This is a genomic window from Sorangium sp. So ce327 (assembly GCF_051530205.1).
Lineage (GTDB): Bacteria > Myxococcota_A > Polyangia > Polyangiales > Polyangiaceae > Sorangium > Sorangium cellulosum_B.
This window is the reverse complement of record NZ_CP150330.1, coordinates 2,478,189-2,593,531: the sequence shown is the minus strand read 5'-3', so window position 1 is coordinate 2,593,531 and position 115,343 is coordinate 2,478,189. Positions and strand designations below refer to the sequence as shown.

Genomic DNA, 115,343 nt, shown 5'->3' with positions numbered 1-115,343 from the left:
GAGAACGCCGACGTCCTTTCGCTGCTCACGGAGACCAAGGACGACCGGCCCGTCGTGTTTCCGACGGCGGAGTGGATCAAGGGGCCCAACACGAGGTTGCCTCCTCACGGCTCCGAGGCGCGGCGGCATGAGGACTTCGAGAACGACATGACCACGTGGAAGTCCGTCATCGCCCGCATCCTCAACCAGCCGTTCGCCGATCACCTGCCGCCCATGTCGGCGCGGGATCCGTGGTGAACGCGCGCCCCTCACCCCTCCGGGCGGCGCCGCTCCGCTGAGCTCAGCCCGCGGAGGGCCGGGGCGCCGAGCCGCCCGGACGCGAGCGGCGGCGCGCTCGCGCCGCTCAGGAGGAGCGCGAACGATGCGCGGATCTCCTCGCCGAAGTTGATCCGGAAGAGGCCCATATCGGGGCGGCTGCGGATATCGCGGATCACGTCGCTGGGATCGCAGACCTGGCGCATCCCGATGAGCAGGGCGTACATCCGGATGAGGGTCGGGCCGCCGTGGCCGGGAGCGAGCGACGGCAGGCACCGCTCGAGCAGCACCCCGGTGCGCTCGACGTGACCCAGGAGAGAGAGCTTGAAGCGGAGCGCGGCCTCGTAGCTGACGTTCTGCTCGAGCACGCTGTGGAGGATGCCGAGCAAGCGTGTCATCGCGTCGCGCGCGGCGAGGGTCGTCGACAGGATCGAGGCGACGCTCGCCGAGGCGTCCTCGGCAGACGCGCCAGACGCGCCGCGGCGGGCCCGTGAGGGCCGGGGGCGCGCCGCGCTCGCGTCGCCGCGGGAGGCGCAGAAATGCGTCAGATGGATATCCACATCGTGGAACCACTTCGCGAGCTCTTGATCGACGACCGCGAGAAAGAGCTCCTCTTTCGTGGTGAAGTAGAGGTAGAGCGTGCCCTTGGCGAGCCTGGTGCGCTCGGCGACCTGAGCCATGGTGACCTCGGAATAGGGGGTCTCCTGGAACAGCTGCCAGGCTGCGTCGATGATGAACCGCCGCCGCTCCTCCTTCTGCTCCTCCTTCCTCGCTCTCCGCGTCGAGCTCATAGACTCCCCGGTCTACGATGTCTCCAGAAGCGCCGCAATCCAGACTCAGCGGTCACCACACAGCGCGAATTCGAGCCGACGGGCGCGACCAGCGCTCGCCGCGATCGCTCAGCAGAGCAGCGAAACGCATGTTGCAGCCGCGGTAACCGCGTTCATCACATTTCGCCGGACACGGTCACACCGAACCCGTGCAGACCAAGGAACATCGGGGCAACGCCCGAACGCGCCACCCGTTCGACGGTCCTTGAGAGGGCGCGCGCGACCCGCGCCGGGAGCCAGCCCGACCCCTCGGGTACACCGAGAGGCGCGGCGGCGCGCGAGACGCGCGCGACGCGCGGCGCGGGCAGCGCGAACAGGCCAGCGCCGTCGTTGCAGGGTAGCGCAAAGCAGAGAGGAGAAGAGACCACGGTCGCCACCACGACGACCGCCAATCCCCTCATGATCGTCGAACCAGCGCTCACCCCTGCACCCACATCAAACCTAGCGCTGCCACAGGCGATTGTCGTGAGCGGCAGGGCAGCAAAATAACGCTATCGCTGTCCAACAATGGAAGTTCGACATGGAGAGTCGCCCTTTCTGCGACATCCCACCTAGGCCCCGGCCGCGCCAAGTCGGGCGCTCCCCGGATCGCGCTCTTTCAGCCGGCGGCCGCCATCGCCAGGGCTTTATGGATCACGCGGAGCGCGACGTCGGTGAGGCCATAGGCCGGCAGCTCGGGGACGGGCACGAGGGCCACCTCGGAGGCGTCGTCTCCTGGAGAGAGGGCGCCTCCGATCGACTCGCACAGATAATCGAGGATCACATAGTGATAGGGAGTCGCCACGATCTCCACGACCTCCACGAGGGGGCCGACGCGGACGTCGAGGCCCGTCTCTTCGCGGATCTCGCGGGCAACGGCGTCCGCGAGCCGCTCTCCGGGCTCCACGCGCCCACCCGGAAGCGACCAGGAGCCCTCGAGGGGAGGACGAGCGCGCTTGACGACGAGCACGCGCGGCGCGTCAGGCGCATCCGGCCGGCGATCGATGACGACGGCGCCCACCGCGACGCGCGGGGGCGAGAGGGCGCATGCCGGCGCGTCGCTCACGGGGCGGCAGCTTCCGTGCGGCCGGCCTTGCAGCGGACGTCGCCCGGCGTCGCGACCGCGAGATCGTACTCGCCCAGCGCGAAATCGCCGGGGATCACGACGGCCCCGTCGTACCGGCCGCGGTCGTCGGTCGACAGCGAGCCGACCGTCACGCCCTGCGGCGCCGCGGTCCCCGTCAGGATCACGTCGACGCGGACGTGCCCGCACGGCGCCCCGGCGCTGCTGACCTGTCCCTGGAGGTGGAGGGGAAAGCCGCGGCGGATGTCCTTGTCCAGCGCGGTCACGACGACGTCGGTGCTCTCCGCCGCGCGCCCGGCCGCATCGCTCGTGGGCGTGGGCGCAGGGGGCGGCGGCACGGCGGCGCCGCTGCTCCCGGCCCCTGGGCCAGCAGGCCCCGGCTGCGCCTGCTCGGCGCGCGTGCGGTCGGCGAGATCCTGGCCCGAGTCGCGCTGCTCCGGCCAGCTGTAGGGATCCGGCGGCGGCACATGCGGCGGGCGGCTCGGATCGACCTCCTGGTCCATGTTGAGGGCGGCCCCCCCGAGGTCGATGCGGTGCCAGAGCGAGCCATCGAAGACCTCCACCCAGGCGTGCGCCTCGTTGACGACCATCCGCGCGGGGATCCCGATGTGCAAGGCCGTGACGAGGAACGCGAAGGCGCGGTGGCGGCAGACGCCTTTCCGCGAGAGCGCGAGATCCAGGTAGATGTCGCCGTTCCCCTTGGGCGGGTCGTCCGACGGGGCGAACGACCGGAAGTACTCGACCATCTTCTGAACGACGTCGCGCGGCCGCATCGCGGACGAGATGCCGATCGCCTGGGCGACCTGCTTGAACGCCGCCTCGTGGGAGGCCTCCTGCGGCCCGCGGAAGGGCTCGAGCTTGCTCCAGCCGACGTCGGCGAAGTCGCTGCCGAAGGTCGCGCGGGGGATGGCGAGCTGCACGATGAGCCGGACGCGCGCGCTCTTCGTGCCGCGCACGAACCAGTTGTCGGCGCCGTCACGCAGGACGACGACCGGGGTATCGGGGTTCACGTGCATCCGCACGAGCCGCGTGTCCGGCCCGACCGTCGGGATCCGGACCGGCTCGTTGGGCACGAGATCGACCGCGATGTCCCCGTAGAACGCCTCGTCGCCCGCCGAGACGGCGCTGTCCGCCTTGACGGTCTTCAAGATCCGATCTCGGACGACGAGCGAGTAGTCCGCCCTCACGGCGTCGTACGCTTGCAGCCGCTTGAACGGCGCGGTCGCGGGGGAGAACGGATCGTCGTAGCGCTCGACGTTCGGCCGGCGGGTGTCGCGATCCGGCTCGTAGGACGCGTCGGGGCCGGCGTCGGATCCGACGTTGCTGTAGACCTGCTGCTGGTTCGACGGCGGGCGCTGCGGGTCGGGCGCCGTGGCCAGGCCGCTAGGCGTCTGGATCGCCGCGGGGAGCCCGCCGTCGAGCGTCGTCGTGGCGAGCGACACGTCCTCCGCGGGATCCGGCGCGATGAACTCGTGCAGGAGCGACGCCTGCGCATCGGCGAGCCGCGACACGGCGCAGGCGAGCGCGAACACGAGCAGGCTGCGCGCCGAGCCGCCGAACCGGCGCCTGGACACGGGGACAGCCGGCGAAGCAGCAGGGCGCAGGCGCGCGACCGGAGAGGACATCAGGGGTCTCTTATGAAACCAGAAACCCCGGTGATGTTCCACGGCGGCTGGTCGGTTGCAGTCAGCGACCTGCCCGGCGGCCATCTTCGATCGCGCCGGCGGCGCCCAGGTCGCCCACGTCGCCCACGTCGCCCACGTCGATCACCGGTCAGCGCCGGAACTGCGCGGCGTCGGCGTGCTGGCGCCGCGGGTGCGGGGCGGAGCGCAGCCGGTCGATCGCTTCGGTCGACTCTCCGCGCGCGGTGAGCTCGGCGGCGAGCACGTCGAGGGCGGGCTGGAAGATGTCCGTCCGCGCGAAGCGGCCAGCGCGACCCCCCGCGAGCCTCGGCAGGACGGCGACGATGCGCCGCATGCCGTCGGCGTAGCGGCGGGAGATGGCCAGCCGGTCGATGAGAGGCTCGAGGAAATCGGCGACCGCCGCCGCGCGGTCGCGGACGCCGTCGCAGGCCTCCTTCATCGGCTCGAGGAGCAAGAGCGTCCAGAGGACCGTGTCGTCGAGCGGGCGATCCGCCGCGGTGCGCCGGTCGACGTAGTCGAGCACGCGCCAGAGGCGCTGGCCGGGGCCGTCATCGCCGCGATCGTCGTAGAGCAGCGCCGAGACCTCCGGCAGGAGGACGTCGAGCACCCCGGTCTCCCACGCGAGGTAGATGGTGCGGCGCGCCTGGCCGCCGCGCAGCAGGCGCAGGATCTCCTCCGAGAGGCGCGGGCGCGCCGCGAGCGCGAGCGCCTCCCGGCAGTAGACGACCGCATCGTAGACGTCGGGGGTGATCGCGAAGCCCAGCCGACCGGCGAACTTGAGCGCGCGCAGGATGCGGATCGGATCCTCGCGGAAGCGCGTCTCCGGATCGCCGATCGTGTGGACCACCTGGCGGCGCACGTCCTCCATGCCGCCGACCCAGTCGAGGATCTGCCGCGCCTCCACGTCGTAGAAGAGCGCGTTGATCCGGAAGTCGCGGCGGAGCGCGTCCTCGTGCGCGACGCCGAACGCGTTGTCGCTGCGGATGAGCAGCTCGCTCCCGTCGTCGGAGTCCTCCTTCGGGTTGCGGCGGAAGGTCGCCACCTCGATGACCTTGCCGCCCTGGAAGAGGACGTGCACCAGGCGAAACCGCCGGCCGATGATGCGCGAGTTGCGGAACAGCTCGCGGACCTCCTCCGGCCGCGCGCTGGTGGCGACGTCGAAATCCTTCGGGCGCCGATCCAGCAGCAGATCCCGCACACATCCGCCTACCAGGTAGGCCTGAAAGCCGTGGCGTACGAGGCGTCGCACGACTTTCTGGACGTCCGGATCGATCCGCGCCTCGTCGAAGACGACCTGGTAGCGCCGCGGGGTGGGGATGTCTTCGTCGACGAGCTCGACGCGGAACGGATCTTCGTCGAGGGCGCCTGTGTCCGTCGGCATGAGCTCGCCCTCGGGCCCAGCGCGTGGCCCGAAGGCGCTGCGGCTCTCGTACATCGGGAGTTCGGCGTCGTGAAACGCCGCTGTGCCGTTATCAGGTGATGGGGTCGCGCGACCCATAGTCAGCAACCGAAAAAGCGCCAGGCAAAGCCTGGAGGGAGTGGAGGACGACTGGCGCGCGATTCTGGGATTCCAGTACTCGCTGGAGAACCGACCCGCGCAGACGAGGCCCGCGCCCGCGGACCTCCGAACCACGCCGGCTCGCTCGCCGCGGCCAGTGTCGGCCTGACGAGCGGATCCGGCTGTCGCCCGGAACAAGAGATGGTAACGGCCGTCTAGCAGGGCTTCGCCGTGAGAGCAAAGCCGAGGCGCAGGGGGGCCGACGGAAGCCTCCGGAGCGAGCGGGCTTCACGGTTTGGTGCCCCAGTGCCCGACGCCGGGGGGCAGCGGCGCGCCGGCGTCGGGCGGAACGGCGGACGACGTCCCGGCGCGGGCCTCGGGCGTCGCGAGCAGCGCCTGCCGCAGCTCCGCCATCGAGGCGAACCGGCCGCGGGGGTCCTTCACGAGCGCCTTGCGCACGACGGCGTCGAGCTCGCGCGAGATGAGCAGCCCCGGGTGTACCCGGTGCAGCGGCGGCGGCGGCTCGCGCCCGTGCTTCTCTGCGATGGCCGGGTACGGGCCTTGAAAGGGGACACGGCCCGCGAGCATCTCGTAGAGCACGATGCCCAGGGAGTAGACGTCGGCGGCGGACGCCGCCGGCGCGCCCTGCGCCTGCTCGGGCGCCATGTACTCCGGCGTCCCCACGACCCGGGGGAGCAGCGCGCCTTCGGCGCCTTGGCCCTGGATGAACGAGAAGCCGAAGTCGAGCAGCTTGACGATCTCGCGCCCGTCGGCCGCGTGCACGAGGAACACGTTCTCCGGCTTCACGTCGCGGTGGATCACCCCGGCGCGGTGGGCGGCGTCGACGCCCGAGGCGAGGTCGGCGGCGATCCGGACCGCGCGAGACGGGACGAGCGCTCGGGTGAACGTCAGCGTGTCGGCGAGATCGAGCCCGACGAGCAGCTCCATCGCGAAGCACGGCGCGTCGCCGGCGCGCTCGAGCGCTTCGACGCAGAGGACGTTGGGATGACGAACGCGTGACGCCGCGCCGGCCTCTCGCTCGAACCGCGCGACGAGCAGCGGATCGTCGCGAAGCTCTGCCCGGAGGACCTTGACCGCGACGCGCGGCGTCGCGGCCTCACGCGGCCTGCCAACGCGATCCGCGAGGTAGACGTGCCCGACCCCGCCGCTGCCGAGCAGCTGCACGACGCGGTACTTGTCGCAGAGGAGCTTGCCCACGAGCGCTTCAGCGGCGACGCGAGCGGGAGGCATGGGATCGATCGTAGCGCAGTCGCGCCTGCCGAAGGGCACGGAGGGCACACGGACGCGACGGCGGCGCAGAAGAGCGCGCTGGCCAGCTGCGCGCAGCCAGGAGAAGTTCGCGCCCGTACCATCGGCCACATCGCGCGCCCCGCTGCAGCGCAGCGCTCCGGCCGCGACCGTTTCCACCGACCGGGCCAACGCCACAGGAGAACCGTGGCGCAGCGAGATGACGCGCAAAGTCATCGGTGTGCGCGCAGACCTTGTCGAGCCTGCAGCGGACGTGGTCGAGGGTCCCGGGGCCAGACGAGCAGCACACCGCCACCGCAGGGTCGCGCGCCGCCCAGCAGCGCGGCGTGCGCTTCCAGAGCGCGGCTCGCTGCCCGCCCTGAACGCAGGCGCGCGTGGATCGCTTGAGCCGCGACGAGGAGGCGGCCACGCTAGGCGCCGCATGACCGACGACCGTCGATCCTCCACCCCGAGCACGCTCGACCTCGACGCCGAGCTGGCGCCTGCGGCGACGAGCTCCGCAGAGCCGAGCGCAGCAGCCGCTTCGCACCCGCCCCCGCTGCGATGGCAGAAGAACCTCGCGCTCTTCTGCCTGACGGTCGTCTCGGTGTTCGTCGCCGGCACCCTCTGGACCCCGATCACGCCGGACGACGACAGCGCGCTCTCGTTCGTGAAGGCGCTGCCGCAGACGTGGCCGTTCGCAGTGCCGTTCCTGTCGATCCTGCTGGCGCACGAGTTCGGGCACTACTTCGCGGCGCGCGCGCATGGAGTGGAGGCGTCGCTCCCCTACTTCATCCCGCTCCCTGTGGTCAGCCCGCTCGGCACGATGGGCGCGGTGATCTCGATGAAGGGCAGGATCAAGTCGCGGAACGCGCTGCTCGACATCGGCGCCTCCGGCCCGCTGGCCGGCCTCGCGGTGGCGCTCCCCGTCCTCTTCGTGGGCCTCATGCACTCGGACGTGCACGCGAGCTCCGGACCTGCGCTGCAGGAGGGGCGCAGCCTCCTGTATCTCCTGCTGAGGCGGCTCGCGGTCGGCCCGATCCCCGAGACCCATGACGTCTTCCTCGGCCCCACGGCGATGGCGGGGTGGGCCGGGCTGCTCATCACGGCGTTCAACCTCTTTCCCGTCGGCCAGCTCGACGGAGGGCACGTCGCGTACGCGTTGTTCGGCAAAGATCAGGACCGCTACAGCCGCGCCGCGCACTGGCTGATGCTCGCGCTCTTCGTAGGCAACGTCGCCTATTTCACGCGGCACTTCATCGCGGAGGGGCTGTCCGACGCGCTCATCTCCGCGGTCGCGAACGGGATGCCGTGGCTCACGTGGTTCGGCCTGGTCCACCTGATGTTGCACGTGGGTGGGCGGGAGCACCCTCCCACGGAGGCCGGCGAGCTGTCGCCGGCGCGCAAGGTGATCGCGGTGGTGACGCTGCTCCTGTTCGTGCTGCTGCTAATGCCGACCCCGTTCGGCACCTACTGAGCGCGCGGGCGCTCAGGGTTTCGCGGCGCCGAACTTCGCCCGGAGCGCGTCGCAGACGGCGGCGGGCGCGTAGTGGCTGACATCGCCGCCGTGGCTCGCGATCTCGCGCACGAGCGACGCGGAGACGAAGCCGTAGTGGGTGCGCGTCGGCAAGAAGACGGTATCGACGCCGGGGAGCATGTCCGCGTTCGCGTGGGCGATCTGCAGCTCGTACTCGAAGTCGGTCGCCGCGCGCAGGCCGCGGACGATCACCCGCGCGCCGACGCGCTGGCAGTACTGGATGAGGAGCCCCTCGAACGAGTCGATCCGCGCGTTCGTCACCTCGCTCGTGGTCTGGCGCAGCAGCTCCAGCCGCTCCGAGTACGTGAACAGCGGGTGCTTCGTCGGATGCCGGCCGACGGCGATGATCACCTCACCGAACAGCTTGGACGCCCGCTGGATCAGGTCGAGATGACCGAACGTGATCGGATCGAAGCTCCCCGCGTAAACTGCCAACAGATCCTTGGACATCACGCTCACTGGTCCGGCGTCCGCTTGGGAGCGCCCGCGGGCGGCGCCGACTTCGGAGCGGCCGCGGGCGGAGCCGACTTCGGAGCGGCCGCGGGGGGGGTCAGCGGCGGCTGGAGTGCGGGCCCCTGGGGCGCAGGTGAGCCGGGCGCGCCTGCTGGACCGGCGCCCTCTGCTGGCGGCGCGGCGGGAGCCTGCCCTTCGTTGACGGGCGCCGGCGCGCTGCCCCGGAGCACCTTGTTCACCGCGGTGTCGTCCTCGATCCACATGAGCCGACCGCCGTCGCCGAAGGTGACACGGAAGTAGGCGAGCAGCCCCGCCCCGATCACGCCGTCCAGATCGAGCTGGAGCTGCTTCTCGACCGCCTGGAGCGGCGCCCCGTACACGCCCGGGACCTTGGGGATCTCCAGCGCGCCCAGCCGCAGCATCGGCACGACGCCCTGCTTCAGCTTCTGCTCTGGATCCTGCTCGACCCCCTTCAACCCATCGGCCTCGAAGCCGGCCTTCTTCCAGCCTTCCTTGTCGAGCGCGATCGGGAACGTCATCGACGTGTCGATGAGCAGCGGCCCCTGCACCGACTTGTCGGGGCCGAGGCTGCTCCGCAGCACCATGCCGCCGCCCTTGATGAAGGCGACGTCGACGCGCGTCGCGTCGGGCGGCGCCGGCGGGGAGAAGCTGCGCACGACGAACTGCCAGCCGCTGTAGTCGATGGTCGCGTTGAGGCGGCGGAGCAGGTTCACCCCGAGCAGCGCCTTGACCGGCGCGCCGATCTGCTTCGAGACGCCCGACAGGTCCTGCGTGAGCGCGGGCACGTCGTTGATCTCGAGCTTCTTGCCGAAGCGGAGGGAGACCCAGCTCGGCTCCTTGCGCGTGCTGCTGTCGAGGACCACCTCGCCCGTGCCGGTCGACACCATCGCGAGCGCCGACTCGCCGTCGATCTCGAGCGGGACGACGAAGAACGGGGCCGCGGGGCTGACGTGCTGCATCTCGATCGCCGCGAGGAGCGCGCCCGAGACCGTGAACGGCGCGCGCCCCGCGCCGCGCCTCGCCAGCTTGGCGATCGACTTCGCCCACTCGTCGACGACATCGGGATCGTCGAGCATCGCCTCGAGCTCGTCGGCGGCGGCGTCGAGATCGCCCTTGTACCAGAGCGCGCGCCCGCGGAGCCCTGCGGCCTCGGAGCCGGCGACGCCCTTGAGGAGGCGCAGCGCCTCGGCGTAATCGAGCCGGGCCAGCGCGATGCGCCCCGCGAGCAGCCGGGCCTCGGTGTCGGTCGGGACGATCGTCAGCGCCCTCGAGACCGCATCGCGCGCGTTCTCGACGTCCGCGGACTGGAACTCCTGTCGAGCGCGGGCGAGCCATTTCTCGGCCGCCGGCGGGCGGGCGGACTCCGGGCCGATCATGCTCGAGCACGAGGCGAGGAAGGTCGCGGTCAGGAGGCCGCCGAGGCGGACGGCGAGGGAGCTTCTCGTCGGCGAGGTTCGGTTCGAGTGGATTCGCACGTGGATCTCAGGCCCTTTGCGGCACACCGTCCGGCCCGAGCTCTCCCGGCGAAATCGGCTCGATCGCCAGGATGCGATCGGCCCGTAGCTCGCGACGGCTGCGCGACGGGAGCAGATAGCCGAGAACCCGGGGTGGGTCGAGGTCCGTTCGCACCCCCGTTACGCACACGACGAGCTCCTCCGGCCCCCGGCGCGCCGGACGGTACCTCACGCGCACGATGGCGGCATGCTCGGCCGCGCGCACCGCCGCTGCCACCAGCGCCGGGCGGGCGTGGCGCTCGCCGATCCGGACGTGCCACAGGTCGCGCGGCGTCCGCGGCGCGAGGACCTCCACGATCTTGCGGAACACGGCGCGCAGGGCATGGACGTCGTCTTCGGCGCGGTGAGCGCGCTCGCGGTGCACGCCGAGCTCCCTGCAGAGGGAGGCGAGGCTGTGGCTCGGCAGGGCGAAGGCCCGGCGGGAGAGGACGAGCGTGTCGAGGTAGTACGGGAGGCGCCTCGCCCTGCCCGCCCGCGCAAACTCGGCCTCGAGGAACGCCACGTCCCATGCGGCCGCGTGCGCGACGAGCACCGCGCCCGCCGTGACCTGGTCGATGCGATCGCAGAGCTCGGCGAACGTGGGCGCGCCCGCGAGCTCCCGCGGATCGATGCCGTGCACGTGCGCGTTGCCGAACACGCCCGGCTCGGGCCGCACGAGCGACGTGATCGCGTCCTCGCACGCATCCCCCCGCGTCCGCTCGGCGCAGACCTCGATCACGCGATCGCTCTCGGGGCGGAGGCCCGTCATCTCGAGATCGAGGAACACGAGCGGCGCGCTCTCGATCGGATCATCCCAGGGCGAGCCGGCAAGGGGCTCCGCGCCGGTCGCCCGCTCGGGCCCCACCCCTTCGCGCTGCTCCGTCATCCGACCTGCTTCCCCACCACGGCGGCTCGACCCAGGAGACGACCGTCCCTCGACATGGACGCGTCTTAGCGAATACGGCGCCCGATCGAAAGCGCTCCGCGCGGAGCGTCGAGCGCGGCGCGCCCGGCCCGTGACGTACGGGCTCCGGCGCGCAGCCCGAGCTTCGACAGGGCGGGCGCGGGGGGTCCGAGGCGATGCCCTGACGGCGCAGGGCGCGGCGTCGCGCCGGATCCGCCGCACGGCAATGGCAGAGATCCAGCAGAAACGCCGCCGTGCAGCGCCGGATGTTCACCGGAGCTTTCGTTGCTACACTGCCCAGCGTGCCGGACGGGGTAGCTACAGTCCCGGGGGGCTCTCCTCGCGAAGAGCTCGATCTCGGCGACGGTTTCTCGGGGTTCCGCTGCGAGCGTAGGACCGAGCCGCTCGATCTCCCGGTCCTCGTGGTGAACCGCTTCTTCCAACCTGTGCAGATCACGACCGCGCGTCGCGCTTTCCTGCTGCTCTTCGGCGGGGCCGCCCTCGCCGTCGACGAGGTCGGCGATCTCCACGATTTCTCGGCGTGGCGGAGCTTGCCGGTGCGCGAGAAGGACGACGGCCTCCCCGTGGTCGGCGGCTCGCTCCGCGTGCCGCGCGTCCTCCACCTCCGCCGGTACGACCGCATGCGGCGCCCGACGATCCGGCTGACGCGGAAGAACGTGATGCTCCGCGACACGCACCAGTGCCAATATTGTGCCCGCCGCCCGCCCGTCCGTGATCTCAACATCGACCACGTGCTCCCCCGGTCGCGCGGCGGCGAGGACACCTGGGAGAACCTCGTGACCGCGTGCCGCACGTGCAACCTCCGCAAGGGCTGGCGCACGCCGGACGAGGCCAGCATGCGGCTCATCCGCCAGCCTCTGCCGCCGCGGTGGTCCGCGACGATGCAGATCCTGATCGGCTTGCCGCATTCGTTCGACGAGTGGAGCCCCTTCCTCAGGGCCGGCTGACGGGCTCCCCGTAGGTCTCTCCTCGGCGCCGAAGGCAGGCGCCGACGAGCCGATCGTTCACGGCGCCACGGTCACTCGCCCTTGGTCGTCGCAGTAGGCGATCGCTCTCCACCCCTCCTCGGTGCAGAGGAAGAAGTCGATGCAGCCGGTCCAGCACGCGGTATCCACGCAGGTCTCCGCGGCATCCGCCGGGCAGTCCGGCTGCTGCAGGGCGGGCGAGCAGCCCGCGGCCTCGCCGCTGCGATCGAGCGTCACGACCTCGCACGCGTCGGGGCCGCCACCCGCGCCCGCATCCCTGTCCCCGGCAGGCTCACCGGCGGAATCGCAGCGCGTGGCCTCCGTCCAGGCCCCCTCGAGGCAGTCGTAGAGCGCACGACACGCGGCATCGTCGCAGGTGCCCCCCCGGCCGACCGGGCACCCTCCCTGGGGGATCTGGCCGCACAGCTGCGGCTCCGCGATGGGATCGCAGCCTGCCGGCGCGAGGGCGGCGACGGCGGCGGCCGCGATGAGGCACAGCGGGATCTTCAAGACGGCCGTCTGAGGAGAGCTCGGATTGCCGGCGCGAGGGGAGAAAAACGCAAGGCGCCTCGCCTCCGCTCAGCCGAACCGTTTAGTATGCGCGCCATGCGTCCCTGCGCCACCGCCAGCGCCGTGTTCACCGGAGTCCTCCTCGCCGCGGCCCTGTTCGCGGCCTGCTCGAGCGGCGCCGCGCCGCCGCCTTCGCCGCCTGACAGCGCGCCGCTCGGCGCTTCACCCCCTCCTGGCTCGCAGCCGACGTCCCCTGGCGTCGCGGACCCGGGCGCCACGGCCGCTGGTGCCGCGGACCCGGGCGCCGCCGCGCCCGCGCAGCCGGACCGGCCTGCGAGCCGCAAGAAGGCCCCCGAGACCGTCGAGGACTGCAAGGTCATCGCCTCCGAGATCACGAACGATCCGCCGGACGGCGGGGTCGTGATGAACAACGCGACGACCTCCGCCGACGCCGGATCGAGCGATCGCCTGCAGCCGCTCGTCGACGCGATCAAGGCGAGGCGCGACGGCTTCCGCTGCTGCTTCGATCTCTACGCCCGCAAGCACCCGGGCGCGCAGGGCAGGATCACGTGGCAGCTCAAGCTGAAGCCCGACGGGACGTTCGAGGAGGCGAGCATCGTGCGCGACAAGAGCGACGTAACGGCGCCGCAGGTCGAGTCCTGCATGGAGGAGCTCGCGAAGTCGATCACCTGGGCGCGCTCGCCGAGCGGCAAGGAGACCGTGCTGACCTACCCCTTCGACTTCAAGCGACGCAACTACTAGCAACGCGCCGCCTGCGAGGAGCACGTCAGTGTCGAGCGACGCTTCGGGGATCCTGCGCGGCTCGGGCCACCCCGGCCGCAACGCCTACGCCGAGCTGCTCCGCGACACGCGCGGCCTGAGGCGGGAGCAGCAGCAAGCGCGCGAGGCGTGGTTCGCGCGCCTCGCGGCCGACAAGAAGGACGAGACGCTCTTCGAGCTCGAGATCCTCCTGAAGGGCGTCGCCTGCTTCGCGAACCCGCGGAACCACCCGGGCGCCGGGCGGCGCCAGACCATCGTCAGCCACGATTTCCGCGAGCACCTCCAGCACGCCCGCGACGGCATGGCGCGCGTGGTCCAGCTGACGCGCACCATGCTCGGCGATCGCGATCGCGCCTTCGTCTTCCAGCGCTACCTGGAGACGGTGCTCCCGGAGGACACGGCGCGCACGCGCCTCCTCCACGCGACGATGGCGCAGGAGTCGCCGGAGTCGAGCCTCTTCGTGCTTCGGCACGGCTTCACGAACCTCATCGAGGTCGCGGGCGGGCTGCTCCGGCTGCCGAGGGTCAGCTTCAGGCTCTTCTACGCCCACCTCGCGACGGCGATGCGCGAGATCGCCCAGAGCACGTTCTTCAACCCGCTCCACGCGCTCGAGTTTCGCCCGGAGTTCGATCGCATCCCGTCGACGCAGGTGCTCGAGCTCATCCACCGCGTGCCCGGCGAGCAGGCGCACCGGCTCGTGGCGCTCACGTTCCTCGCGCTGTTCAGGATGCTCAGGTACCTCCGCCTGCTCGACGCCATCGCGCTCGATCACTCGGATCACCGCGTGGCGGGGCGCGGGTACCTCGTGCTCGCGGTCCTGCGCAGCGACGCCCGCGCGCTCTCGAACTACCTCCGGCGCCGGGCGGGCGCGCTGCTCGCGGACAGCTTCGAGCGCGATCTGCTGCGCGTGCCCGCGAGCGACATCGTCGCGCGCCACGACGAGCTCGCCGCCGAGGGGCACCGCCTCCTCTCCACGAAGGCCGCGCTGACCGGGCTCGCCGCGAACCTGCGGCTCGAGATGCGCCGCGCCTTCGAGCACGACCTCCCGCCCGCCGACGCGCTGGTGAGCGAGTCCGAGTATCGGGTCCGCCTCCGCGCCGTCTCGCACGGCCTCCGCCCCGCGCTGCAGAACGCGATCCTGTTCCTCGGCAGGTCGCTCGGCGCGAAGCTCGAGGAGGGCCGCGTCTTCGACGATCAGGCTGCGCGGCGCGCGACGAGCGATCGCCTCCGACGCGACGTGTGGATGTTCGCCCAGATCGCGCGGGCGTTCGCGAGCAAGGCGCGCCACACCGGCCCGGCGCCCGATCGATGGACCGGCATCGCGAGCTTCGCGTTCGTGCGCGAGTTTCTCTCGTATTTCCGGGCGATGGGCTACCCGCTGCTCCGGGTGGGCGACTACCCCCACGTCGACGCGTTCGTCTCCGCGATGACGGCGCTCGAGGAGAGCGACCTCCTCGATCCGCAGCGGCTCGACGCCGCCATCCGCGAGTGCGAGGCGTTCTTCGAGTTCCTGATGAAGTTGTTCGAGCAGATCTCGAAGCGCGAGGACCTCGCTGGCGTCCCGTTCGATCGCAAGGGCGCCGCGCGCGCTCTCCGGCTCTACCTCGGCGAGCGCACCTGAGCGCCCCTCGCGGGCCGCGCCGCCGCATCCTCAGAGCGCGCCGGGGGCACGAGCGCCACTCGCAGATCCTGGAAGCCCCCCTCCCAGTCCGCCGTCGCTGAGCGGGGCGCACGCGCCCCACCCGCCGCTCAGGCACCCCGGTAAACGGGCGCAGAGCGCCGCACGTCGATGCCGGCCACCTCGGCCGCAGGCGACGGCACCGCCGCGGGGACATCGTCCACCCGCGCGCGCCTCCGGCCTGGACCCACGCGTCCGGATCCGCGGCGTCCTCACCCCCCGATGGTCTTGTAAGGCGGATTATCTGGTCGCAACCGGCGGGTCGGCTCGCTGCGCCTCGTTCTGTTGGAAGAACCGAGGCGCTCCCGTGTCGCCTTATTCCGACTCGTCGGACGGGCCGGTGCTCGCAGGAGCAGGAGCCGGCGTGCTCTTGCGCGCGCCGCGGGTGCTCGCGCCCTTGGCCGGCGCGCGCTTGGCGGCGGCGCGTCCTCGAGGAGCGGCCGCCTTCTTCGGCGCAGCCGCCCGCTTGCCGGCGGCCTTCGCCTTGCGCTTCGGAGCGGCCTTCTTCGCGGCCGGCTTCTTGGCGGCGGCGCGCTTCGGGGTCTTCTTGGCGGCGGCGCGCTTCGGGGCGGCCTTCTTCGCTGCCTTCCGCGCCGGCTTCTTCGCGACCTTACCGGCCTTCGCGGCGGCCGGCTTCTTGGCCGACTTCGTCACCTTCTTCGCAGGCTTCTTCGCGGTCTTCTTAGCAGCCATTGGAAATCCTCCTGCATTCGCCCCGGCACGGCACGGCGGACATCGCAGAACGTCCTCTCCGCTACAGTTTCCTTACCGAGGCAACAGATGTTGCACGACGTATATTGCCACGCATGGTGATGGTCAAGGAAAATCTTGCGGGCCCTAAACTGATGTATCCCGTGTGTTCCAGGCAAACTGGTCCGCAAGCGTTGCGAGGGTAAACGTCGGAGCAGGCCGTGGTGAAAGCAACCAGACCGAACCGTACGACTGATTTTTGTTGACAGCTGGCAGAATGTCTGTCTTGGCCCTTTGCGCTCCTTCCTGGCGATCGCGCGCCTGCACGGCGCCGCAAACGGCGCCGGAGCGCTCATGGTCGCACGGAGCTCCAGCGTTGCGCAGGCTCTAGAGAGCCTTGTGCGGCGCCATTCGCCTCGCTACGGTCGCGCCGCCTGCGCGGCGCCCCTCATGGCCGAGCGCCGCGCTGCTCTAGGCTGCTCTAGGAGGAAAGGTATGTTGGTTCGTCGCTCGACGTCGTGGTTGTTGCTTGGCGCAACGCTCCTTGCGGGCTCGGGGGCGCTCGGGTGCGGCTACTCGGAGGAGGAGATGCAGGCGAAGATCCGCGAGATCGAGGGCCTGAAGACCCAGCTGAGCGCCGAGCAGGCGCAGAACAAGAAGGCCAAGAGCGAGCTCGACGAGGCGGCGGCCCGAATCGAGCAGCTCAAGTCCCAGCTCAAGGCAGCAGGCGTGGACATCTCCAACCTGAACGCGAACCTCGAGCAGCAGGCGCGCGCGCTCGAGGACTTCCGCCGCCGTGCCCAGCAGCTCGAGGACATCAAGAAGCGCTTCGAGGTCCTGCGGGACAAGCTCCAGGCCCTCACCAAGCTCGGGCTCAGCGTGACCGTCCGCAACAACCGGATGGTCATCCAGCTGCCCGGCGACGTCCTCTTCGACTCGGGACGGGAGACGCTCAAGAAGGAGGGTCAGGAGATCCTGCTCAAGGTGGCCGAGGTCATCCGCAACGACTCCGGCCTGTCGGCGCGCTCCTTCCAGGTCGCCGGGCATACGGACAACGCGCCGCTCGCCGGCGGCCGCTTCAAGGACAACTGGGGGCTCAGCGTGATGCGCGCCCGCGAGGTGCTGGCGTTCCTGCTCCAGCCCGAGGACAAGGCCGGCGGCGGCCTCAAGCCCGAGCGGTGGAGCGCCTCCGGCTACGGTGACACCGACCCGGTGAAGCCCAACGACACCCCGGAGAACAAGCAGGCCAACCGGCGCTGCGAGCTCGTGGTGCTGCCGAACGTCGAGGAGATGCTCGACCTGAAGACGCTCACCCAGTAAGGCTCGGGGCATGAGCGTCGCGGCCATCGACATCGGCACGAACTCGGTCCTCCTGCTCGTCGCCGAGCGCCGCGGGGGTGAGCTCGTCGCGCTCGTCGAGCGCGCGACCATCACCCGGCTCGGCCAGGGGGTCGACGCGGCGCGCGCGCTCGCGCCCGAGGCCGTGGAGCGCACGCTCGCCTGCCTCGCCAGCTACGGGGAGGAGCTCCGGTCCCGGGGGGTCGAGCGCGTGGACGCCGTCGGCACCAGCGCGATGCGCGACGCCGCCGGCGGCGAGGCGTTCATCGCCCGCGCCCGCGAGCTCATCGGCGTCGCGCCGCGCGTGATCTCCGGGCCGGAGGAGGCGGAGCTCACGTACGCCGGCGCGCTGACGGGGCTCGACCTGCCGGCCCGCGGTCCCACGATCGTGGTCGACGTGGGCGGCGGCAGCACGGAAATCATCGTCGGCAGCGCCGACGGCGCGGTGGAGCAGGCGGTGAGCCTCGACGTGGGGAGCGTCCGCCTGACCGAGCGTCACGTGCGCACGGATCCGCCGGCCGCCGCGGACCTCGAGGCTGTCCGCGCCGACGTCCGGGCGGCGCTGGCGACGCTTCCAGCCGTGCCCCAACTCGCGGCGCCCACCCTGGTCGGCGTCGCGGGCACGGTGACGACCCTCGCCGCGCTCGTGCGCGACGTGTCCCCCTACGACGGCGCCCGCGTGCATGGCGCGCGGGTATCCGGGGCAGAGATCGTGGACGTCACGTCCCGCCTCGCTTCCCTGCCGCTCGCCGCGCGCAGGCAGCTGCGCGCGCTGGATCCAGCGCGCGCGGACGTCATCGTGGCGGGCAGCGTGCTCATCGAGGAGATCCTCGCGTGGGCCTCGCGGCTCGCCGGAGCTCCTGTCGATCTCGTCGCTTCGGATCGCGGCGTCCGCTGGGGGCTCGCCGAACGCCTCAGCGCCGCCTGAGCACCCCGGCTCGTTTGAAGGCCGGACGGACGCAATGCCCGAGGTCCGTCGCGTCCGTCACATTTTCGAGTCATCTCACCCACGTCAGGTCCGCCACCTCTCCCGGAGAGGCCCGCTCTGCCCTAAACTAGGCGGGTGAGCTGGCGCGCCCCCACGCCGATGCATCCATCGGCATACACTGTCACCCCGCCCGACCCCAAGGAAAAACCAGAGTGATCACGCCACGATGGCGCACCCACGGGGATTTTCGTTGACCTATCTCGGCCGGCTCACTAGAGTGCGCGCGCCTGGCGCAAACCGGCCCTTTTTCAAGAGGGCCGTTCCCCCAACCTCAATCCCTTCCGCCCGCAACCGTCCGCTTCCACCGCCGCTTGTCAAGATTCCGCCGTGCACGCCAGAGCACCGACCTCTCGCGGGTCATGGAGGGTGCTCGCGTTCCTGCTTCTCGCACAGCGGTCTCGAGCGGCGGCTCATGGCTCTTTTCTCGGAATTTTTCTCGGAATGCGCGACGGTGTGTGTCGGTTCTGCGGGTCCAGGTTCAACCGCATGTGCAGCGTACGCCCCTCGAAGGGATTTCGGGAGGCAGACGAAAAACTAAAAGGACGGCGGGGTGGAAGGCAAAGGAGACGATATGCAGGCTCGTTCGGAGATCCAGTTCAAGGTGGGCGACAAAGCCGTCTACCCGGCCCAAGGCGTGGCCGAGGTGGTCAACATCGAGGAGAAGGACATCGCTGGCAACCGTCAGCGATTCTATGTTCTCCGCATCTTGGACACGGATCGAAAGATCATGGTTCCAGTCAGCAACGCGAGCGCGGTCGGCCTTCGCCAGGTCATCTCTGAACAGGAAATCCGGGAAATTTTCGACATCCTCCGCGAGCGTACCATCGCGTTCGACAACCAGACCTGGAACCGTCGGTACCGCGGCTTCATGGACAAGATCAAGACGGGTTCTATTTACGATGTCGCCGAGGTGCTACGCGACCTCTATCGCTTGAAGACGGACAAGCAGCTCTCGTTCGGTGAGCGCCGCATGCTCGACACCGCCCGGACGCTGATCGTGAAGGAGATCGCGATCGCCCGAGGTCAGACGGAAGAGCAGGTGAAGACCGAGATCGAGGCGATCTTTCTCGCCAACTAAGGCGTTACCTGATGGTTAGCGGCCTTGCGGCCGCTGCCGATGGAGGCCGGCACTGCCGGCCTCCGGGCTTTTGTGGGCCGGAAATTCCGTGCGCCATCGGTCCGGGCGCGTTCAGAGATCGCTGCCCGGTCGCTTCTGCACGGGCGGGAGCGGGGGCAGCGCCACATCGACGCGCCACCCCGCGTCCTCGTAGACGCAGGGCACCTGGACGCGCTCTCCCGGGAGCAGGCCGGCGATGTCCACGAGGGCGTGGGCGCCGGCGATCTGGGCGGTGTAGCGCTGCGGCTCGAAGCGCAAGAGGAAGCGGGACGGCGTGATCATCGCCTCGGGCGCGATCGCCTTGCCGGTCGCGGCGCTGTAGCGCTGCGCGCGCGACGCGAGGTTGTCTCGAGCGCGGCGCGACAGGAGCTCGAAGGCGGCCTTGGCGTCAGCCGGGTCGCCGTGCAGCTGGCGCAGGCGAGCGACCAGCTCCCGGACGGCGCCGTCGGGCGTGCCGCTCGGAGGCCGCCTGCTGCATCCGGCGGAGGCGAGCGCCACGACCGAGAGCGCGACCGCCACGCCGGCCCCGACGAGGCGCGCGGCCGGCCGTCGGGCGCCCTGTCGTGCGGGTTGCCGGTGCATGACCATGCGGCCCTCTCTTTAGAACGACGCGTCGCCGACGTCCACGGCGCGCGGCCGCCGGCCCCTGGGTGACGCCGCGGCGGAGCGCGCTCTTGCCGGAGGTTGCGCGCGCCTACGCGCACGCGCCGTCACCCCGGAGCGGCGCTGGCGAGCGCGCCCACTTGGCGGAGCGCCTCGTACAGGACGATGGAGACCGCGTTGGCGAGGTTGAGGGAGCGCACGGGACCCAGCGTGGGAATGCCGAAGACGTCGTCCGGCATCCGTGCGAGGAGCTCGGGGTCGAGGCCCACGCTCTCCTTGCCGAACACCAGCGCGTCGCCTGGCCGGAAGTCCGCGTCGAGGTAGCTCCGCGGAGCCACCGCGCTGAAGAGGCGGAGCCGAGCGTTCGGGTGATGGTGGCGAAAGTGGGCGATGTCGAGCTGCTGCTCGAGCGTGACCAGGTGCCAGTAGTCAAGCCCCGCGCGGCGGACACTCCGCTCGTCGATGCGGAACCCCAGCCTCCCGAGCAGATGCAAGGGGCTCTGCGTCGCAGCGGCGAGCCGCGCGATGTTGCCTGTGTTCTGCGGGATCTCCGGCTCCACCAGCACGATCCGGAACGGCGGATCGAGCGGCGCCGCACGGAGCCGGGGGCGACCATCGTTGAGCACGCCCTCTCTTTCCGCGACGCGACCGCGCGCCGCAACCCCCGAGCGGGGGATCGCGCGCGCGGCCTGCCTGGCTCGCCAGCGCCGCCTCGACAGATAGCCGGCCCACGCGGTCGCGCGGAAAACGCGAACCGAACGGACGGAGGCCCCTCTGTTCGCTTGACGGCTGTACGAGCGGACACGTAGCCTCCCGCCTCGGAGACACGGAATGCGCGCATCGTGCTGGATCGCTTCGGCTATTGCCCTCGCAGGAGTGGCGTCGTCCTCGCTCGCGGCCGCCGACGCCATGGATCCGGCGCTCGCGCGGCTCGTGCGCGACCCGGAGCCGAGCCTCGGCGGCGCCGCCGTGCCCTGCCGCATCACAGGGCCGGAGGGTGGCCTCTACTACAACCCCGCTTCCCGTTATCAACGCTGCCTGACCGACGACGCTGCGTTCGCCAAGCTCATCGCGCAGTACGGCTTCGCGGTGGCGCCCTCGGCGATGCACTCGGCGCGGACCACGGGCTACGGCGGGTTCGAGATCGGCCTCGAGGCCAACTACACGAAGATTGACAGCGACGCCGATTATTGGAAGCAGGGCACGCAGGGGCCGCAGGATCCGACCAGCAAGAACTTCTCCATCGAGAACCGGAGCCCGGACTCCTTCCTGCAGCACTACTCCCTCAAGGTCCGCAAGGGTTTTCCGTTCGGGTTCGAGCTCACCGGCGCCGTCGGGTTCCTCGCCAACACAAGCCTCGTCAGCGCGGGCGCCGACGTGCGCTGGTCGCTGTTCGAGGGGTTCCGCCGAGGGCTCCCCGCGATCCTCCCGGAGCTCGCCGTCGGCGGCAGCGTCCGGAGCGTCACCGGGACCGAGGAGTTCCAGCTGACCGTGGCCGGCGCCGACGCAGTGATCTCGAAGCCCCTGCCGATCGCCGGCACGGTCGTGATCACCCCCTACGCCGGCTACCAGTGGCTCCGGATCTTCGGAGACTCGGGGCTCATCGATCTCACCCCGAACACCGACGCCGTGAACTTCTGCAACTTCCGAGGAGCGAACTCGCCTGTCAACCCGGTGCAGGGTCAGGACGGCAACCCGCTCCCCCACGACGGCCAGCCGGTGTGCGAGGGCGGCTCCCAGGCCGACTTCAACAACACCGTGGTGTTCGACGCCGTGCGCATGAACCGCCACCGGCTCCATTTCGGCGCGCAGCTGCGGTTCCAGATGGTCAAGCTCGGCGCGCACTTCATCACCGACATCGTGAGCCCCGAGGACGCGAACCAGGGCGCGGCGAACGAGATCGACGGCGAGAACAAGTTCGCCGGGCTCGGGTCGCAGTGGACCCTCGGGATCGATCTCGGCGCGATGTTCTGAGACCCGCTTCGCCGGGGACGCTCGCCGCGGGCTCCCGGCGCAGACCCGCTTCGAGCGGACGCGGCTCGCTGCGCTCCTCAGCGCTTCGAGCTCAGATCGGGCAGCGCGTAGCCGAGCTCGGCGAGGAGCGCACGGAATGCGCGGTCCTCGTTCCGCGCCACGGTGAGGTGCTCCATGAACTTCTTGAAGTTGCCCTGAGCCGCCGCGTCGGCAGCGCGCTCGCTGTTCTCGAGCACGAGCAGGAGGTGCGGGTGCGCCTTGGAGACGGAGCTAGGGCACTCCATCTTGCGCGCCACCAGGGCGCGCGCTTCCGCGAGCGCATGCACCACCATGACGAGCTCCTTGTCATGGGTCCGCGGCAGGAGCATGTCGCCCTCCCTGCGCGCCTCGTCGAGCAGCAGGCTCGCCCTGTCCAGGTAGCTCCCGGCCCAGGCCGGCAGCGCGACGAAGAGCGAGCAGAGCGCGAAGGTGAAAGCAAGCATCAGGTGACGGATCATCGACTGGGTCCTCGGTCGTTCACGGTTCGCTCGGAGGACGCCTCGCCGGATGGCGGGCCCCCCCTGCCCTCGGGCGCACCTTGCAGGGCCTCGGCGGCTGCCCGTCCATCGGATGCGGCGGCCGCGGGCTCCGGCGCGGCGCAGGAGAGGAGCGCGGCGCGCGCGGCCGCCTGCTCCGCAAGCTTCTTCGACCGGCCCCGGCCGGTGCCGATGACCTGGCCGTCGACCTCGACGGCGACGAGGAACGCGCGGTCGTGGTCGGGCCCCTCCGTGCCCATCAGGCGGTAGCGCGGCGACGCAGCGCCGCGCGCCTGCACGCGCTCCTGCAGCTCGCTCTTCGCGTCACGCCCGAGCAGGCTGCCGCTCGCGAGCTGCGCGAGCGGGCTCGCGGCGATCTTCCGGCTCAGCGCCCGCGCGCTCTCGAAGCCGCGATCGAGGTACAGGGCCGCGACGAGCGCCTCGGTGGCGTCGGCGAGCACGTTCGTCTGGTCGCGCTCCCCAGCGACCTCCGCGCCGCGCCCGACCCGGAGCGCAGCGCCGAGCTCGATCCCTCGCGCCCACGCCGCCAGCGCGTCCGTGTTGACCAGGGCCGAGCGCATCATCGAGAGCTCCCCCTCCCTCGCGCCTGGAAAGCGCTCCATGAGGAGCTCCGTCACGCACAGGCCGAGCACGGCGTCCCCCAGGAACTCGAGGCGCTGGTTGTCCACGCGCCGGCCTCCTCGCTGCTCGTTCGAGAAGCTCGGATGCGTCAGCGCCTCCTCGAGGTGCGGCAGGTCCCCCTCCAGCCCCAGATCCAGACGTTGCAGCAGCTCGCTCGGGAGCATCCCCAGCACCTTGCCCACGCGCAGCGTCAGCCCGCGCTCAAGCGGTCGGTCAGCTCGGCCAGCTCCAGGTCGAGCGCGGTCAGACCGCCAGCGTCATGCGTGGACCACGCGACCCGCACCTTGCCCCACGACAGCGCGATCTCCGGGTGATGATCGCGCCGCTCGGCCAGGAGGGCGATCTGCATCACGAAGCCCACGCCGGTCCCGTAATCCGGAAACGAGTAGCTCCGCTCGATCTGCTCGCCCGCTCGCACCCAACCCGGGTGAGCAGCGACGAACCCGGCGATCTCATCGTCCGAGAGCCGATCACGCTTGCCCATGGGACGCAACTATGGGCTAAGCCCCGCCCTGGTGGAACCCCGGAATGCAGCCCCCGCCCCGCGCAGCGTCCGCCGCGCGCGCCGTTCGCCGTGCGCTATCCTCCCGCCTCGATGACCGGGCTTCACGCCTGCCCCTTCTGCCGGGAGATGTTCGAGGCGAAAGAGGCGTCCACTTGCCCCGCCTGCGGCCTCCGGCTGGAGGCGCTCGCGAAGCTTCCCCCCTCGTACGACGCGCTCCAAGAAGAGCCTGACGAGCCGCTCCCGCCGCACATGGAACCGCTCCCGTGGACCTACGCCGGGCGCGGCCGGGGCGCCCTGCTCGCGCTCGCGCTCCTCGGGCTCGCGGCGTTCTTCGCGCCGTGGATCCACGAGACGGCCCCCGAGCTCCGCGACCTCAGCGGCTTCGGGCTCGCGCGACGGCTCGGCTGGATGTGGGCCCCGGCGGTCGCGTTCTTCGTGATGATCCCGCTCGCGCTGACCCGGAGGTCGATCCACAAGATGCGCGGCGCCCGCGTGGCCGTCGCTTTCCTCGCCGCGATCGCCCTCGTCACCGTCGCGATGCGCCTGATGTTCACGCCGGGCAGCACGCTGCTCCGTCCCGTCCGCTTCACGTGGGGCTACGGGCTCTACGCGACCGGGGCGATCGCGCTGCTCGCGCTGTTCACCGCCGCGTTCTTCGGAGGAAGGATCGACGACCTCCCCACGGGGCAGCGGCGGCGGGGCAACGAGGTGCTGCACTGAGGCGCTGAGGAGCGCGTGGCCGGTGGCATCTCGGGTCGACAGGCTCGCCCGTGCGACGTAACCTTGATGGGAGTGGCCTTTGTCCGCTGCTCGAAGGTGCGCAATGGCCAAGCGATCTGCCAGCGTACGCCGTGAGCTCTCGCGGGACGACGAGACGTTCGATGTCCCCGCGGCGGTGCTCTGCGCGTGCTGCGGACAGCCCGACTGCGCCGGGTGCTCCGCGGCGAGCGACGAGGGCTCGGGGGTCGTCGCGATCGTCCCGTGGGAGCGCCCGATCGGCGGGGTCTGGTCGCGGCTCTGGGCCACCTCGAGGGCGACCACGCTGGGCGCCGAGACGTTCTTCGCGACGATCCCCGACGGCGCGCTCCCCGCGGCCATGCGCTTCGCCCTGCTGGCGGAGACGCTCGCGATCCTGTCGATGATCGCCGCGCTCCTGCCCCTCGTCGCGCTGGCGCTGCCGGGCCTTACGCTGGAGCTGGCGCGCAACCCGGCCGCACGCGCGAGCGCCCTCCAGTGGCTCGCGATCGGCGTTCCGGCGGTCACCGTGTGGATGGTGCTCGCGCACACCTTGCACGGCGCCGCGCTCGACCTCGGGGCACGGCGCCAGGGCGCGCGGCCAGAGCGCCGGCGCGCGCTCCGCTTCGGGCTCTACGCGTGCGGCTGGGATCTCATGGCCGGCCCGCTCGGCGCGCTGGCCATGCTCATCACGGGCGGCACCAAGGGAGCCGAGCAGGTCCTCTCCGCCTCGCTCCGGGTACCGGGCAAGGCGTCCATGGCGCTGCTCCTGGGCGTCTACGCGCTCCACCCCGACGCGGCGGAGCGCGCTCGACGCGCCGGGAGCATCGCCGCGCTCGCGCTCACCATCGCCTCCGGCTTCGCCGCCATCGCGCTCGCCGTCGCCTTCAGCTGACACGCCGTTCAGCGCCCTCGGGGGTGTCGCCCTCGGCGGCGCTGCCCCCGCGGCTGTCGAGCGCCCATCCGTGCGCGACAGCAGCCTCAGCGCATGTCGTGACGCGGCACGGGCGAGGGCGGAGGCGCGCCAGGACGCCGACCGCTCGCGAGGGTGCCCGGGCGCCTCTTCGGCTGCAGATCGCCCGTCGAGGTGATGTCGATGAGGTCCACGAGCTCGGGGGCGTGACCGGAGACGTCCTGCGCTCGCAGGCGCTCGAGGAGCTGCTTCACCTGCGCCTCCGCCTTGCCGTGCGCGAGGATCTGACGGATGGACGGCGCCTCCTGCTCGATCGAGCGGCTCACGGGCTTCCTGCTCTGGCGCCGCCACAGCACAGCGAAGCCATCGCCCTCGGGCACTGGCTCGGGCACGAGCTCCGCGTCTTTCACCCCGGCGGCAGCCGAGAGGAGCCCCGGGTCGACCTTCAGGCCCGGCTCGGACGTGGCGCCATCGGGCGCCACGAAGCCGAGATCGCCGCCGCGCATGCTCGTCGCCTTGTCGAGCGATTTCTCGCGCGCGATCTCCTTGAAACGCTGGGGTGACGGGTCCTTCTTCAGCTCGGCCAGGATCGCCTCGGCCTCCGCGCGCGTCGCGACGAGGATGCGCCAGAGCGCCACCATCGCCGGGGAGCTGAACCTGTCACGGTGGGCTTCGTAGTAGGCGCGGACCTCCTCGTCCGTCACCGGGGAGCTCGCCGCCGCCTCCGCCTGGATCCGCTGCAGCAGCGCGGAGCGCAGGACGCCGCGCACGCGATCCTGCACGTCGGCGCGCTCCGTGAGCTTCTGCGCGGCGGCCCCCTGGGCGAGGAGCAGCTCACGCACGAGGACCTGGTTGACGAAGTTCTTCCGGATCTCTTCCGGGGTACGCCCGAAGGTCTGGAGCTGAAACGGCGGGACCTGCGCGAGCCTGCGCTCGACCTCCGACGCCGTGATCGCCGCGTCGCCGACGCGCGCCACCGGGGCATCAGCGGCGGCCGCTGGCTGGGCTTCAGCGCGAAGCGACAGGCCGGTCGACGCAGCGCACACGACCGCCATGGCGGCCGCGCCGAGGGGGAGCTTCAGCGTTCTCGCGCGCATCGGAGCGGGTTATCCCCGCGCCGGCAGGCAAGGTCAAGCTGCCCCGCGGCGCGCTGCCTCGGTGGACACGCCGCGCTCGTCCCCGCGTTCACCTCCGCGCTCGCCGCCCCGCAGCACCCCGGCCTTCCGCAGCGCGTGCGCGTCGAGCCCGACGAACCGGTACACGTCCGCACAGAAACCGTAGGCGCGATGGAGGTGCCTCAGGCCCTCCACGAGCTCGGCGGTCACCTCGACCGGGGGCGGGGGCGGGTACGCCTTGCGGATCGAGGCGAGCGGCTCGCCCAGCTCAAGGAGCTCCTCGACGCGCGACAGCACGTCGATCGGCTTGAGCGCACGCTTGCCTCGCCGCGCGACGCCCTCGGCCAGCTCGGCGAGCAGGCGCCGGCGCCGGCGCTCTGTACGGCCGTCTCCGGCGCGGCCCCCGCCGCCCAGGAGCAGCTCGTTGAACCGGCGCGCGGCCCGGCGCTTCTCGACTGCATCCGGACTTCCCCGGCGGTTCTGCGCACCGCCACCCCGCTTGGCTGGTCGTGGCGATTTGGTGGATCCGGCCGTGCGGGCCGGCGAGCTCTTCGTCTTCACGATCCTCGGCAAGAGCACAGCGCGCTCGAGGAGCCGGTATTCCCCGGCACATCTTCTTGCTGTCCCGGCAGTATGACAGCTCATCCTCCCGCTTCGAAGAAAGCGGCGGGCGCACGGTCGTGCTCGCCCTGCGAGGCGCTGGACCTCAGCGTCCGCCCGCGCACCACGCGAGGGCCGTTCCGACGGCCGCGATCAGCCAGGCCGGCCACGTCGCGCGCACGAAGCCGGCGACGTCCGACAGGGCGCCGCGCCGGGCGCGCCGCACCGCCTCGGCGTGGCCCACCCGGCGCAGCTCCTCGCGCGCGATCTGCTCGTGCTCCTCGTCGTCGAGCGGATCGCTGCCAGCCAGGTGGTGCAGGTGATGTGTCACCTCGTGGTCGATCGTCTCCTCGATCTCCGCGTCGATGTCGAAGCCGGGATCCTCGCGGGCTTCCGACCGGAACGTCCGATAGAAGATCCGGATCTCCGGAGGATGGGCGATCCCGAGCGCATCCGCGGGTGTCCCGGGCGTGTAGCAGCCGAGCAGCGGCTCGCCTCCGTCGTCGCAGGCGGGCACGCCTGCGTCGATGAAGAGATCGATGTTCCGCACGCCGCGGGCCTCGTAGATGCGCCCGGCCGCGGCGCGGACGCGCGCCTCGAAGCCGTCGAGATCCGGAAAGGCGCTCGAGGCGCTCGCGCGAGCCCTCGTCCCTGCCCTCGTCGAGCGGGGCTCCCCGAGCTCGTCCGCGTCCGCTCCGTCCACTCCAGCAGCGCGCAGCGGGGCGCGCGCGAGCTCCCGCTCGAGCGGCACGTCGAGATCGTTGCGGGCGCCGCAGCCCTGGCAGCGGTAAACGGCGAGGAGCCGCGCGGGGTAGCGCGCCTCGTGGTAGAGGTCGACGATCGCCGCCCACGCCTCGTCGGGAGCGCTGGCGAGCGCGTCGGCGATCACCGGCGCGCGGCGCTCGCGGCCGAGCGCCGCGATCCCCATGGCCACCACCAGCGACGGCGTGACGCGCAGGACGCCGTCGTCGGGCAGGCGGAGGAGCGGCATCGCCTCCTCGACGGTGCGCTCCACGAGCCGCACGGCGCGGCAGACGGCGCGACCCACGCGCAGCGCCGGGATCGGGTGCGACACACGGAAGTCGAACGGGCGATCGAGCTCGGGATCGTGGAGCTCGCCATCGGTGAACGGCCCGATCTCCAGCAGGCCCGACGGAGCGACCTCGAACGGAGCGCTGCAGTTCTCGCAGGTGTAGGCGCCTGGGTCCTCGGGCACGATGCCGGCAGACGCGAGGAGCGCGCGCAGGACATGGGCGTCGGTGAGCGGGAGGCCGAGAGGATCCAGCGGCACGCCGCGCGCGTCGGCCAGGACCGACGGGCCCGCGAGGACCTGCACGTCGAGCGCGCACCTGCCGATGGATGCGCGCTCGCCGCCGCCGCGGCCTGCGGGAGCGCCGAAGACGGACGAAGCGCGAGCGCGCGCGGCGGCGTCCGACAGGCGCGCCACGCCGCCGGAGGGGAGGTGGACCTGAGCGGGGAGCAGGCGTCGCGCGGGCGCAGGCATCGCGGCGGCCTATATAGCGGGTCGCTCGCCTCAGGGGTCCTCGGGACGCGGCGGACCGCCGACGGTGCCCTCGTCGGTCGGAGCGAGCGATCCCCACGGTTTGCGATCCCTGTCGGTCTCGGACGGCTCGCTCGCCGCGCGGCCGATGTCGAGGCCGGCGGCGCTGGCGAGCTCGGCGGCCACCGCCGCGGAGAGCGAGCCTCCGCTGAGCGGTGACGCGCCGGCGACGGTCGAGATGGGCGACGGCTCCGAGGATGGGCGATCTCGGCGGCGACCGCGGGCGAGCACCGGCGCGCGCTCCCCGTCGCCGGCCGGATCGGGCGCGGCCGCGCCCACGCGATGGACGGTCGCGCGCAGCTGCACGCGCCCGAGCGACAGGCTCGCCGCGCTGGCGGGTGGCACGCTCGACGAGAGCTCCGCGCCCACGGGCACGCCTGTCCCGAAATCGAGGTAGCGGGTGATCGCCAGGGCGTAGATGAGCTTGCGCACGGTCGGCTCCGGCGCGACCCCGGACCGGAGGAGCGCGGCGAGCGTGGGCGTGGAGCCCTCCAGCGCCTCGATCACCGCGAGCTCGCCCTCGCGGAAGCCGAAGCGGCCGGGCTCGATGGCGGGGTGCAGGCGGAGGGGCACGGCCCCGATCCGCTCCAAGGTCCGCTGGAGGCGCGTCGAGCGCTCGCCGTGCTCGCGCAGCCCCGCCCAGAGGAGCGCGAGGGGATCGACCTTCGCGGGATCTCCCCCCCACTCGGCCAGCGCGTCGAGGCCGTCGAAGTAGCGGTACTTCGTCGCCGGAGGCAGATCGAACAGGCGCATCATCCGCCGCACGAACTGGACCTGGGCGAGCCAGTCGATGGTCGCGGCGTCGACGCACCCCGACAGCAGCAGCACGTCCCCCAGGAGGCCCCTTGTCGCGAGCGCCTCCGCCAGGATCTCGGCGGTGATCACCCCCTCCTCGAGCAGGATCTCCCCGAACCGTGCGTACCCGTCGCTCGGACGGATCTTCACGGGGTTCCCCCGGACGATCCGCAGCGTGTGCTCGGCGCCCGTGGGCTCCACCAGGATGAGCGCGCCGGTCAGCCGATGCTCGACGGCATAGACGAAAAGATGAGCGAACGGCGTCCGCTCCAGATCTCCTTCCGCCGTCGCGAGACCGTCGGGAGACATCCTGGGCCAAGCTACCATAGCGCGCGCAAGCCGGATCCCCCTTTCTCCACGCGCGGCGGCGCGGAACCTGGTCTGGTGGCGCTGGCGTCGCTGGTCCCGGAGCGCGCGGTGCACACGCCGCCTCGCGCGTCGGGTCGCGGCCATGGATTCTTGCCGCCGCCGACGCACGCTCGACGCACTCCACACCCGTTCCACGCCCGTTCCACGCACGTTCCACGCACGTTCACGCTCGTTCACGCACGGCTTCCGGCGGAGTGCGCCTGCGCTCCGGCCGGGTGCGCCGCGCTCCAGCGTCGGCGCGCAGCCGGCGGGCATCGGCCGCGCCGGTTCCGCGCTAGGGTGGCGGACATGCCGCGCGGACATGTGCTGGTGCTCGACGACGAGCGGGCGATCTTGACGACCCTCCAGAAGGCCCTGTCGCTCGAGGGCTACACGGTCGACGTCGCCGGCGGCGTCGGGGTTGCAGAGGAGAAGCTCGCGAAGCGGAGCTACGACATCGCGCTCTTCGACGTCTCGCTGCCCGACGGTGACGGCGTGGAGCTGCTCCAGCGGATACGCGTTGCCGGCTCGGAGCTGCCTGTCGTGATGATGAGCGGCCACGCGACGGTCGACGCCGCCGTCCGCGCGACGCGGCTCGGGGCGATCGACTTCCTGGAGAAGCCGCTCTCGACCGATCGGCTGCTGCTCGTGCTCGAGAACACCCTGCGCCTCGTCCGCGCCGAGGCCGAGGCGAAGGCGCTGCGGACCCAGACCGGCCAGGTCGGCGAGCTCATCGGAGAGAGCCGGGCGATGCTCGACCTGCGCGAGCAGATCGCGCGCGCGGCGAAGGCGACAGCGACGGTCTTCGTGACGGGCGAGCGCGGCACCGGCAAGGAGCTCGTCGCGCGCGCGATCCACGGCGCGTCGAAGCGGGCGCGCGGGCCGCTCGAGAAGATGAACTGCGCCGCGGTCCCGAGCGAGCTCATCGAGAGCGAGATGTTCGGGCATGAGGCCGGCGCGTTCACGGGCGCCACGAAGCAGCGGCGAGGAAAGTTCGAGCGCGCGAGCGGCGGGACGCTGTTCCTCGACGAGGTCGGGGACATGCCGCTCGCGATGCAGGCGAAGCTGCTCAGGGTGCTCCAGGAGCGGGAGATCGAGCGCGTGGGCGGGCACGAGACGATCAAGGTCGACGTGCGCGTGGTGGCGGCGACGAACCGCGACATCGAGGCGGCGTGCCGGGAGGGGCAGTTCCGGCCGGATCTCTATGATCGGCTGAACGTGCTGCCGCTGTCGCTGCCGCCGCTCCGCGCGCGGCGCGAGGACGTGCCGCTGCTCGCGCGGCATTTCCTCGCGCTCGCGACGCAGGCGAACGATCGGCCCGGGATGGCGTTCACGGACGGCGGGATGAGCATGCTGGTCGCCTACAGCTTTCCGGGAAACGTGCGGGAGCTGCGCAACATCATCGAGCGGCTGGTGATCCTGACGCCCGACGAGACGATCGACGAGGGCGACGTGAAGGTCTGCCTCGGAGGGCAGCAGGCCGCGATGAAGGGCGGGCTCTTCCGGCCGGGGGTGCCGTTCCGGGTGCTCGCGGAGGAGGCGGAGAGGGCGATCCTGGAGGAGGCGCTCGGCCATCATGGAGGGCAGATGGCCGCAACGGCTAGGGGGCTCGGGCTCGAGCGGAGCCACCTGTACAAGAAGTTCAAGGCGCTCGGGCTGCGGGGGGACAAGGGCGAGGCGGAGGACGAGTAGGCAGCGAAGGGAGGCGGCCCTCCCGGGGGGCCGCGCCGAGGGGAGGGGCTGCGCGGCGGCCGGGGGTGGGCGCTCGGCCATCCGCCGAGGCGGGAACGCGGAGCTTGCGCATCGACCACCACCCGGCATGTCTCCCTTCGGGCCTTGCCACCTGGGACGTTTCGTCGCGCGCCACACAAGGCGCGCCTGAGACGTGGAGCCCTCCGGGACCTTATGGCACCTCGGTCGGTGCTCGCCGCGCCCACCCCCGGCCGCCGCGCAGCCCCTCCCCTCGGCGCTACGGGAGTGGAGACGCGGGACGGGACGGACGACGCATGGCCTGGACCGCGACGGGTGTGGTACGCGGAACCAAGATGCTGCGATCGCTGCACTTGGAAGGCGTGGGGCCGGCCGACCAGCTCGACTTGGGGCTCGGCGAGCGGCTGAACGTGCTCACAGGAGACAACGGACTCGGCAAGAGCTTCGTGCTGGAGGTCGCCTGGTGGGCGCTCACCGGAACGTGGACGGAGCGGCCCGTGCTGCCACAGCCGGGTAAGGAGGCGAGCGCACGCATCTCCGGGGAAGCCAAGCCGGGCACCGAGTTCGAGCAGTTCGAAAGCAAGTACGATCGTGTTGCTCAGCAGTGGCGCGACAGGTTCGGTCGCGACATGGGCAGCAGCTGGACCAATACTCCTTCCGGGGTGGTCATATCTTCGTGGGTGCGCGGCCTGGTCCCGGTACTCCACGTCCGTACGAATGGCGCGTGCTCCGTCTGGGATCCCTGTCGAAATATTCCCTCGATGGGCAGCGCTCTGTACCGGCTCTCGTCGTCGCCTTCGCCCGATCCGCAGCCCTATCTCTTCGAGGAAAGACAGCTCTGGGACGGGCTCGTTCACGAGGGAAAACCCGTCTGCAACGGGCTCGTCCAGGACTGGGTGACGTGGCAGCTCGAGGCGGCGGACAACGACGAGGCTCACCCGTTCAAGCTCCTCTGCCGCGTGCTCGATCAGCTTTCTCATCCCGAGGAGACGATGAAGCCCGGCAAGCCGGTGCGGCTCTACCTTGACGACGTGCGCAAGTTCCCGACCGTCGAGCTGCCGTACAGCACGATCCCCATCATCCACGCGTCAGCCGGGATGAAGCGGATCCTCGCGCTCTCCTACCTCATCGCGTGGTCCTGGTCGGAGCACGTGCAGGCGTCACGCCTGATCGGCTGGCAGCGCTCGGAGCGCATCGTCGTGCTGATAGAGGAGCCCGAGACGCACCTGCACCCCAGGTGGCAACGCCACATCGTCCCTGCGCTCCTCGGTGCCCTGAGCGGGCTCTCCCCGTCGATGCGCCCGCAGGTGCTGCTGACGACGCACTCGCCCCTCGTGCTCGCGTCGATGGAGCCGCACTTCAAGCCGGCCAGGGACAAGCTGTTCGTGTTCGAGCTCAACGGCACTGACGTGACCGTGCGCGAGCTCCCCTGGGCGAAGCGCGGCGACGCGATCGGGTGGCTCACGTCCCCGGTGTTCGGCCTGGAGCAGGCGCGCTCGATCGAGGCGGAGCGGGCCATTGAGGCTGCAGAGGCGCTCATGCGCGGCGAGACCAGCGCTCTGCCGGACGGGCTCAGGACCGAGGAGGAGATCCATCGGGAGCTCATGCGCCTCTTGCCGGATCAGGATCGCTTCTGGCCGCGCTGGATCGTGCGCCGGGAGCGGGCGGGCGCATGATCCCGTTCGAGCGCACGCCTGAGCCCGCGGACTTCGATGTCAGAGTGCGACAGCCCGGCCAGCGGTGGCTCGCCGAGTGCGGCGCCAAGAGGATGCCGGACTACTGGCGGCGCGCTGCGCGCGACCTCCGGGCAGCTTTCAAGGGCTTGTGCGGCTACACCGCGATGTGGCTCTCGACCCCGGGGACCGTTGACCACTTCATCTCGCGCGATGAAGATCCCAGCCTCGCGTACGAATGAGCCAACTTCCGCTACGCGGCGGCGTGGATCAACAGCAGCAAGAGCGCGCTCCGCTCCGACCAGGTGCTGGATCCATTCGAGGTCGGAGACGGCTGGTTCGAGGTGATCCTCCCCTCGTGCCAGATGGTGCTGACCGATCGCTGTCCGCCCGAGCTCCGTGATCGCGCGCAGACCATGCTGAAGCGGCTCAAGCTCGGCCATGGCGAGGAGATCGTCTCCGTCCGGCAGGAGTGGTACCGGATGTACTGCGAGGGAGAGCTCAGCCTGGAGGGCCTCGCGCGCTGGGCGCCCCTCATCGCGCGCGCGGTGCGGAAGCAGCGGGAGCAAGCAACCGCCGAGCCGGCGGCAAGCGACGGTGCCCCGCGCTCCGCGCAAGAGGAAGCGTCGAGCGCATGACTGCTTGCCGCGCGGTGAGAATCGGCCGTGGAGAATTGTTCGACCAGCAGCGTCCGCCCCGGAGCGGCGGACGACACACCAGAGCCTGTCGCATAAATCGCCAGCCAGGCTTCAGAAGGCGCTGTGCCATCAAGTAAGGCGGTACTGGCGACCGTTTCCGGTTCGCGAGGGCTCCCAGCTGCCTCCCCGTAACCGTTTCCGGTCCGCCTGCGGGGCCGGACGCCGCGCATCTTCACCCAGCGCGCGGCGATCTGCTCTGGCACCACGTGAGCGCCGGAGGGGGTCTCCGCGCGGCAGGGTGCGGGTGGGCGCGGCGAGCACCGACCGAGGTGCCATAAGGTCCCAGCGGGCTCCACGTCTCAGGCGCGCCTTGTGTGGCGCGCGACGAAACGTCCCAGATGGCATGGCCCGAAGGGAGACATGCCGGGCGGTGGTGCATGCGCAAGCTCCACGCTCCCGCCTCGGCGGATGGCCGAGCGCCCACCCGCGCCCTGCCGCGCGGAGACCCCCTCCGGCGCGTGCAGCCGGGATCTCCGCCCTCCCCTCTCCCCTCGCCCGAGCCTCAGTCCGGCATCGCCCGCGGCGCAGGCGGCGACGCGCCCTTCATCGTCTTCTGGTACTCGAGCGCCTGCTTCGCGTAGTCGTCCCGCTTCATCTTCGCGTACGCCTTGGCGAGCTCCCCGTAGATCTCCGCCGCGTCCCCCGGCTTCGGCCCGGACAGGAGCGCGCTGTTCAGCTCGTAGATCGCCGACACGTGCCGCCCCGTGCGCGCCAGCGCCCGCGCATAGAGCCGGTGGATCTCCGGGTTCGCCACGTCGACGAAGATCGCTCCCTCGCCGACCCTGCGCGCCTCCTCCCACGCGCCGCGCTCCACGAGCAGCCGGAGCAGCCGACGCCAGACCCGGCGATCGTGCTGGTCGAGGAGCGCGAGCCGGCGCAGCGCCGAGAGCTCGCCCGCCGCGTCCTTCTGCCGGCGCGCGAGGTCGTAGAGCCCCTGGAGCGGCTCGGCCTGCGTGGGATCCTGGCGCGACGCCGCCTCGAGGTTCGCCTTCATCTTCGCCGCGTCCTTCTTCAGCTCGGCGAGATCGGCGAGCTTCATCCGCACGACGTAGCCGTCGTTCCCGTCGGCGATCATCTTGCTCAAGAGCCTCGCCGCCTCGTCGGGCTTCTTCTCGGCGAAGGCCGCCCGCACCTTGAGGTAGGTCGCGTCCGGCTGCTTCGGGTCGACCCGGAGCGCCTCGGCGAGCACCGCCTCGCCCTCCTGGCGCTGCCCGTCCTCGAACAGCGCGAGCGCGAGCTCGACGAGCCGCTTCGCGTCCTTCGGAGCGCGCGCCGCCGCCTTGCGCGCCTCGTCGAGCGGCGGCGCGTGCAGATCCGGGACGTACTGCTTCTCGTAGCGCTCGAGGCGGGGCTTCAGCCACGCGCGGAAGCGCCGGTCGAGCTCCTCCGCGCTGATCCCGAGCGACTCCTTCACCACCTCCTGCGTCCGCTTGCCCGCGGCCCACCGGGGCAGCATCGAGACCACCTTCGGGAAGCCGAACTCGCCCGCCATGAAGACAACGATCTGGCTCGCCGCGAAGTAAGCCATCGTCACGTCCTCGATGTCGTCGACGTGCGTGAACGCACGGTTGAACCCGTCGACCGCCGGGATCCTCCCGCCCTTCAGGGCGGCGAACAGCGCCGGATCTTCCTCGCGGTGCCACTCGGGCCGCCGCACGATCGTCTCGTACTCGCTGAGCCCCTCGGTGAACCAGCGCGGGACGTGGTTCTTCGACATCTGGATCGCGAAGACGTGCCCGAGCTCGTGCCACAGCACGTTCCCCCAGTTGAACTCCCCCGCCGCCGGGCTCAACGCCGCAAGCGTCTGGCCGAAGCAGACGCCCTGGATGCCCACGTTGGGCAGGCCGCTCGTCCTGACGCTGAAGTTCTCCGTCGACGCGTAGAGCTCGATCGAGACCGGGACCTTCGGCGTGAAGCCGTAGCGCTTCACCATCGAGCCCCAGGCCTCCTCGAGCATGCGCGGCACGTACCGCTGGAGGATCGCGCGCTCCTGCTTGTGGTAGCGGACGCGGAACGTCTGCCCCTCGACCGTCACGTACTGCGCCGCGATGTCCTTCTCGTAGAGGTTCAGCGTGTTGAAGACCCGCACGTTGAAGCGGTCCTTGTCCCACGCCTTCTGGAGCGAGAGCACGCCGCTCTTCTCGTCGCCGGCGCGGATCAGGTTCAGGCCGAGCGTGGCGTGCGCCTTCGCGTCGTTCGGATCGACCTGCGTCGCCTCCCCCATCATCTTGACGATGTCGTCGTAGCGATGCTCCCACTCCGCGAACTCGCCGACGATCTGGAAGAACCGCGAGAACTCCGGGTTCAGGCCGAGCACCTTCGCCTTGATGGCCTCGAAGCCGGCCGCGTCGTCGGCGAGGAAGCGACCCGCCGCCTTGATCGAGAGCAGCGCGAGGTCGTTCGGGTTCACCTTGAGCCCGCGGTCGGCCGCGGCGTCCGCGGCGTCGATGTCCATGTCGCGGAGCGCGAGCCCGGCGCGGACGAAATACGCCTCGGCGAGGTTCGGATTCACGGAGAGCGCCTGCGCGACCTCGCTGTCGGCGCCGCCGAAGTCCATCGCGCTCTCGAGCTTGACGCGCGCCATGGCGACGCGGCAAAGCGGATCCTTCGGGGCGAGCTTGAGCGCCTCCTTCACGACCTGACCGGCGTGGCCGGGGTCGTATTTGTCGAGGAACAGCTCGGCCCGCCAGAGCAACGTCTCGACCCGCTGCTTGCCGCCGACCTTCTCGGCCGCGTTGAACGCGTCATTCGCGTCGCGCGCGCTCCGGAGCAGGTGCGCCGCGCGCCCGACGAGCGACAGCCCCTCCGCGTCGCTCGCGGTGATCTTGTCGTCGTTGTAGTCGTCGATGATCGTCATCAGCGGCGCGCGCGCCTCGCCCCGCTTGCCCGACTCGATCAGGAGCTCGCCGAGCACGAGCCGCGCGCGGCGGGCCTCGTCCTCCCGCTCCACCTCGCGCACCGCCGCGATCGCCTCGGCCATCTTCCCGCGGCGCGCGAGCGCCTGGGCCCGGAGCGGCGCGGCGGCGATCCGCGCCTCCTTGCCGAGCGCGGCGGCGGCCTTCGCCGTCTTCGCCGCGTCGTCGTAGCGGCCCGTGAGCAGCTCGATCCGCGCCTTCGCGAGCAGCGCCGCGGCGCGCTCCTTCCCGCCCTGGAGGCCGAGGACGACCTTCTCGGCCTCGGCATAGTCGCCCTGCGCGAGGAGCGCCTCCGCGCGCGAAAGAGAGGGGGACGGCTCGCCGGAGGCGGGAGCGGGGGCCGCGCAGGCGGCGGCGACGAGGAGAGCGGCAAGAGAGCGGCGGATCGAGTGGTTTCGCATGTCACCCCGTGCGCAACCGTGCGCGACCGTTCGTCAATCGTGCACGACCGCACGCAAACGAACGCAAACGAACGCAAACCTACGCAAACTTACGCAAAACGAACGCAAACCTACGCTGAGACGCGGCGCCCGGTCGAGCCGGGTGAGGCCATCGTAACCGACGCCACCGGCGCGACCGAACGGCGAAAGGCCGAGCATGAGCGAGCGCGCGAGGGCGCGCCAGGGCGCGCGCTCCGGCGATCGTGGTATGCGGGCGTCCATGGCAAGCAAGCTCGCCGGGCGGGTCGTTCTCATCACGGGCGCGTCGTCGGGGATCGGCGAGGCCCTCGCCCGGGAGGTCGCGCGGCGCGGCGGCCGGGTCGTCCTCGCGGCGCGGCGGGCCGCGCGGATCGAGGCGCTCGCGACGGAGATCCGACGGTCCGGCGGCGAGGCGCTCGCGGCCCCGTGCGACGTCACGCGCGACGGCGACGTGGAGCGCGCCGTCGCGCAGGCGAGCGAGGCGTTCGGGCGGCTCGACATCGCCATCGCGAACGCCGGGTTCAGCGTGGCGGGGCGCGTCGAGGAGCTCGCGCTCGACGATTTCCGCCGGCAGTTCGAGACCAACCTGTTCGGCGCGCTGCGCACCGTGAAGGCCGCGCTGCCGGAGCTCAAGCGATCGCGCGGCGGCGTCGCGCTCGTCGGCAGCGTCCTCGGCTACCTCGCGGTCCCCGCGGTGGGCGCCTACACGATGAGCAAGTTCGCGGTGCGCGCCCTCGCCGAGACGCTGCGCGCGGAGCTCCACGCCGAGGGCGTCGCGGTCACGCACGTCGCGCCGGGGTACGTGGCGAGCGAGATCCGCCAGATCGACAACGCGGGCAACCTGCACGAGGGCGCCCCGGATCCCGTGCCCCGCTGGCTCGTCATGCCGGCGCAGACGGCGGCCCGACAGATCATGGACGGCATCGCCGCGCGGCGCGCCGAGGTGATCGTCACCGCCCACGGCAAGCTCGGGGTGTCGCTCTCGAGGCACGCCCCGGGGCTCCTCCGCGCGACCGTCTCGAGGCTCCCGCGCAAGCGTCGCGTCAGCAAGCGCTGAGCCGACGCGGCGCCGCCTACGGCGCGGCCTGCGCGAGCTCGCGCCGGACGAGCGCCTCCAGGGCGTCGATGAAGCGCGGCCGCGTGTTCACGGCCGGCGCCCGGGAGAGCCGCGCGAGGCCCGCCTCACGGGCGAAGACCTGCGCCTCCACGTCGAGATCGTAGAGGGTCTCGACGTGATCCGCGACGAAGCCGATCGGCGCGATCAGCGCCTCCCGCACGCCACGCGCGGCGAGGCCGTCGAACGTCGACCGCAGATCCGGACCGAGCCAGGCGTCGCCGGTCATGCCCTGGCTCTGGAAGGCGACGAGCACCGGGTTCCCGCGGGCGGCGATACGGCGCTCCACCTCGGCGGCCATCGCGCGGAACTGGCGCTCGTACGGATCTCCGGCGGCGATGATCCGCTGCGGGAGGCTGTGGGCCGAGAGGATCACCGCCGCCTTCGCCCGGCCCTCCTCGGGGATGCGCGCGAGCGCCTCGTCGATCACCTCGACGAAGGCGTCGATCAGCGCCGGCTCGAGGCCCCACGCGGGCACGCACCGGACCTCCATGCCGTCGAGCGCGGCGGCCGCGTCGCGGACGACGGCGTGGTAGACGTCGACGGACTGCGGCGCGAGCGGCAGCGAGACGACGCGCCTCACGCCGCTGCGGTGGAGCGCGCCGAGCACCTCGGCCGGATACGGGTGCCAGAGGCGCCCCGCGATGGCGACCGGGAGACCGAGCCTCGCGGCGAGCGCGTCCGCCTGGGCCTGCGTGATGCGCATGAGCGGCGAACCGCCGATCGCCTGGAAGCGGCGGCGCACCTCGTCGATCACCTCCGGCGGGGCCGGTCTGCCGCGGCGGATATTGGTGACGAATGCGGGCAGATCGTCGAGCCGCTCGACGGTACCGTGGCAGCTGAGGAGGACGGCGGTGGTCACGGCGCTACTCTACATCGGCGCCGCGCGAGCAGCGCAGCCCTCGCCGGGGCGTGAGGGCGCCGCCGCTCGCTGGCGCTGGCTCAGTCCGCGTCCCAGGCGACGACGACGCGATCATGGCCGATGAGGCCGTTCTTCTTGCGGGCCAGGTGCTGCGCGACGACCCGATCGCCGGCCGCATAGACGCGCACCTCCATGTACGCCAGCCCCTCGTCGGTCTCGATTCCGTCCAGGATCTCCGTCGAGTCGAGCTGGCGCTCCCAGCCCGAGACCGGATCGCGGAAGAGGTCGCTCTTGAGCCGCTCCAGGATCGCGTGCCTCCCGCTGGTGACGCTGGGGTGGGCCGGCGGATCGCGGCTGCTCACCTCCTCGATCACGGCGTCTTCCGCGTAAATCCGGGAGAGGGCCTCGATGTCCTTGCCCCTCAGGGCACGGGTGATCTCTGCGAGCAGCCCACCGTTCACCCGCTGGGCCGAGGGTCGCGTCCGCGCCGAGCCTTCCATGCCCGCTTGCATGGGACGCAGCGGCGCAGGCGTCGAGCCCGTGCCAGGGCCGCGCGGCAACGGTGACGGTGATGAAGCGATGAAGCGCCGCATCCCGGCAGCGACATCGGGGCCGCGACGCGACCGTCACGGATGCAACAGACGAGCGCTGAGCTCGGTGGGCAGCCCTCCTCCACATGGCCACAAGCCGAGATCGCGCGGCTGGCGGCGAGTTGCAGCGCCAGGACGGACGTGATGAATAAGGAAGGTTATGACGCAGCGCCGCACGGTCGTGCTCGCCGATCTCCATCTCGTGCGCCAGACGCCGCGCGACGTGACCGCCGATCTTGCCCGGTTCGTGGAGGCCCACCGGGGGGCACGCATCGTGGTCGCGGGCGATCTGTTCGATCTCTCCTCCGAGTCGCCCTGGATGCCCCGGCCGCGTGCGCTGCGCGAGGCGCTCCTCGCGCACCCGACCGCGCGGGCGGCGCTCGCCGAGCACCTCGACCGCGGCGGCGAGCTCTGGCTGGCGGGTGGCAACCACGACGCCGAGGTCGGGGCGCCCGACTTCCCCCTGGCGCTGGCGGAAGCGCTCGAGGTGACCGGCGAGCCCCGGTCGCGGATCCGCACCACGCCCTGGTTCTTCCGCGAGGGGGCGATCCATCTCGAGCACGGCCATCTGTACGATCCGGACAACGCCCCGGCTCACCCGCTCGTGGTCGGCCAGCGCAGCCTCGGCGTTCACTTCGTCGAGGAGTTCATCGCGCCGACCGGCGCTCACCGCTATCTGCAGGCGAACGATCAGACGCCGCTCAGCTTGTTCCTGTCGGCGTTCACCTGGTACGGGCCTCGCGCGCCCTACGTCATCTACCGCTACTTCCACGCCGCGATCGGCGCGATGTTGAAGAGCGGCCCGCTCTACCGCGCGGGAGGTGAGGCCACGGTGGGCGCCGCGGCCATGGAGCGCTTCGCGCACGAGCTCGGGGTGCCGCGCGCGATGGCGGACGCGCTCGTCGGCCTCGGGGCCACGCCGACCCTGGAGAGCGCGGCGCGCACGTTCACGCGCCTGTACTTCGATCGCGTGATCGCGACGCTGTCGATGGGCGCCGGGATCGCGGCGCTCGGGCTCGGCGCGCGGGGGACCGGCGCCGCGGCGCTCGGGCTCGGCGCGCTGCTGATGGGCGCGAGCTGGGCGAACGGGCACAACCGCTACGCCGGCACGGTCGCCGAGCGCCTGGCCGAGAGCGCCGGCCGCGTCGCGAGGACGACCGGCGCGAAGCTGGTCGTCTTCGGCCACACGCACCGCGAGGCGCTCGGCGACGGCTACGCGAACACCGGGAGCTTCTCGTTCCCTCGCGCCGCGCCCGGCCGGCCCTACGTGGAGATCGAGGGGCCGCCCGACGCACCGCGCGCGATGACCCGCTTCTGGCGAGCCGTGGCGTGACTCCGAACCGCTAGAAGCACCGCCGCTCTAGTTCCCGCTCGCGTGCGCGGTGAGCGCACCCTCGACGAGGTCGAGCGCGAGCGGGACGTCCTCTTCCGGGATCGGCGCGCCGCCGAGCATTGCCGCCAGCAGCCGCTCCCTCGGCTCCGGCCGCAGCACGACAGGTCCGCCGCCACAGGCCCGGCAGACGAGGCCGCCGCGCGCCGGGTCGGCACAGGCCGACTGCGTCGTGTCGCAGGCGCGCCCGCAACGGACGCACTGCATGAGCTCGAGGCCCCAGCCGAAGGCGACGAGCAGGCGCAGGCCGGTCTCCGCGAGCAGCGCCTGGGGAGGGGCCGTGGACACCTCGTCGAGGCGGTCGAGCAGCTGGTTCAGCTCGCTCCACGCCGCCTGCTCGGCGGTGTGCGCCGGCGCGATCTCCCGCACCCAGCGCAGCGCGCGCCCGGCTACCTCGAGGCGCCCGAGATCCCCCGCGAGGCGCAGGCGCGGGCGCTCGATCGCCGCTTCCGTGAGCTGGGCGAGCTCCGCGCCCGGGCGGATCTCCAGGGTCACGCGGAGCAGGTGCATCGGCTCGAGCGCCGGGAAGCGCTTGGCCGAGCGGCGCGCGCCGCGCGCCGTGGCAGAGATGAGCCCCCCCTGCTCGGTGAAGAGCCCGACCAGGAGGTCGGCTTCACCGAAAGGTACACGCCGGACCAGAAGTGCCCCGGTCCGGAGGCGCTCCGTCCGCAGGCGAACCGATCGAGGCATGGCAGGTACCGGCGGTTATGGCGCGAACCGCGCGCGAGCGCCCGGCGAAAATTTGGCCCTCAGGCCGAGAGGGAGGTACGAGCCCTCGCGAGCGTGCCCTCCGACAGCTCCGGCGGCATGTCGTGGCCGCGGGGCCTGAGCACGATGCTAAGCGCCAGCGTGAAGAGGATGAGCAGCAACACGAACGCGATCGCGACCCCGAAGCGCCTGCTCTGGGTGCGACGCGCGGGCGCCGCGATGGGCAGCGGCGTCACCAGCGCGATCCGGCGGCTCGCCGTGTATCGGGCCAACACCTCCTCCATCGGGAGCGAGACCGCGCGAGCGTACGCCTTCAAGAACCCCCGAACGAACACCTCGCCGGGCAGGTCGTCGAAATGATCTGCCTCGATTCGTTCGATGGAGATCACCGGGATGCGCGTGGCGCGGGCGACTTCCTCCACGCTCATGGCTCGGGCCTCACGCGTGCGTCTCAGGTAGCGTCCGATCGACTCCATCCCATTCCACCCATCGTCATTCGGTCGTCACTCTACTCACCCTGAGAACCGTTGCTCAACCCCCTAGCGCGCCCCGCGGTACTTCTCGGACAGCGGCGCGCCGAGGCCCTATTGCAACGTCTGTAACTGTGCAGCGCAGCGCTGCCCCACGGGCGTCGTCGCGTTGATCTCCCGGCACCGCTCGAGATCGGCGCGCGCGTCGTCCACGAGCCCCCTCTTCTCGGCGATGCGGGCGCGCGCGTCGAACGCGTCCTGCAGCCGCGTGCACTCCGGCTGGTCGGTCTCGACCGCCCTCGTCAGCGCCTCGCGCGCCAGATCGAGCTCGCCTCGCTTCTCGTAGGCGAGGCCGAGCCGGTACTGCCCCACGCAAAACAGCGGCTGCGCGGCAATCGCGCGCCGTAGCGCGTCGATGGCCTCGTCGTTCCTGCCCTTGAGCAGGTACGCCCAGCCCAGGTTGCCCCACGACTTCTCCGGCGAGGCGTACAGGATGTCCTCGGTCAGCGGCTTGAGCACCGCGATCGCCTCGTCGTAGCGCCGCTGATGCACGAGGATGACGCCCAGCGCGTTCTTCGCGTCCCGCATCTCCGGGTTCGCCTCGAGGGCCCGCCGCGCCATCTTCTCGGCGCTGTCGAAGCGGCAGTCGCTGGAGTGAGCATCACCCGCGCAGAAGCCGAGCAGGATCAAGGCGCCGAGATAGGACGCCTCGGCGTTGTCCTCGTCGTGCGAGAGCGCCTGCTCGACGTGCGCCAGCGCCTCGCGCAGGCGGCCGCGCTGGAACGAGTCGCGCGCGAGATCATATTCCGCGAGCGACCGCGCGTCGCTCGTCTGCGCCGAGGGCTGCGCGCCGCCGCCGCACGACACGAGCGCGAGCGGCGCAACGAACGCGAGGGACGCAAACGACAACAGCGACCCCATCGACACGACAGCAGCCGCGCCGCGGATGCACCCCGCGCGGGTCGCTGCTGTCCTGTGTCGCTGCGAGGTCATGTGCGATCTTGAATCCGCTGCCGAACGATGCCGCGGCGCGGCACATTGTCAGGACGGGACTTCGCCTGCCCTGCGGGGACCCCTGAGTAAACCAGGCCGCTTGTCACGTCAACCTGCGAATCTCCCTGGAAGACGCGGCGCGTTCTCGGGATCCCGATTCGGCTTCCAGCAGTTGTCAGGTCGGCGTAGGATGGTGGAGCAGGCGGTTCCTGCTCGTCACTGTTCGCCACGGATCTCGTCCTTGAGACCCAGCAGGCCGAACAACCTCCGCAGCGCTTCGATATCGGGGATCTCGAGGCGCTCGTCAGCGACGCGCAGGTACTGGCCCTCCCGGAGCTGCTGGACGGCACGCTTCACCGTATCGACGTCGAGGCCGACGCGGGTGGACAGCTCCATCGGCGAGATCGCGAACGAGGCGCCGTTCGAGGCGGCGCCGCCGGTGGCGCGCGACTGCTGAGCGAGCTTGAGGAGCGCGTTCACGACCTTCGATTGCGTGTCGGTGAGCATCATGATCTCGATCTGGTCCTCCGCGTCGCGGAGCCGACCGACGAGCTGCTTGATGATGCGCATCGCGACGGCCGGGTTGCGCTCGACGAGGTTCTGCAGCGTGCCCTGATCGAGCGCGAGCGCGACCCCGCGGGAGAGCGCGATCGCCGTCGACGAGCGCGCCGCGCCGCCGAGGAGCGCGGATTCGCCGAACAGATCGCCGGGCTTCAGGACCATCAGGCTGCGCTCGGCGCCGCGGACCTTCTTGATGAGCCGGACCCGGCCTTCCTCGAGAAGGTACGCCTCGGTCCCGGGCTCGCCCTCGCGGAAGATGACGTCGCCGGCCTCGAACGGGCGGCCAAACCGGGCGCGGAGCCGCTCGGGATCGGGCCCCGCCTCGGCCGACTCCAGGGGGGCGGACAGGGCGACGGGCTCGTCGCGCGACGCGGCGGGGGCGGAGGGAGAGCCAGCGGGCTCCGCAGCCTCGGCGGGCGGCGGAGCGCGCTCCGCGTCGCTGGGGCTCGAGGCCTCGCGCTCCGCGTCCGGTGCGACGCCGTCCCCTTCAGGCGAGCTGATCATCGGGGCTGAGTGTATCCCAGCTCGGCCGGCTTCGCGTCCGGCGCGCGCACATAGAGCGGCTCCAGGAGCGCCGGATCGTGCGGGGACGCCGCTGGCCCGCGCTCGCCGCTCGCGGCGGCCGCCCGGAGCCGGTCGATCGCGAGGCGTCCGATCCATGTCGCGTCGGGGAAATCCAGGGCGTCGCCCCGCGCGGCGAGCGGCCGGAGCGCCTCGATCTCCTCGGCGACGGCGCCGACGACGACGATGCGGCGCCCCGCGGCGAGCTCGGCCACGACATCGAACGCCGCGTCGCGCGGCAGGTGGCGCGGCGGGATCGAAGGCGCCGCCGCGGGCGCATCGAAGGCGGCCAGAAAGACCTCCCCCTTCTTGGCGTCGATCAGCGGGACCAGGAGATCGCCGGGGCTCGCCGCGCCAGCAGCGAAGGCAGCGGCGGCCATCGCCTCGAGCGAGGTGACGCCGGCGACCGGGACGTCCAGCGCCAGCGCGACGCCCTTGGCCGCCGCGACCGCCACCCGGACCCCGGTGAACGAGCCGGGCCCCACGTCGCAGCCGAGCGCCTGCAGCGCCGCGGCCGGTAGGCCTGCCGCGGCGAGCACCTCGTCGACGGCTCCGAAGATGCGCTCTGCGTGCCCGTGCAGGTCGGCGTAGGTCATCGCCGCGAGCAGCCGCGCGCCGGCCGCCGGCGCCGCGGCGAGGCCGGCGGTGGAAAGCGCGCCGCCCCGCGACGCCGCCGCCTCGGCGTGCAGGACCACGTCCGCTGCTTCGAAGAGGGCGGCGCTGCCGCGCGGGGTCGAGGTCGAGAGGGCGAGGAGCTTCAAGGCGCGCTCGGGAACGTTGCAGCCGCGATGCTGTCTGGCAGAACCTCGGGCCAAGGGCAACGAGCTTCGGCGAGGCGCTGGGGCCGCTGTCCGTTCGACGGGGCCAAAGAGCGGGGTGCGAGCCGATGCGCGATCAACGAGCGATGCTGCCGGCGCTCCTCGTATCGGCGCTCGTCCATCTGGGCGCGTGGAGCTCGGCGCGGCTCGGACCGGAGGTGCCCGCCAGCGATCCCGCCGAGCCAGCGGCGGAGCGCGAGCCGATCGATCTCTGGACCGGGCTCACGGCCGCGCTGCCGGGCAGCGGGGGCGCGGCGCGCCCGAGCGACGCTCGCGGCGGGCGCGACGAGACCGGCGAGCGCGGCGAGCCGACGAGCATACCAACGGCGCGCGCTCCGGCCGATGCCAGCCGGCCGACGGCGCCTGCAGAGGCCGGCGGCGAGCCGGCGCCGCCCATGGCGGCCGCGCCGCGCGGCCAGGAAGCGCCTCGGCCGAATGCGACGCCCCGGCCCAAGGCGACGCCCCGGCCCGCAGAGCGACGCCGGGAGCCCGCGGCGAACGGGGAAGCCGGCGCACCGGCGCGCTCCGCCCCCGCGCGGACGAGCGCTGGCGCTGGAGAGGACGGCGAGGGCGACTTCGGGGCGGCCGGCGTCAGCGCTGTGCGCAACCTCGGGCGCGCCTTCACGAGGGCCATTCCGCCCGCGTGCCAGGCGGATCCGATCTGGGCGACGCTCCCGCCCGGAAGCGCGGGGAAGGCGCGCTTCGTGATCGACATCGACGACGCCGGGCACATCGCGACGTGGCGTCCGGAGCCCGGCGGGGAAGAGCCCGCGCGACACCTGAGCAACCTGGCGAAGCGGACGATCGCGCTGCTCAGCGGCGGGACGTTTGCAGTGGCGCGGGGCGCCGTGACGGCAGGGAAGCAGACGCTGGAGGTGAGCGCCGTCGTCCGCGTCGGCGAAGGCGCGGGAGAGACAGGCGCTCCTGCCGATCTGGCGTGGCGCTTCGAAGGGGGGCGCGGCAAGGCGTCGTTCGTCCAGCCCGGCGGTCGCCTGGTGGAGGTCGTCGTCCAGGTGGTGCGCACGGAGGCCGCGCGAGGCGCGCCTCCTGGCTGAGCGGCCAGCGGGCCGCGCGTGCGCCGCCTCGTCCGGCCCACGGAGCAGCTCGGCCGCGGCGCGGAGCGCTTTCCAGCGGCCGGTCCTTGCGCGCTTGCGGTCGCGCCTCGAGGCTTTACGTCCGGCCCGTGGGACGGCTCCGCGCTGCCGCATGGGCGTGTGTCGGGTTCCTCGGGACCGCACCGCTCGCTGCCTGCGACGACCGGGCAGCCGCGCTCTCGCCCCCTCCATCGCTCCGCGGCGCGGCGAGCGCGCCGTGCTCGGTCCTGCGCGCGGAATCGCCGCCCGAGCCGTCAGCGGCTCGCGGCGCGATGACCCTGCCTGCGCTGATCGAGCACGTGCGGCCGGTGGTGGTGACCATCACCGCCCTGCGCGCGCCCTCGTTTCCAGACGGGCGCGCGGGCCCGGCGCTCCCGTTCGAGGGCCGTGTGCAGCGGGTGGAGCGGGCGATCGGATCCGGGTTCGTGATCGCCGAAGAGGGGCTCGTGCTGACGAGCGATCACGTGATCGGCGACGCGTTCGGCATCGAGGTGCAGCTCTCGGACGAGCGCGCCTTCGAGGCGACCGTGGTCGGGCGGGATCCGACGCTCGACGTGGCGCTGTTGAAGCTGCTCGGAGCGGGGTCGCTGCGGGTCGCCTCCCTCGGATCGAGCGCGCCGGTCCGGCCTGGCGACGGCGTCATCGTGATCGGGAGCCCGTTCGGGCTCGGACCGACCGTGACCCGGGGCATCATCAGCGCGACGTCGAGGCCCATGGGCACGGGGAGCCTCGACGGCTTCCTCCAGACCGACGCCGCCATCAACCCGGGAAACAGCGGCGGGCCGCTCTTCGACGCCACGGGGCAGGTGATCGGCATCGCGACGGCGATCCACGCCGATGGCCGCGGCATCAGCTTCGCCCTGCCGATCGACGAGGTGCTCGAGATCCTGCCCGAGCTGCGGGAGACGGGCCGCGTGGACCGAGGGCGCATCGGGATCAGCTTCCAGGAGGTGACCTCGCAGCTCGCGCGGGTGCTCCGGCTGCCAGGGCGGATGGGCGCGCTGATCACGGAGGTCGAGCCGGAGGGCCCCGGAGCGCGGCTGGGCGTCAGGCCGGGCGACGTGATCACGTCGGTCGAGGGGCGCCGCGTCGAGCACGCGCGCGAGCTCGCGCGCATGCTCCGGCGAGCCAAGCCAGGAGACGAGGTGGAGCTGATCTACAAGCGCGACGGCGCGGACCGGCGCGCGACGATGAAGCTCGATCCCTCGGCCCCCCACGAGCCGTCGTCGAGCTGGCGCGCGCTGGAGGATCGCGCGCCGAGGGGCGCCGAGCAGCCGCCGTTCGGCGTGCTGGCGAGCGACGCCCTGGGAGGAGCGCGCATCGAGTCGATCGCGCCTCGGAGCCCTGCGGCTGGCCGCCTGGAGGTGGGCGACGTGGTGCTCGACCTGAACGGCGCGCCGGTGCGGGGCGGCGCCGACCTGACCGCGCGCCTCGGCGCGGCGGCACACCAGGATCTCCTGTTGCGGGTACGGCGCCACGGGGCGCCCCGCTACCTCGCGGTCCCGGCGCGCTGAGCGGGCGTCGGTCCAGCGCGCTGAGCGCGGGCGACACACTCACCGAGCGCTGGCCACACGCCCGCCGAGCGCGGGCCACAGGCTGGAGAGCGCGGGCCACATGCCGGAGAGCGCGGGCCCACGGCTCACCGAGCGCGGGCTACATGCCCGCAATGGACGCTGCTACGTTACGCCGCATGGGAGCTTTGGCAGGCGCGAGGTGCCCGATTTGCCGCAAGTCGGCGGGGCCCAGGCCCGAGAACCCGGTCTTTCCGTTCTGCTCGCCCCAGTGCAAGCTGGTGGACCTCGGCCGTTGGCTCGACGGTGGCTACCGGGTGCCTGGCCCGCCCGTTTCATCCACAGGGGACGCCGAGACCCTGGAATCAAAGGGACGAACCGACGGGCTCGACGGGAACATCCAGGAAGAGGACGAATGATCGCTCGTCGCGCGCTTTGCCTGCTCACCGTTCTCACGTCGGCCTCCATGACGTCCGCGGCCCTGGCACAGCAGGGGCAGCCGCTCCCGGGGACCTCGCCGAGCGTCGGCGCCAGCGCCGCCTCGCCCGCCGGCGCCGCGGCCGCGCAGCCGAACCCGTACGATCCATCGATGCAGGCCGGAGGCCTGGCGCCGCCCCCGCCGATGACCACGCCCGAGCAGGAGCCCGCCGCCCCCGACGGCACAGAGCAGCGCCTCGACGAGGCCAAGGAGCGGGACTCGGGGCGCGGCCTCGAGATCGTCTGGCTGAACGTCGAGGGAGGCTACGAGAACGTCGGCCTCCAGACGTTCAACATCGACGAGGACGACTTCACGGCCGGGTTCGTTTCGAGCGCGGCCAACGGGGGCGTCATCGGCGCGGGGGCCGGCGTCCGGCTCCTGTACTTCACGCTGGGCGCCCGCGGACGGGTCGGGTTCTTCAGCGACTGGCAGCTCTTCACGCTGGGCGGCGAGGTCGGCATGCACCTGCCGCTCGGGAAGCTCGACCCGCACGTCGATCTGGGCTTCGGCTACGCCGGCCTCGGCAGCGTCAAGAGCGCGGTGAGCGGCGCGGCCGACGCCATCGCGATCCGCGGCTTCTACGGAAGGGTCTCCGGTGGGCTCGACCTCTACCTGTCGCCGGTCTTCTCGATCGGCGCGAACGCGAGCTGGGAGCTCCTGGCGCTGACCAGGCCGGGGCTCTCCGCGGCCGCGATCGAGGGGATCAAGGGCGGAGCCGCCGCGCCCCAGCAAGCCAAGGCCGATCTGCTCGCGGCCGAGGGCTCCAGCGTGGGCTCGGCGCTCGCCCTGACCGCGGTCGCCGGGCTCCACTTCTAGCCGCAGCGAAGCCAGCCCCGCCGCCCCGCCCCTCGCCCTCATGAACGCCGCCGCCGCGCTCCTCTGGCTCGCCACCGTCGCAGCGCCGCTCGGAGGGATGGCCGCGCTCCTCATCTGGTCGCAGCGCCTCTATGGCAGGCGCCGGTTCGCGGTGGCGACCGCGCTGCTCGGCGCGCTCGCGTTCGTGCCCGCGCTGCTCATCGAGACGTTCCTCCAGCGCTGGCAAGGCCTCGACAAGTCCGCCAGCGCGCTCGACGCCGTCACGCTCGTCTACATCTTCGTGGTCACGGCGCCGCTGGAGCAGGGCCTCAAGGTGGCGGCCGTCGCGCCGATCGCGCGGCTGCGCGCGGTGGAGGAGCCGTTCGATGGGCTCGTGTACGCGGCCGCCGCGGCGCTCGGGTTCGTGTCGGCCCACAACGCCGTGTACCTGTGGGGCCGGCCGCTGGAGCCGCTCGACATCGCGCGGGCCCTCCTCGCCGTGCCGGCGCACATCTTCTTCGCCTCGCTCTGGGGCTACGCGCTGGGCCGCGAGCGCACGCGGCCGCTGGGCGGCCGTCGCTTCAACGCCGCGTGGCTCGGCGCGATGGTGCTCAACGGCGCCTACGACTACATCGTCTTTGCGTGCCGCCCGGTCGCGCTCGTCATCGCGGCGCCGGTGCTCCTCGGCACCGGCCTCGTGACCTTCCTCGCCGCCCGCGACCTGCTCCGCCGAGGCGCGTCGCCGCACAGCTCGCAGCGCAGGGAGCGCCGCTTCCTTCCGCGCATCGCTCCGCCGTCGCTCGGAACGTTGCGGGAGGCGCTCAGGCGCACCGAACGACCGGTGACGCTCACGTGGATCGCCTTCGGCGCGCTCGTCACGGTCGGGGTGATGACGACCGCGCTCGCGATCGCGATCGCGCTCGGCCATCGCTTCGGCGTCGACTTCGCGGCGGTGGACCGGGGCGACGCCTCGACCGCCGCGGCGGCGCCGCTCCTCTTGCTCGTCGCAGCGGCGATCGCCGCCTTTCCGTTGGCTGGTTATCTGGTCGCCCGGGCCTCGTCGACGGGCAGCGTCCTGGAGCCGGCCGCCTCGGCGGCGCTCGCCATCCTGGGCTCTCTGGTGCTGCTCGGCCTCGCGGCCCCGGTCGCCGTCGTGTTCGCGGCCGCGCTCGCCCCCATCGCCTTCAGCCTCGCGTGCGCGGGCGCCTGGATCGGCACGACGCGCTGAGCGCGGCGCACGCTCGCGCCTGGCGCCAGAAATCCTGCCAGTTCGCCGGGCGTCGGCGCCGCGACGAGCCTGCGCGATCCCGACCTCGTCTCCGTAGCGCCGCCCCGCGCCGCCGCAGCGCTGGCCGGAGCTCGTGCGACCAGCAGACCTACGCGGTCGCCGCCTTCGCCGCCGGCGGGTGCTTGGCTACCTCGTCCTGGAACCTGCGGAGCAGCTCCTGCGCTGCGGGCGACAGGTTCCGCGGCACCTCGACCTGTATGACCACCTGGAGCGCTCCGCGGCCGCGACCGTCGATCCGGGGCGCGCCCTTGCCCTTGACCGAGATCACCTCGCCGGGCTGCACGCCCGCCGGGACCTCGACGTCGACGACCGTGTCGTCCGGCAGGTCGATCTTGACCGTGCTGCCGAGAGCCGCATCGGCGAAGGAGATGGGCGCCCGCGTGATGAGGTCGAGCCCGTCGCGCTCGAAGCGCTCGTCCGCGGCGAGATCGACGTCGACGTACAGATCGCCGGGCGGCGCGCCCTGGGCGCCCGGCATGCCCTGGCCCGGCACCCTGAGCCGCTGGCCGCCGTCGATGCCGGCCGGGAAATTGACGACGACCTTCCGCGTCTTCTCGACCGCCCCGAACCCCTTGCAGGTGGCGCACGGCGTCTTGATGACCGACCCCTCGCCCGAGCATTCAGGGCACGTCTGGGTGAACATCACGAACCCGCGCGAGGTCGAGACCTGCCCGGCGCCGCCGCACGTGCCGCACGGCTTGCGTTTCGTCCCTGGCTTCGCCCCCGAGCCGGAGCAGTCGTCGCACGCCACCGGCGTCCGCAGGACGACCTCCCGCTTGCAGCCGAGCAAGGCGTCCCGCAGCGAGAGTCGCTGCTGAACCCGGATGTCCTGGCCGCGCGCGGGCCCGCGCCGCCGGCGCTGCCCGCCGCCGAAGCCGCCGAAGAACTCCGAGAAGATGTCCTGGAAGTGGGAGAAGATGTCGCCGTCGGCTGCGCCGCCGATCCCCTCGAGGCCGGCGTGCCCGAACTGGTCGTACCGCCTGCGCTTCTCCTCATCGGAGAGGACCTGGTACGCCTCGGTGGCCTCTTTGAAGCGGGCCTCCGCCGACGCATCGCCGGGGTTCCGGTCCGGGTGGTTCTTCAACGCAGCCTGACGATAGGCCTTGCGAATGTCGTCAGGCGTCGCGTCTCGCGCGAGGCCAAGAACTTCGTAGAAGTCGCGCTTTTCACTCATGAATCGTGGACCGCCGCGTCGATCCTGCCCGACAGCGGGCACAGGCGCCGGCAGACCATAAGTCGTCGTGCGCGCCTGTCAACGCGTAATACAGCGTGAACGCCCGCAGTGGCTGAGCACCGGGACTTCTTCCGTGCGGGCTGCGGCGCTGCTACTGGCCCCGGCGCTGGAACGCGGGCGTGTCCCAGTCGGAGTCGAGCGGAGGGACGAAGCTCGCGCGGTCGCGCGGGCTGCCGCCTGCCGCCTGGACCTGCGGCGCGGGCCGGCGGGTGGTCGGATACGCGACCTCCTCGTGCCGGTGCGGCTGGCGCTGCGTCATGGGCATCGGAGGAGCGCTCGGGGCGGAGCGGCCCGACATCGGCCCGGCCGCCGCGGCCAGCGACGCTCCGATGGAGTGCGCGGTGGCGCGAGGCTGCGCGGCGCTCGCGAGCTGCTGCGGGACCTCGGCGACGAGGTGGTCGAAGCCGGTCGCGATGACCGTGACCTTGATCATCTCGCCCATGTTCTCGTCGATCGTCGCGCCGAAGATGATGTTCGCGTCCTCGTGCGCCTGCTCCTGCACGAGCGTCGCGGCCTCCTCGATCTCGCGCATCCGCATGTCGGGGCCGCCGACGATGTTGATGAGCACGCCGGTCGCGCCCTCGACCGAGATGTCGTCGAGCAGCGGCGAGCTGACGGCCATCTCGGCGGCGAGGCGAGCGCGGCCCTGCCCCTTCGCGCAGCCGGTGCCCATGAGCGCGCGGCCCATGTTCGACATCACCGTCTTCACGTCCGCGAAGTCGACGTTCACGATCCCGTTCTGCGTGATGAGATCGCTGATGCCCTTGATCGCCTGATAGAGCACCTCGTCCGCCTTGCGGAACGCCTCGACGAACGAGAGGTCCTCGTCGCCCAGCGAGAGGAGCTTCTGGTTCGGGATCGTGATGAGCGTGTCGACGTGCTCCGCGAGCATCGCGAGGCCGAGCTCGGCGCGGCGCGAGCGCTGCTTGCCCTCGAAGAAGAACGGCTTCGTCACGACGCCGACGGTGAGGCAGCCCTCCTCGCGCGCGAGCTGCGCGATGACCGGCGCGGCGCCCGTGCCCGTGCCGCCGCCCATCCCCGCAGTGACGAAGACCATGTCCGCGCCCTGGAGGCACTCCTTCACCCGCGTCACGTCCTCGAGCGCCGCCTTGCGGCCCTTCTCGGGATCGGCGCCCGCGCCCAGACCGCGCGTGACGCTCGCTCCGATGTGGAGCTTGGTCGGCGCGAGGCTCGATCCGAGCGCCTGGGCGTCCGTGTTGACGACGATGAACTCCACGCCCTCGAGGCCGAAGTTGATCATCGTGTTGACTGCATTGCCGCCAGAACCGCCACAACCGATGACCTTGATCCGGGCGTCGTACCCGGTGTGCTCGTCGGCAAACTCGATGGAGAAACTCATGAACTCCTCCCGGGGAAGTACAGCTAGCCGCTCGGCCCGGCGCCGACCCCTACGGAGGTCGAGCGGCGCGGAACCCTCAGTGCGCGAGGACGTCCTCGCTCCGGACGGCATTCGGAGGGGCGCCTCTTCCCCTTCGAACACCGCGCTTCAAACCCTCTTGACTTCAAATTCAAGAGGGATCGCCAGTGCGTTATCGGACCCTCTCAAACCCAATTCTCTAACAACTTTCTCTTGCCACGTCATGCCTAGAATGCTGCTCGAAGCCAGTTCCAGAACCTCCCGCTCGACCTCTTTTCAATCGCCATTTCTTCGACGACATCACGACGCGACTCGCGCTCGCGGAGCTTCTCGCGACGGATCTCCGCGCGCCCGGCGTGGCCCGCGTCGAGCGTCACCGGCGTGAGCGCGCGCGCCTGCGCGAGTGCGTTGGCGCCGTACTGAACGAGGCCCACGCCCGTCGCGTACTGCGGGCCGGCCACCAGCTGCGTGATGCCTCGCACGCCGACCGGCACGCCGAGGCGCACGGGCATCCCGAGGATCTCCTCGGCGAACTCTGTCATCCCTTCCATGAGGACGCCGCCGCCGGTGACCACCGCGCCGGCCGAGAGCTGCTCGAGCATCCCGGTGTCCTCGATCCGCTTGCGGATGACCGCGAAGATCTCCTCGACGCGCGGCTCGATGATGTCCGACAGGACGCGGCGCGCCGCCTTGCGCGGCAGGTGCCCGCCGACGCCGGGGACCTCGATCTCCTCCTCGTCGCCCACCATCCGGCCCAGGGCGCAGCCGGCGTTGCGCTTCAGGCGCTCGGCCTCGCCCATGGGCGTGCGCAGCCCGGCGGCGATGTCGGCCGTCACGTTGTTGCCGCCCGCCGGGATCACGCTGGCATGCGCGATTCCGCCGTCCACGTAGAGGAGCAGGTCCGTCGTACCGCCGCCGATGTCGATGATGGCGACGCCGATCTCCTTCTCGTCCTCGGAGAGCACCGCCTCGGCGCTGGCGAGCGGCTCGAGCACCACGTCGGCGACGGTGAGGCCGCAGCGCTCCGCGCAGCGGACGACGTTCTGCACGCACGAGGTCGCGGCGGTGATCAGGTTCACCTTCACGCCGAGCCGGACGCCGCTCATCCCGACCGGGTCGCGGATGCCGTCCTGGTTGTCGACCGTGAACTCGCGCGGCAGGACGTGCAGGATCTGACGATCGGCGTCGACAGGGATGGCCCGCGCGCCCTCGAGGACGCGCTCGACGTCCAGCCGCGTGACCTCGCCGCCGGAGACCGCGGCGACGCCGTCGGACTGCTGGCAGCGGATGTGGCTGCCCGCGACGCCGGCATACACGGTGCGGATCTCGACGCCCGCCATCGTCTGGGCGGCCTCGATCGCCTCGGCGATCGAGCGCACCGTCCAGTCGATGTTGCTCACCACGCCCTTCCGCAGGCCGCGGCACGGGACGTTGCCCACCCCGAGGATGGTGATCCCATCAGCGTCGATCTCGCCAACGACCGCCGAGACCTTGGTCGTCCCGATGTCGAGTCCGACGACGATCTCAGTAGTCTCCATCCGGCTCTTCATTGCGTGCACCACCTCATGCGGGGACGAGCCCCATGCGCGTGTAAGGCGGGCACGACGCTGCCATGAGCCAGCAGCACCGGCCAAGTTTTGCTCGGCGATCGCCGGCGCGGAGAGCGAGCCCGACGGCGCTCATCTCATCCTCACCACGACGCGCTCGGGGTGCGCGTCGTTGTCGAGGAAGATCACCGACGCGTTCGCCTTTCGCTGGGCGAGCTCGGTGAGCACCCGCGACGCCTGGGCGACCTTGTCCCGGTAGGGCGGCTGCCCGAGGTGGAGCGAGATCGCCTCCTTTCCGATAGTGACGACGATCGACCCGTCCCGCTCGACGTGGAGCTCCTGGGTCGGATAACGGCGCGCGACGCCGGCGCGCTCCAGGTCCTCGACCACGTCGAGCAGGCGCCGGACCGCGATGACGACGCCGGGGCGATCCCGCGCCACCTGTTCGCCGGTGATCCCCGTGACGATCGGGAGGTCGACGGGGTCGTCCCCGGCGAGCTCCTTGAAGAGCTCGCCGTCGCGCGTCGCGAGGTAGAGATCGCCGCCGATGGCGACGAGGGCCTGCGCCTCCCGCTCGACGACATCGACGTGGATCGTCGAGGGGAGCCTGCGCGTGACCGTCGCCTTCTCGATCCAGGGGTCGGTGGCGATCGAGGCGCCGGCGAGCTCGAGATCGAGCGTGAAGATGTTCTTGCCCACCTCGATGCCGCCGGAGCTGGCCACCTGCTCAGCGGTCCGGCGCTGGACACCGTCGACGAGCACCGTGCGCACGGCGAAGCGAGGGCTCGACACGATGTAGCGGCGCGCGCCCCACGCGACGGCGGTCGAGGCGACGAGCACGACGGCGGCGCCCGCGAGCAGCTGCAGGGCGCGGAGGTGGCGCGCGATCGGACGCCGAGGGCGCGCCGCCGGGGGCGCGCCGTCCTTCGCCGGCGGGCGCGGCGGGCGCACGGAGACGCTCGTCGCGGGCGGGGCCGGCGACTCGTGCGACGGCGGGGTCGACGCGCGCACGCGCTCGTTCTTCGGCGGCACCGCCGCCACGGGCTCGGGCTTCGAGCCGCGCGCGGCGGCCGCCCGGACCGACGGCGCCGCGGGCACCGACGGCAACGAGCGGCGGCGGTTTGGCGGGGGCGCGCTGGGACGCTCGGTCATGAGCTGCCCTCCTGCGGCGGCGACTTCGCCTCGAGCCGCGCCTTGAGCCCCCGCACGCACGCGTTCACGTCGCCCGCGCCGAGCGCGATGACCACGTCGCCGGGCCGGGCGATCTTCTCGAGGGCCTCCGGGAGCTCGGCCTTGTCGGCGATGAAGCGCGCGTCGTGATGGCCGTGCTCCCGGATCGACTGGACGAGGCGCTCCGCGGTGACGCCCGGGATCGGCGGCTCGCCCGCGGCGTAGATGTCCGTGACGAGCAGGACGTCGGCCTGGTTGAAGGCGCGCGTGAACTCGTCGAAGAGATCGCGCGTGCGGGTGTGCCGGTGCGGCTGGAAGGCCACGACGACGCGGTGATCCTCGCCGGGGAACGCCCGGCGTGCCGCGTCGATGGTGGCGCGGATCTCGGCCGGGTGGTGGCCGTAGTCGTCGATCATCGTGACGCCGCCGACCGACCCGACGACGGTGAAGCGGCGAGCGACGCCGCCGAACGTGGCCAGCGCCTGCTTGGTGACGTCGAGCGGCACCTCGAGCTCGTCCGCGACCGCGATCGTCGCGAGGCAATTGAGGACGTTGTGCGCGCCCGGCATCTTCACCGTGAAGCCGCCGAGCGGCTCCCCCCGGCGGTACGCGTTGAAGCTCGTCTCGAGGCCGCGGAACTGGATGCCGCGCGCCGAGTAGTCCGACTGCGGCGAGACGCCGTACGTGACGTGGCGGCGCGGGATGCGCGGGAGCAGATCCTGGACGTGCGGGTGGTCGAGGCAGAGCACGGCGAGCCCGTAGAAGGGGACGCGCGCGGCGAACTCGACGAAGGCGTCCTTGATGCGCTCGTGCGTGCCGTAGTGATCGAGGTGCTCGGGGTCGATGTTGGTGACCACCGCGATCGTCGGGGTGAGCCGCAGGAACGATCCGTCGCTCTCGTCGGCCTCGGCGACGAGCAGGTCACCGGCGCCGAGCCGCGCGTTCGTGCCGAGCGCCGCCATCTTGCCGCCGACGACGACGGTGGGATCGAGGCCGGCGGCGCGCAGGACCGTGGCGACCAGGGAGGTCGTGGTGGTCTTGCCGTGCGAGCCCGCGATCGCGACGCCGTACTTCACGCGCATCAGCTCGGCGAGCATCTCCGCGCGCCCGATCACCGGGGTGCCGAGCGCGCGCGCCTCGGTGAGCTCGGGGTTCTCGGGGCGGATGGCGCTCGAGTAGACGACGACATCGACGCCGCGGACGTTCTCGGCGCGGTGGCCGATGTCGATCCGGACGCCGAGCGACGTGAGCCGCCGCGTCGTCGAGCTCTCCTTGAGATCCGAGCCGGAGACCTCGAACTCGAGCGAGCGCAGGATCTCGGCGAGGCCGCTCATCCCGACGCCCCCGATGCCGACGAAATGGACGTGGCGAACGCGACCGCGGAACATCAGCCTGCCTCCTCCCAGCCGAGGCCAGCGCCGAGCGGCGTGGCCTGGTTCGTCACGGTGCAGCGCTGCGCCTCGCCAGCGCGCGCCGCGCGCCCTCCGAGGGTGGGGAAGCGCAGCGCGCGGTGGCGCGGAGCCCGCGCGAGCTCGAGCAGATCGGCGGCGACGCGCGCCGCGGCGTCCCGCGTGGCGAAGGCCGCCGCCGCGTCCGCCATGCGGGCGCGGAGCGCGGGCGCGGCCGCGAGCCGGGCGATCTCGTCGGCGAGGCGCAGCTCGGTGGCGTCGCCCTGGGCGATCGCGACCGCGGCGGAGGCCCGCTCGAGGGACTGCGCGTTCCTCAGCTGGTGGTTGTCGGCCGCGAACGGGTACGGAATCAGGATTGAAGGGCGCCCGACAGCGCAGAGCTCGGCGAGCGTCGACGCGCCCGCGCGGGCGATCACGACGTCGGCCGCGGCGAGCGCCTCCGCCACGTCGTCGATGAACGGGACGACGCGCGCGCGCCCTGCCAGGCCGAGCTCGGCGTAGAGCGACCGGACCGCGGCCTCGCGATCCCTGCCCGTCTGGTGCACCACCTCGAGGTCGACGCCGCGCTCGCGGCCTCGCGCGATCGCGCGGGGGACGACGTCGTTCAGCGCCAGCGCGCCCTGGCTGCCGCCGAGGACCAGCAGGCGGAGCGCGCCTTCGCGCGGCGCGTACGGGGCGCGGGCGAAGGCGCGCCGGAGGGGGACGCCGAAGAGGCGCACGGTGCTCGGGCGCAGCGCGCGCGCCGTCTCCGGGAAGGCGACGTACGCGCGATCGACGATGGGCGCGAGCAGCCGGTTCGACAGCCCGAGGACGCTGTTCGGCTCCAGGATCGCGACCGGGACGCCGAGCGAGCGGGCCGCGAGCGAGACCGGTCCGCCGGCGTACCCGCCGAGCGAGAGCGCCACGCGGGCGTCGAGCCGCTCGACGAGCCGCCTCGCCTCCGGGAGGACGCTGCCCGCGCGGGCAGCGCCGCGCACGAAGCCGGAGAGGCCGCCCCCGCGGAGCGGCAGGACGTTGAGCAGCTCGAGGTCGTCGCCGCGCTCGCCCATCACGCGCACCTCGATGCCGCGCGCGGTGCCGACGTAGACGACGCGCGCTTCTTCGTCGCGCGCCGCGGCGCGGACGGCGTCGCCCACGGCGATCATCGGGAAGACGTGGCCGCCGGTGCCGCCTCCGGCGATGAGCACGGTCACCATGCGCCGCCCTCCTCGGCCGACGCGGCGACCACGGCCGACGCGCTCGGCGCGTGCGGGACGGGCGAAGCGCCCGCCTCGCCGCGCCTCTCGGGGGCCACGACGGTCCGCGATCGGCTGATGCTGAGCAGGATGCCCGCGGCCGCGGCGTTCACGAGCAACGAGGAGCCGCCATAGCTGAGGAACGGCAGCGTGAGCCCCTTCGTGGGGAGGATCGCCATCGCGACGGCGAGGTTCGTCATCGCCTGCACCCCGAAGAGCGTCGCGATGCCGAACGCCATGAAGCTGCCGTAGTCGTCGGCCGCCTCGAGGGCGATCTTCACGCCCCGCGAGACGATGACGAGGTAGGCCGCGCACAGGCCGAGGATGCCGACGAAGCCGAGCTCTTCGCCGACGATCGCGGACACGAAATCGGTGTGCGCCTCCGGCAGGTAGAGCACCTGCAGCCCTCGCCCGAGGCCGAGGCCGAAGAGCCCGCCCGAGCCGAAGCTCATGACCGACTGGAACGGCTGGTAGGCGAGGTCCGCGCGGTTGTTGTCCATGTCGATCCACGCGAGATAGCGCGCGTAGCGGTACCCGCTGAAGCGAACGAGCGCGGCGCCGGCGAACGCCAGCAGCATGGAGAACGCGGCGATGTACGGGACGCGCGCGCCCGCCACGAACAGCAGCGTGAAGGTCAGGAAGAGCAGCACGACCGCGCTGCCGAAGTCGGGCTGCTTGAGGCAGAGGAGCATCAAGAGCCCGACGACGAGGAGGTGCGGGAGGAAGCCGACGGAGAACGACTTGATGCGCTCGGCCTTCTTTGACAGCGAATAGGCGAGCCAGAGCACGATCCCGAGCTTCGCCACCTCGGCCGGCTGCACGTGGACAGGGCCGAGCGAGATCCAGCGGTAGGCGTTGCCGGCCTTGTGGCCGAGCCCCGCCACGCAGGCGACGAGCATCCCGGTGACGGTGATGAGCACCGGGTACGTGAGGACCTTGAGCCGGCGGTGATCGATGCGGCTCGTGATCCACATCGTGGCGATCGAGAGGACCGCGTAGACCGCCTGACGCTTGAGGAAGAACTGCGCGTCCTTGTAGCGGACCGTCGCCTCCACGGCGCTCGCGCTGTAGACCATCACCACGCCGAAGCCGATGAGCGCCGTGACGACCGCCGCGAGGAGGGCGTCGACCGGCCCCGACGGGCTCGATCGCACCTTCCAGAAGGCCTCGGCGGCCGCCGCGATCCCGCCCGGCGCCGCCTTCTCCTGGTCCGGGGGACCGACGTGCCGGTTCTTGGGTGCGTCGGCGCGCGCGCCGAACGCGCTGCTCCACGACGTCACGACGCCACCTCCCCTGCGGCCCCGCCGGAAGCTCCCTGGAGCTCGCGGACCGCGCGGACGAAGGCGTCGCCGCGGTCCTTGTAGTCGCGGAACATATCGAAGCTGGAGCACGCGGGGCTGAGCAGCACCGCGTCGCCCGGCCGGGCGAGGGAGCGCGCGGCGAGGACCGCCTCCGCCATCGAGCCCGCCCGCGCGATCGGCAGGACGCCGGCGGCCGCGGCGGCGATGCGGTCCGCGGCCTCGCCGAGGACGACGAGGGCGCGCCCCCGCTCGCGCAGCGCGGACACGAGCGGGGCGTAGTCGCCGAGCTTGTCGCGCCCGCCCGCGATCAGGACGGCCTTCGCCTCGAGCAGGCCGGAGAGCGCGGCGACGGAGGCGCCGACGTTGGTCCCCTTCGAGTCGTCGTAATAGCGGACCCCGTCGACGTCAGCGACGAGCGCGGTCCGGTGCGCGAGCCCCTCGAAGCTCGAGAGCGCGTCGCCGATCGCCGCCGCGGGGGCGCCGAGCGCGGCGGCGAGCGCGACGGAGGCGCAGGCGTTCGCGAGGTTGTGCGCGCCCGCGAGCCGCACGCGATCCAGCGGGTAGCGGGCGCCGGCGACGCGATCGACGATCGCGCCCCCCGCGGCGCTCACGTCCGCGCCGGCGTCGCGCGCGCTGAACGTCACGACGCGGGCGCGCCCGCGCGCCGCCTGTTGGGCGACGAGCTCGTCGCCGAAGGGGACGACCGCGACGTCGTCGGGCGTCATGCGCTCGAACGGGTTGCCCTTCGCGTCGGCGTACGCCGCGAAGCTCGCGTAGCGATCGAGGTGATCGTCCGTGATGTTCAGCAGCGCGTGGGCGCGCGCGTGCAGCGTCGGCACGCGCTCCGCCTGGAAGCTCGAGATCTCGAGGACGAGCACGTCCCACGTCTGGTCGACGACCTCGGCGAGGGGGGTCCCGAAGTTGCCGCCGACGAACGTGCGGAGACCGGCCCGATCGAGCATCGCGCCCGTGAGCGCCGTCGTCGTGCTCTTGCCGTTGGTCCCGCCGATGAGCGCGACGGGCGCCGACACGAAGCGCGACGCGAGCTCGAGCTCGCCGATGACCTCGCGCCCGGAGCGAGCGACGGCGTCGAGCGCGGGGAACGACGGCACGCCCGGCGACACGACCACGAGGTCGGCGCCGTCGAACAGCGCCGGATCGTGCCCTCCCGGCGCGAGGACGACGCCCTCGCCCTCGAGGGCCACGGCCGCGGCGGAGAGCCGCTCGCGCGGCGCGCCGTCGTTCGCGATCACGCGCGCGCCGCGCGCGTTCAGGAGGCGCGCGGCCGCGACGCCGCTCCGGCCGAGACCCACGACGATCACTGTTCGCCCGCGGACGTCCATCATGCCCTCACCGCAGCTTCATCGACGCCAGGGACACCAGCGCCAGGAGGATGGAGATGATCCAGAAGCGGACGATGATCTTGGGCTCCGCCCACCCCTTCTTCTCGTAGTGGTGGTGGATCGGCGCCATCAAGAAGACGCGCTTGCCGGTGAGCTTGAACGAGAGGACCTGCGTGATGACGCTGACCGTCTCGATGAAGAAGATCCCCCCGAGGATGATCGACAGGAGCTCGTTCTTGGTGAAGACGGCGAGCATCCCGAGCCCGCCTCCGAGGGCGAGCGACCCGACGTCCCCCATGAAGACCTGGGCGGGGTACGTGTTGTACCAAAGGAACCCGATCCCCGCGCCGATGACCGAGCCGCAGTACACCGACAGCTCGCCGGCCGACGCGATGGCCGGGATGTCGAGGTAGGTCGCGAGCGAGAAGCTCGCGATGGAGGCGCCGACGATGTACGCGAGGATGAGGTAGGTCCCCGCGTTGATGATCACCGGGCCGATCGCGAGGCCGTCGAGGCCGTCGGTGAGGTTCACGGCGTTCGACGTGGCGACCACGACGAAGACGGCGAACGGGATGTAGACGTAGAGCGGCAGCTCGATCGGGTACTTCGAGAACGCGACGAACGGGATCGCGAGGCGCGTCCTGATATCCGCCCAGTCCGGCGGGAGCTTGGACGCGAGCAGGAACGTGTAGGCCACGGCCGCGCCGCCGATCAGCACCTGCCCGATGAGCTTGTAGCGCCCGGGCAGGCCGCCGCTGTTCCGCCGCTTGATCTTGAGGAAGTCGTCCAGGTAGCCGATGACGCCGTAGCCCGCGGTGACGGCCGTCGTCGCGAGGACGAAGGGGTTCCTGAGGTCGGCCCACAGCACGGTGGGGAGCAGCAGGGAGAGCAGGATGAGCGCGCCGCCCATCGTCGGCGTGCCCGCCTTGATCTTGTGCGTCTCCGGCCCCTCGGCGCGGACCACCTGCCCGATCTGCTTGCGCCGGAGCTCGCGGATGAACCACGGCGCGAGCACGAACGTCAGCACCATGGCGGTGATCGTCGCCATGATCGTGCGGAACGGGATGTAGCGGAGGACGTTGAGCCAGCTCAGCCAGCCGTAGTGGAACTTGAGCGGGTAGAAGAGCTCGTAAATCACCCCGCACCTCCGTGCGACGGCCGCTCGCCGAGGGCGCGCGCGCGGCGCGCGGCGAGCGCGCGTCGCGCCTCGTCGCGATCGTCGAACGGCAGCGTGACGCCGCCGATGATCTGGTACGGCTCGTGGCCCTTGCCGGCGATGAGGACCACGTCCCCCGGCTCGGCGTCGAGCACCGCGCGCTCGATCGCGCGCGCCCGATCGAGCTCGACGACGACGCGCGCGCGCCCGGCGGCGAGCCCCGGCAGGATGGCGTCGGCGATCGCGCGCGGGTCCTCGCTCCGCGGGTTGTCGTTGGTGACGATGGCGACGTCGGCGGCGCGGCCGACCGCCTCGCCCATCTGCGGCCGCTTCAGCGGATCGCGGTCGCCGCCGCACCCGAAGACGCAGAGGACGCGCCCGCCGCCGAGGGCACGCACGCTCGCGAGCACGCGGGCCAGCGCGTCCGGCGTGTGCGCGTAGTCGACGAGCACGACCACATCGTCGGCGCCGGGGGTATCACAGCGCTCCAGGCGGCCCGCGACCTGGATCGGAGACGAGAGCGCCGCGGCGGCGTCGCCGACGTCGAACCCGAGCAGGTAGGCCACGGCGAGGGCGGCGAGCAGGTTCGACGCGTTGTGCGCGCCGAGCAGGTGGGAGCGGATGGTGACCTCGCCGACGGGCGTGCGGGCGCGGATGAACGTGCCGCTCGCGCTGTGCGCGAGCTCGACGGGGGCGATCTCCGCGGCGTCCGGGCCCGCGCCCACCTCCGCCGAGTAGCGCGCGAGCGTCGCCGCGGTCGGGCGCGAGAGCCCGCCGGGGGCGAGCATCTCGACGAGCTGCCGCCCGAAGGGATCGTCGACGTTGATGACCGCGGCGCCGGGGCCGAGATCCACGAACAGGCGCGCCTTCGCCGCCGCGTACGCCTCCATCGTGCCGTGGTAGTCGAGGTGATCCTGCGTGAGGTTCGTGAAGACGGCGATCCGGAACCGGACCGCGTCGACGCGCTTCGCCGCGAGCGCGATCGACGACACCTCCATCACGAGGTGCGTCGCGCCGCGGGCGACCATCGCGGCGGCGACGCGGGCGAGCTCGTCCGCCTCGGGGCTCGTGTGCGAGGCGTAGACGTCGAGATCGCCGAAGCGGTAGCCGAGCGTCCCGACGATCCCGGCCTGGCCGCCGCACCGATCGACGCAGGCCTGGACGAGGTGGGCCGTCGTCGTCTTGCCGTTCGTACCGGTGATGCCGACGACCTCGAGCGTGAAGGTCGGGTGTCCGTAGACCACGGCGGCAGCCTGGGCGAGCGCGAGCGGCACGTCGGGGACCTCGACGCGCGCGGCGCCGAGCGTGTCGGCCGCGCTCCCGCGGGCGACGATCACCGCCCGCGCGCCGCGCGCCACGGCCTCGGGGATGAAGCGCTCGCCGTGAGCGCGCGCGCCCGCGCGCGCGACGAAGATGTCCCCCTGCCCCACCTTGCGCGAGTCGAGGTGCACGCCCGTGACGACCATCTCCTCGGCGCCCGCCGGAGAGAGCGCGGCGCCCGGGATCTCGAGCAGCACGTCGCCGAGGCGGAGCGCGAGCTCGACCTCGGCCAGGCTGGCTTCCTTGTGATCGTGCTCCGTCATGTGGGGGGCTCGAAGATGAGCTTCAGGGGCGCTCCCTTGGGCAGCACGGTCCCGGGCGGAGGCTCCTGGCGCGCGAGCCGCCCCGTGCCCTCGACGCTCGGATCGAGCCCGAGCGCGGCGGCGCTCTTCACGGCCTCGCGCTGCGGCAGCCCCGTCAGATCGGGGACGCGCAGCTCCCCCGCCTTGAGCGGCGCGGACGGCGTGACCACCCCCGTCGAGATCGGCGCGGCCGCGGCGCGCGCCTCGCTCAGCACCTGGTAGGTGCTCGCCGCGAGGTCCTCCCCGGCCTGCTCGCTGATCTCCGACAGCTTCATCGGCACGCTCCCGCGCGGGGTAACGCCCAGGTAGCGCAGCGCCATCTCCCCGATCCGACGGAAGACGGGCGCCGCGACCGAGCCGCCGGCGTACGTGCCGCCCATCGGCTCATCGAGCACCACCGCGATGGCGATCCGAGGCCGCTCGGCCGGGACGAACCCGACGAACGACGCCACGTAGTGGGTGTCGGTGTACTTGCCCGTCGCGGGATCGATCTTCTGCGCGGTGGCCGTCTTCCCCGCGACGCGGAACCCGGGGATCGCGGCCTCGACGCCGGTCCCGTCCCCCTCCGTCACCGCGACGAGCATCTCCGACATCATCCGCGCGATCGGCGCCGGCACCGCGTCGCGGCGCACGCGCGGCGACGGCTCCGACAGCGTGACGCCCGTGCCGTCGGTGACCCGCTTGATCAAGATCGGCTCGAGCAGCCGCCCGTGGTTGGCGACCGCCGCCGTGGCCATCGCCAGCTGGAGCGTGGTCACGCTGATCCCCTGCCCGAACGAGGCCGCCGCCGTCTCGACCTGGACCCACGGGCGGCCGCGCGGCCGCAGCACGCCCACGGACTCGCCCGGCAGCGGCACGCCGGTCAGGTCCCCGAAGCCGAACCGCCGGAAGCCCTCGTAGAGCCGCTGCTCGCCGAGCCCGAGCGCGATCTTCGCCGTGCCGATGTTGGACGACTGGGCGAGGATCTGCGGCACCGTCAGCCACTTGTGAATGTGCGTGTCGTGGATCACGACGTTGTCGATCGCCATGTTCCCCTCCTCGCAGTAGATGGTCGCGCTGGGGGAGACGCTCTTCGCGGCGATCGCGCTCGCGATGGCGAACACCTTCATCGTGGAGCCGGGCTCGAAGCGATCGACGACGCAGCGGTTGCGCCGCGACCCCGGATCGCTCTGCGAGTAGTCGTTCGGGTTGAAGCCCGGAGCGCTCGCCATGGCGAGGATCTCGCCGCTCTCCGGATCGACGACCACGATCGATCCGCCGAGCGCCTCGTAGGTCTTCATCGCCGCCTCGAGCTCGCGCTCGGCGGTGAACTGGATGCCCTTGTCGATCGTCAGGTGGACGTTGTGCCCGGCGAGCGCCTGCTCGTCCTCGATCCCCTCCGAGAAGATGAGCCGGCCCGAGCGATCGCGGAGCCCGCGCACCTCGGACGCGTTGCCGCGGAGCTCGTGCTCCAGGCTGAGCTCGATCCCCTCCTTGCCCTCGCCGTCGGTGGCGACGAAGCCGAGCAGCGGGCCGGCGAGCTCGCGGTTCGGGTAGAAGCGGCGCCCCTCGCCCTCGATCACGAGCCCGCGCACCGGGTAGCGCTGCGTCCTGTCCCCGAGCGCGCGGACGTTCTCGACCTCCTGCTCGGAGATGCGGCGCTTGAGCCAGGCGAAGCGGCGCCGACGGCCGAGCTTCTCCACGACCTCCTCGATCGGCAGCGAGAGCGCCTGCGCGATGCGCTCGGCGTACTGCTGGATCCGCATCGGGACGTACTTCTCCTCGATGCCGCGGAGCATCTCGACCGCGTCCACGGAGACGCTGGGCACCTCCACGCTCTCCGCGAGCGGCGCGCCGTTCCGGTCGTAGATGGTGCCGCGCTTCGGCGTGATGTGGAGCCGCCGCTGGCGCTGCCGCTCGGCGAGGTCGTACCACGCGTCCCCGTCCTCGACCTCGATGCGGTAGGCGCCGGACACGACGCCGCCCAGGCCGAGCGCCATGAGGCCGCAGAGCAGCCCCATGCGGATGCGGATCCACCGCGCGCGCCGGGGATCGAGGTTCTTCACGGCTGCCCTCCGCTCGGCGGCGCGCGGCCGGACTCCTCGCCTTCGGGCTCTCGCTCGCCGGGCGGCGCCGAGTAGCCCCGCACCGGGATCACGCGCTCGGGCGGGGGCGGCGTCATGCCGAGCAGCGAGCGGGCGACCATCTCCACGCGCTGCGGCGTCTCGTAGCTGGCCGCCTCGAGCGAGAGCACCCGCTTGACCTCACGCAGCCGCGCCTGCTCGGCGCGCGCCCGCCCGAGCTTGTAGCCCAGGTCGACCGTGCGCCCGCGCAGCGCGAGGTGCACGACGAAGGCCGCCACCGTCGCGGCCACCGCGAGCGTCCACAGCATGAGGAACGGACGCTGCTGCGTCACGCGAGCGCCTCCGCGCCGCCCACGCGCCGCGCGGCGCGGAGCTTTGCGCTGCGGGCCCTCGGGTTGCCTTCGACCTCGTCGTCGCCCGCGGTCACCGGCTTCTTCGTCAGCGGCTCCCAGACCTCCGGCTCGCGCAGCGCGCGCTTGACGATGCGGTCCTCGAGCGAGTGGAACGAGATCACGGCGAGCACGCCGCCCGGCGCGATGATCCTGGGCGCCGCCTCGAGCAGCGCCTCGAGCTGGTCGAGCTCTCCGTTCACCGCGATGCGCAGCGCCTGGAACGTGCGCGTCGCCGGATCGACGCCGCCGATGCGCGCCGGCCCGACGGCGCGCACCACGGCGCGCCGCAGGTCGAGCGTCGTGACGAGCTCGCCGCTGTCGGCCGCCTGCTTGATGCAGCGCGCGACCCTCCGGCTGCGGCGCTCCTCGCCGTAGCGGTAGATGAGATCCGCGAGCTCCTCGTCGCTGAGCCGCTCGATGAGCTCGAGCGCCGTCTCGCCGCGGCTCGGGTCCATCCGCATGTCGAGCGGCCCCTCCGCGCGGAAGCTCATGCCGCGGCCCGGGTCGTCGAGCTGCATGGAGCTCACGCCGATGTCGGCCAGGAGGCCGTCCACCTGCGGGACGCCGAGGGCCGCGAGGTGCCGCTCGATCTCGGAGAACTCACCGTGAACGTAGGTCACCCGATCCCCCGCGCGGGCGAGCCGGGCGCGCGCGATGGCGAGGGCGCGCTCATCGCGATCGATCCCGATGACCCGGGCGCCCGGCGTCTCGAGGATCGTCGCGGTGTGGCCGCCGGCGCCGAGCGTGGCGTCGACGTAGACGCCCTCGCTGACCGGCGAGAGCGCGGCGAGCACCTCGCGGCCGAGGACGGAGACGTGCTGCTCGCCGCGCGGGCGCGGCGGCGGAGGAGGCAGGTGCATGGGGACTACATTGACGACGTTCATAGGCGGAACTGCTCCGCGATTGCGTTCTTGAAGCTCTGAAGCTCGACCTCGCTCATCTGCTGAGCGGCCTTCCACCGTTCCTGCGACCAGAGCTCGATCGTCTGGCCCATGCCCGCCCACAGCACGTCCTTCGTGAGGTCCGCGTGCTCGCGGAGGGACGGCGGGATGAGGATCCGGCCCTGTTTGTCAAGGTCACACTCGACGGCCGCGGACAGATAACGGCGCCGGAATGCGACCACGTTCGAATCAAATTGCGGAAGTGCTGCAATTTTTGCCTCCAGCTCTTCCCAGGCCTTCATCGGGTACGCGTGCAGGCAGGGGTCGAAGAGGGCCGGGGTGATGACCATCCGCAGGTCGTTCGCGGCCGCGAGCACATCGCGAAAGCGCGAAGGAAGGCTCGTGCGCCCCTTCGCGTCGATCGCGTGCTCGAAGTGACCGCGAAACATCGTGCTCATCGACCCCAGCTCCGGCTGGTCCGTCCCGCCGAGGGGTTGGCGACGCGTTGCTCCAACGGGCGCACGCCGCGTCGTGACATTCTCTGCCACTTCTTCCCACGAAGCTCCGCCACGCTACGGAGTGAGGTGCCGAGTGTCAACAGTTTGGGAGATTTCTGGACCTCATCCGCCACCTATGTAGGACATAAACCTTCAAGGTCACACCCCACAAAACAGCGCGATTTATCGATAAATGGCCCTCGAGCAGGGCCGTGGGAGGAAGTGGGGAGCCGCTCGGAGGTGGGCTGGAACGCGTCGGGCGGACGCTGGCAAGACAGAAAGCAAGCAAGACGGATCGCCGCCCTGAGCACATCGATTCGCGGCCGCGCGAACGGGTGCGTAGCCGGGTTACCGGGCGGGCTCAGCGAGCCTGTGGCTGGGGTGAAACGGGGCGGGGGAGGCGCGCGGTGGAGGAGAGTGGGGAGGCGCCCCGCGGTGGGGGAGAGTGGGGAGGCGCCCCGCGGCGGCGGTCAGCTGTGGGGGGTCACGTTGGTCTGGACCCACTCCACGATGCTCTTCAGGGTGGTCCCTGGGGTGAAGACGCCCTTCACGCCGGCGTTCTGGAGCCGCGCGATGTCCTCGTCCGGGATGATGCCCCCACCGAACACCACGATGTCCTCGGCCCCGCGGCTCCGGAGCGCTTCGATAACCGCGGGGAAGAGGGTGTTGTGTGCTCCGGACATGATCGACAGCCCCACGGCGTCGACGTCCTCCTGCACAGCGGCGGAGGCGATCATGTCGGGGGTCTGGTGCAGGCCCGTGTAGACCACCTCGAAGCCCGCATCGCGGAGTGCCCTGGCGACCACCTTGGCGCCGCGGTCGTGGCCGTCCAGGCCGGGCTTCGCCACGAGGATTCGGACTTTGCGCTCTGCCATGAGCGCGTCGATTACCGCCTGCCTGGGCAGACGTAAAGCGAAGCGCCCGATCGAGCGGCCTTCGCTCCGCAGGGGTGCATCCTTGCTGAGCAGCGGGCTTACTGCGCGGCGAAGACGAACGGAATCGTCACGGGGGTGGAACCCGAGGAAGGAGGGAACCGCCAGGACTTGATCCGGGAGGCGATGCAGCTCGACAGGCCGGGGTAATCCTTCTCCGACCCGCCGGCCGAGACCGACTGGACGGCGCCCGACGCGGCGATGACCACCGAAGCGGAGACCCTGGCGGTGCTGGCCGCGTTGCTGGCGCGCGCGTCGAGGGCGGGCTGCCAGCAGTGGCGGCGGACGCTGGGGCGGTTCGACTCGACGACGCCGGAGATCTCCCCTTGGGAAAGCGGGGTCAAACCGGCGCCGCCCCCCTGGCTGCCCGGCCCTGACGAGGGGCCGGGGACCCCGGCGCCGAACCCTGACCGGTCGAGCTGAGCAGAGGCCGGTGGAGCGACCGGTTTGTCCGGCGGAGGGCGCTGGCTCGCGACGCCGCCCGCCTTGCCCGTCGAAGCGACCTCTGGCCGGGCAGAAGCCGTCTCGGCCGGCGCAGGTGCGTCCGGTTCGACGCTCGGCGGCGGCGGCGGGGCCGCCGTGGGCAAATCGACCGGCTGGCTCTGCGGCGGGGGGGCCGTCACGACCTGCACGGGCTGCTGCGGCTTCGGGGAGAGCAGGACGAACGCGGAGACGCCACCGAACGCCGCTGCCATGGCGATGAAGGCGTATGCGAGCGGGCTCATGCCCGATCGGCGCCTTGGCGCGACCGTCTCCACCAGGCTGCCTGGCGTACCCACCAGAGGTGCGGGCTCTACGGCGGAGATGGCCCCTGCCGCGGCGGGTGAGCCCCCCGCGGTCGGCCTTCCGCCTGCTGGCGCCGTCGCAGAGCGGGCTACCCCAGCGGCCAGGCCACCCGCGGGCGCCGCCGCAGAGGGCGACCCGCCCGCGGCCAGGCCGCCGGCCCCACGGGCGAGCTCGGTCGAGGCGGACGCGGCCAGCTCGGGTCCGGGCGCGAACGCGACGGGGACCGTCCGATCGGCCGCGAAGGGATCGGCGAGCATCTCCACCGGCGCAGCGCCCGCGGCGTGGGTCCGCCCGGCGCCTGCCGACGCTCCTGGCCATGCGGCCGGCGCGCTCGCTGCTGGCGCAACCGGGGTGACGCGCGCAACGGACGCAACGGACGCAACGGACGCAACGGACGTAGCCGATGCGACCGGCACGGGAAGCGGGGCCGACACAGCGGGCATCCCCGCCGCGGTGAAGGCGGCGACCGCCGGGGCCTGCTCGTTCAGGCCAGGAGGGTCCGGCTCGCGCGTCGCCGTGCGCGCAGGTACGGCCCCCGCGAGCGCAGGGCCCCTCGACGAGGAGGGCGCCTTTGCCGAGGGAGACGCGTGCGCCTGACCGACAGAGGAGCCCGTGGTGCTGATGCGGCGCGCGGGCGTGGACAGGCGGGTGGACTGAGCCTGCGTGACGATCTCGAGCAGCTCCGGGAAGTTCTTGAGGGGCAGCCACTCGTCGAAGCCCTCGCGCCAGACGAGCGACTCGCCGTCCACCGCGCCGGCAAGCGCCTTGTCGCGAATGACCGAGAGGCGCACCGGGCCGAGCGGGACGCCGCCGACCCCGACGTACCAGTCCTCGCTCGCCGTGGCGCGCACGGCCGGCGCCTTCCCGAGCGGGCGGTCATTGGACATCGCGCGCGTGAACGCGCCGGCGGCCCCCGCCGGCGGCGCGGGCTCCGCCGCCCTGGCGGCAGGCGCAGGGGAACGAGCCGGCGCCGCGGGCGCAGGCTGGACAGCCCGGGCTGCCGGGGAGGCCTGCGGCGCGGTCGCCGGGCGCGGGCTCGACGCCGGTCCAGGGACGGCGCGCGGCGCGACCGGGGGTCGAGGAGCGCCCGCCGGCCGCGGCAGGGCCTGGGACGCCGGCCGGGGCGGCGCAGGCGCGGCGCCGTGGCCCAGGGACGAAGCCAGCGGCGGCTTCAACGGGCTCGCCGCGCCGTCCGCCGCCGGCGCCTCGTCGCTCGGAGGGGCGACGTGCGCATCGTCGCCCGCCTCGCGCGGCGGCTCGACCGGGAGAGCACGCGCCACGGAGCTCTCGGTGACGCTCGCGCTGACCTGGATGAGGTGCCCGCATCGCCGGCACTGCATCCGCACCATCTTGCCGGCGACCTTCTCGTCACCGATCTGGTACTTGGCCTTGCAGTTATCGCAGATGAATTTCATCCAAGGACGCGCCTGCCGGTGGAATGGCGCAGTCTACGACAGCTTGGCCCCAGACGACATGGGGTAGGCGTCAGAGCAGCCCGAGCAAGTGCTCCTTGATCGATTGCCGCGTCGGGTCATCGGGGGCGACGCCCAGCGCGCGCTCCCAGGTCTCGATGGCTTTGTTGCGGAACCCAGCCTTCTGATAGAGCACGGCCAGGTTCTTCAGCGCGGGGAAGTGCTTGCCGTTGATGTGCAGCGCCGTCTCCAGCTCCTGGATGGCGTCGTAGAGCTGCCCCTGCTTGCCGTAGAGCAGGCCGAGGTGGAAGTGCAGCCGGTACGCGAGCGGGTCGATCGCCGTGCCCTCGCGCAGGTGCCGCACGGCCTTGTCGAAATCGCCCGCGCGGTACGCCGCGATCCCCGCGGCGAGGAGGCGCTCCGCCTCCGCCGAGATCCGGTCCTGATCGCCGCGGATCGAGCGCGCCTGGAGCGCGTTCTCCACGGCGGCGACGACGTCGGCGACGCGGAAGGGCTTCTCGATGTAGGCCTCCACGCCGTAGCTCGACTTCAGGTCCTCCGCGAACCGCCACCCGCGGTAGACGGCCGAGATCATGATGATCGGGATGTGGCCGTAGCGCTGGGTGCCCTTCATGCGGCGGGCGATGTCGAAGCCGTGCACCTCCGGCAGCATGGCGTCGAGGATCATCACGTCGGGCGGATTCTCCTTGACCATGCGCAGCGCGAGGAGCCCGCGATCGGCCTCCTCCACGCGGTACCCGCGCTCCTCGAAGATGCGACGGAGCAGCTTCCGGATCTCCGGCTCGTCGTCGACGACCAGGATCGTCGTCTGATCGCCCTGCGGCGCCTTGCCTGCGCCCGGGAGCGACTCGACGACGGAGAGATCGCGGTCTGCGGTGCCGAAATCCGTGTCCGTGAGCTCGTCGGCCGCCGCCGCCCTCCGCATGGCGTCGTCGACGACGAGCGGCGGCCCCGCCGAGGAGAGGCGGGCCGGCGACGCGGCAGCGGGCGGGCTCGGATCGTCGGTGAGATCGGCGAACGAGATCTCCGCGTCGTCGCGCGGGCGCTCCGGCGCGGGCCGCGGCGGCGGCGGGGCGGCGCTGGGAGCGGGCGCCGCAGGGGCCTGGGCCACCGGGGCCTGGGCCGCCGTCGCCGGGGGCACGGCGGACGCGGGCCGGCGCGGCGCGGGCTGCGCAGGGGCTGGCGGGGGCGCGGGCGGCGCCTCGGAGGCGGACGACGCCGTGGAGCCGAGCCCGGCCCGCTTCAGCACCTCGGGCGGGCACTTGGCGCCCACGTAGAACGGCTCGCCCTGCTCCTTCATGTCGTAGGCGGCCGCGATGGTCCGCACGAGGGGACCCGCGAGCGCGATGTACGGGAAGACGCGCTTGCCGGTCACGAACTCGAGCTCGTCGATCACCTTCTTGTCGGCGGGCGCGGCCATGGCCACGAGGATGCGATCCTCGCGCACGAGCACGGGAAGGAGCTTGTGTTTAGCGGCGATCTCGCGGGGGAGGATGGAGAGGTCGCTCAGCTTGATGCAGACCTGGTTGAGATCGATGCCAGGAACGCCGCTCTGCTCGGAGAGGGCCTTCAGCGCAGCGACCTCGGAGACGGTGCCGCTCTCGATGAGGTTCGTGGCGAGGGGCACCCCCTTCGCGCGCGCCTCGAGGAGCGCCTGTTCGAGCTGGGGCTGGGTGACCGCCCGTTGCTGCAGGAGGATGCGTCCGAGCGGCTTCTTGTTGGCGTCTTGCGTCATTCCGCGGGCCGAGTTCGAAGGCTAATGGACCAGGAATGCGCGGGCAAGCACGCGACCCGCGCGCGAAGGCCGCCATCCGACCGACACGACCGGCTCGGGCTCGTGCGCCGGCGGCTCGGGCATACGGCCGGGTCGAGCGCGGCCAGGACGCCGCCCGAGGCGCGCGGATCCGAGCGCGCGTCCCGACGCCAGAGGCGAGAGCTCACCATCCGCCCATGTTACTCCGGAACCCTCCGGGCAGCGCAGGCGATGCGCCGGCGGCGCGACGGCGCCCGCTGCACCCGCTCCGCGAACGCATCGAAGAGGCCATGGCGACGATGTAGGGTCACTCGGTCGACTCGGTCGCGCCCACCGTCTCGTTCGCGTCGTTCGCGTCGTTCGCGTCGTTCGCGTCGTTGGCATTACCGGCGCCGCTCGCGCCGAGCCACGCACGAGCGAACGCCGCGTACCTCCCCTCGGCGATCGCCGCGCGCGCTTCTCGCATCAGGCGGCCATAGAGGTGGAGGTTGTGCTCCGTCAGCAGGCGCAGCACCAGGATCTCGCCGGCCATGAAGAGGTGCCTCAGGTACGCGCGGCAGTATCCGCCGGCGCAGGTCGGGCAAGCGCAGGTCGGATCGAGCGGCGAACGATCTTCTTTGTAGCGGGCCTGCTTGATGACGATCTTGCCGTGCTGCGTGAGCGCCTGCCCGTTCCGCGCGTTCCGGGTGGGGAGCACGCAGTCGAACATGTCGACCCCGGCGCCGATGGCGTGCACGAGGTCGATCGGCGTCCCCACGCCCATGAGGTAGCGGGGGCGCGTCGGGTCGAGGTGCGGCCCGATCTGGGCGACGACCTCGTGCATCATCGCGATCGGCTCGCCCACGGAGAAGCCGCCCAGGGCGAGCCCGTCGAACGGCAAGGCGCCGAGCTCATCGGCGTGCGCCATGCGCAGCGCGACCGAGGTGCCGCCCTGCACGATGCCGAAGAGCGCCTGGCTCGGGCGCTTCGCGGCGAGGCAGCGCTTCCCCCAGCGCGTCGTCAGGCGGCACGCCTCCTCGACCTCTGGGCGCGGCGCGCCGCCTGGCGGGCACACGTCGAGCTGCATCGCGATGTCGGCCCCGAGCAGCCCCTGCACCTCCATCGCGACCTCGGGCGTGAGCGCCTTGCGGGCGCCGTCGAGGTGCGATCGGAACACGAAGCCGTCCTCGACGAGGGTGCGCCGCTCGGCGAGCGAGAAGGCCTGGAAGCCCCCGGAGTCCGTGAGCATCGCGTGCGGCCAGCGGGTGAACGCGTGCAGGCCGCCGAGCTGCGCGACGAGCTCGGGGCCAGGGCGGAGCCACAGGTGGTAGGTGTTGCCGAGGACGATCCTCGCGCCGGTCGCGGCCACCTCGGCAGGGGTCAACGTCTTCACGCTGCCCTGGGTGCCGACCGGCATGAACGTCGGGGTCAGCACGTCGCCGTGCGGCGTGGAGAGCACGCCCGTCCGGGCATGCCCGTCCCTCGCGAGCTCGGAGAAGGAGAAGCCAGGCGTCCGGCTCATGGCGCGTCCACCCCACGGATCAACATGGCGTCACCATACGAGTAGAAGCGGTAGCCGGCGTCGATCGCCGCGCGGTACGCGAGGAGCGTGCGCTCGCGGCCGGCGAAGGCGAACACCAGCGCGAGCAGCGTCGAGCGCGGCAGGTGGAAGTTGGTCAGCAGGGCGTCGACGACGCGGAACCGATAGCCCGGCTGGATGAGGAGGCGCGTCTCCCCGGACTGCGCCCGCACGAGGCCTGCGCGGGCGGGATCGGCGGCCGACTCCAGCGCGCGAACCACGGTGGTGCCGATCGCGATCACCGGCGCGCCGCGCTCGCGCGCCCCCGCGATCGCGCCCGCGGTCGCGTCCGGGATCGAGTAGACCTCCGCGTGCATCGGGTGCAGGTCGAGATCGTCGACCGTGACCGGCTGGAAGGTGCCGAGGCCGACGTGCAGCGTGACGCTCGCGATCTCGACCCCGTTCGCGCGGAGCCGCTCGACGAGGCCGGGCGAGAGGTGGAGGCCCGCCGTCGGCGCGGCGACCGCTCCTGGGACCCGGGCGAAGATGGTCTGGTACCGCTCGCGATCGGACGCGTCGTCACCGCGACCGAGGTAGGGCGGGAGCGGTACGTGCCCGTACGCGTCGATCGCAGCGGCGACGGACAGCCCCGCGGGCGAGGAGAGCTGCACCGTGAGCACGCCGTCCTCGGCGCGCTCCAGCACCTCCGCGACCAGCGCGCCATCGCGCTCGATATCGAGCACCGATCCCGGGCGTATCGGCTTGGAGGCGCGCCCCATCGCCCGCCAGCGCTCGGACCGCGGCGCGCTCTCCTGGGGCCCACCGCCGAGGTCCTCCGCGCCGGCCGGCGCCCCGTCCAGCCGCTGCAGCAGGAAGAGCTCGATCTGCCCGCCTGTGCCGCGCTTCCTCCCGAACAGACGAGCGGGGACGACCTTCGTGTCGTTGACGATGACGAGCGCGCCGCGCTCGATGTACCGATCGAGATCGCGGATCGCCGCGTGCTCCACCTCGCCCGCCCTGCGGCCGCGATCGACCAGGAGGAGCCTCGCTCCGTCGCGCTCCTCGGGGGGCCGCGAAGCGATCAGCGCTTCAGGGAGTTCGTAGTCGAGCAGCTCGCAGCGCACGCCGCGCTACTAGCACGACGCGGGCGTGAGCACGTTCGTCTTGGCGCGGAGGAAGCGACAGATCTCGCCCACCTGGTAAGGCTTGGGGACGAAGGCCACCGCGCCGCAGTCGGCGCGCTCGACCTGGCGCGCGGAGAGGTGATACGCGCTGGAGAGCACGACCCGCACCCTCGGGAACGCATGCCGGATGTGCCGCGCGAGCTCGAGGCCGTTCAGGTCCGGCATCATCAGATCGATCATCGCCACATCGACCGGGGACGAGCCGAGGGTGAGCAGCGCATCCTGGAACGAGGCGGCGAACACGACCTCGAACCCCTCGACGCTTAGCCCTGCCGAAAGAGCGCGACGCTGGGAATTCTCACCGTCCACGATCAGCATGCGGGCCATTAAGCGTCCTCCTGCGGCGATCGCCGCCATCCAATACGCCTACCTGTCTAGCAATCACCGGGCCAAGTTCCCGAATCGACGCGTTGCAGTTGCCGACGCTAAAGTGAAACAGAAGAGCACAGTCTACATCAGGCGCCTCATTGCACTAAGGCAAATCCCGACGCTGCATCATTGCAAAGATGCAATCTCGCGTAGGCTAGCTCCCTCGATTTACGGCTGAGTCAGGTGGTTTGCTCGGATCGAGCGGCCGCATCCATACGACCCGAACGGAGGAATGCAGGCTGAGCTCGATGGGCAGCAGGTCGAGGTGCAGGGGGAGCATGGCCCGTCGAGCACGGTCCGCCTGAGGTCGCTGTGTGCCGTGGGAGCGAGCTGCTGAGCCCGGCCGGTGAGCGATGGCAAGGCGCTCGATAGACCGGCGCCGTTTCAGCCGGGGGGATACGTGATCGCCAGGCGGGTCATCTTGCGCCACAGCGTGGTCGCGCTGATCCCGAGCACCTCGGCGGCGCGCTCCCGGCTGCCGTCGCACTCCCGGAGCGCGGCCTCGATCGCCTGGCGCTCGGCGCAGTCGACGACGTCGGCGAGCAGCCTGCCGCCGGCCTCGGGCGCGCGCTTCGGCTGCACCGCGGCGGGCAGCACGTCATCGACGCTGATGAGGCCGCCGCCGGAGAGGGCCACCGCTTGCTCGACCATGTTCTCGAGCTCGCGGATGTTGCCGGGGAAGTCGTACTGCGTCAGCGCCTCGACGACGCCGTCGGCGGCGCGGGCGCGGCAGCTCATCTTGCGGTTGTACTTCTCCAGGAAGAACTCCCAGAGGATCGGGATGTCCTCGCGACGCGAGCGGAGCGGCGGGAGCACGAAGCGCGCGACGTTCAGCCGGTAGTAGAGGTCCTGGCGGAACCGCTTCTCCGACACCGCGGTCAGGAGCTCCTGGTTCGTCGCGGCGATGATGCGCACGTCGACGTTGATGGGTTTGTTCTCGCCTACCCTGCGGATCTCGTTCTCCTGGATCGCGCGGAGCAGCTTCGCCTGGAAGGTGAGCGGGGTCTCGGCGATCTCGTCGAAGAAGAACGTGCCCCCGTCGGCCTCCTCGAAGAGCCCTTTCCTCGCCGAGATCGCGCCCGTGAACGAGCCTCGCGCGTGGCCGAACAGCTCGCTCTCGAGGAGCGTCTCGCTGATGGCGGCGCAGTTCACCGGCACGAACGGGCGGTCGGCGCGCTTGCTGTTGGCGTGGATGGCCTTGGCGACGAGCTCCTTGCCGGTGCCGCTCTCGCCGGTGATGAGCACCGTCGCGTCGGTCGGCGCGACCTTGACGATCCGGCCGAGCACCTCGCGGACCGCCTGCGAGCGGCCGACGATGTTCTCGAACCGGTAGCGCTCCTTGAACTCGCTGGCGAGCAGCTGCACCTCGCCGGTGAGCTTCCGGTTCTGGATCGCGCGCTCGACCTTCACGAGGAGCTCCTGCTCCGAGAACGGCTTCTGGATGTAGTCGAACGCGCCGAGCCGCATCGCCTCCACCGCGCTCTCGATGGTGCCGTACGCGGTCATCACGATGACCTCCGTGTTCGCGTTCGACTCCTTCACCGCGCGCAGGACGCCGATCCCGTCGAAGCCGCCCATCCGGAGGTCGGTGAGCACGACGTCGTACGCCCCCTTGGCGCCCAGATCGGCGCCCTGGCTGCCGTCCGCGGCTTCATCGACCTCGTACCCGGCGCCACGCAGCATCATCGCGAGCGTGGTCCGCATGTTCCGCTGGTCATCGACGACAAGAATCTTCGACATGGATTTCCCCCGCCGCGCTCATCCTCCTCCGGGAAACGAGCGCGGCGCGACGATCACGACCGACGTGCCGCGCTGGCGCGTAAGCGCGCGAGCACGGTCGTCCGCGGCGCCTTGGACATGCGTCCAGAGCATCGTACGTCAAGCACGACCTCCGCCGCCAGAAGGTGCACGGGGGACGCTCCCTGCGCGAGGGACGGCCCTCACCCTACCCTACTCGCGGATCTGCTGGGCGAGGTAGGCGGTCTCGCCGAGCTTCTCGATCAGCCCGATTTGCGTCTCGAGCCAGTCGATGTGCTCCTCCTCGGACTCGAGGATCTTGGCCAGGAGATCCTCGCTGGTGCGATCCCCCTTGTCGCGGCAGAGGGCGATCGCCGTGTTGAGCCGCTTGACCGCGTGGTACTCGAGATCGAGGTCGCTCTTGAGCTGCTCCGGCACGCTCTGCCCGATGTGCAGGGTGTCCAGGCGCTGCAGGTTGGGGAGCCCATCGAGGAAGAGGATGCGATCGATGATCGCATCGGCGTGCTTCATCTCGTCGATCGACTCGGCGCGCCCGTGCGCAGCGAGCGTGACGAAGCCCCAGTGCGAACACATCTTCGCGTGCAGAAAATACTGGTTGATCGCAACGAGCTCTCCGGCAAGCACCTCGTTCAACGCATCAACGATGTCTTTTGCACCCTTCATCGGACCCCTCTCGCGCTCATGCCTGTCGTGCGGACCCCGCCCCTGTCAGGCGGGGGACGCTGGCTAGAGCGCCAGCGCCCCGCACAAATGCGCGAGGTCCGTGGAGGTGCGCAAGAAGTTTCTAAGGAAATAGGTGCCACCGCCGTCGCTTCCGACGGAAACCAGGGCATCGAGGCTGTTGCCGGTCAATCCGGAGGATCAAGCTGCGCTGGAGACCGGCGCCATCACCAGGCGACGCGGCGTCGAGGCGCCATCGCGCTCGCCGACAAGCTCGGCGATCGTCGACCGACAGGAACCACAGCGCGTACCGGCGCCCGTGCACTCCATGACCTGCGAAACAGAGCAGGCGCCCTCGCTCATCGCTTCACGAATCTCTCGATCACAGACGCCCATGCAGAGGCAGACGTACATGCAGACCCCCCGGCTACGTAACGGGTTGGATTGATATTGAACATAGCTTTCAATATCGGAGCGTCAAGGGGAATGTCGCCTGGGCGGATCGCCGCCTTGGCTCGTGGTCCGAGATCCCCTTGGATCGAGCCAGCAGCGCTCGATCAAACAAACGCGCCGAGCAGCGCTCGATCGAACGCGCCGAGCAGCGCTCGGTCGGTCGAGCGCCACAGGAGCGTCGAAGGAAGAGGGATCGGGCAGGGATGCAGCCGGTCAGACCGGCGGAAGACGACGCCGCGCGAGCGCGGGCTAGCGGCGAGGCGGCGAGGCGCGAACGCACGCCCACCGCGGAGCGGTCGGCCGCGTGCCGGCGTCACATCGTGAGGCCGCCGTCGACGTCGATGCAGCGACCGTTGAAGTACTCGCACTCGATCACGAAGCGCACGGCCTGCCAGATGTCCTCGGGCACGCCGATGCGGCCCACAGGGATCATGGCGACCAAGGCGTCGCGCGCCTTCTGGTGCATGCCCTGCGTCATGGGCGTCTCGATCATGCCGGGCGCAACGGCGCCGACGCGGATGCCGAACGGCGCGAACTCGAGCGCCCAGGTCTTCGTGTTCGCCGCGAGCGCGCTCTTCGCAGCGGTGTAGCTCGACTGGCCGCGGTTGCCGTGGCGCGCGATGGAGCTGATGTTGACGATGACGCCCTTCTGCTCGGTCTCGATCATCTTCGCGACGACCTCGCGGACCATGAGCGTGGCCCCCGTCAGGTTGACGTCGATGACGGCCTGCCACTGCGCCGCGCTCAGCTTGACGACGGCGCCCGTCTGGCGGTCCTTCTTGACGAGCAGGCCGTCTCGCAGGATGCCCGCGTTGTTCACGAGGCCGTTCAGGCCGCCCATCGCCTCATGCGCGAAGCGGACGAACGCCTCCACCTCGGCCTCCACCGCCACGTTGACCGCCCGCGCGTGGACCTTGCCGGCGAGCCCCTTGCTCGCCTCGACGAGCGACGCGAGCCCCTCCTCGTTCATGTCGCCGGCGGCGACCTGGCCCCCGAGCTCCGCGAGCCGCAGCGTATAGTGGCGACCCAGCCCCTGGGCAGCACCTGTGACGACGAACTTCGTGTCCTCGAGTCGCATGATCGCACTCCTCCAGGGATCGCCCCCGCTCTCCGTGTCGAACGCGCCGTCTACCACGACACCACCGCGAGGCGGCGGACGACGTGGCAGCGCGCCGCCAACGCCCGCAACCCGCGCCCGGCCTGCAGGCCCCCGCGCAATCCGTGTAACCGCGCAACCCGCGTACCCCGCGTACCCCGCGTACCCCGCGTACCCCGCGTAACAGCGCGGTCGCCGCTTGCGCCGGGTGGCATCGATGTTATTCAGCGCCCATGAGGTCGATCGCGCTCGCCGCCGTGTGCGCCGGCATCCTGACGCTCGCGCCTGCATGTGACCGCGCCCCCCCGGTGCCCGAGACCTCCGATCCGACGGGCAAGGATCTGGTGATCGGCGCCGTGGTCGCAGCCGCCGAGCAGAGCGGAGGGATCCGCATCTACAAGATCGTCGAGGTGGAAGAGCTGCCCAAGCCGTTCGGGTCCGATCTGCACATGATCGCCTACGATCCGAAGGCGCAGAGCTTCGAGGAGGCCGCGGAGCTCCGTCGCAAGGGGAAGCTGACCGTCGCGAAGGACCACATGACGGTCCGGCTCGTGTACTTCCTGCCGCGCGACCACCGGGTGATCAGCAACGAACCGGTCAGCGACGACGAGCGGGCCCCGTACCTCCGCTCGTTCCAGAGCCGGCAGCGCTGACCGGCATCCGCCGGCGGGCGGCGAGGCGCCCGCGCCTCAGCGCGCTGCGCGGAGCAGCTCGCCCAGCCGCTCGATCGCCTGGCTGTGCAGCCGGCTCGCCCAGCTCTTGCTGATCCCGAGATCCTGCGCGATCTGATCGAAGCGCTCGTCGTCGAAGTAGTGGCGCTCCACGAGGGCGCGCTCGCGCTCCGGGAGCTCGCGCACGGCGTGACGCACGGCCTGCGCGAGCTCGGCGCGAGAGGCGCGCTCCTCCGGGTCGTCCGCGGCGTCGGGGACGGCGGCGACGTCCCCGTGACCCGAGAGCAGGCCGAGCGCCATCGCGGCCGCGTGCCCGGCGAGCAGATCACCGAGCCGCGCGGCGTAGGCCTCCTGCGTGGCAGGCGCGTCGGCGTCGTCGTCCGCCCCGCGTCCCTCGGCGAAGCGCGCCGACGCAGCGAGCGCGCTGGCCCGCGCGGCCGCGGAACGCCAGCGCGTCTCCCTCCGGACGCCGTCGAAGATGGCCCACCGGAGCTTCCGCTTGGCGAAGGCCTCGAAGGTGGATCGGCTCGGATCGTGCGTCCGCACGATCTCGAGCAGCGCCGGGTGCCCCAGCGCGACGAGGTCCTCCACCGGGATGCGGCGGCCCAGACGGCGCGCGATGCGCTTCGCGACCAGCTGAAGCAGGTCGAGCCCCTCGGCGAGGAGCCGGTCTTCCGGAGTGCGCACCGCTATCCCGCCTTGGCGCGCCCCGCTGCGCCGAGCACCCCGAACGCCCGCTCGCCGCTCTCGTCGACCTCGCGCGGATGCGCGCGCCGCAGGAGGCGGCTCGCCTCCTCGTCGTGCAGCAAGACCTCCGCGAGCTGCTCGCGCATCCACGCGATCTCGTGCGCGGGCAGGCGCCCAACGTAAGGCGCCACGGCGGCGTCGACCTGAGCGGCGATCCAGGGGTCATCGAGGAGCGAAGCGTCCATGGGCGACGCCCATTATATCTCCACCGAGCGCGCCGTCATCCGCCGCCCGCCGCGTCGCCGATGCGTCATTTGGACGGCGGCGGCTCGTTGAGGCAGGCCTCGAACGCCCTGACGGTCCGCGCGTCGAACGCGCACTTGAGCGACCTCGGATCCACGCTCTTGCCGACGTTCTGCTCGCACGACTGCGCGTACTGCTCCCCCAGCGTGGCCGCGACGGCGTCGATCTTCTTCTCGGTCTCGCCCCGCTGCTCCGCCGTGAGCTTGGCGCTGAGCGCCGCGACCTGCTCCGAGCGCGTGAGCACTGTGAGCCGCTTGCCCAGATCCACGCAGTCGCCATGCATGAGCGCGTAGTCGTCGGGCACCGAGTCGTCGCGACGCGGCGGCGCCGGCGCCGCCGCGGCGGGCTCGGCGTCTGCCTCCCGCGCCTCGGCGCCCTGGGCGGCATCGCTCGTGGGCTCGGCCGGCAGCGACGGCTCCTCCGACCGCGCGGGCTCGGGCTGCTCGATCGGAGGCGGCGAGGCCCCTCCGCACCCGAGCAGCAACGTCGACAACGGACCCGTGACCATGATCAAGAAAAGAGCTCTCCCCATGCAGCGAGGGTTGATCGGCTCGCGCCGGGCGTCCATGCCGCGCCGGGCGCGCTCGGCGCTGCGCGGCGGATCGAGCGACGCCTCGGCTCGCCGCACCTGCCGCGAGGGTGCGCGGGCCGCCTTGGCAGGCTCCGTGCAGGGCGCACCGTGACGACAGGTCGGCCTCGCCGGCCATGTCGCTCGTCCGTGCGGAGGCGGGAGCATGCGGTCGCTCTGGATTGTTCTCGTCCTGGTGCTCGGCTCGGCGTTGCTGCTTCAGGTGATGGCGGCGTCCGACGGGCGGATCCCCTACGCGCGCTTCCGCTCGCTCGCGGAGAGCGGAGAGCTCGCCGAGATCGAGATCCGGGACGACATGTACATCGGACGCGCGGTGCCCGGCCTGAGCGCGCGCGCGCCGCAGAGTTATCGCACGGGGCGCATCGAGCAGACCGAGAAGGATCTGCTCGCCGATCTCGACCGGCGAGGGATCCCGTACACGCGCGTCGCGGACGAGCTGGGGCTGCCGCCGTACCTCTGGCTGCTGCTGCCGCTCGCCGGTCTGGCGGCGATGGGCCACCTCGCGTCGCGCCGCGCGACGACGGCAGGGACCATCTCGGGCGCCGCGACCGCCTTCGGCAAGCACAAGGCGCGGCTCTACGAGGAGCGGGGCGCGATCGCGACCTTCCGCGATGTCGCGGGCAACGCCGAGGCGAAGACGGAGCTCGGCGAGATCGTCGACTTCCTCAAAGCGCCCGAGCGCTACGAGAAGCTCGGCGGGCGGATGCCCAGAGGGGTGCTCCTCGTGGGGCCGCCCGGCACGGGCAAGACGTTGCTCGCTCGGGCGATCGCGGGAGAGGCGAGCGTACCCTTCTTCAGCGCAAGCGGGTCGGAGTTCGTGGAGATGTTCGTCGGCGTCGGCGCCGCGCGCGTGCGCGACCTCTTCTCCCAGGCGCGCGAGAAGGGGCCATGCCTCGTGTTCATCGACGAGCTCGATGCGGTCGGCAAGGTGCGCGGCCTCGGCGGATCCGTCGGCGGCCACGACGAGCGGGAGCAGACGCTCAACCAGCTCCTCACCGAGATGGATGGGTTCGACGCGCACACGGCCATGGTCGTGATCGCCGCGACGAACCGCGCCGAGATCCTCGATCCTGCGCTGCTCAGGCCGGGGCGGTTCGACCGCCGGGTGCACATCGATCGGCCCGACCTCGCCGAACGGAAGGAGATCCTCGCGGTGCACGCGAGGAAGGTGGCGCTCGATCCTGGCGCGGATCTCGACGCCGTGGCCGCGCAGACCGCGGGGCTCGTCGGCGCCGACCTCGCGAACATCGTCAACGAGGCCGCGCTGCTCGCGGCGCGGCGCGGCGCGGAGGCGGTGGGACAGAGCGACCTGGAGGCGGCGATCGAGCGCGGGCTCGCCGGGCTCGAGCGCCGCGGCAGGCGGCTCGGAGCGCGCGAGAAGCTCGTCGTCGCCTACCACGAGGTGGGGCATGCGCTGACCGCCTCGCTGCTGCCGACGCAGGATCCGGTGCGCAAGGTGTCCATCGTGCCGCGGGGACCGGGCGCCCTCGGGTACACGATCCAGCAGCCGCGCGAGGATCGTTACCTGTGGAGCCGGCAGGAGATCCTCGATCGGCTGGTCGTGCTGCTGGGGGGCCGCGTCGCCGAGGAGGAGGCCGTCGGAGACCTCTCGACCGGCGCGCAGGACGATCTGCTCAACGCGACCGAGCTCGCGCGTCGCATGGTCCGCGAGCTCGGGATGGGCCAAGGGCTCGGGCTCTCGGCGCTCGATCCGCGCCGGCCGCTGTCGTTCCTCGGCGAAGCGCAGGGCGCGATGCCGTCCGGCGCAGGGCCGCGGGAGTGCAGCGACGCGACCGCGCGCGCGATCGACGCGGAGGTCGCGCGGATCCTCGCGGACGCGGAGGCGCGAGCGCGCGCTTTGATCCAGGGGCACCGGCCGACGCTCGAGCGCGTCGCCGCCCGGCTCTACGAGGTCGAGACCCTGAGCGGCGATGAGCTCAGGGAGATGGTGGCAAGAGGGGAAGCCTAGAGCTGCCGCTCAGTCGACGCTCCGCAGCGCGCGGGACAGATCGAAGCCCGTGGCGTCATGGTGATAGACGACACGGAGCACGCGGCCGCGCAGGAGCTCTCTCGGCACCGCCCCCATCGCCCGGCTGTCGAGCGACTCGGCGCGGTTGTCGCCCATCACGAAGAGGTGGTCCGGCGGGACGACGACCGGACCGAACGCGTCGAAGTCGGGCTCGCCGGCCGCGTGGGTGACCTCGCCGAGGTGCTCCACCCTCGTGCCGTCCACGAGCTGCTCGAGGGCTTGCGCCGCGCCGTCGACGTACAGCACGCCTTGCCGGAGCATCACCGTCTGGCCCGGGAGCGCGATCACCCGCTTGACGAGGAGGGTGGGCCCGCCGCGCGGATCCGCGAAGAGCACCACGTCGCCGGCGCTCGGCCCGCTGCGCTCGAACAGGTAGTGATCCGTGAGCGGGACGCGGAGCCCGTAGGCGACCTTGTCGACGAGGATGCGATCGCCGGGGGTGATCGTCGGCCACATCGAGCCGGTGGGCACGTGGTACTGGTCCGCGAGGGTCGAGCGACCCAGCGTGAGGATCGCGAGCGCCGCGAGGATCTTGAGCAGGCTCCGCCCGAACGGCGCGACCGTCTGGTAGGCGCGCCGCGCGAGCGCGCGATCGGATCGAAGCATGAAAAGTCCGGCCTTGTCGGGCTGGAGGCACACCGCCGCGGCCTCCACCGCCGGCCGGGGAACGCTGGGCTCGCTCATCTCTGGCGGGGCTAGCATCCGCGCTCGAGACAAGCCAGCTTCGCTGCATGCACGGCTGCACTTCATCGACTGCACCACTCTCCCAAGCTCTGGGCCGCCTCACACTCTGCGGATCAATGTCGCGTCATCCGGTAACGACAGGGGCCGCCATGCACCTCGCCGGCTACCGCGCGCTGGGACTCGATTTTACCTATATCCCTTTTGCGGTGACCGATGTTGAAGGCGCGACGCGCGGGATGCGCGCGCTCGGGATCCGCGGCCTCGGCGTGTCGATGCCCTACAAGCAGGCGGTAATTCCATGGCTCGACGAGCTCGATCCCGTCGCCGAGCGGATCGGCGCGGTCAACACGATCGTGAACAATGACGGGCGCCTCAGGGGCTACAATACCGACTGGATCGGCGCGGTGCGGGCGCTCGAGGAGGTGACGCGGCTCGTGGGCGCGCGGGTGCTGCTCCTCGGCGCCGGCGGCGCGGCGCGCGCTGTCGCGTTCGGGCTCGCGGAGCGCGGCGCCAGCGTCACGGTGGCGAACCGCGATCTCGAGAAGGCGCGGCGGCTCGCGGCGGCGGTCGGCGGGGCGGCCGTGCCCCTCGACGCAGCGGCGCTCTCGCCCGACCACGGCGTCCTCGTGAACGCCACGTCGCTCGGCATGGCCGAGGTCGATCCGCGAAGCCCTGTCCCGGAGGAGTGGTTGCGGGAAGGTCTCCTGGTGATGGATATCGTGTACAAACCGATGATCACGGAGCTCGTGGCGGCGGCGCGTCGGCGCGGAGCGACCGCCGTTCACGGCGGGAGGATGCTCCTCCACCAGGCCGCAGAGCAGTTCCGGCTGTACACCGGGCGGGAGCCGCCGCTCGATGCCATGGACGACGCGCTGTGCGCTCAGCTCGGCTGACGCGCGGAGCCGCCGCTCGACGCCACGGACGAAGCGTCGCGCGCCGAGCTCGGCTGACGCGCGCGACGTCCTGCGGCAGGCTCGCGCTGTCCGGCCGGCCAGGGTGCGCGGCGATCGCCGCTCTGCGCCGTGCGCGCGGCCTCCGGAGCAATGGCGAAGAGCGGGCGCCACGCGTAGGCTTCCGGCGATGATCTCGTTCGAGATACGCGCAGCCGTGACCGGCGACGAGGAACAGCTCCTCTATGTCGCGCGCCACCTGAACTCGGTCAACCTGCCGAACAACCGTGACGCAATCCACGAGATCGTCGCCGAGAGCCACAAGAGCTTCAACGGGGCGATCCAGGATCCCCGCCTCCGCCAATACGTCTTCGTGCTCGTCGACCTGACGAAGGGCGACAAGGGCATGATCGTCGGGACGTCGATGATCATCGCGCAGCTCGGCCGGCGCGGCATCCCCTACATCTTCTTCGACGTGCTCGACGAGGAGAAGTACTCGGCCACGATCGACAAGCACTTCCATCATACCGTGCTGCGCATCGGCTACTCGTACAACGGCCCCACGGAGATCGGCGGGCTCGTGCTCATGCCGGAGTACCGGCAAGGGCCCGAGCGGCTCGGCACGATGATCTCCTATGTTCGCTTCCTCTACATGGCCGCGCGATCCGCGCTGTTCCAGGACGAGATCCTCGCGGAGCTGATGCCCCCGCTCGAGCCGGACGGGACAAGCCACCTCTGGGAAGCGCTCGGACGCAAGTTCACCGACATGAGCTATGCCGACGCGGATCTCCTCTCCAAGAAGAACAAGGAGTTCATCAAGGGGCTCTTCCCGGAGGGGACCATCTACGCCTCGCTGCTGCCCGAGGACGCGCAGCGCGTGATCGGGAAGGTCGGGGCGCAGACCCGAGGGGTGGAGAAGCTGCTCCGCCGCGTCGGCTTCCGCTACGCTCACAGGGTCGATCCGTTCGACGGAGGGCCGCACTTCACCGCCCGCATGGACGAAATCTCGCTCGTGAGCGATACGCGCCGGGCGAAGGCGGGCCGCCCGTTCACCCCGAGCCCGTCGGATCCGAAGGGCATCCTCGCGATCGAGCGCCCAGACGCCCCTTATTTTCGCGCGGTCGCCGCGAGCCTCCGCGATGAGGGAGAGCTCGGCATGGCGATCGCCGAGGACGCCTGGAAGCACCTGGAGCTCCAGCCTCGCTCGCCGATCTGGGTCCTGCCGATGCCGTGACAGGGCGTCTGCGCGCCGCGTCCGGCACGCGCAAGACCAGCGGATCAGCCCGCCTGTGCGACACGTCCCGCACGCGCGAGAGCAGCGGATCAGCCCGCCTGCGCGCCGCGCCCACCAGCGGATCAGCCCGCCTTGCATCGCGACGATTCTGTTGCTACAGAATTAACAGAAGTTTTCACGAGCGATTCGGAGGACCATGACCCTTGGATTGGACCTCGATTTCGGGCGCTTGCCCGCGCTGGAGCGGAGGGAACGCTGGCCCGGGACACCGAGGGAGGATGCCGGCGCGGAGAGCGCCCCCGAGGCAAAGGACGGCACGGCACCCAGGCTCTCTGGGCGGGAGATGCGTATTGCCGCCGCGCTCGCCGAGGCGGCGATGCCGCCCGGCCGCTTCCTCGACGGCGCGGGCGCCGCGACCGCCAGCCGACTCGCGGCCTGGCTCGGCTCGATCCCGCCGCACCTGGCGCAGGGGGTGCGCGCGGCGCTGTGGGCGATAGAGCTCGCTCCCCTTCCGTTCCGGCTCAGGCCGCTGTCGGCGCTGCCGCTCGAGGAGCGGATGGAGGTGCTCCGCGGCTTCGAGCAGAGCCGGGCGCGGACGCTGCGCTCGGTGCTCCGCGCCGCGCTCACGCCGCTCAGGTTCGTCCACTACGACCGGCCCGAGATGTTCAAGCACGTCGGCTGCCGTTACGAGCTGCCCACGGTGCGCGACGAGGCGCCGCGCTGGCTCGCGCAGGTGACCGACGGGCGCGAGGTCGAGGAGGACCTGGAGCTCGAGTGCGAGGTCCTCGTGATCGGCACCGGCGCCGGCGGAGCGGCCGCGGCCTACGAGCTCGCGTCGCGCGGACACGCGGTGCTCATGCTCGAGGAGGGCGACTTCCACCGCCGCTCGAGCTTCACCGGCCGGCCCGCGCGCGCCTACCGGGAGATGTACCGCGACCACGGGCTCGACATGACGCTCGGCAACGTGAATATCCCCGTGTTCGCGGGGCGCGCCGTCGGAGGGAGCACCGTGATCAACTCCGGTACTTGCTACCGGGCTCCGGAGAGCACCTTCGCGTCGTGGCGCGACGGCATGGGGCTCCCTGCGGAGTTCTCGTCCGGCGGGCTCGCTCCCTATTACGAGCGCGTCGAGCGCATGCTCCAGGTCGCCCCCGCCGACCCGCTTCACCTGGGGGCGATCGGGCCGATCGTCCGGCGCGGGGCGGAGCGGCTCGGGCTGCGGCACGGGCCGCTCCAGCGCAACGCGCCGGACTGCGATGGGCAGGGGATCTGCTGCTTCGGCTGCCCCACGGGGGCCAAGCGCTCGACCGACGTGAGCTACGTGCCCGAGGCGCTCAAGCGGGGCGCGCAGCTGATCACCGCGGCGCGGGTCAGGACGATCGACATCGTGGCGGGCCGCGCGCGGGGGGCGACTGCAGTGCTCGGCGGCGACACGAGGGCCGGAGGCAACGACGACCGCGCGGCGAGCGGCGCAAGGCGGCAGCCTCGGCTCGTGGTCAGGGCGGAGGCCGTCGTCGTGGCCGGCGGCGCGCTGATGACGCCGCTGCTCCTGCGCCGGAGCGGAGCATGCCTGTCGAGCGGCGCGCTGGGAAAGAACCTCTCGATCCACCCGGCCTCGAAGGTGATGGCGCTCTTCGATGAGCGGATCGATCAGTGGCAAGGCATCCCGCAGGGCTACCAGATCGACCACTTCGCCGATGAAGGGCTGATGTTCGAGGGAGGCTCGCTCCCGTTCGACGTCGCCGCGCTGGCCGTGCCCTGGACGGGACACCGCTACACGGAGCTGATGGAGCGGTACCCGCACCTCGCGACGTTCGGGTTCATGATCAAGGACACGAGCCGCGGCGAGGTGAAGCCGGGGATCGGCGGCACGCCGCTCGTGCTCTACACGATGAACGGGGAGGACCTCGCGAAGATGAAGCGCGGGGTCGAGCTGCTGTGCGAGGTGTTCCTGGCCGCGGGGGCGCGGCGCGTCCTGCCGCTCGTCGCCGGCTGCGACGAGGTGAACGGCCCCGCGGACCTGGAGCGGCTCAAGGCGCGGCAGATCAAGGCCGGGGACCTCGACGTGGCCGCGTTCCACCCGCTCGGGACGTGCCGTATCGGGGTGGATCCGCGGTCATCGTGCCTCGGGCCGGACCACCAGGCGCACGACGTCGCCGGGCTCTACGTGTGCGATGGAAGCGCGATCCCCTCGTCGCTCGGCGTGAACCCGCAGATGACCATCATGGCCATGTCGCTGCGCGCGGCCGAGCTCCTGAGCGAGCGGCTATCCGGCTGAGCCGTCGCGGTACCCGAGGGCCGCGGCGCGCTCGCTGCCGATGCGATCGCTCTCGATCGTCCCGTCGCGCATGGTCACCACGCGCGGCATCGACTCGGCGAAGCTGAGGTTGTGCGTGACAACCACGATCGTGGTGCCGTGCTTGCGGTTCATCTCGAAGAACAGCTGGTGGATCGAGTCGCTCGTCGCGGTGTCGAGGTTCCCGGTCGGCTCGTCGGCGAGGAGGAGCTTCGGCGACAGGACGAGCGCCCGCGCCAGGGCCACGCGCTGCTGCTCGCCGCCCGACAGCTCCCCCGGCCGGTGCGTCGCGCGCGCTGCGAGCCCGACCTCGGCGAGCAGCGAGCGCGCGAGCGGCTCCATCTCGCGGCGGGTCTTCCCCTGGATGAGGCCCGGCATCATCACGTTCTCGACCGCGTTGAACTCGGGGAGCAGGTGGTGGAACTGGAAGACGAAGCCGATCGTCCGGTTCCGGATCGCCGCGAGCCGCGAGCCCGGGAGGCCGGTGAGCTCGTCGTTGCCGAGGCGGATACGGCCGCTCGTCGGGAGGTCCAGCGTGCCGATGCAGTGGAGGAACGTGCTCTTGCCGGCGCCGGAGGGGCCCACGAACGCCACGACCTCGCCCTGGTTGATGACGATGTCGATGCCGCAGAGCACGTGGAGCTCGCGGCCCATGTGAACGAAGGTCTTGCGGAGGTCTTCGACGACGACGAGCGGAGTGGACATGGAGTGATTACTCGTAGCGGAGCCCGTCGACCGGAGAGAGCCTCGAGGCGGCGCGGGCCGGGTAGATGGTGGCGATGGTGCAGATGAGCAGCGACGCGACCGCGACCATCGCGTAGTCGGAGAGGTTCACGTTCACGGGCAACCGGTCGATGTAATAGACGTCCGGATCGAGCCGGACACCGAACCAGTACAGGCCCGTGCAGACCGCGAGCGCGGTGCCGACACCGTAGATCGTGCCGATGGCGCCGATGATCACGCCCTCGAGCATGAACACGCGCATCACCGCGTTGTCCGAGGCGCCCAGCGCCTTCAGGACGGCGATCTCCTTGCCCTTCTCGGTCACCATGAGGAGCAGCGTGCAGACGATGCAGAAGCTCGCGACCGCGATGGCGATGGACAGGATGATGAACGTCGCGATCTTCTCCAGCTTGAGCGCGCTGAAGAGGTTCTTGTTCATCTCCATCCAGTCGCGGACGCGGAGCTGCGGCGGCGGCTTTCCCCCCTCCGGCGCCTCGTCGAGCGCGGCGCTCGCGGCGACGGCCGCCTCCACGGCCGGGCGGACCTCCTGCACCCGCTCGGGATCCGGGACCCGGATGTCGATATGGGTGATCTTGTCGTCGAGGCTGAAGAACTTCTGCGCCTCTTCCATCAAGACGTACGCGTGCGTGACGTCGTACTCGTACATGCCGCTATAGAAGATCGCCGCGACGCGGAACCTGCGGGAGCGCGGCATCACGCCGGTGGGGCCGAGCTCGCCCATCGGCGACAGGAGGGTCACCTCGTCCCCGACGAGCACGTGGAGCGATTTCGCGAGCTCGCGGCCGATGATGACGCCCGGGTACACGCGCGTCTGCAGCTTCAGGTAGTCGCGCACCGACGGGTCGACGTCCGTTGGCTGGCGGAAGTCCGGCCCCTTGAAGTACGGCTCCCCGCCAGGACCTCGGCCGATGACCTCCTCGGGAGGCAGGCTCGTCAGCTTCTCGGGCTCGCGCAGGTAGTCGAAGCTGCCGACCTCGATGTTCTTGGCGAGGTCGATGACCTGCCCGATGGTGTCCGGATCGATGCCGCGGACGAGCGCGCCCGCGGTGTTCGAGGCGCTGGAGCCCATCGCCTCGCCGGCCGCGACCGGGGTCGCGGCGCCTCCGTAGGGCGCGAGCGCGACGCGCACCTGGGTGAGCTTGTCGTCCCAGTTGCCGAAGCCGCCAGGGCGGGAGGCGTCGACGACCATGTGCGCGTTGTTGCCGAGGATCTTGCGCTTCAGGTCGGCGCCGAAGCCGCCCATGATGCTCGTCACCGAGCACAGGGCGCACGAGCTGACGGCGACGCCGGCCATCGACAGGACCGAGATGACCGTGAGAAAGCCGCTCTTCGAGGCGCGCACATGGCGCGCGGCCACGTGGGGCACGAAGCTCCGGCGCTCGAGCGCGTCGAGGGCGAGCGGCAGGAGCGCCGACAGCACGAAGAACAGGAAGACGACGCTCGAGACGAGCGCGGTGAAGCGGATGATCTGATCCGTCGAATTGAACGACGCGCCCTTCCCGACGGGCATCCTGGCCGTGAGCGTCGCGGTGACGCCGAACGCAACGCCCACGAGCGCGCCCCACCACCAGCCGAGCGCGCGATAGAGCCCCCTGCGGACGGGGCGGCTCCCGGCGACCAGATAGCCCGCGCCCGCGCCGAACAGGATGCCTCCAAGGATCCACCTGAAGGTCGGCTGGATGGGCAGGACCGCGACCCAGAGGACGACGATCGCGAGCGCGGCGATCAGGGACATCGCGCCGAGCACGCGGAGCCCCACGCGGGCCTTGGACCCCCACCTGCCGGAGAGCCACCGGGCGTTGTCCGCAGCCATCCTGGCCCGGAACAGCCGAAGGGCACCCCCCACGATCAGCGTGGCGACGAGCTGGGCGATCAGCTGGGTATTGCCCGCGAAGAAGGCGCCGATGGGCGCGAGGCTCTTCGCGCGCCCGCTGGACGCGATGAGCGTGAGCGCGAGCAGGCTGGCGCCCGTGAGAGCGACCACGACCCCGACGCGCACGACGCCGGGACGCCGCGGCTCCAGCTCGCCCTTCTTGTCGAAGCGGGTGTAGCCCCGCCAGGCGAGCAGGACGATGCCAAGAGCAACGGCGGCGAGGAGCGCCGCCTGCAACGACCTGGAGAGCTCGATCACGCGTCGGTCTCGGGACGGAGGAGCGGGAACAGGATGACGTCGCGGATGGAGGTCGCGCCGGTGAGGAGCATCGTCAGGCGATCGACCCCCATGCCGAAGCCCGCCGTCGGCGGGAGGCCGTGCTCCAGGGCGCGGACGTAGTCGGCGTCGTAATCCATCGCCTCCTCCTCGCCCCGGGACTTCTTCTCGACCTGCGCGCGGAAGCGCGCGTCCTGGTCCTCGGGGTCGTTGAGCTCGCTGAAGGCGTTGCAGAGCTCGCGGCCGTCGATGAAGAGCTCGAAGCGGTCGACCAGCGAAGGATCGCTGTCCTTCTTGCGCGCGAGCGGGGAGACCTCGAAGGGATAGTCGATGATGAAGACAGGGACGCTCTTGTCGCCCGCCTCCGTGCGGTAGTCCCTCGTGAGGAACGGCTCGACAACGTACTCGTAGGCGCAGAAGACGAGCTCACCCGGGGACTCGCACTTCTTCGCGCCCGCGCGGAAGTTCGTCCAGTCGATCTCGCGCCCGCTCGCCTTCGCCGCCTTCGCCCACTCCTTGATCGGGGCGTCGTCCGCGGCGACGCGCTGCGGGACGTCGGCCGGCAAGCCCGACTTCGCCAGGGCGCGGGCGATCCCCTCGGCCATGGGGACGCGCTCGAAGCGCTCGAGCGAGTACGTGCGCTGCGCGGCCCAGGCCGCGTGCTCGGCCGGGAGCCGCTCGGCGAGGCGGGCGTCGACGTGGCGGAGCATCGCCTCGGTCGCGTCCATCAGCGTCTCGTACGTCGCGTACGCCTGGTAGTACTCGAGCATCGTGAACTCGGGGTTGTGCCGCGTCGACAGCCCCTCGTTCCGGTAGCAGCGCGCGATCTCGTAGACGCGCTCGAAGCCGCCGACCACGAGCCGCTTCAGGAAGAGCTCCGGCGCGATGCGCATGAAGAGCTCGAGGTCGAGCGCGTTGTGGTGGGTCTTGAACGGCTTCGCGGCAGCGCCGCCGACGAGCGTGTGCATCGTCGGGGTCTCGACCTCGAGGAAGCCGCGCGCGTCGAGGAACTCGCGCAGCGCGGCGACGATCGCGGTGCGGGCGCGGAAGACCCCCGCGACGTGCGGGTTGGCCACGAGATCGACGTACCGCATGCGGTAGCGCGACTCGACGTCCTTGAAGCTCGTCTTGGTCGGCAGCGGGCGGTAGGCCTTCGTGAGCAGCCGGAGGCGCCCTGCGCGGATCGAGAGCTCGCCCTTCTGCGTCGCCATCGCGACGCCGTGGGCCTCGACGAAGTCGCCGAGATCGATGTCCTCCAGCCGCTCGAAATCGGCGAGGATCCCCTGCTCGCAGTAGAGCTGGAGCTCGCCGGTTCGGTCGCGCAGCCGGACGAAGGTGACGCCGCCGAACGAGCGCACGAAGAGGACCCGGCCCGCGACGCGGAGCGGGACCGGCTCGACGCGCGCCGGATCGTAGCGATCCGCCGCGGAGGAGGCGGATCGCTCGGGCGCCGCGCCCTCGGGCCTCGGCTCGGCCGCGGCCCGCGCCCCGTCGAAGCGGGCGCGGACGGCCGCGAGCTCGACGAGCGGCTCGCCCTCCGTGACGTCGTTGGCGAACGGGTTGTCGCCGCGGGCGCGGAGGCGGGCCGCCTTCGCCTTGCGGGTGGCGATCAGCGTCTCCTCGGCGCGCGCGGCCTCGGCGGCCTCCTTCACGAGCCGCTCGGTCTTCTTGTCGTTCGGTCTGTCTTTTTGCTGGCTCACGGAGCGTCGTCCTCCGCGACGGAGCCGCCCTTCCTGAGCGAACCGCCGGCCGCGGCGAGCAAATAGGCCTCGATGAAGCCCTCGAGATCGCCGTCGAGGACGGCGTCCACGTCGGTGGCCTCGGTGGAGGTGCGCACGTCCTTGACGAGCCGGTAGGGCGCGAGGACGTAGTTCCTGATCTGGCTGCCGAAGTTGATGGCGCTCTTCGCGGCGTTGTAGGCCTGGACCTCCGCATCCCGCTTCTGGAGCTCCATCTCGTACAGCTTCGCCTTGAGGACCTTCATCGCCATCGCGCGGTTCTGGTGCTGGCTGCGCTCGGCGCGGCACACGATGTTCAGGCCGGTCGGGAGGTGCCGCAGGCGAACGGCGGTCTCGACCTTGTTCACGTTCTGCCCGCCCTTGCCGCCGGCGCGCATCGTCGTGATCTCGATGTCCTTCTCGTTCACCTGGATGTTGATCTCGTCGTCGCTGTCCGGGGTGACCTCGACGGCGGCGAACGCGGTCTGGCGCGTGTGATCGGCGTTGAACGGGCTCATCCGGACGAGGCGGTGGACCCCGGCCTCGGAGCGCAGATAGCCGTAGGCGGCGTCGCCGCTCACCGTGAGGGTGACGGCGTCGATGCCGGCCTCGTCGCCGTCCTGGTAGTCGATGATCTCCGTCTTGTACCCACGGCGCTCGCAGAAGCGCAGGTACATGCGGAGGAGCATGGACGCCCAGTCCTTCGCGTCGGTGCCGCCGGCGCCCGGGTGGATGCTGACGATGGCGTTGCCGCGGTCGGCGGGGCCGGACAGCATGCGATCGAGCTCGACCTTGCGCAGGCGCCCGGCGATGGCGCCGGCCTGCGCGTCGGCGTCGGCGATGACGCCCTCGTCGCCCTCGGCAGCGCCGAGCTCGAGGTACTCCGCGAGATCCTCGATCTCGCGGCCGAGCCGCTGCGCCACCTCGAGCTTCGACTCGACCTGGGCGCGCTTGCGGAGGACGGCTTGGGCCTTTTCCTGATCGTTCCAGAACCCCGGCGACAGCGTCGTCTGGGTCAGATCCTGGAGCATCCGTTCGAGCTTGGGGACGTCAAAGATGCCCCCTTAGCGCCTCAAAGCGCCGTTTGATGTCGAGGACTTTCTCGCGGGTCTCGGAGAGCATGGCCGGGGATCTATTCGATCTGGGCGGCGATCGCCAGGAGAGACGCAGGCGAGACCGCCGCGCGCGGGCGGACCGAGGCGGCTCCACGTCGGGTCCACGTCGGGCGCGCCGACGACGCGCTCGTCAACGCGGCGCGCAGGCGGGAGAGCGTGCGGCGGATGACCCGGCGCCGCGGATTCCTTCCGTGGGCCCCCGTCACGACAGCGGGGCGCCCCGAGGCCGCGCGAGCTCCGAGCTTCCCGTCCAGCGGGACAAGGCGCCTCAACCAGGAGTCGGCGCAGGGGCGGATTCCCGGACGGCGCGGCGGATCCTGGACCACAACCGCTGAGCGCTCCGCGCTTGCCTTGGGTTCCGCAGGGCATCCCTGATGGCCCTGATGGAGACCGCGGGAGGCGGCGCCTCGCTGCTCAGCGCGGCGTCGAGGTAGCGGCCCAGGAACTCCGTCAAGGCGACGGCGGTGACCGCATTGGAGAAGAGACCGGCGACCGGGACGAGGCCGAGCGTGAAGTTGGCGAAGAGCCTTACGCCCGCTCCACCCCAGATGATCTTGCTCACCTGCAGCCACGGAGCCCTGCGGAGCGACACGCCCCGGCGCCGGGTCAGCGACACGGAGAAGGAGTAATGAATGGGAACCACGATCAACTCATCTGCCCCGGGAATGGGCTGAGTGACGAAGCTGATCACTGCAGCGATGGCAGAATACTTGTTGGTCATCCGGCGGATCGTCGGTTCCATGGGTCGTATATACGGCCTGGAGCCTGCCGCCGGGAGGCCGAGACAAGCATGTTGACGAGGGCATGGCCCGCGCAGCCGAGGGCGGATCACGCTCGGCCTGGACGAAGCATGGGAGTCTCCGCGCTCGTCGGTGTCCCGGGGGGCCTGGAGATCTTTGCAGGACAGAGAGAGGGAGGTCTCCAAAGCACGCTGGAGCGCCCCGCGGATTGGACCCCGGCATGGGAAAGACCATTTCCCGCGTCCCTCGCGAGGCGCCGGCGCTACGGATCGAGCCCTTCCCTGCACGCGACCCGGAGCTCACCGAGCGCGGCGACGAGCGCGCCGCGCTCGCCCTGCCACGCCGGCGACGGGTCCTCGGCGTCACGCCGGCGGATGTGCTCGCGGGCCTCGTCCCAGAGCGGACGCGGCGGCACGAGCGGCGGCACCCGCGCGCGCACGTCGTCCGCCAGGCGCAGCACGCGCTCGACGCGGGACAGCGCCTCGCCGAGCGGCACCTCGCCCGCCTTGCAGCGCCGGAGCAGGCCGCACTCGTAGCTGCTGCACACGGAGAAGCGCATCTCGTAGACGGTGCACTTCCGGTCGAGGTGGCAGGGGCACGGCAGGCTGAAGGCGTCGTGGTACCGATTGCAAGCGAGGGGCAGGCGCAGCTTCTCGGCCCGCGGGATCTCGTGCTCCTCGAGCGGCGCGACGTCGAAGAGCAGCCCCGTGCAGCAGAGGCCGCACGCGGTGCAGAGGTCCGAGCCGTCCGGCCGCGCCTCGGGGACTTCATTCGCTGGGGGAGCGCTCACCCGCGTCGATTGGCACGCGCGTGGCCGCGCGTCGAGGCGCGAAGCGGGCGGGCGGCACGCGCGTGTCTGACGAGCGCGTGTCTGACGAGCGCGTGTCTGACGCGCGATCAGTGCGCGGCGTCGTCGAGCACGATCTCGCGCAGATGGTCGAGCCCGACGGACCCGGAGCCGATCACCCTGGCGTGAAACGCCTTCAGATCGAAGGCCTCGCCGTGGCGGCGCCGCAGCGTGTCGCGCAGCTCCAGGACGACGCGCTCGCCGACCTTGTAGGAGATCGCCTGCCCCGGCCAGCCCAGATAGCGCGTCGCCTCGCTGTGCGCGTGATCCAGCGGGAGGAAGGCCCGGCGCTGGAGGTACTCGACGGCGATCTCGTAGCGCCAAGGCTCGCCGGCGTGGAGCGGCGCGTCCCGGGGGATCGGCAGCTCCAGGTGCATGCCGATGTCGAGGACGACGCGGTAGGCGCGCGTCAGCTTGCCCGCGAGCATCCCGAGCACGTAATCGGGGCGCTCGAAATAACCGAGCTCGTACATGAGCTGCTCGGCGTAGAGGGCCCACCCCTCGGCGTGGCCGGAGTTCGTCACCAGGAAGCGGTGGAGCCGGCTCAGCCGGTCATCGAGGTGCACCTGGAGCGCGCACTGCAGGTGATGGCCAGGAAAGCCCTCGTGGTACGCCGTGGTGATCTCCTCGTAGAGCGGGAACGCCTGCTTCGTGCCGGGCGCATACCAGACGGTGCCGGGCCGCTTGAAGCCGTCGCTCGGGGGCACGTAGTAGGCGCCGAGCGCGCCGCCCGGCGGAGCGAGCTTCACCTCGATGTGACGGATGGGCGCCGGGATGTCGAAATGGACGCCGTCGAGATCGGCGAGCGCCTTTCGCTGGCGCTCGGACATGATGCGGAGGAACTCGTCGGCGCCCTGCGCGCACCGGGCGGGGTCGGTCATGAGCAGATCGATCACCTCGGACAGCGACGCGCCGGGGAGGATCTCGCCGGCGAGGCGCGCCATCTGGGCCTCGATGGCGTGCACCTCGGACCACCCCCAGGCGTAGGTCTCGATCGGGTCGATGCTCGCGCCGAGGAAGCGGCGCGCGAGGCGCAGGTAGCGCTCCTCTCCCACGGCGTCCGCGGCGCGCGCGCTCGGCAGGTACGTCTGCTCCAGGTAGCCGGCGAGCGCGCCGAACGCGGCGCGCGCCCGCTCGACGCCGTCGACGACGCGCGCGCGGACGGCGCCCGCGCCGCGACCCGACGCCTCGTGAGCGGCCGGCAGCGTGAGGAAGAACGACGCGTCGCCCGCCTGGTAGCGCGCCTGCTCGATCACGGCGAACACCTGGCGACGCGCGACGAGCTGGCCCGTCCGGCGCCCCTCCTCGAGCGAAGCGCGGTAGCTGTCGCACGCGCGCGGCAGCCCCTCCAGGCGCGACGCGATGGCCTCCCAGCCGGCGGCGCTGTGGACATCCATGAGGTCGAAGACCATCCGGAGGTGCTGGAACGCCGACTCGATGTTGTTGAGATCGCGCAGGTGCTCGCCGTGACGGAAATCGTCGAGCCGCTCCTCCAGGTGATCCGCCATGACACGGCGTGCGAGGCGACCCCACCGCGCCTCCGCCCCGGGGCGCGGCGGCGGCAGCGAGCGGAGCCGCTCCTGGAAGGACGCGACCGTGGAGGCCCAGGACGCGGCGCCGCTCGGGCTCCAGTCGTTCCAGGCGCCTTCGTCGCAGGGGATGCCCGCGAGGGTGGCATGGGCGGGACAGCGGGCAGCGAAGGCTTCGACGAACTCGTCGCTGAGGGCGAAGATAGGATCGCGCGCGTCGTGGTCTTGGCTCACCGCGACAGCATATGCGGGCACGACAGGATTTTCTCCGGGCGCGCGAGACGATCCGTCGGGTCTTCGTTACGCTTGCTGGAGGGAGGTCGCTCACGCGGCGGCCTCGGGGAGCGACATGAACCACCGCAGCCTGCCAGGCGAGCTCCATGACGACGACCGGCCCTCCTGCGCCGCTCCTCTATCGCGCCCCCGACCCCCGCAGCGGCGCGACTTGCCGCGCGTCTCGGCGCTCGTCGCCGCGGCGGCGATCGCGGCGCTCGGCTGCACCGCGAGCTCGGCGAGCCAGCCGGCGACCTCCGCGTCACGGCCCGCGGCGATGACGCCAGCGCAGATCGCGGCGCGCGCCATGCCGGCGGTCGTCACGATCCGCGGCGACGGCTCGCTCGGGGCGGGCTTCCTCGTCCGCGAGGACGGCTGGATCGCGACGAATTTCCACGTCGTCGCCGGGATGCCGGACCTCAAGGTCGTCCTCTCGGATCAGAGCGAGCACCCGGTGCTCGAGGTGCTCGCGTTCGACGAGGCTCGAGATCTGGCGATCGTCCGGATCCACGCGCCTCGGAGGCTCCCGCTGCTCTCCCTCGGCAACAGCGGCGCGGTCCGCCCGGGCGATCCGGTCGTCGCGATCGGCCATCCGCTCGGCCTCGCGGACACCGTGTCGAACGGCCTCGTGAGCGCGGTCCGCGTCGTGGATCCGGAGCTGACGCTGCTGCAGATCTCCGCGCCGATCGCGCCAGGCTCCTCGGGCGGCCCGCTGTTCAACGATCACGGCGAGGTGATCGGCGTCGCCGCGGCGGTCTCGACGCAGGGGCAGAACCTCAACTTCGGCGTGCCCGCCGACTACCTCAAGCGGCTGCTCGTGCGCCCCGATCCCGTCCCGCTCTCGACGTTCGCGGCCGAGACGGCCGACGAAGAGCAAGGGCTGCCGGCGGTCAAGCGCTCGGTGCCTCACCACGCGCTCGCGATCCTCCGCGGCTGCACCGAGGGTGACCTGCTCGTCTTGGCGCGCACGATGGACGGCGCGATCCAGGTCGGCTCGCCCCTCTACAACCAGGGGGATTTCGCGTCCTGCTATCATGTCTACGCGGGCGCCTCGCTCGACATGGAGCGCCGGCTCGGCCCCGCGTGCAGGGGCCCGAAGAACGCGCTCGTCGAGGGGCGGCGCAAGGCGGCTGGCCTCGACGACGAGGCCGCCCAGGCCTGGGCGATGCGCGACGCGTTCGACGGGCTGCTCGAGGTGATCCTGCGCAAGGTCCACGGCGAAGCGCAGTGAGCGCCTCGCCGCGGTAGCGAAGGGGGCCGGGCGCGGCGCGCCGCGGCCCCGGAGCGCGGTCTGGGTGCCGCTAGTCGAGCTGCGCCGACGCCGGCCGGCCCGCGTCGTGCGCGACGGCGGCGCGCGCCGCGGCGCCGCGGTGCCCCGCCGCGGCGACCCCATCCCCCGCCGGAGCGACGCCGCCCTCCCCCGCCCCGCGCGGATCGCCCTGGTCGTCGTTGCCCCGCATGAAGGGCAGCATCCGCTTGAGCCACGAGGAGACGTCGTCGAACAGCGAGTAGGCGACCGGGGTCGCGAGCAGCGTCAGGAGGAGCGCCAGCGTCTGCCCGCCGATGATCACGAAGCCGGTCGCGCGGTTCGTGCCCGAGCCCGCGCCGCTCGAGACGACGAGCGGGATCATGCCGGCGACGAACGCGAGCGTGGTCATCAGGATCGGCCGGAGCCTGTCGCGGTTCGCCTCCAGGATGGCCTGCGCCCGCGGCAAGCCGTGCTCGCGCAGCTTGATCGTGTGATCGATCTGGAGGATCGAGTTCTTCTTCACGACGCCGAACAGCACGACGATGCCGAGCAGCGAGAAGATGTTGAGCGACTGCCGGAAGATGATGACCGCGATGAACGCGAACGGCACCGTCAGCGGCAGCGACAGGAGGATCGTGATCGGGTGCAGCCACGACTCGAACTGCGCCGCGAGCACGAGGTACATGAAGACCAGCGACAGGAGGAGGGCGACGAGGAAGCTCTTCATCATCTTGATGAGCTCCTTCGACGCGCCGACGGGGCCCGCGGAGTAGCCGGACGCGAGGTTCATCTCCGCGGCGGCCTTGTCGAGCTCCTGGATGACCGTCTGCTGCGAGTAGCCCGCCTCGAGGTTGGCGGTCAGCATGACCTGCCGCTGCCGGTTGTACCGCTCGATGCGCGACGGGCCCGTCCCCTCGGCGAACGACACCACGTTGTCGAGCGTCACGGCGCCGAGCTTGGTCGACGGCACCGTGATCTTCGCGAGGCCTTCCTTGTCGGAGCGGAAGCTCGACAGCGCGCGCGCGCGCACCTCGTACTGCTCCCCGCCTTCGTTGTAGGTCGACACCTTGTACCCGCCGACCAGGAGCCGCAGGGTGCTGGCCACGTCGCCGACCTGAACGCCGAGATCGGCGGCCTTCTTGCGGTCGATGACCACGCGGATCTCCGGCTTGCCGACGAGCAGCGAGGTGTCCGGATCGACGACGCCCGGGATCGCCTTGAGCTTCTGCAGCAGCGCGTCGGAGTAGACGCCGATCTTCTGGAGGTCGGGGCCCTGCACCTGATAGGCGATCTGGGTGCTCTGACCGCCGGAGAAGGCGGGCACGACGCCGATGTTCGCCCGGAGCTTCTCCGCCTCGAACTGCGGCGTGAGCTCGCGGCGAGCGCGATCGATGAGGTCCTGCTGCGACAGCGCGCGCTGATCCGCCGGCTTGAGCTTCACGTAGATGGTGGCGAGGTTCGGCGTCTTCTGCGGATCGTCGCCGATCGTCGTCAGCGTGTAGAGCACGCCGGGGAGCTTCTCGATGTCCGACGCGATCCGCGTGGCGATGACGCGCGTCCCGTCGAGGCTCACGCCCTCGGGCGCGCGCATGCTGACCTGGAACTGCGACTCGTCCTCGACCGGGAGGAAGTTGAACTTGGCCATCTTCCCCAGCACCGGGATCGAGAACAGCGCCAGGAGCGAGGCGAGCACGATCACCCAGCGGTGCGCCATCGACCAGCGGAGGATCGCCATGTAGCCGCGCTCGATCGGCCCGTAGAAGCGCGACTCCTTGGAGCTACCGGCGTCGTGCTTCTCCGGCTTCTTCAGCCATCGCGCGGACAGCATGGGCGTGAGCGTGAAGCTCACGATCAGCGAGACCAGGATCGAGAACGCCATGGTGAGGCCGAACGAGTTCAGGAAGCGGCCGACGATGCCGCTCATGAACGCGACCGGGAGGAAGACGGCGACCAGCGAGAGCGTCGTCGCGAGCACCGCGGGGCCGATCTCCTTCGTGCCCTGGAGCGCCGCCTCCCACGGGCTCGCGCCCTTCTCCTCGATCCAGCGGTAGCAGTTCTCGAGGACGACGATCGCGTCGTCGATCACGATGCCGACCGCCAGCGTCAGCGCGAGGAGCGTGATCCCGTTGAGCGTGAAGCCCGCCACCTTCATCAGGGCGAACGTGGAGATGATGCTCGTCGGGATGGCGATCGCCGAGATGAGCGTGCTGCGGGCGTTCGCGAGGAAGAGCGCGACGATGATCGCGGCGAGCACCGCGCCGAGCACGAGGTGCTCCTTGACCGCGTGGACCGAGTTCTTGATGAACTCCGACTGATCGCGGGCGACGGCGATGCTGTACCCCTCGGGGAGGCGCTTCTCCACCTCGCTGATCCGCGCCTTCAGCCCGTCGATGACCTCGACGGTGTTCGTCCCGCTCTGCTTGCGGATGCTGAGGAGCACGGCAGGATCGAGGCCGCGGAAGCCGGCGGACTCCGGCTCCGCCATGCCGTCCTGGACCTCCGCGACGTCGCCGAGCCGGACGGAGTAGCCGTCGCGGTTCGCGAGCACGATATCCGCCATCTGCTGGACCGACTGCACCCGGCCGCGCGTCCGCAGGGTGAGCGCCCTGCCCCCTTGCTCGATCCGGCCGGCCGGGATCTCGACGTTCTGGCTCGCCAGCGCCTGGGCCACCACGCCGCCGGTCAGGGCGTACTTCTCGAGCTTCTCCGGATCGATCCAGATGTTGATCTGCCGGCTCCGGCCGCCGATGAGCAGCACCTGTCCGACGCCGGCGAGCGACTCCAGCTCGCGCCGGAGCGTCTTGTCGGCGAACTCGGTCACCGAGCGGACGTCCGCCTTCGGCGACGAGACGGCGAGCGTGAGGATCGGCGCGGCGTCCGGATCGAGCTTGCCGACCACCGGCGGTTCGATCCCTTCCGGCAGATCCGCGAGGATGCCTTCGACCTTGTCGCGCACCTCCTGCGCGGCGACGTCGACGTCCTTCTCGAGCTGGAAGGAGATCATGACCTGGCTGAGCCCCTCGACCGAGGCCGAGCGCAGCTCGTCGATGCCGCTGATCGTGTTGACCGCCGACTCGATCTTGTCGGAGAGCTCCGTCTCGACCTCCTCGGGCGCGGCGCCGGGGAGGACGGTCGTCACGACGATGAACGGGAACTCGACCTTGGGGAACCGGTCCACGCCGAGGCCGAAGTAGGAGAACGCCCCGAGCACCGTCAGGAGCAGGACGATCACCGAGGCGAAAACCGGCCTACGGATGCAGATTGCCGCGAGCCATTGCATGGTCGCTACCTTTCTTCAGTAATGAGGCGCGCGGTGCGCTCGGCTCACTGCGCCGCCGCGACCTCGATGCCGTCCGCCAGCTCGCTCACCTTGTCGATCGCGACCTCATCCCCCTCGGCGAGCGGACCGACGACCTCGACGAGGCCTTCGATCTTGCGGCCGGGCTTGACGAGCCGCTCCGTCACGCGATCGCCCGACTTCACGAACACGCGCGCGCTCGTCCCGGAGGTGCCGACCGCCGACTCGGGGACGAGGATCGCCGTTCTTGACTCGCCGGTCAGCGTCAGCTGCCCCTGCGCGAAGAGGCCGGGGCGGAGCTTGCCCTCGCTGTTGTCGAACTCGGCCTCCACGGGCAGGGTGCGCGACGAGGCCTTCAGGCTCGCGCCGATCCGCTTCACGACGCCCGGGAACAGGCGATCGGGGAAGGAGGCGACCGAGACGCTGACCGGCTTGCCCACCTCGATGTGCGCGATGTCCGCCTCGGGCACGTCGATGCGCAGCCGCAGCGGGTTGTCGCGGACCACGACCGCCACGACGCGGCCCGGGCTGGCGTACTCGCCGACGCTGATCCGCTTCTCGGCGATCGCGCCGTCGAAGGGCGCCCGCACCGTCGTGTCGGACACCGCCTTGGAGGCGAGCCCCGCCTGCGCCTGCGCGGACGTGAGCGCCGCGACGGTCGCGCGGATGCCGTTGACCGCGGCCTCGTACTGCGCGGCCGCGTTCTGGGCCTGCGTGCGCGCCGAGTCCCAGGTCGACTGGGGGACGGCGCCCTGGTCGTAGAGCTGCTTCACGCGCTCGGCCTCGGACTTCGCGAGCTCCATGCTCTGCTTCGCGGCCCGGACCTCCGGCACCTGGTCGGGATCGATGCCCTTCGGCGACGCGCCGTCCTGCAGCGCGAGCTTGGCCCGCGCCTGCGCGACGGCCGCGGACGCGGCCTGCGACTGGAGCGCGACGTTGCGCGCGTCGAGCACGACGAGCGGATCGCCCTTCTTGACCCGGGAGCCCACGTCGACCGCGACGCTCACGACCAAGCCGCCGACCTGCGTCGCCGCCTCGCTCGTCTCGTCGGCGACCAGGGTGCCGCTGATGTCCAGCGTCTGCGCGAGCGGGCGCGCGGTCACCTTCCCGAAGCGCACCGCGGGCTTCTGGCGTGGCGCAGCGGTGTCGCGCGCCGGCGACGGCTGCGCGTCCGCCTCGGGGCGGCGGCAACCGGTCAACGTGGGCACCGCGAGCGCAGCGAGCAGCGCCGCGACGACGGCGGCGCGGGAGTGATTCGATGAGGCGCTACGAGCGCCGAGAGCCCATCGAGCGAAACGGCGCTCGGGTCCGCAAGGAGGATGTGTCATGGGGAGTCCGCCCGGTTCTTTGCCAGCGCCTGCCGGTGCGGTCCAGGAGCAAAGCTGGCGGGCATCACACTAGGGTGCTGACCGGCCGGTCATCAAGGGGGTGTTCCGGACAAGGTCTCCGTCCCTCTCGCACTTCATGCCGCCATGACCGCGAAAAACGTGCTGGGAGATGGGCGCCGGGTCGCGCGGCCGGCGGCCGGCGATGAAACGGGCGGGTGAATCGCGGGTCACCCTCCCGAAAAGAGGCGCCGAGAGCACCGCCACGGGGCGCACACGCCCTCCCACAGAGTCGACCGCCGTGGCGAGGACGGTCGGCGATCATGCGAAGTACCTTCGCACAATATTTTAACACAACTTAATCCTTCTTTACCGGAAAGAGATCTGCCCCTGGAGCGGGAGATCCGGACGCGAGCGGCGCGGAGGAACGTCGGCTCAGCGCCACGGGTCGAAGGCGCCTCGGAGCACAGGGCTCGAGAGCTCGACGAGGAAAGGGTCGAGCGCGCACAGCGCGTCGAGCCACGCCACGTCCGAGGGCGAGGCCGTGGGCTGCTGGGCCAGGGACGCGAGGCCGCGGGCGCGGGTCGCGTGGGCGTGGGCGCGCGCCTCGGCATAGGAAGCCATCTCCCCGGCCGACATCATGAAGGCCCAGTCGCTCGATTGAAGGAGGAGGAGCTCGCGGATCGCCTGGTCCAGCGCGCGGCCGGGCAGGCCGCCCGCGAGGCGGCAACGCGAGAGCGCGCCCAGCACGGCGCGCTCGGCGTGGTGCGCGTGGCGCCACAGGGAGGACGCGCTCGGGCCCGTCCAGAAGGCGCCGAACCCACCTTCGCCCCACGTCGAGGCGGCAGGCTCCACGACCTCGACGGGCGGATGGCGCTCCAGGTACGCGCCGAGCGCGATCGGAGCGGCGCGATCCGAGGCCGCGAGGCGGCGCAGGGCGTGCTCGAGGAACTCGGGCCCTTCGAGCCACCAGTGGCCGAAGAGCTCGGCGTCGTAGGGGGCCACGAGGATGGGCGGGGCGTTCACGCCGCGGATCGACGCGAGCGCGGCCTCGCGGCGGGCCACGAAGTCCGCGGCGTGCGCGCATGCCTGCGCGGAGGCGCGGGCCGGGTCGTACGGCGCCTTGTCGGGGCCGGGCCCGGTCACGCGATGGAGCTTGAGGCCGGTCATGAGCCGGGTGCCGTCGGGACCGACCTCCCCTTCGAGCTCGCGCTCGGGCAGGTCGAGCCCGACGTCGCGGTAGAACTCGCGGTAAACCGGGTGACCCGGATAGCCGGCGTCGCGCGACCAGACCTCGCGCGCGCTGTCGCGATCGCGCCCGAAGCACGCGAGGCCGGCAGGCGAGAGCACCGGGACGGACGCGCCGGCGGACGCAGGCGGCGCGGCGAGCGTGAGCGCGTGGGCGTCGAGCACGGTGAAGCGGACGCCCGCCGCCGCGAGATCGGCGTCGAGGCCGGGCGCGTAAGCGCACTCGGGCAGCCAGAGGCCGCGAGGCTCGGGCGCGCCGGTGAAGGCCGCGAAGGCGCGGCGGCCGAGCCGCAGCTGCGCCCGGATCGACGCCGGCGTGGCGAGCAGTCCGGGCAGGTACGCGTGTGTCGCGGCCGTGGTGAGGAGCTCGACGCGGCCCGCCCCGGCGTGGCGCACCAGGGCGCCCGGGACATCGCCGCCCAGCGCCTCCCAGGAGCTCGCCGCGTCCGCGAGCCGCGCGCGGTAGAACGCGGCGGCCTCGGCGAAGCCGCTCCCGGCGAAGCGGGCCTCGACCCGGGCCGCCAGCGCGGTGAGCCGGCGGAGGTGGTCCTCGAACCGGCGAAGGAGCAGCTCGTCGCGCAGCATCGCGAGGAGCGACGGCGAGACGGAGAGGGTCAGCGGGGCGACGACGCGGTCGGCGGCGAGGCGATCGAGGACCCCGAGCAGGGGGAGATAACACTCCCAGAGCGCCTCGAAGAGCCAGCGTTCCTCCAGGGAGCGGACGTGCTCGGGGTGACGCACGTACGGCAGGTGAGCGTGGAGGACGAGGGCGACGTAGCCCGGCATGGTGCGCTGGGCGGCGGGAAACCGCCGGCAGGCTGTCGTCTCGCACGGTCGCGCCCGCGCGGGAAGCGCACCGGTCATGGGCGGCGCGCGAGGCGCGGACCCGGGCTCCGCCTGGAGGCGCCGGCGCGCCGAGCGCTGGCGATCCCATCGCCAGGTGACCGTTCATCCCGGCGTGGTACGGAGAGCCCTTATCAATTCCACACCAGAAATGTTCTGGACGAGGCAGCCTTCCAGTCGAGTTACACGCCTCAACCCTTCTTGAGCTCCGCCCCGAGGTCCGCTCCGAGGCGCTCGGCTTCGTGCGTGTTGCCGGGCCACGACAGGCGCCTTTCCGCCCTTCGCAACCGGGAGCCGTCGGGCTCGGCGAGGAGCGCCCGAAGCCATATCGCGTCGCCGTCCCGCACCGCATAGGCGGCCACCGGCGTCCGGCAACTGCCTTCCACCGCGGCCATCACGGCTCGCTCGGCAGAGACGCAGATCGTGGTCACGGCGTCCGCGAGCGTCCCGAGGACGTCACGCACGCAGTCGTCCGCCGTGCGGCACTCGATGCCGAGCGCGCCCTGTCCGATGGCGGGCAACGACACCTCGGGCGACAGCACCTCCGTGGCACGGCCTTCGAGGCCGAGCCGCTTCAGACCAGCGAGCGCCAGCACCACGGCGTCGAACGCTCCGTCGACCACCTTGCGAAGCCGGGTGTCGACGTTGCCACGGACCGGCTCGATCACGAGATCCGGGCGCGCCTCGCGCAGCGCGACCGCCCGGCGGAGGCTCGAGGTCCCGACCCGGGCGCCCGCCGGAAGCTCCGCAAGCAAAGCGCCGCTCCGGGTGACGAGCGCGTCGCGAGGGTCCTCCCGCGCGGGGATGCAGGCGAGGCACAGCGCCGGGGCGATCTCGGCGGGGACGTCCTTGATCGAGTGGACAGCGAAGTCGGCGCGCCGGTCCAGGAGCGCCTCTTCGAGCTCCTTGATGAACAGCCCTTTGCCGCCGATGTCCTGGAGCGAGCGATCCTGCGTCTTGTCGCCCGAGGTCACCACCTCGAGCTCGCGCAGGGAGAGATCGGGCACCGCCGCTTCGAGGGACCGAGCGAAGGCGCGGGACTGGGCGAGGGCGAGCGCCGACCGGCGCGTGGCGAGGGTGAGCTCCGTGGGCATCACGCTCCCTTTAGCCCAGCTGCGCTCACGGCCGCGGCAGGATTCGCGACGGCCATGACGCCCGCCTCGGCGGGGCGCCCGCTGGGCTGCCGCGCATACACCCCGTTGTCCTCGGCAGCCTGGGGGCGCGGATCGGCGTGCCGGGGCGAGGCACCGCCTCGAGCGCCGGAGGCGGGAGGCGCTGCCCCGCGGGCGGAGCGAGGCGTGGGAGGCCCGTCCACCGCGACGCGGAGCTCCCCCTCGGCGAGCGCCGAGGCGGCGGCGTTTTCGGGCGGCGCGCCGTCGATGTCGAACAGCTCCCGGAGCGAGTCGACGTGCTCGGCGACCCGTGGATCGCTGGCCATCGCGCGGAGCCGGGTGGTGGGCACGTGGAGCAGCTTGTTCGTGGCGGCGTCGATCATCATCGCGAGGGCCTGGCGCTCGGCCGCGCCGAGGTGCCGGAGCTTGCCGGAGAGGCTGCGCTCGACCTCGGCCGCGAGGATGGATCGCGTGCGGGACCGCAAGCCGACGATCGTGGGCGTCAGGGCGCGCTCGAGCGTCCACGCCTCGAAGGCCTGCGCCTCGTCCGCGACGATCGCCTCGGCCCGCGCCGCCTCGGCGGCCCGCCCCTCGACGGACTGCGCCACGATCTGCGAGAGATCGTCGACATCGTAGAGGTACACGCTGTCGAGCTTGTTGACGGCGGGGTCGATGTCACGCGGGACCGCGATGTCGATGAGAAACAGGCTCCTGCCCTTCCTGGCCTTGCGGGCTCGGCGGACGAGGTCGGGCGTGACCACGTAATTGGGGCTCGAGGTCGACGAGATCACGATGTCGGCGTCGATGACGGAGCGCTCGAGGTCGGCCCAGGGGCGAGGCTCGCCGCCGACCTCGCGGGCGAGCGCGGCGGCGCGGTCCGGGCTCCGGTTGACCACGATGAGGCGGGCGCCGGCGCGGACGAGGAGCTTCGAGGCGGCCTCGGCCATGTCGCCGGCGCCGATGAGCAGCGCGGTGTGACCGGCGAGATCCGCGAAGATCTGGCGGGCGAGATCGATGGCGACGCTGGAGACCGAGACCTGCCCGGCGCCTATCGCCGTCTCCGTGCGCACGCGCTTGCCGACCTTGATGGCGCGGTGGGCCGCGCGGCCGAGCCGCGCGCCGAGGGTCTTCGCCCCGCGGGCCACCTCGATGGCCTCCTTCATCTGTCCGAGGATCTGCGGCTCGCCGACGACCATCGAGTCGAGCGACGCGGCGACGCGGAAGAGGTGGAGGACGGCATCGCTCCCGACGCGGCCCGCGAGGTGAGCCCGGACGGCGTCTCCGCCGAGGCCGACGAGGGTCGCGACGGCGGCGCGCAGCGCCTCGTTGTCGCGCGAGAGCTCCTCGTCGGACGGCGGCGGAGCGCTCCCGGGGCGGGGCGGCGCGGGCGCCTGCTGCCGGGGTGAGGCGTAGATCTCGACGCGGTTGCAGGTGGAGAGGACGAGCGCCTCGCCGATGGCAGGGTGGGACGTGAGGCGCGCGAGCACCTCGGGCAGCCGATCCCGCCCGATCGCGAGCCGCTCGCGCACCTCGATGGGCGCGGTCTTGTGGGAGAGCCCGACAAAGATCACCTGCGCTAGCCTCCGAGCCCCGAGGCGGGACGGATGAGGTAGATGATGAGCACCGCCCCGGCGCAGGCGAGCCCCGCGATGGTGCCGTACGCCGCGCGGCGGCCGCGCCAGCCAGCGGCGGCGCGCAAGAGCAGCACGAGCGCGATGAGGAGCCATGTGGCGTAGCCGAAGATGGCGCGCATCACCTCCTCGGCGTTGCCCATCTCGAGCTGGTGCGCCCAGTACGTCCCCGTGACGATGCCGAGCGTCAGCAAGGGGAAGCCGGCGCTCAGGAAGCGATGGATGGCGCGGTCGAGCGTGTCGAGCGGCGGGAGGTTGCCCATGCGCTCCAGATGCCGCTTCCGCTTGAGCCGCTTCTCCTGGACGAGGTAGAGCGCCGCAGAGGCGCCGGCGAGCAGAAACAGGGCGATCCCGAGCAGGTTCGCCATGACATGCGCCGCGATGAACAGCGGGCTGAGCTTCGGCTCGGGGTGCGGCTTTCCGAGGAAGAACGTGCCGAGCAGGAAGGCGAGCCCGAGCGGCCCGATGAGGAGCCCGAGCGCGTCGATGCGAAAGCGATGGCGGGCGACGAGGTAAACGGCGATCGCGAGGAGGGACGCGACCGAGAGCATGAAATGAACAGAGTGCACCGGACAGACCCGCGCGACGAAGCTGGCGAGCGTGACGTAGGTCGCGTGCCCGAGGGCGCCAAGGCCGAGCAGCAAGGGCGCATGCCGCGAGGCGGAGGCGGCGACCGCAGCGCTCGGCCGAGCGCCGGGGTCGTGGACGCGCGCCCCCGCGCCGAAGAGGCCCGCGAGGTCCCCCGTGGAGGGGAGCCGGGCGCGGCTGCGGGCGACGTCGAGGAAGAAGAGCGCGCTCGCAGCGCTGTAGAACAGCAGGGCGAGAGCGAAGCTGATCCCGGAGATGACCTCGGGCATGGCCCCGTTATAGCCTGCCTCACCGGGGATGGCCCGCCGGCCGCAGAGGCGGGAGCGTACTCTCGTAGGCCGAGGCCTGACAGCGCGGATGCGCCGGAAGGGGCGGGCGCGAGAGACCGTATCGGCAGCGCCTCGCCACCGCGGGTGTGGCGCGCGGAAGCGACCGGGCGCGGCGCCGCTACATCTTGCTGGTGAGGAACGCGGCCAGGAGCTCCTCGTCGCTCGTCGGGCTGCTGCTGGTCGCTGTCCCCGCCGGGGCGGCCTTGCGGTGCTCGGCGAACGTGCCCACCGGGGCGCCGATGAACCCCGGGATCACGTCGTAGGCGTTGTCGCCGATGATCATGGACCCCTCGAGGATCTCCGCCCCGAGCTCCCGCAGGAACGCCCGCGTCTTGACCCTGCCGAGGACCTCGTGGATGTCCGCCGAGCCCGTCACCTCGCGGAGCACGCGGATCGCCTCGATGATCTTGTAGCGGCGGCCCTCGGTCTTGATCAGAAGCTCGTCGTTGTTCAGATCGACGCGGTCGCTCGCGATCCAGTCGTCGAGCGCGGCCTGCGGAAAGAACACGCGGTTCTTCATCTCACGCAGTCTACTCAAAAATGAGCCGGAGCGGTTGGGTCGCGATGCCGGCCACCAGGGGTGAGCCCGAGCCGACGCGCATCATCAGGCCGCAGGCGCATCGGCCGGAGGCGCATCGGCCGCAGGCGCTTCAGGCCGCAGGCGCTTCAGGCCGCAGGCGCTTCAGGCCGCAGGGGGTACCGTGGGCGGAGGCACCGAGTCCCGACGCAGGCCGCGGAGCCGCGCAGGCAGGTGCCAGAGCGACTCGAAGATCCCGAGCAGCACGTAGAAACCCAGCAACCACACGAGCACGAACGCAGGCTGGAGCTGCGTCGAGATCACCGCGCTCGACCCGACAGCGAACGCCACGAAGAGCACCGTCCGGACGTTGAGCCGGAGATCCTTGAAAGAGCGGAACCGGATGGTCGAGACCATCAGCAGCGACAGGATCGTCGTGGTGACGAGGATCGCCGACGCGTAGCGCTCGCCGCCGATCTCGCCCGCGGCCGCGTGGTTCGCGACCACGATCGAGACGAGGATGCCCGCCGCGCCCGGGATCGGGAGGCCGACGATGTACTTCGAAGGCTTCGTGGGCTTGCCCGCCTCCCCCATGGAGAGGACGTTGAAGCGCGCCAGCCGGACCGCGCCGCAGGCCGTGAAGATGAACGACACGAGCAGCCCCGCGAGATCGAAGCGGTGCAGCGTCCACTGATACACGAGCATCGACGGCGCCACGCCGAACGAAACGATATCGGCCAGCGAGTCGATCTGCAGGCCGAAGGCGCTCTGGGTCTTCGTCATCCGCGCGACACGCCCGTCGAGGGTGTCGAAGAACATCGCGAAGACGATCAGCAGCGCGGCGCGGTAGAAATCATCCTCCGACTGCGCGGTCGCGGAGCGCCGGATCGAGTCGAAACCACAGAAGATCGATGAGAGGGTGATCAGGTTCGGAAGCAGGAACAGCGTCTTCCTGAGCTCGAACCGCCGTCGCTTCCGGATCATGCCGCCTCCCGTTTAGGCAGGCCAGGCTATCGCCGCAGGGACCGCGAACGCAAGCGCCGAAGCGCACACGCGAGTCGCTAGAAGGTTACCGCGAGCCAGGATCCGGGATCGTTTCATCTCACCGTCAGCTTCGTTTCATTCGTCGTTTTTGCTTTTCCGCCGTCGCTCAACGCGCGGGCTGCGCCATGCCCGGCTCGCTCCATACCGCCTCCGGGATCTCCGCGCTGGGATCGAAGCGGCACACCATCGGGCGGAGCTCGACGGCCGGGCCGCTCGATCCGCCCACAGCGACCGCCGAGCCCGCCGCGGGCCGGAACAACCACGCCTGGGCGAGATCGCCCGGGATGATCGCAGAGCGGGGCGCCCGCCCGATCGCTCGCGCCTCCCAGCCAGCAACACACGGCGCGGCAGGCGTACCGTGGAGCACCGTGGTGGAGGTCAGGAGCACGGTGAACTCGGGCGGGCTGGAGGGACCAGCGGCGTCCACGACGAGCACAGGGTGGCGTGTGCCCGGGAACAAGGCCGTGCTCCCGAGGAAGAGCGGCGCCTCCTGGCGCGCGGTCGCCGCGCGTTCGGCGGCAGAGCACGGGCGCGGCGCGTCTCCGAGGTCGAACGGCGTCGGCAGCGGCAGCGCGGGGCCGAGCGTGCCATCCCCGCGGAACGGCTGGAAGATCGACCACGCCGCCGCGTGCCCGGGGTGGGCGACCAGCGTCGCCACGCCGATCGACCGTCCAGCGTAGGTCCAGTCGGTGTGCACGATCCGATCGCGGTCCGCCGGCGGAGCGACCGAGACGGCATCGATCGCCCACGCGGCGCCCGAGCCCGGCGCGGCGGACGCGCCGGTGGGAGGCGCCGGGCGGTGGGCGAGCAGCATCCCGATCATCGGGCCGTTCGACGCCTGCCGGACCATCCCCACGCCGACGGGCTGGCCGTCCGCCAGGACCGCGTCGGCGCGCACGTCGAGGCTGCCGTGAAGGCCCGACGCGGGCCAGGACGGGAAGTCGAAGCGCTGGAGCTTCCCCGGCGGTTCGTAGAAGAACGTGAGCGCCGACTGAGCGCTGCCGGAGTGCGGCCTGATGAAGAGCCCGCGCAGCGAGACCGACAGGAGCGCGGGATCGAAGAAGTCGTCGGGGGGCGGCGCGCGGCGCGAGGCCGCGCCTCCCGGGCCGGCCTGCGGCCGGGCGCCCGCGCGCGGCTTTCGCGCGGCGTCGGGGACGACCTTCACGTCGCCGAGCTCGAACGGGCCGGCGTCGGGGATCGTGCCGCGGCCCGAGGTGCCATCCATCCAGTTCTCCCAGGCGACCTCGACGTTGCGCATCGGGGCCCCCGGCGCCGCCGCGCCGCCCGGGATCCGCAGGCGCGCCACGGCGTAACCCTCCATCTGGGAGGTGACGTTGGTCGCGACCCGCGCTCGCCCGAGCCCCGCCGGCACCGCGGGCAGCAGCGATCGCGTGACGACCCGCGCCTCCCCGGCGCCGGACTCGGGGAGCATCGCGGAGACGACGTCGACGGCGCCGTTCGGGGCGCGCGTGAGCAACGACCACACCGACCGCCCGCGCAAGAGCTCGTCGCCGTCGGGCAGGCCGAGGCCGCTCGAGTCGACATGGTCGACGCGCGTCCACTTCGAGGACGACAGCGTCTCGCAGATGATGGGCGTGCGCGCGGAAGGCTGCCCGCGCGGGGCCGGATCCGGCGCGCGCGACAGCGCGCCGTCGGCCTGGCCGCCCCAGCCGACGCGGGTCGCCACGTCGCCGAAGAGGCAGCCGCTGGCGCCGCACGTGATGGTGAGCTGGGCCTCGGAGACCTCGCGCGAGAGCGCCGGCATCTCCGGGAGCTCCGCCCAGCTCACGCCGCCGTCGAGCGACTCCCAGAGCGCCGCGACGTCATCGCCGCCCGGGCGCGCGCGCGACGCGAGCGCGAGCACGCGCCGCCCGAAGCCGGCGAGCGCCGCGCTCTCCGGCGGGGTCGTCGCCGTGAGCACCCGGCCGTCCTCGTCGGCGGTCAGGTACGTGAGCGAGCCGCGCTCCGAGAGCAGCAGGCCGACGGCGCCGTCTTCCGCCGGGCGCAGCGCGCTCTCCTCGACGACCTCGAACCCCTCCGGCGAGGGACCGTCGCCCGGCCCGCCCTCCTCGTCCTCGTCCTCGGCGCCGTCAGCCTGCGGGGCGGGCAGCGCGGCGGTCGCGTCGAGCGGCCGCGGCGCGAAGGTCTCGCCCCCGTCGTGCGAGACGAACAGCGCGAGGCGCTCGTCCTTGCCGCGGAAGCCGAGGAAATACGCGGAGCGCCCGTCCGCCGAGAACGCTGGCAGCACGGCGGGCGCGCCGAGCGTGGGGGCCGCCGCGAGGGCGACCGCGGCGCGATCCTCGTCGTGGGCGCCGTCGTGGGACAGGAGGAGCGGCGCGGTCGGCTTGCAGCTGTCCGCGCCGTCGCTCGGCTTGCAGACGCCGGTCAGGAGCGCCGCGCCATCGGGCGCCACCGCGACGCCGACCTGGTCGATGTCGGGCGTCTCCAGCGTGACGGCCGGCGACCACGCGCCGCCGCCATCGTCGCTGCGGAGCACCCGCGCCACGACGCGATCGCCGTCCGGCTCGGCGCACACCGCGACGACGCGCCGGCCGTTCGCGCCGAGCTTGATGCTCCCGCAGTCGCCCGTGCCCGGCATGGCCGCCTCCTTGAGCGGCCCCTCGATGGGGCCGCTCGCGAAGAGCCACGGCGCGCCGGCGTCTTCCGGGCGGACCGCCTCGACGTAGCGATCGCCGCTCATCGCGGCCCGCCCGATCGACACGGCGGAGGCGGACGGGACGCGCGGGGTCGTCACGTCGAGCTCGACGTCGGCCGGCGGGAGCGTCGCCGCGCTGCGGGAGAACGCGGGCGTGCGCCGCGGATCCCAGGTCGCCGACGCGAGGAGCCCCTCGGCGAGGAGCTCGCCCCCGAGGGCGCCGACCCGCGAGAGGCCCATCGTCGGGAGCGGCGCGCGCGACCAGGTGCCCCCGCCGTCCTCGCTGGCGAACAGCGCCTCCGGCAGCGCGAGCACGAGCGCGCGGCCGCCGTCGGCCATGGCGACGCCGAAGGCGCGCGCCGGGGCCCCGCCCTGTCCCGCGGCGCCGTCGAGCAGCACCGGCTTCCAGCCGAGCTCCTCGCGCCACCGGAGCACCCCGCCGCCCCGGGTCACCCCGATCAGCGAGCCGCCGGCGCCCGCGACCTGCAGGAGCGGCTCGGGCGGAGAGAGCGCCCGCGTGAGCTGGCCGAGCGGCGAGGAGGCCTCGTAGATCGCGCCGCTCGCGCCGACGAACATCCAGGAGGCCGGCGAGCGCCGCACGATCGCGGTGAGCTCCTCGGGCGCGGGCGAGGCGCTCGTCCTGCCCTGGCCGGCGCAGCGCGCGGCCTGCGCAGCGGGCCTGGCGGCGCTCGGCGGCGGCGTGGACGTCCGTGGATCGGGCGTCACCGTCCACCGCTGCCCTCCCTGGGCGACGACGACGCAGCCGGCGCCGGCGAACGGCGCCCACGCGACCGCGGCGTCGGGCGCCGCCGGATGGTAGCTCCAGCGCGCGGGCGAGGTGTAGGCCGCGCCCGCGGCGTCCGGCGAAGGGAGGGTGGCCTCGGCAGGGCGGGGCGGCTGCGCCGGGGCGCCCGAGCAGCCCGCGAGCGCGCACGCCGACGCGAGCGCGAGCGGCGCGCGGGTCCGCGACGGCGGCGCGGTCATTCGACCCAGCGGGCGACGAACAGGTTGGTCTCGCCAGGCTTCGCGCCGTACCGGTTCGAGGCGAAGACGACGTGCTCGCCGGTCGGCGAGAACATCGGGAAGCTGTCGAAGCCCTCGTAGAAGGTCACGCGCTCGACGGGCGGCACGCCGTCCGCCGCCGGGGGCGCGTCGGAGTCGACAAGGTAGAGGTCGAAGTTGGGCATGCCCCGGGCGCCCTGCGGGGTGCTGAAATCGGAGGCGAAGAGGATCCGCCGCGAGTCCGGGAGGAAGTAGGGCGCGAAGTTGGCGCGGCCGTTCCTCGTCACCGGGCGCGGGTTCTGCCCGTCGGCGCCCCCGACGAAGATCTCGAGCGCGCTGGGCCGCACGAGCCCCTTGGCGAGCAACGCGCGGTAGTCGTCGAGCGCCGGTCCGGTGGGGCGGCTCGCCCGCCAGACCAGCTTGGTCGCGTCGGGGGAGAAGAAGGCGCCGCCGTCATAGCCGGGCGTGCTCGTGATGCGCTTGACGTCCGAGCCGTCGAGCTTCGCCGTGTAGAGCTCGATGTCCCCGTCGCGCGTGCTCGTGAACACGAGGCGCGAGCCGTCGAACGCGACGGTCGCCTCGGCGTCGTAGCCCTTGCCCTGGATGAGGGGGCGGAGCTCCGAGCCGTCGGCGTTCGCGGTGTAGATGTCGAACTCGTCGAGCGGCCAGACGTACCCCTGCGAGTGGTCGGGCTTCGGGGGGCACGCCTCGCCGGCGGCGTGCGTGGAGGCGAAGAGGACGCGCGCCTGGGCTGAGGCCGCGGGCGCGGGGAAGAGGAAGTAGCCGCAGGTGGTCTTGCCCTGGCCGTTCGAGACCCGGCGGACCTCGCCGCTCTCCAGATCCAGGATGTACTGCTGGTCACATTTG

101 protein-coding genes (2 of these 101 cut by a window edge) are annotated in these 115,343 nt (G+C 71.8%); 28 read left to right on the top strand and 73 right to left on the bottom strand.

From position 1 onward, the window contains the following. A protein-coding gene (locus WME95_RS09795; protein WP_437551218.1) for a C1 family peptidase crosses the window boundary here: on the top strand, positions 1–237 show its 3' portion. It extends 1,767 nt beyond the left edge of the window; only the last 237 of its 2,004 coding nucleotides appear in the window; its start codon lies beyond the left edge, outside the window; the stop codon is at positions 235–237. Between the two features lie 11 nt (positions 238–248). On the opposite strand, the gene WME95_RS09790 is transcribed toward WME95_RS09795, so the two are convergent. The 6 genes from WME95_RS09790 to WME95_RS09765 form a co-directional block, all read right to left on the bottom strand. After that, positions 249–1,046, bottom strand: coding sequence for a TetR/AcrR family transcriptional regulator (locus WME95_RS09790; protein WP_437908134.1), 798 nt, complete (start codon positions 1,044–1,046; stop codon positions 249–251). Between the two features lie 155 nt (positions 1,047–1,201). Beyond that, the gene (locus WME95_RS09785) at positions 1,202–1,477 is read right to left on the bottom strand and encodes a hypothetical protein (RefSeq protein WP_437908132.1); all 276 of its coding nucleotides are present in this window, start codon (positions 1,475–1,477) and stop codon (positions 1,202–1,204) included. A 206-nt stretch (positions 1,478–1,683) separates the two neighbouring features. After that, positions 1,684–2,130: an NUDIX hydrolase gene (locus tag WME95_RS09780; RefSeq protein WP_012234354.1), complete on the bottom strand. Its 447-nt coding sequence runs from the start codon at positions 2,128–2,130 to the stop codon at positions 1,684–1,686. Next, a complete protein-coding gene (locus WME95_RS09775) occupies positions 2,127–3,773 on the bottom strand; it encodes a transglutaminase-like domain-containing protein (RefSeq protein ID WP_437908130.1) in 1,647 nt (548 codons plus the stop codon). The genes WME95_RS09780 and WME95_RS09775 overlap by 4 nt, the downstream gene beginning before the upstream one ends. A gap of 148 nt (positions 3,774–3,921) precedes the next feature. Further along, entirely contained in the window at positions 3,922–5,172 is a 1,251-nt protein-coding gene (gene pcnB, locus WME95_RS09770; RefSeq protein WP_437551210.1) for a polynucleotide adenylyltransferase PcnB, read from the bottom strand. 405 nt (positions 5,173–5,577) lie between these two features. Beyond that, positions 5,578–6,540, bottom strand: a complete 963-nt coding sequence (locus tag WME95_RS09765; protein WP_437908128.1) for a serine/threonine-protein kinase — start codon at positions 6,538–6,540, stop codon at positions 5,578–5,580. A gap of 439 nt (positions 6,541–6,979) precedes the next feature. On the opposite strand from WME95_RS09765, the gene WME95_RS09760 reads away from it, so the two are divergent. Beyond that, a complete protein-coding gene (locus tag WME95_RS09760) occupies positions 6,980–8,014 on the top strand; it encodes a site-2 protease family protein (protein ID WP_437551206.1) in 1,035 nt (344 codons plus the stop codon). Between the two features lie 12 nt (positions 8,015–8,026). On the opposite strand, the gene coaD is transcribed toward WME95_RS09760, so the two are convergent. Genes coaD through WME95_RS09745 form a run of 3 tightly spaced genes read right to left on the bottom strand, consistent with a single transcriptional unit; the run spans position 8,027 to position 10,927 of the window. After that, complete coding sequence (coaD, locus tag WME95_RS09755) at positions 8,027–8,524, bottom strand: pantetheine-phosphate adenylyltransferase (RefSeq protein WP_012234349.1); 498 nt, start codon at positions 8,522–8,524, stop codon at positions 8,027–8,029. Between the two features lie 5 nt (positions 8,525–8,529). After that, complete coding sequence (locus tag WME95_RS09750) at positions 8,530–10,023, bottom strand: tetratricopeptide repeat protein (RefSeq protein WP_437551204.1); 1,494 nt, start codon at positions 10,021–10,023, stop codon at positions 8,530–8,532. Between the two features lie 7 nt (positions 10,024–10,030). Continuing rightward, a complete protein-coding gene (locus tag WME95_RS09745; protein WP_437908125.1) occupies positions 10,031–10,927 on the bottom strand; it encodes a 3'-5' exonuclease in 897 nt (298 codons plus the stop codon). A 284-nt stretch (positions 10,928–11,211) separates the two neighbouring features. On the opposite strand from WME95_RS09745, the gene WME95_RS09740 reads away from it, so the two are divergent. Then, complete coding sequence (locus WME95_RS09740; protein ID WP_437908123.1) at positions 11,212–11,913, top strand: HNH endonuclease; 702 nt, start codon at positions 11,212–11,214, stop codon at positions 11,911–11,913. 57 nt (positions 11,914–11,970) lie between these two features. On the opposite strand, the gene WME95_RS09735 is transcribed toward WME95_RS09740, so the two are convergent. Then, complete coding sequence (locus tag WME95_RS09735; protein ID WP_437908121.1) at positions 11,971–12,441, bottom strand: hypothetical protein; 471 nt, start codon at positions 12,439–12,441, stop codon at positions 11,971–11,973. Between the two features lie 96 nt (positions 12,442–12,537). Here WME95_RS09735 and WME95_RS09730 point away from each other — a divergent pair, with 96 nt between their 5' ends. Beyond that, positions 12,538–13,203 (top strand): AgmX/PglI C-terminal domain-containing protein, encoded by a 666-nt coding sequence (locus WME95_RS09730; protein WP_437908119.1) that lies wholly within the window; start codon positions 12,538–12,540, stop codon positions 13,201–13,203. Between the two features lie 28 nt (positions 13,204–13,231). Then, positions 13,232–14,842: a hypothetical protein gene (locus WME95_RS09725; protein WP_437551195.1), complete on the top strand. Its 1,611-nt coding sequence runs from the start codon at positions 13,232–13,234 to the stop codon at positions 14,840–14,842. Positions 14,843–15,214: 372 nt separating this feature from the next. Here WME95_RS09725 and WME95_RS09720 read toward each other — a convergent pair whose 3' ends face one another. Beyond that, the gene (locus WME95_RS09720) at positions 15,215–15,592 is read right to left on the bottom strand and encodes a hypothetical protein (RefSeq protein ID WP_012234342.1); all 378 of its coding nucleotides are present in this window, start codon (positions 15,590–15,592) and stop codon (positions 15,215–15,217) included. Between the two features lie 492 nt (positions 15,593–16,084). Here WME95_RS09720 and WME95_RS09715 point away from each other — a divergent pair, with 492 nt between their 5' ends. The 3 genes from WME95_RS09715 (at position 16,085) to WME95_RS09705 (ending at position 18,993) form a co-directional block, all read left to right on the top strand. Then, entirely contained in the window at positions 16,085–16,909 is an 825-nt protein-coding gene (locus tag WME95_RS09715; RefSeq protein ID WP_437298758.1) for an OmpA family protein, read from the top strand. 10 nt (positions 16,910–16,919) lie between these two features. Beyond that, entirely contained in the window at positions 16,920–17,855 is a 936-nt protein-coding gene (locus WME95_RS09710) for a Ppx/GppA phosphatase family protein (protein ID WP_437551193.1), read from the top strand. A gap of 631 nt (positions 17,856–18,486) precedes the next feature. Beyond that, complete coding sequence (locus WME95_RS09705) at positions 18,487–18,993, top strand: CarD family transcriptional regulator (protein ID WP_012234339.1); 507 nt, start codon at positions 18,487–18,489, stop codon at positions 18,991–18,993. A gap of 111 nt (positions 18,994–19,104) precedes the next feature. Here WME95_RS09705 and WME95_RS09700 read toward each other — a convergent pair whose 3' ends face one another. Next, positions 19,105–19,614, bottom strand: coding sequence for a hypothetical protein (locus tag WME95_RS09700; RefSeq protein WP_437908118.1), 510 nt, complete (start codon positions 19,612–19,614; stop codon positions 19,105–19,107). A gap of 128 nt (positions 19,615–19,742) precedes the next feature. Then, a complete protein-coding gene (locus WME95_RS09695; protein WP_044968101.1) occupies positions 19,743–20,261 on the bottom strand; it encodes a tRNA (cytidine(34)-2'-O)-methyltransferase in 519 nt (172 codons plus the stop codon). 250 nt (positions 20,262–20,511) lie between these two features. Between WME95_RS09695 and WME95_RS09690 the strand changes: the two genes are divergently transcribed. Then, positions 20,512–21,609, top strand: a complete 1,098-nt coding sequence (locus WME95_RS09690) for a hypothetical protein (protein ID WP_437908117.1) — start codon at positions 20,512–20,514, stop codon at positions 21,607–21,609. A 77-nt stretch (positions 21,610–21,686) separates the two neighbouring features. On the opposite strand, the gene WME95_RS09685 is transcribed toward WME95_RS09690, so the two are convergent. Genes WME95_RS09685 through WME95_RS09675 form a run of 3 tightly spaced genes read right to left on the bottom strand, consistent with a single transcriptional unit; the run spans position 21,687 to position 23,250 of the window. After that, the gene (locus WME95_RS09685) at positions 21,687–22,091 is read right to left on the bottom strand and encodes a hypothetical protein (RefSeq protein ID WP_231864752.1); all 405 of its coding nucleotides are present in this window, start codon (positions 22,089–22,091) and stop codon (positions 21,687–21,689) included. 11 nt (positions 22,092–22,102) lie between these two features. Further along, positions 22,103–22,930, bottom strand: a complete 828-nt coding sequence (gene rnc, locus WME95_RS09680; protein WP_437908116.1) for a ribonuclease III — start codon at positions 22,928–22,930, stop codon at positions 22,103–22,105. A 26-nt stretch (positions 22,931–22,956) separates the two neighbouring features. Then, the gene (locus WME95_RS09675) at positions 22,957–23,250 is read right to left on the bottom strand and encodes a 4a-hydroxytetrahydrobiopterin dehydratase (protein WP_437298751.1); all 294 of its coding nucleotides are present in this window, start codon (positions 23,248–23,250) and stop codon (positions 22,957–22,959) included. Between the two features lie 111 nt (positions 23,251–23,361). On the opposite strand from WME95_RS09675, the gene WME95_RS09670 reads away from it, so the two are divergent. Further along, complete coding sequence (locus tag WME95_RS09670; protein ID WP_437551186.1) at positions 23,362–23,991, top strand: hypothetical protein; 630 nt, start codon at positions 23,362–23,364, stop codon at positions 23,989–23,991. A gap of 103 nt (positions 23,992–24,094) precedes the next feature. Next, positions 24,095–24,901, top strand: a complete 807-nt coding sequence (locus WME95_RS09665; protein WP_437908115.1) for a hypothetical protein — start codon at positions 24,095–24,097, stop codon at positions 24,899–24,901. An 86-nt stretch (positions 24,902–24,987) separates the two neighbouring features. Here WME95_RS09665 and WME95_RS09660 read toward each other — a convergent pair whose 3' ends face one another. The 4 genes from WME95_RS09660 to WME95_RS09645 all read right to left on the bottom strand — a co-directional run bounded on the left by WME95_RS09660 (position 24,988) and on the right by WME95_RS09645 (position 29,299). Then, positions 24,988–26,016, bottom strand: a complete 1,029-nt coding sequence (locus WME95_RS09660) for a peptidylprolyl isomerase (RefSeq protein ID WP_437908114.1) — start codon at positions 26,014–26,016, stop codon at positions 24,988–24,990. A 33-nt stretch (positions 26,017–26,049) separates the two neighbouring features. Next, positions 26,050–26,595: a hypothetical protein gene (locus tag WME95_RS09655; RefSeq protein WP_437908113.1), complete on the bottom strand. Its 546-nt coding sequence runs from the start codon at positions 26,593–26,595 to the stop codon at positions 26,050–26,052. A 145-nt stretch (positions 26,596–26,740) separates the two neighbouring features. Further along, positions 26,741–28,138, bottom strand: a complete 1,398-nt coding sequence (locus tag WME95_RS09650) for a metallopeptidase family protein (RefSeq protein WP_437908112.1) — start codon at positions 28,136–28,138, stop codon at positions 26,741–26,743. A 30-nt stretch (positions 28,139–28,168) separates the two neighbouring features. Continuing rightward, entirely contained in the window at positions 28,169–29,299 is a 1,131-nt protein-coding gene (locus tag WME95_RS09645) for a hypothetical protein (protein WP_437908111.1), read from the bottom strand. A gap of 348 nt (positions 29,300–29,647) precedes the next feature. Between WME95_RS09645 and WME95_RS09640 the strand changes: the two genes are divergently transcribed. From WME95_RS09640 to WME95_RS09625, 4 genes are all read left to right on the top strand, one after another. Beyond that, positions 29,648–31,030: a sigma-54-dependent transcriptional regulator gene (locus tag WME95_RS09640; RefSeq protein WP_437716600.1), complete on the top strand. Its 1,383-nt coding sequence runs from the start codon at positions 29,648–29,650 to the stop codon at positions 31,028–31,030. A 353-nt stretch (positions 31,031–31,383) separates the two neighbouring features. Beyond that, positions 31,384–32,724 (top strand): AAA family ATPase, encoded by a 1,341-nt coding sequence (locus WME95_RS09635; RefSeq protein ID WP_437908110.1) that lies wholly within the window; start codon positions 31,384–31,386, stop codon positions 32,722–32,724. Further along, positions 32,721–32,963 carry a hypothetical protein gene (locus WME95_RS09630; RefSeq protein ID WP_437908109.1) on the top strand — a complete coding sequence of 81 codons (243 nt, stop codon included), beginning with the start codon at positions 32,721–32,723 and terminating at the stop codon, positions 32,961–32,963. The genes WME95_RS09635 and WME95_RS09630 overlap by 4 nt, the downstream gene beginning before the upstream one ends. Before the next feature lie 63 nt (positions 32,964–33,026). Beyond that, entirely contained in the window at positions 33,027–33,359 is a 333-nt protein-coding gene (locus WME95_RS09625) for a hypothetical protein (RefSeq protein WP_437908108.1), read from the top strand. Between the two features lie 562 nt (positions 33,360–33,921). Here WME95_RS09625 and WME95_RS09620 read toward each other — a convergent pair. Then, a complete protein-coding gene (locus WME95_RS09620) occupies positions 33,922–36,735 on the bottom strand; it encodes a tetratricopeptide repeat protein (RefSeq protein WP_437908107.1) in 2,814 nt (937 codons plus the stop codon). Between the two features lie 259 nt (positions 36,736–36,994). Between WME95_RS09620 and WME95_RS09615 the strand changes: the two genes are divergently transcribed. Then, on the top strand, positions 36,995–37,810 hold the full coding sequence (locus tag WME95_RS09615) for an SDR family oxidoreductase (RefSeq protein ID WP_437908106.1): 816 nt from the start codon (positions 36,995–36,997) through the stop codon (positions 37,808–37,810). A gap of 16 nt (positions 37,811–37,826) precedes the next feature. On the opposite strand, the gene hemH is transcribed toward WME95_RS09615, so the two are convergent. After that, on the bottom strand, positions 37,827–38,729 hold the full coding sequence (hemH, locus tag WME95_RS09610; protein WP_437908105.1) for a ferrochelatase: 903 nt from the start codon (positions 38,727–38,729) through the stop codon (positions 37,827–37,829). 80 nt (positions 38,730–38,809) lie between these two features. Further along, positions 38,810–39,229: a hypothetical protein gene (locus WME95_RS09605; RefSeq protein ID WP_437908104.1), complete on the bottom strand. Its 420-nt coding sequence runs from the start codon at positions 39,227–39,229 to the stop codon at positions 38,810–38,812. Between the two features lie 250 nt (positions 39,230–39,479). Between WME95_RS09605 and WME95_RS09600 the strand changes: the two genes are divergently transcribed. Beyond that, positions 39,480–40,652 carry a hypothetical protein gene (locus WME95_RS09600; RefSeq protein ID WP_437908103.1) on the top strand — a complete coding sequence of 391 codons (1,173 nt, stop codon included), beginning with the start codon at positions 39,480–39,482 and terminating at the stop codon, positions 40,650–40,652. Positions 40,653–40,679: 27 nt separating this feature from the next. Here WME95_RS09600 and recO read toward each other — a convergent pair whose 3' ends face one another. The 5 genes from recO to tsaB form a co-directional block, all read right to left on the bottom strand. Next, positions 40,680–41,399 carry a DNA repair protein RecO gene (gene recO, locus WME95_RS09595; RefSeq protein ID WP_437908101.1) on the bottom strand — a complete coding sequence of 240 codons (720 nt, stop codon included), beginning with the start codon at positions 41,397–41,399 and terminating at the stop codon, positions 40,680–40,682. A 59-nt stretch (positions 41,400–41,458) separates the two neighbouring features. Beyond that, positions 41,459–41,893, bottom strand: a complete 435-nt coding sequence (locus tag WME95_RS09590) for a helix-turn-helix domain-containing protein (RefSeq protein WP_044964367.1) — start codon at positions 41,891–41,893, stop codon at positions 41,459–41,461. 108 nt (positions 41,894–42,001) lie between these two features. Continuing rightward, positions 42,002–42,880 (bottom strand): tetratricopeptide repeat protein, encoded by an 879-nt coding sequence (locus WME95_RS09585; RefSeq protein ID WP_437551158.1) that lies wholly within the window; start codon positions 42,878–42,880, stop codon positions 42,002–42,004. 216 nt (positions 42,881–43,096) lie between these two features. Next, positions 43,097–43,945: a Crp/Fnr family transcriptional regulator gene (locus tag WME95_RS09580; protein ID WP_437908099.1), complete on the bottom strand. Its 849-nt coding sequence runs from the start codon at positions 43,943–43,945 to the stop codon at positions 43,097–43,099. Continuing rightward, positions 43,942–44,763, bottom strand: coding sequence for a tRNA (adenosine(37)-N6)-threonylcarbamoyltransferase complex dimerization subunit type 1 TsaB (tsaB, locus tag WME95_RS09575; protein ID WP_437908098.1), 822 nt, complete (start codon positions 44,761–44,763; stop codon positions 43,942–43,944). Before tsaB ends, WME95_RS09580 begins: the two co-directional genes overlap by 4 nt. Positions 44,764–44,906: 143 nt before the next feature. Between tsaB and WME95_RS09570 the strand changes: the two genes are divergently transcribed. From WME95_RS09570 to WME95_RS09550, 5 genes are all read left to right on the top strand, one after another. After that, positions 44,907–45,875, top strand: coding sequence for a hypothetical protein (locus WME95_RS09570; RefSeq protein ID WP_437908097.1), 969 nt, complete (start codon positions 44,907–44,909; stop codon positions 45,873–45,875). A gap of 311 nt (positions 45,876–46,186) precedes the next feature. Beyond that, positions 46,187–47,428, top strand: a complete 1,242-nt coding sequence (locus WME95_RS09565; RefSeq protein ID WP_437908096.1) for a trypsin-like peptidase domain-containing protein — start codon at positions 46,187–46,189, stop codon at positions 47,426–47,428. 143 nt (positions 47,429–47,571) lie between these two features. Further along, positions 47,572–47,844: a DNA gyrase inhibitor YacG gene (locus WME95_RS09560; RefSeq protein ID WP_437908095.1), complete on the top strand. Its 273-nt coding sequence runs from the start codon at positions 47,572–47,574 to the stop codon at positions 47,842–47,844. Further along, positions 47,841–48,719, top strand: a complete 879-nt coding sequence (locus tag WME95_RS09555) for a hypothetical protein (protein ID WP_437908094.1) — start codon at positions 47,841–47,843, stop codon at positions 48,717–48,719. Before WME95_RS09560 ends, WME95_RS09555 begins: the two co-directional genes overlap by 4 nt. Before the next feature lie 40 nt (positions 48,720–48,759). After that, positions 48,760–49,926: a PrsW family intramembrane metalloprotease gene (locus WME95_RS09550; RefSeq protein WP_437908093.1), complete on the top strand. Its 1,167-nt coding sequence runs from the start codon at positions 48,760–48,762 to the stop codon at positions 49,924–49,926. A gap of 148 nt (positions 49,927–50,074) precedes the next feature. On the opposite strand, the gene dnaJ is transcribed toward WME95_RS09550, so the two are convergent. The 24 genes from dnaJ to WME95_RS09430 form a co-directional block, all read right to left on the bottom strand. Further along, entirely contained in the window at positions 50,075–51,160 is a 1,086-nt protein-coding gene (gene dnaJ, locus WME95_RS09545) for a molecular chaperone DnaJ (RefSeq protein WP_437551142.1), read from the bottom strand. A gap of 151 nt (positions 51,161–51,311) precedes the next feature. Then, on the bottom strand, positions 51,312–52,580 hold the full coding sequence (ftsZ, locus tag WME95_RS09540; protein WP_437298721.1) for a cell division protein FtsZ: 1,269 nt from the start codon (positions 52,578–52,580) through the stop codon (positions 51,312–51,314). 245 nt (positions 52,581–52,825) lie between these two features. Then, positions 52,826–54,148, bottom strand: a complete 1,323-nt coding sequence (gene ftsA, locus WME95_RS09535; protein WP_437298720.1) for a cell division protein FtsA — start codon at positions 54,146–54,148, stop codon at positions 52,826–52,828. A 129-nt stretch (positions 54,149–54,277) separates the two neighbouring features. Continuing rightward, positions 54,278–55,297 carry a cell division protein FtsQ/DivIB gene (locus tag WME95_RS09530; RefSeq protein WP_437908092.1) on the bottom strand — a complete coding sequence of 340 codons (1,020 nt, stop codon included), beginning with the start codon at positions 55,295–55,297 and terminating at the stop codon, positions 54,278–54,280. Then, on the bottom strand, positions 55,294–56,703 hold the full coding sequence (murC, locus tag WME95_RS09525) for a UDP-N-acetylmuramate--L-alanine ligase (RefSeq protein ID WP_437908091.1): 1,410 nt from the start codon (positions 56,701–56,703) through the stop codon (positions 55,294–55,296). Before murC ends, WME95_RS09530 begins: the two co-directional genes overlap by 4 nt. After that, a complete protein-coding gene (murG, locus tag WME95_RS09520; protein ID WP_437908090.1) occupies positions 56,703–57,920 on the bottom strand; it encodes an undecaprenyldiphospho-muramoylpentapeptide beta-N-acetylglucosaminyltransferase in 1,218 nt (405 codons plus the stop codon). Before murG ends, murC begins: the two co-directional genes overlap by 1 nt. Then, positions 57,914–59,239, bottom strand: coding sequence for a putative lipid II flippase FtsW (ftsW, locus tag WME95_RS09515; protein WP_437908089.1), 1,326 nt, complete (start codon positions 59,237–59,239; stop codon positions 57,914–57,916). Before ftsW ends, murG begins: the two co-directional genes overlap by 7 nt. Beyond that, positions 59,236–60,606 carry a UDP-N-acetylmuramoyl-L-alanine--D-glutamate ligase gene (gene murD / locus WME95_RS09510; RefSeq protein WP_437908088.1) on the bottom strand — a complete coding sequence of 457 codons (1,371 nt, stop codon included), beginning with the start codon at positions 60,604–60,606 and terminating at the stop codon, positions 59,236–59,238. Before murD ends, ftsW begins: the two co-directional genes overlap by 4 nt. A 4-nt stretch (positions 60,607–60,610) precedes the next feature. Beyond that, entirely contained in the window at positions 60,611–61,741 is a 1,131-nt protein-coding gene (gene mraY, locus WME95_RS09505) for a phospho-N-acetylmuramoyl-pentapeptide-transferase (protein WP_437551129.1), read from the bottom strand. Then, the gene (locus WME95_RS09500; protein WP_437908086.1) at positions 61,738–63,342 is read right to left on the bottom strand and encodes a UDP-N-acetylmuramoyl-L-alanyl-D-glutamate--2,6-diaminopimelate ligase; all 1,605 of its coding nucleotides are present in this window, start codon (positions 63,340–63,342) and stop codon (positions 61,738–61,740) included. Before WME95_RS09500 ends, mraY begins: the two co-directional genes overlap by 4 nt. Continuing rightward, positions 63,339–65,426 (bottom strand): penicillin-binding protein, encoded by a 2,088-nt coding sequence (locus tag WME95_RS09495; RefSeq protein ID WP_437908085.1) that lies wholly within the window; start codon positions 65,424–65,426, stop codon positions 63,339–63,341. The genes WME95_RS09500 and WME95_RS09495 overlap by 4 nt, the downstream gene beginning before the upstream one ends. Then, entirely contained in the window at positions 65,423–65,776 is a 354-nt protein-coding gene (locus WME95_RS09490) for a hypothetical protein (RefSeq protein ID WP_437908084.1), read from the bottom strand. The genes WME95_RS09495 and WME95_RS09490 overlap by 4 nt, the downstream gene beginning before the upstream one ends. After that, on the bottom strand, positions 65,773–66,696 hold the full coding sequence (rsmH, locus tag WME95_RS09485) for a 16S rRNA (cytosine(1402)-N(4))-methyltransferase RsmH (RefSeq protein WP_437555344.1): 924 nt from the start codon (positions 66,694–66,696) through the stop codon (positions 65,773–65,775). Before rsmH ends, WME95_RS09490 begins: the two co-directional genes overlap by 4 nt. Before the next feature lie 20 nt (positions 66,697–66,716). Then, the gene (mraZ, locus tag WME95_RS09480; protein WP_012234291.1) at positions 66,717–67,175 is read right to left on the bottom strand and encodes a division/cell wall cluster transcriptional repressor MraZ; all 459 of its coding nucleotides are present in this window, start codon (positions 67,173–67,175) and stop codon (positions 66,717–66,719) included. Positions 67,176–67,684: 509 nt separating this feature from the next. Next, a complete protein-coding gene (locus WME95_RS09475) occupies positions 67,685–68,089 on the bottom strand; it encodes a cobalamin B12-binding domain-containing protein (protein WP_012234290.1) in 405 nt (134 codons plus the stop codon). Positions 68,090–68,187: 98 nt separating this feature from the next. Continuing rightward, positions 68,188–70,347: a GYF domain-containing protein gene (locus WME95_RS09470; RefSeq protein WP_437908082.1), complete on the bottom strand. Its 2,160-nt coding sequence runs from the start codon at positions 70,345–70,347 to the stop codon at positions 68,188–68,190. 70 nt (positions 70,348–70,417) lie between these two features. After that, on the bottom strand, positions 70,418–72,100 hold the full coding sequence (locus WME95_RS09465) for a response regulator (RefSeq protein ID WP_437551120.1): 1,683 nt from the start codon (positions 72,098–72,100) through the stop codon (positions 70,418–70,420). Positions 72,101–72,425: 325 nt separating this feature from the next. Further along, positions 72,426–73,619, bottom strand: a complete 1,194-nt coding sequence (gene tgt, locus WME95_RS09460) for a tRNA guanosine(34) transglycosylase Tgt (protein ID WP_437908081.1) — start codon at positions 73,617–73,619, stop codon at positions 72,426–72,428. Further along, the gene (gene queA, locus WME95_RS09455; protein WP_437908080.1) at positions 73,616–74,740 is read right to left on the bottom strand and encodes a tRNA preQ1(34) S-adenosylmethionine ribosyltransferase-isomerase QueA; all 1,125 of its coding nucleotides are present in this window, start codon (positions 74,738–74,740) and stop codon (positions 73,616–73,618) included. The genes tgt and queA overlap by 4 nt, the downstream gene beginning before the upstream one ends. A 9-nt stretch (positions 74,741–74,749) precedes the next feature. Next, positions 74,750–75,157, bottom strand: a complete 408-nt coding sequence (locus WME95_RS09450; RefSeq protein WP_437908079.1) for a response regulator — start codon at positions 75,155–75,157, stop codon at positions 74,750–74,752. A 396-nt stretch (positions 75,158–75,553) separates the two neighbouring features. Then, complete coding sequence (locus tag WME95_RS09445; protein ID WP_437551113.1) at positions 75,554–76,909, bottom strand: sigma-54-dependent transcriptional regulator; 1,356 nt, start codon at positions 76,907–76,909, stop codon at positions 75,554–75,556. Between the two features lie 210 nt (positions 76,910–77,119). After that, a complete protein-coding gene (bfr, locus tag WME95_RS09440; protein ID WP_437908078.1) occupies positions 77,120–77,590 on the bottom strand; it encodes a bacterioferritin in 471 nt (156 codons plus the stop codon). Positions 77,591–77,788: 198 nt separating this feature from the next. Then, on the bottom strand, positions 77,789–78,001 hold the full coding sequence (locus tag WME95_RS09435) for a (2Fe-2S)-binding protein (protein WP_437328430.1): 213 nt from the start codon (positions 77,999–78,001) through the stop codon (positions 77,789–77,791). A 352-nt stretch (positions 78,002–78,353) separates the two neighbouring features. Further along, positions 78,354–79,118, bottom strand: coding sequence for an SDR family oxidoreductase (locus WME95_RS09430; protein ID WP_437908077.1), 765 nt, complete (start codon positions 79,116–79,118; stop codon positions 78,354–78,356). 251 nt (positions 79,119–79,369) lie between these two features. On the opposite strand from WME95_RS09430, the gene WME95_RS09425 reads away from it, so the two are divergent. Beyond that, positions 79,370–79,789 (top strand): hypothetical protein, encoded by a 420-nt coding sequence (locus tag WME95_RS09425; RefSeq protein ID WP_437551110.1) that lies wholly within the window; start codon positions 79,370–79,372, stop codon positions 79,787–79,789. Between the two features lie 36 nt (positions 79,790–79,825). Here WME95_RS09425 and WME95_RS09420 read toward each other — a convergent pair whose 3' ends face one another. The 3 genes from WME95_RS09420 to WME95_RS09410 form a co-directional block, all read right to left on the bottom strand. Then, complete coding sequence (locus tag WME95_RS09420) at positions 79,826–80,494, bottom strand: sigma-70 family RNA polymerase sigma factor (protein WP_437908075.1); 669 nt, start codon at positions 80,492–80,494, stop codon at positions 79,826–79,828. 2 nt (positions 80,495–80,496) lie between these two features. Then, positions 80,497–80,739, bottom strand: coding sequence for a hypothetical protein (locus WME95_RS09415; protein ID WP_272101334.1), 243 nt, complete (start codon positions 80,737–80,739; stop codon positions 80,497–80,499). A gap of 65 nt (positions 80,740–80,804) precedes the next feature. Continuing rightward, positions 80,805–81,329: a hypothetical protein gene (locus WME95_RS09410; RefSeq protein ID WP_437908074.1), complete on the bottom strand. Its 525-nt coding sequence runs from the start codon at positions 81,327–81,329 to the stop codon at positions 80,805–80,807. A gap of 202 nt (positions 81,330–81,531) precedes the next feature. Between WME95_RS09410 and ftsH the strand changes: the two genes are divergently transcribed. Further along, a complete protein-coding gene (gene ftsH / locus WME95_RS09405) occupies positions 81,532–83,355 on the top strand; it encodes an ATP-dependent zinc metalloprotease FtsH (protein WP_437551104.1) in 1,824 nt (607 codons plus the stop codon). Positions 83,356–83,364: 9 nt separating this feature from the next. Here the strand turns inward: ftsH and lepB are convergent, their stop codons facing one another. Further along, complete coding sequence (gene lepB / locus WME95_RS09400; protein ID WP_437908073.1) at positions 83,365–84,099, bottom strand: signal peptidase I; 735 nt, start codon at positions 84,097–84,099, stop codon at positions 83,365–83,367. Between the two features lie 149 nt (positions 84,100–84,248). Between lepB and WME95_RS09395 the strand changes: the two genes are divergently transcribed. From WME95_RS09395 to WME95_RS09385, 3 genes are all read left to right on the top strand, one after another. Further along, complete coding sequence (locus WME95_RS09395) at positions 84,249–84,992, top strand: shikimate dehydrogenase (RefSeq protein WP_437908072.1); 744 nt, start codon at positions 84,249–84,251, stop codon at positions 84,990–84,992. Between the two features lie 187 nt (positions 84,993–85,179). Continuing rightward, the gene (locus tag WME95_RS09390) at positions 85,180–86,223 is read left to right on the top strand and encodes an arginine N-succinyltransferase (protein WP_437551099.1); all 1,044 of its coding nucleotides are present in this window, start codon (positions 85,180–85,182) and stop codon (positions 86,221–86,223) included. Positions 86,224–86,419: 196 nt separating this feature from the next. Beyond that, positions 86,420–88,501: an FAD-dependent oxidoreductase gene (locus WME95_RS09385; protein ID WP_437908071.1), complete on the top strand. Its 2,082-nt coding sequence runs from the start codon at positions 86,420–86,422 to the stop codon at positions 88,499–88,501. Here the strand turns inward: WME95_RS09385 and WME95_RS09380 are convergent. The 7 genes from WME95_RS09380 to WME95_RS09350 all read right to left on the bottom strand — a co-directional run bounded on the left by WME95_RS09380 (position 88,490) and on the right by WME95_RS09350 (position 97,595). Beyond that, a complete protein-coding gene (locus tag WME95_RS09380) occupies positions 88,490–89,224 on the bottom strand; it encodes an ABC transporter ATP-binding protein (protein WP_272101325.1) in 735 nt (244 codons plus the stop codon). The two genes, WME95_RS09385 and WME95_RS09380, sit on opposite strands and share 12 nt — an antisense overlap. A gap of 7 nt (positions 89,225–89,231) precedes the next feature. Continuing rightward, the gene (locus tag WME95_RS09375; RefSeq protein ID WP_437908070.1) at positions 89,232–91,394 is read right to left on the bottom strand and encodes an FtsX-like permease family protein; all 2,163 of its coding nucleotides are present in this window, start codon (positions 91,392–91,394) and stop codon (positions 89,232–89,234) included. After that, positions 91,391–93,112 (bottom strand): lysine--tRNA ligase, encoded by a 1,722-nt coding sequence (gene lysS, locus WME95_RS09370; RefSeq protein WP_437551093.1) that lies wholly within the window; start codon positions 93,110–93,112, stop codon positions 91,391–91,393. Before lysS ends, WME95_RS09375 begins: the two co-directional genes overlap by 4 nt. Next, positions 93,109–94,252 (bottom strand): peptide chain release factor 2 gene (gene prfB, locus WME95_RS09365; protein ID WP_437555342.1). Its coding sequence is split into 2 segments (ribosomal slippage): positions 93,109–94,182 and positions 94,184–94,252, totalling 1,143 coding nucleotides; the frame shifts between segments, so codons are not numbered across the junction. The genes lysS and prfB overlap by 4 nt, the downstream gene beginning before the upstream one ends. Before the next feature lie 261 nt (positions 94,253–94,513). Then, positions 94,514–94,888 (bottom strand): hypothetical protein, encoded by a 375-nt coding sequence (locus WME95_RS09360; RefSeq protein WP_437908069.1) that lies wholly within the window; start codon positions 94,886–94,888, stop codon positions 94,514–94,516. Positions 94,889–95,247: 359 nt separating this feature from the next. After that, the gene (locus WME95_RS09355; protein ID WP_437908068.1) at positions 95,248–95,775 is read right to left on the bottom strand and encodes a hypothetical protein; all 528 of its coding nucleotides are present in this window, start codon (positions 95,773–95,775) and stop codon (positions 95,248–95,250) included. Between the two features lie 107 nt (positions 95,776–95,882). Then, entirely contained in the window at positions 95,883–97,595 is a 1,713-nt protein-coding gene (locus tag WME95_RS09350; RefSeq protein WP_437908067.1) for a DUF885 domain-containing protein, read from the bottom strand. A gap of 115 nt (positions 97,596–97,710) precedes the next feature. On the opposite strand from WME95_RS09350, the gene WME95_RS09345 reads away from it, so the two are divergent. After that, positions 97,711–98,865, top strand: a complete 1,155-nt coding sequence (locus WME95_RS09345; RefSeq protein ID WP_437908066.1) for a S1C family serine protease — start codon at positions 97,711–97,713, stop codon at positions 98,863–98,865. 70 nt (positions 98,866–98,935) lie between these two features. Here the strand turns inward: WME95_RS09345 and WME95_RS09340 are convergent, their stop codons facing one another. The 10 genes from WME95_RS09340 to WME95_RS09295 all read right to left on the bottom strand — a co-directional run. After that, positions 98,936–102,163 carry an efflux RND transporter permease subunit gene (locus WME95_RS09340; RefSeq protein ID WP_437908065.1) on the bottom strand — a complete coding sequence of 1,076 codons (3,228 nt, stop codon included), beginning with the start codon at positions 102,161–102,163 and terminating at the stop codon, positions 98,936–98,938. Between the two features lie 44 nt (positions 102,164–102,207). Further along, entirely contained in the window at positions 102,208–103,389 is a 1,182-nt protein-coding gene (locus WME95_RS09335; protein ID WP_437908064.1) for an efflux RND transporter periplasmic adaptor subunit, read from the bottom strand. Positions 103,390–103,941: 552 nt separating this feature from the next. Beyond that, positions 103,942–105,540, bottom strand: a complete 1,599-nt coding sequence (locus WME95_RS09330; protein ID WP_437908063.1) for a glycoside hydrolase family 57 protein — start codon at positions 105,538–105,540, stop codon at positions 103,942–103,944. Between the two features lie 248 nt (positions 105,541–105,788). Further along, entirely contained in the window at positions 105,789–106,694 is a 906-nt protein-coding gene (gene hemC / locus WME95_RS09325; RefSeq protein WP_437908062.1) for a hydroxymethylbilane synthase, read from the bottom strand. Further along, complete coding sequence (hemA, locus tag WME95_RS09320) at positions 106,691–108,280, bottom strand: glutamyl-tRNA reductase (protein WP_437908061.1); 1,590 nt, start codon at positions 108,278–108,280, stop codon at positions 106,691–106,693. The genes hemC and hemA overlap by 4 nt, the downstream gene beginning before the upstream one ends. 5 nt (positions 108,281–108,285) lie before the next feature. After that, positions 108,286–109,197: a cytochrome C assembly family protein gene (locus tag WME95_RS09315; protein ID WP_437908059.1), complete on the bottom strand. Its 912-nt coding sequence runs from the start codon at positions 109,195–109,197 to the stop codon at positions 108,286–108,288. 178 nt (positions 109,198–109,375) lie between these two features. Further along, complete coding sequence (locus WME95_RS09310) at positions 109,376–109,777, bottom strand: hypothetical protein (protein WP_012234257.1); 402 nt, start codon at positions 109,775–109,777, stop codon at positions 109,376–109,378. Positions 109,778–109,939: 162 nt separating this feature from the next. After that, the gene (gene pssA, locus WME95_RS09305) at positions 109,940–110,758 is read right to left on the bottom strand and encodes a CDP-diacylglycerol--serine O-phosphatidyltransferase (RefSeq protein WP_437551069.1); all 819 of its coding nucleotides are present in this window, start codon (positions 110,756–110,758) and stop codon (positions 109,940–109,942) included. 166 nt (positions 110,759–110,924) lie between these two features. Next, positions 110,925–114,458: a hypothetical protein gene (locus WME95_RS09300; RefSeq protein ID WP_437908058.1), complete on the bottom strand. Its 3,534-nt coding sequence runs from the start codon at positions 114,456–114,458 to the stop codon at positions 110,925–110,927. Further along, positions 114,455–115,343, bottom strand: partial view of a TolB family protein gene (locus WME95_RS09295; protein WP_437908057.1) — the 3' portion only. It continues 284 nt past the right edge of the window; only the last 889 of its 1,173 coding nucleotides appear in the window; the start codon falls outside the window, past its right edge; the stop codon is at positions 114,455–114,457. Before WME95_RS09295 ends, WME95_RS09300 begins: the two co-directional genes overlap by 4 nt.

Coding starts and splice junctions, on each gene's coding strand:
- WME95_RS09790 (WP_437908134.1), bottom strand. CDS start 1,046: ATGAGCTCGACGCGGAGAGCGAGGAAGGAGGAGCAGAAGGAGGAGCGG.
- WME95_RS09775 (WP_437908130.1), bottom strand. CDS start 3,773: ATGTCCTCTCCGGTCGCGCGCCTGCGCCCTGCTGCTTCGCCGGCTGTC.
- pcnB (WP_437551210.1), bottom strand. CDS start 5,172: ATGCCGACGGACACAGGCGCCCTCGACGAAGATCCGTTCCGCGTCGAG.
- WME95_RS09765 (WP_437908128.1), bottom strand. CDS start 6,540: ATGCCTCCCGCTCGCGTCGCCGCTGAAGCGCTCGTGGGCAAGCTCCTC.
- WME95_RS09760 (WP_437551206.1), top strand. CDS start 6,980: ATGACCGACGACCGTCGATCCTCCACCCCGAGCACGCTCGACCTCGAC.
- coaD (WP_012234349.1), bottom strand. CDS start 8,524: ATGTCCAAGGATCTGTTGGCAGTTTACGCGGGGAGCTTCGATCCGATC.
- WME95_RS09745 (WP_437908125.1), bottom strand. CDS start 10,927: ATGACGGAGCAGCGCGAAGGGGTGGGGCCCGAGCGGGCGACCGGCGCG.
- WME95_RS09740 (WP_437908123.1), top strand. CDS start 11,212: ATGTTCACCGGAGCTTTCGTTGCTACACTGCCCAGCGTGCCGGACGGG.
- WME95_RS09730 (WP_437908119.1), top strand. CDS start 12,538: ATGCGTCCCTGCGCCACCGCCAGCGCCGTGTTCACCGGAGTCCTCCTC.
- WME95_RS09720 (WP_012234342.1), bottom strand. CDS start 15,592: ATGGCTGCTAAGAAGACCGCGAAGAAGCCTGCGAAGAAGGTGACGAAG.
- WME95_RS09715 (WP_437298758.1), top strand. CDS start 16,085: ATGTTGGTTCGTCGCTCGACGTCGTGGTTGTTGCTTGGCGCAACGCTC.
- WME95_RS09710 (WP_437551193.1), top strand. CDS start 16,920: ATGAGCGTCGCGGCCATCGACATCGGCACGAACTCGGTCCTCCTGCTC.
- WME95_RS09705 (WP_012234339.1), top strand. CDS start 18,487: ATGCAGGCTCGTTCGGAGATCCAGTTCAAGGTGGGCGACAAAGCCGTC.
- WME95_RS09700 (WP_437908118.1), bottom strand. CDS start 19,614: ATGCACCGGCAACCCGCACGACAGGGCGCCCGACGGCCGGCCGCGCGC.
- WME95_RS09685 (WP_231864752.1), bottom strand. CDS start 22,091: ATGCTTGCTTTCACCTTCGCGCTCTGCTCGCTCTTCGTCGCGCTGCCG.
- rnc (WP_437908116.1), bottom strand. CDS start 22,930: ATGCTCCCGAGCGAGCTGCTGCAACGTCTGGATCTGGGGCTGGAGGGG.
- WME95_RS09675 (WP_437298751.1), bottom strand. CDS start 23,250: ATGGGCAAGCGTGATCGGCTCTCGGACGATGAGATCGCCGGGTTCGTC.
- WME95_RS09670 (WP_437551186.1), top strand. CDS start 23,362: ATGACCGGGCTTCACGCCTGCCCCTTCTGCCGGGAGATGTTCGAGGCG.
- WME95_RS09665 (WP_437908115.1), top strand. CDS start 24,095: ATGGCCAAGCGATCTGCCAGCGTACGCCGTGAGCTCTCGCGGGACGAC.
- WME95_RS09660 (WP_437908114.1), bottom strand. CDS start 26,016: ATGCGCGCGAGAACGCTGAAGCTCCCCCTCGGCGCGGCCGCCATGGCG.
- WME95_RS09650 (WP_437908112.1), bottom strand. CDS start 28,138: ATGCCTGCGCCCGCGCGACGCCTGCTCCCCGCTCAGGTCCACCTCCCC.
- WME95_RS09645 (WP_437908111.1), bottom strand. CDS start 29,299: ATGTCTCCCGACGGTCTCGCGACGGCGGAAGGAGATCTGGAGCGGACG.
- WME95_RS09640 (WP_437716600.1), top strand. CDS start 29,648: ATGCCGCGCGGACATGTGCTGGTGCTCGACGACGAGCGGGCGATCTTG.
- WME95_RS09635 (WP_437908110.1), top strand. CDS start 31,384: ATGCTGCGATCGCTGCACTTGGAAGGCGTGGGGCCGGCCGACCAGCTC.
- WME95_RS09630 (WP_437908109.1), top strand. CDS start 32,721: ATGATCCCGTTCGAGCGCACGCCTGAGCCCGCGGACTTCGATGTCAGA.
- WME95_RS09620 (WP_437908107.1), bottom strand. CDS start 36,735: ATGCGAAACCACTCGATCCGCCGCTCTCTTGCCGCTCTCCTCGTCGCC.
- WME95_RS09615 (WP_437908106.1), top strand. CDS start 36,995: ATGGCAAGCAAGCTCGCCGGGCGGGTCGTTCTCATCACGGGCGCGTCG.
- WME95_RS09605 (WP_437908104.1), bottom strand. CDS start 39,229: ATGGAAGGCTCGGCGCGGACGCGACCCTCGGCCCAGCGGGTGAACGGT.
- WME95_RS09600 (WP_437908103.1), top strand. CDS start 39,480: ATGACGCAGCGCCGCACGGTCGTGCTCGCCGATCTCCATCTCGTGCGC.
- recO (WP_437908101.1), bottom strand. CDS start 41,399: ATGCCTCGATCGGTTCGCCTGCGGACGGAGCGCCTCCGGACCGGGGCA.
- WME95_RS09590 (WP_044964367.1), bottom strand. CDS start 41,893: ATGGAGTCGATCGGACGCTACCTGAGACGCACGCGTGAGGCCCGAGCC.
- WME95_RS09585 (WP_437551158.1), bottom strand. CDS start 42,880: ATGACCTCGCAGCGACACAGGACAGCAGCGACCCGCGCGGGGTGCATC.
- WME95_RS09580 (WP_437908099.1), bottom strand. CDS start 43,945: ATGATCAGCTCGCCTGAAGGGGACGGCGTCGCACCGGACGCGGAGCGC.
- WME95_RS09570 (WP_437908097.1), top strand. CDS start 44,907: ATGCTGCCGGCGCTCCTCGTATCGGCGCTCGTCCATCTGGGCGCGTGG.
- WME95_RS09565 (WP_437908096.1), top strand. CDS start 46,187: ATGACCCTGCCTGCGCTGATCGAGCACGTGCGGCCGGTGGTGGTGACC.
- WME95_RS09560 (WP_437908095.1), top strand. CDS start 47,572: ATGCCCGCAATGGACGCTGCTACGTTACGCCGCATGGGAGCTTTGGCA.
- WME95_RS09555 (WP_437908094.1), top strand. CDS start 47,841: ATGATCGCTCGTCGCGCGCTTTGCCTGCTCACCGTTCTCACGTCGGCC.
- WME95_RS09550 (WP_437908093.1), top strand. CDS start 48,760: ATGAACGCCGCCGCCGCGCTCCTCTGGCTCGCCACCGTCGCAGCGCCG.
- dnaJ (WP_437551142.1), bottom strand. CDS start 51,160: ATGAGTGAAAAGCGCGACTTCTACGAAGTTCTTGGCCTCGCGCGAGAC.
- ftsZ (WP_437298721.1), bottom strand. CDS start 52,580: ATGAGTTTCTCCATCGAGTTTGCCGACGAGCACACCGGGTACGACGCC.
- ftsA (WP_437298720.1), bottom strand. CDS start 54,148: ATGAAGAGCCGGATGGAGACTACTGAGATCGTCGTCGGACTCGACATC.
- WME95_RS09530 (WP_437908092.1), bottom strand. CDS start 55,297: ATGACCGAGCGTCCCAGCGCGCCCCCGCCAAACCGCCGCCGCTCGTTG.
- murC (WP_437908091.1), bottom strand. CDS start 56,703: ATGTTCCGCGGTCGCGTTCGCCACGTCCATTTCGTCGGCATCGGGGGC.
- murG (WP_437908090.1), bottom strand. CDS start 57,920: ATGGTGACCGTGCTCATCGCCGGAGGCGGCACCGGCGGCCACGTCTTC.
- murD (WP_437908088.1), bottom strand. CDS start 60,606: ATGATGGACGTCCGCGGGCGAACAGTGATCGTCGTGGGTCTCGGCCGG.
- WME95_RS09500 (WP_437908086.1), bottom strand. CDS start 63,342: ATGACGGAGCACGATCACAAGGAAGCCAGCCTGGCCGAGGTCGAGCTC.
- rsmH (WP_437555344.1), bottom strand. CDS start 66,696: ATGCACCTGCCTCCTCCGCCGCCGCGCCCGCGCGGCGAGCAGCACGTC.
- mraZ (WP_012234291.1), bottom strand. CDS start 67,175: ATGAGCACGATGTTTCGCGGTCACTTCGAGCACGCGATCGACGCGAAG.
- WME95_RS09475 (WP_012234290.1), bottom strand. CDS start 68,089: ATGGCAGAGCGCAAAGTCCGAATCCTCGTGGCGAAGCCCGGCCTGGAC.
- WME95_RS09470 (WP_437908082.1), bottom strand. CDS start 70,347: ATGAAATTCATCTGCGATAACTGCAAGGCCAAGTACCAGATCGGTGAC.
- WME95_RS09465 (WP_437551120.1), bottom strand. CDS start 72,100: ATGACGCAAGACGCCAACAAGAAGCCGCTCGGACGCATCCTCCTGCAG.
- tgt (WP_437908081.1), bottom strand. CDS start 73,619: ATGAGCCGGACGCCTGGCTTCTCCTTCTCCGAGCTCGCGAGGGACGGG.
- WME95_RS09450 (WP_437908079.1), bottom strand. CDS start 75,157: ATGGCGGCGATCGCCGCAGGAGGACGCTTAATGGCCCGCATGCTGATC.
- WME95_RS09445 (WP_437551113.1), bottom strand. CDS start 76,909: ATGTCGAAGATTCTTGTCGTCGATGACCAGCGGAACATGCGGACCACG.
- bfr (WP_437908078.1), bottom strand. CDS start 77,590: ATGAAGGGTGCAAAAGACATCGTTGATGCGTTGAACGAGGTGCTTGCC.
- WME95_RS09435 (WP_437328430.1), bottom strand. CDS start 78,001: ATGTACGTCTGCCTCTGCATGGGCGTCTGTGATCGAGAGATTCGTGAA.
- WME95_RS09430 (WP_437908077.1), bottom strand. CDS start 79,118: ATGCGACTCGAGGACACGAAGTTCGTCGTCACAGGTGCTGCCCAGGGG.
- WME95_RS09425 (WP_437551110.1), top strand. CDS start 79,370: ATGAGGTCGATCGCGCTCGCCGCCGTGTGCGCCGGCATCCTGACGCTC.
- WME95_RS09415 (WP_272101334.1), bottom strand. CDS start 80,739: ATGGACGCTTCGCTCCTCGATGACCCCTGGATCGCCGCTCAGGTCGAC.
- WME95_RS09410 (WP_437908074.1), bottom strand. CDS start 81,329: ATGGGGAGAGCTCTTTTCTTGATCATGGTCACGGGTCCGTTGTCGACG.
- ftsH (WP_437551104.1), top strand. CDS start 81,532: ATGCGGTCGCTCTGGATTGTTCTCGTCCTGGTGCTCGGCTCGGCGTTG.
- lepB (WP_437908073.1), bottom strand. CDS start 84,099: ATGAGCGAGCCCAGCGTTCCCCGGCCGGCGGTGGAGGCCGCGGCGGTG.
- WME95_RS09395 (WP_437908072.1), top strand. CDS start 84,249: ATGCACCTCGCCGGCTACCGCGCGCTGGGACTCGATTTTACCTATATC.
- WME95_RS09390 (WP_437551099.1), top strand. CDS start 85,180: ATGATCTCGTTCGAGATACGCGCAGCCGTGACCGGCGACGAGGAACAG.
- WME95_RS09385 (WP_437908071.1), top strand. CDS start 86,420: ATGACCCTTGGATTGGACCTCGATTTCGGGCGCTTGCCCGCGCTGGAG.
- WME95_RS09380 (WP_272101325.1), bottom strand. CDS start 89,224: ATGTCCACTCCGCTCGTCGTCGTCGAAGACCTCCGCAAGACCTTCGTT.
- WME95_RS09345 (WP_437908066.1), top strand. CDS start 97,711: ATGAACCACCGCAGCCTGCCAGGCGAGCTCCATGACGACGACCGGCCC.
- WME95_RS09340 (WP_437908065.1), bottom strand. CDS start 102,163: ATGCAATGGCTCGCGGCAATCTGCATCCGTAGGCCGGTTTTCGCCTCG.
- WME95_RS09330 (WP_437908063.1), bottom strand. CDS start 105,540: ATGCCGGGCTACGTCGCCCTCGTCCTCCACGCTCACCTGCCGTACGTG.
- WME95_RS09315 (WP_437908059.1), bottom strand. CDS start 109,197: ATGCCCGAGGTCATCTCCGGGATCAGCTTCGCTCTCGCCCTGCTGTTC.
- WME95_RS09310 (WP_012234257.1), bottom strand. CDS start 109,777: ATGAAGAACCGCGTGTTCTTTCCGCAGGCCGCGCTCGACGACTGGATC.
- pssA (WP_437551069.1), bottom strand. CDS start 110,758: ATGATCCGGAAGCGACGGCGGTTCGAGCTCAGGAAGACGCTGTTCCTG.
- WME95_RS09300 (WP_437908058.1), bottom strand. CDS start 114,458: ATGACCGCGCCGCCGTCGCGGACCCGCGCGCCGCTCGCGCTCGCGTCG.